The sequence below is a fragment of the Proteus sp. G2618 genome, assembly GCF_009915995.1.
GTDB lineage: Bacteria > Pseudomonadota > Gammaproteobacteria > Enterobacterales > Enterobacteriaceae > Proteus > Proteus terrae.
The window spans coordinates 1-115,343 of the sequence record NZ_JAABNI010000015.1 but is presented as its reverse complement, the minus strand read 5'-3'; the positions used below and the strand labels follow the sequence as shown (position 1 = coordinate 115,343).

Annotated in this window: 109 protein-coding genes, 1 tRNA gene, 1 other RNA gene, 1 pseudogene and 1 CRISPR repeat array (1 of these 113 running past the window's edge); of the genes and pseudogenes, 64 read left to right on the top strand and 48 right to left on the bottom strand. The window is 36.4% G+C overall.

Translation table 11 applies throughout. The annotated features are described in order from the left end of the window. From yacG to ppdD, 6 genes are all read right to left on the bottom strand, one after another. Positions 1-200 carry the 5' portion of a DNA gyrase inhibitor YacG gene (gene yacG / locus GWJ01_RS08030; RefSeq protein ID WP_088494938.1) on the bottom strand. Its footprint begins 13 nt before the window's first position, so 200 of the gene's 213 nt are visible here — the first part of the coding sequence; its start codon is at positions 198-200; its stop codon lies beyond the left edge, outside the window. 54 nt (positions 201-254) lie between these two features. Continuing rightward, positions 255-1,007, bottom strand: a complete 753-nt coding sequence (gene zapD / locus GWJ01_RS08025; protein WP_109392875.1) for a cell division protein ZapD — start codon at positions 1,005-1,007, stop codon at positions 255-257. Then, positions 1,000-1,623 (bottom strand): dephospho-CoA kinase, encoded by a 624-nt coding sequence (coaE, locus tag GWJ01_RS08020; protein WP_109392876.1) that lies wholly within the window; start codon positions 1,621-1,623, stop codon positions 1,000-1,002. The genes zapD and coaE overlap by 8 nt, the downstream gene beginning before the upstream one ends. Before the next feature lie 234 nt (positions 1,624-1,857). Beyond that, a complete protein-coding gene (locus tag GWJ01_RS08015) occupies positions 1,858-3,057 on the bottom strand; it encodes a type II secretion system F family protein (RefSeq protein ID WP_109401546.1) in 1,200 nt (399 codons plus the stop codon). Then, positions 3,054-4,154, bottom strand: a complete 1,101-nt coding sequence (locus GWJ01_RS08010; RefSeq protein WP_161710948.1) for an ATPase, T2SS/T4P/T4SS family — start codon at positions 4,152-4,154, stop codon at positions 3,054-3,056. The genes GWJ01_RS08015 and GWJ01_RS08010 overlap by 4 nt, the downstream gene beginning before the upstream one ends. Before the next feature lie 101 nt (positions 4,155-4,255). Next, positions 4,256-4,699 (bottom strand): prepilin peptidase-dependent pilin, encoded by a 444-nt coding sequence (ppdD, locus tag GWJ01_RS08005; RefSeq protein WP_109392879.1) that lies wholly within the window; start codon positions 4,697-4,699, stop codon positions 4,256-4,258. Positions 4,700-4,910: 211 nt separating this feature from the next. On the opposite strand from ppdD, the gene ampD reads away from it, so the two are divergent. From ampD to GWJ01_RS07940, 13 genes are all read left to right on the top strand, one after another. Then, a complete protein-coding gene (gene ampD / locus GWJ01_RS08000; RefSeq protein ID WP_109392880.1) occupies positions 4,911-5,453 on the top strand; it encodes a 1,6-anhydro-N-acetylmuramyl-L-alanine amidase AmpD in 543 nt (180 codons plus the stop codon). Positions 5,454-5,778: 325 nt separating this feature from the next. Next, on the top strand, positions 5,779-6,549 hold the full coding sequence (gene pdhR, locus GWJ01_RS07995) for a pyruvate dehydrogenase complex transcriptional repressor PdhR (RefSeq protein WP_075670940.1): 771 nt from the start codon (positions 5,779-5,781) through the stop codon (positions 6,547-6,549). A 163-nt stretch (positions 6,550-6,712) separates the two neighbouring features. Continuing rightward, positions 6,713-9,379, top strand: coding sequence for a pyruvate dehydrogenase (acetyl-transferring), homodimeric type (gene aceE / locus GWJ01_RS07990; protein WP_109392881.1), 2,667 nt, complete (start codon positions 6,713-6,715; stop codon positions 9,377-9,379). A 12-nt stretch (positions 9,380-9,391) separates the two neighbouring features. Further along, a complete protein-coding gene (gene aceF / locus GWJ01_RS07985) occupies positions 9,392-11,251 on the top strand; it encodes a pyruvate dehydrogenase complex dihydrolipoyllysine-residue acetyltransferase (RefSeq protein ID WP_109401548.1) in 1,860 nt (619 codons plus the stop codon). Positions 11,252-11,450: 199 nt separating this feature from the next. Further along, positions 11,451-12,878, top strand: coding sequence for a dihydrolipoyl dehydrogenase (gene lpdA, locus GWJ01_RS07980; protein ID WP_075670832.1), 1,428 nt, complete (start codon positions 11,451-11,453; stop codon positions 12,876-12,878). 267 nt (positions 12,879-13,145) lie between these two features. Next, positions 13,146-13,601 carry an IS200/IS605 family transposase gene (gene tnpA, locus GWJ01_RS07975; RefSeq protein WP_156733366.1) on the top strand — a complete coding sequence of 152 codons (456 nt, stop codon included), beginning with the start codon at positions 13,146-13,148 and terminating at the stop codon, positions 13,599-13,601. A 243-nt stretch (positions 13,602-13,844) separates the two neighbouring features. Then, positions 13,845-14,309, top strand: a complete 465-nt coding sequence (locus tag GWJ01_RS07970; protein WP_109402597.1) for an anti-virulence regulator CigR family protein — start codon at positions 13,845-13,847, stop codon at positions 14,307-14,309. Between the two features lie 475 nt (positions 14,310-14,784). Further along, the gene (gene acnB / locus GWJ01_RS07965; RefSeq protein WP_109402596.1) at positions 14,785-17,382 is read left to right on the top strand and encodes a bifunctional aconitate hydratase 2/2-methylisocitrate dehydratase; all 2,598 of its coding nucleotides are present in this window, start codon (positions 14,785-14,787) and stop codon (positions 17,380-17,382) included. A 137-nt stretch (positions 17,383-17,519) separates the two neighbouring features. Then, positions 17,520-17,891, top strand: coding sequence for a YacL family protein (locus GWJ01_RS07960; RefSeq protein ID WP_098942207.1), 372 nt, complete (start codon positions 17,520-17,522; stop codon positions 17,889-17,891). A gap of 92 nt (positions 17,892-17,983) precedes the next feature. Continuing rightward, a complete protein-coding gene (gene mscS, locus GWJ01_RS07955) occupies positions 17,984-18,844 on the top strand; it encodes a small-conductance mechanosensitive channel MscS (RefSeq protein ID WP_109392884.1) in 861 nt (286 codons plus the stop codon). A gap of 112 nt (positions 18,845-18,956) precedes the next feature. Beyond that, a complete protein-coding gene (locus GWJ01_RS07950) occupies positions 18,957-19,181 on the top strand; it encodes a hypothetical protein (RefSeq protein ID WP_109392885.1) in 225 nt (74 codons plus the stop codon). Between the two features lie 139 nt (positions 19,182-19,320). Next, positions 19,321-19,944 carry an arginine exporter ArgO gene (argO, locus tag GWJ01_RS07945; protein ID WP_109402595.1) on the top strand — a complete coding sequence of 208 codons (624 nt, stop codon included), beginning with the start codon at positions 19,321-19,323 and terminating at the stop codon, positions 19,942-19,944. 85 nt (positions 19,945-20,029) lie between these two features. After that, positions 20,030-20,764: an oxidative stress defense protein gene (locus GWJ01_RS07940; protein ID WP_109402594.1), complete on the top strand. Its 735-nt coding sequence runs from the start codon at positions 20,030-20,032 to the stop codon at positions 20,762-20,764. 74 nt (positions 20,765-20,838) lie between these two features. Here the strand turns inward: GWJ01_RS07940 and GWJ01_RS07935 are convergent, their stop codons facing one another. Next, positions 20,839-21,738 carry a LysR family transcriptional regulator ArgP gene (locus GWJ01_RS07935; protein ID WP_069367724.1) on the bottom strand — a complete coding sequence of 300 codons (900 nt, stop codon included), beginning with the start codon at positions 21,736-21,738 and terminating at the stop codon, positions 20,839-20,841. A 161-nt stretch (positions 21,739-21,899) separates the two neighbouring features. Here GWJ01_RS07935 and rpiA point away from each other — a divergent pair, with 161 nt between their 5' ends. Then, the gene (gene rpiA, locus GWJ01_RS07930) at positions 21,900-22,556 is read left to right on the top strand and encodes a ribose-5-phosphate isomerase RpiA (protein WP_072069239.1); all 657 of its coding nucleotides are present in this window, start codon (positions 21,900-21,902) and stop codon (positions 22,554-22,556) included. A 272-nt stretch (positions 22,557-22,828) separates the two neighbouring features. Next, complete coding sequence (gene serA / locus GWJ01_RS07925) at positions 22,829-24,079, top strand: phosphoglycerate dehydrogenase (RefSeq protein ID WP_109392889.1); 1,251 nt, start codon at positions 22,829-22,831, stop codon at positions 24,077-24,079. A gap of 72 nt (positions 24,080-24,151) precedes the next feature. Here the strand turns inward: serA and GWJ01_RS07920 are convergent, their stop codons facing one another. The 6 genes from GWJ01_RS07920 to zapA form a co-directional block, all read right to left on the bottom strand. Next, on the bottom strand, positions 24,152-26,251 hold the full coding sequence (locus GWJ01_RS07920) for a type I secretion system permease/ATPase (RefSeq protein WP_109402593.1): 2,100 nt from the start codon (positions 26,249-26,251) through the stop codon (positions 24,152-24,154). 31 nt (positions 26,252-26,282) lie between these two features. After that, positions 26,283-27,644 carry an HlyD family type I secretion periplasmic adaptor subunit gene (locus tag GWJ01_RS07915; protein WP_109402592.1) on the bottom strand — a complete coding sequence of 454 codons (1,362 nt, stop codon included), beginning with the start codon at positions 27,642-27,644 and terminating at the stop codon, positions 26,283-26,285. Positions 27,645-27,646: 2 nt separating this feature from the next. Next, entirely contained in the window at positions 27,647-29,698 is a 2,052-nt protein-coding gene (locus GWJ01_RS07910) for a peptidase domain-containing ABC transporter (RefSeq protein ID WP_161710947.1), read from the bottom strand. A gap of 110 nt (positions 29,699-29,808) precedes the next feature. Then, positions 29,809-30,402, bottom strand: a complete 594-nt coding sequence (locus GWJ01_RS07905; protein ID WP_109392893.1) for a 5-formyltetrahydrofolate cyclo-ligase — start codon at positions 30,400-30,402, stop codon at positions 29,809-29,811. 169 nt (positions 30,403-30,571) lie between these two features. After that, positions 30,572-30,755, bottom strand: a non-coding RNA gene (ssrS, locus tag GWJ01_RS07900) — 6S RNA. A 109-nt stretch (positions 30,756-30,864) separates the two neighbouring features. After that, a complete protein-coding gene (zapA, locus tag GWJ01_RS07895) occupies positions 30,865-31,194 on the bottom strand; it encodes a cell division protein ZapA (RefSeq protein ID WP_004244048.1) in 330 nt (109 codons plus the stop codon). A gap of 176 nt (positions 31,195-31,370) precedes the next feature. On the opposite strand from zapA, the gene GWJ01_RS07890 reads away from it, so the two are divergent. The 7 genes from GWJ01_RS07890 to gcvP all read left to right on the top strand — a co-directional run bounded on the left by GWJ01_RS07890 (position 31,371) and on the right by gcvP (position 40,733). Further along, positions 31,371-31,949, top strand: coding sequence for a YecA/YgfB family protein (locus GWJ01_RS07890; RefSeq protein WP_109402591.1), 579 nt, complete (start codon positions 31,371-31,373; stop codon positions 31,947-31,949). 51 nt (positions 31,950-32,000) lie between these two features. Then, positions 32,001-33,311 carry a Xaa-Pro aminopeptidase gene (gene pepP, locus GWJ01_RS07885; protein WP_109402590.1) on the top strand — a complete coding sequence of 437 codons (1,311 nt, stop codon included), beginning with the start codon at positions 32,001-32,003 and terminating at the stop codon, positions 33,309-33,311. 13 nt (positions 33,312-33,324) lie between these two features. After that, the gene (gene ubiH / locus GWJ01_RS07880; protein WP_109402589.1) at positions 33,325-34,497 is read left to right on the top strand and encodes a 2-octaprenyl-6-methoxyphenyl hydroxylase; all 1,173 of its coding nucleotides are present in this window, start codon (positions 33,325-33,327) and stop codon (positions 34,495-34,497) included. Between the two features lie 55 nt (positions 34,498-34,552). Next, on the top strand, positions 34,553-35,788 hold the full coding sequence (ubiI, locus tag GWJ01_RS07875) for an FAD-dependent 2-octaprenylphenol hydroxylase (RefSeq protein WP_109402588.1): 1,236 nt from the start codon (positions 34,553-34,555) through the stop codon (positions 35,786-35,788). 413 nt (positions 35,789-36,201) lie between these two features. Then, on the top strand, positions 36,202-37,296 hold the full coding sequence (gene gcvT, locus GWJ01_RS07870; RefSeq protein WP_161710946.1) for a glycine cleavage system aminomethyltransferase GcvT: 1,095 nt from the start codon (positions 36,202-36,204) through the stop codon (positions 37,294-37,296). A gap of 34 nt (positions 37,297-37,330) precedes the next feature. Next, entirely contained in the window at positions 37,331-37,723 is a 393-nt protein-coding gene (gene gcvH, locus GWJ01_RS07865) for a glycine cleavage system protein GcvH (RefSeq protein WP_109392900.1), read from the top strand. 133 nt (positions 37,724-37,856) lie between these two features. Continuing rightward, entirely contained in the window at positions 37,857-40,733 is a 2,877-nt protein-coding gene (gene gcvP, locus GWJ01_RS07860) for an aminomethyl-transferring glycine dehydrogenase (protein ID WP_161710945.1), read from the top strand. An 89-nt stretch (positions 40,734-40,822) separates the two neighbouring features. Here the strand turns inward: gcvP and GWJ01_RS07855 are convergent, their stop codons facing one another. Continuing rightward, the gene (locus tag GWJ01_RS07855) at positions 40,823-41,425 is read right to left on the bottom strand and encodes an HD domain-containing protein (protein ID WP_006533678.1); all 603 of its coding nucleotides are present in this window, start codon (positions 41,423-41,425) and stop codon (positions 40,823-40,825) included. Positions 41,426-41,455: 30 nt separating this feature from the next. Then, positions 41,456-42,442: a tRNA-modifying protein YgfZ gene (ygfZ, locus tag GWJ01_RS07850; RefSeq protein ID WP_109392902.1), complete on the bottom strand. Its 987-nt coding sequence runs from the start codon at positions 42,440-42,442 to the stop codon at positions 41,456-41,458. Positions 42,443-42,706: 264 nt separating this feature from the next. On the opposite strand from ygfZ, the gene sdhE reads away from it, so the two are divergent. After that, positions 42,707-42,982: an FAD assembly factor SdhE gene (gene sdhE / locus GWJ01_RS07845; RefSeq protein WP_075670946.1), complete on the top strand. Its 276-nt coding sequence runs from the start codon at positions 42,707-42,709 to the stop codon at positions 42,980-42,982. Between the two features lie 479 nt (positions 42,983-43,461). After that, complete coding sequence (locus GWJ01_RS07840; RefSeq protein WP_109392903.1) at positions 43,462-43,869, top strand: protein YgfX; 408 nt, start codon at positions 43,462-43,464, stop codon at positions 43,867-43,869. 16 nt (positions 43,870-43,885) lie between these two features. Here the strand turns inward: GWJ01_RS07840 and fldB are convergent, their stop codons facing one another. Further along, on the bottom strand, positions 43,886-44,404 hold the full coding sequence (fldB, locus tag GWJ01_RS07835; protein WP_109393078.1) for a flavodoxin FldB: 519 nt from the start codon (positions 44,402-44,404) through the stop codon (positions 43,886-43,888). Positions 44,405-44,512: 108 nt separating this feature from the next. On the opposite strand from fldB, the gene xerD reads away from it, so the two are divergent. From xerD to GWJ01_RS07805, 6 genes are all read left to right on the top strand, one after another. Further along, positions 44,513-45,451, top strand: coding sequence for a site-specific tyrosine recombinase XerD (gene xerD, locus GWJ01_RS07830; RefSeq protein WP_109402584.1), 939 nt, complete (start codon positions 44,513-44,515; stop codon positions 45,449-45,451). 33 nt (positions 45,452-45,484) lie between these two features. Next, positions 45,485-46,192 carry a bifunctional protein-disulfide isomerase/oxidoreductase DsbC gene (gene dsbC, locus GWJ01_RS07825; protein ID WP_098942227.1) on the top strand — a complete coding sequence of 236 codons (708 nt, stop codon included), beginning with the start codon at positions 45,485-45,487 and terminating at the stop codon, positions 46,190-46,192. 9 nt (positions 46,193-46,201) lie between these two features. Further along, a complete protein-coding gene (gene recJ, locus GWJ01_RS07820) occupies positions 46,202-47,935 on the top strand; it encodes a single-stranded-DNA-specific exonuclease RecJ (protein ID WP_109402583.1) in 1,734 nt (577 codons plus the stop codon). A 171-nt stretch (positions 47,936-48,106) separates the two neighbouring features. Then, positions 48,107-49,205 (top strand): peptide chain release factor 2 gene (gene prfB, locus GWJ01_RS07815; RefSeq protein WP_099659329.1). Its coding sequence is split into 2 segments (ribosomal slippage): positions 48,107-48,181 and positions 48,183-49,205, totalling 1,098 coding nucleotides; the frame shifts between segments, so codons are not numbered across the junction. A gap of 8 nt (positions 49,206-49,213) precedes the next feature. Beyond that, positions 49,214-50,728: a lysine--tRNA ligase gene (gene lysS, locus GWJ01_RS07810; protein ID WP_099659330.1), complete on the top strand. Its 1,515-nt coding sequence runs from the start codon at positions 49,214-49,216 to the stop codon at positions 50,726-50,728. Positions 50,729-50,919: 191 nt separating this feature from the next. Further along, positions 50,920-50,993, top strand: a tRNA-Gly gene (locus tag GWJ01_RS07805). A 491-nt stretch (positions 50,994-51,484) separates the two neighbouring features. Here GWJ01_RS07805 and GWJ01_RS07800 read toward each other — a convergent pair. Together GWJ01_RS07800 and GWJ01_RS07795 are read right to left on the bottom strand one after the other, a co-directional pair. Then, positions 51,485-52,231 (bottom strand): methyltransferase domain-containing protein, encoded by a 747-nt coding sequence (locus tag GWJ01_RS07800; protein WP_109402582.1) that lies wholly within the window; start codon positions 52,229-52,231, stop codon positions 51,485-51,487. Between the two features lie 10 nt (positions 52,232-52,241). Then, entirely contained in the window at positions 52,242-52,499 is a 258-nt protein-coding gene (locus tag GWJ01_RS07795) for a YjhX family toxin (RefSeq protein ID WP_099659332.1), read from the bottom strand. Positions 52,500-52,770: 271 nt separating this feature from the next. Between GWJ01_RS07795 and GWJ01_RS07790 the strand changes: the two are divergent. Beyond that, positions 52,771-52,893: pseudogene (locus GWJ01_RS07790) on the top strand (type IV toxin-antitoxin system YeeU family antitoxin); the annotation flags it as partial. A 717-nt stretch (positions 52,894-53,610) separates the two neighbouring features. After that, the gene (locus GWJ01_RS07785) at positions 53,611-55,161 is read left to right on the top strand and encodes a methyl-accepting chemotaxis protein (protein WP_109392908.1); all 1,551 of its coding nucleotides are present in this window, start codon (positions 53,611-53,613) and stop codon (positions 55,159-55,161) included. A 399-nt stretch (positions 55,162-55,560) separates the two neighbouring features. Here the strand turns inward: GWJ01_RS07785 and GWJ01_RS07780 are convergent, their stop codons facing one another. The 3 genes from GWJ01_RS07780 to GWJ01_RS07770 all read right to left on the bottom strand — a co-directional run bounded on the left by GWJ01_RS07780 (position 55,561) and on the right by GWJ01_RS07770 (position 57,362). After that, positions 55,561-55,764: a hypothetical protein gene (locus GWJ01_RS07780; protein ID WP_109402581.1), complete on the bottom strand. Its 204-nt coding sequence runs from the start codon at positions 55,762-55,764 to the stop codon at positions 55,561-55,563. A gap of 309 nt (positions 55,765-56,073) precedes the next feature. Beyond that, positions 56,074-56,283, bottom strand: coding sequence for a sigma-S stabilization anti-adapter protein IraP (locus GWJ01_RS07775; protein ID WP_098942235.1), 210 nt, complete (start codon positions 56,281-56,283; stop codon positions 56,074-56,076). A 530-nt stretch (positions 56,284-56,813) separates the two neighbouring features. Beyond that, positions 56,814-57,362: an NADPH-dependent FMN reductase gene (locus GWJ01_RS07770; RefSeq protein WP_109392910.1), complete on the bottom strand. Its 549-nt coding sequence runs from the start codon at positions 57,360-57,362 to the stop codon at positions 56,814-56,816. Between the two features lie 438 nt (positions 57,363-57,800). Here GWJ01_RS07770 and GWJ01_RS07765 point away from each other — a divergent pair, with 438 nt between their 5' ends. Both GWJ01_RS07765 and GWJ01_RS07760 read left to right on the top strand, forming a co-directional pair. Beyond that, complete coding sequence (locus GWJ01_RS07765) at positions 57,801-58,292, top strand: hypothetical protein (protein WP_227003182.1); 492 nt, start codon at positions 57,801-57,803, stop codon at positions 58,290-58,292. A gap of 5 nt (positions 58,293-58,297) precedes the next feature. Continuing rightward, positions 58,298-60,997, top strand: coding sequence for a sugar transporter (locus GWJ01_RS07760; RefSeq protein WP_161710944.1), 2,700 nt, complete (start codon positions 58,298-58,300; stop codon positions 60,995-60,997). Between the two features lie 65 nt (positions 60,998-61,062). On the opposite strand, the gene GWJ01_RS07755 is transcribed toward GWJ01_RS07760, so the two are convergent. Next, a complete protein-coding gene (locus tag GWJ01_RS07755; protein ID WP_227003181.1) occupies positions 61,063-61,938 on the bottom strand; it encodes a T3SS regulon anti-activator ExsD domain-containing protein in 876 nt (291 codons plus the stop codon). Positions 61,939-62,022: 84 nt separating this feature from the next. Beyond that, the gene (locus GWJ01_RS07750) at positions 62,023-62,859 is read right to left on the bottom strand and encodes a helix-turn-helix transcriptional regulator (protein WP_109392914.1); all 837 of its coding nucleotides are present in this window, start codon (positions 62,857-62,859) and stop codon (positions 62,023-62,025) included. Positions 62,860-64,045: 1,186 nt separating this feature from the next. On the opposite strand from GWJ01_RS07750, the gene GWJ01_RS07745 reads away from it, so the two are divergent. After that, on the top strand, positions 64,046-64,561 hold the full coding sequence (locus GWJ01_RS07745; protein ID WP_159363476.1) for a bactofilin family protein: 516 nt from the start codon (positions 64,046-64,048) through the stop codon (positions 64,559-64,561). Between the two features lie 81 nt (positions 64,562-64,642). After that, complete coding sequence (locus GWJ01_RS07740) at positions 64,643-65,200, top strand: GNAT family N-acetyltransferase (RefSeq protein WP_109392915.1); 558 nt, start codon at positions 64,643-64,645, stop codon at positions 65,198-65,200. On the opposite strand, the gene GWJ01_RS07735 is transcribed toward GWJ01_RS07740, so the two are convergent. After that, on the bottom strand, positions 65,178-65,528 hold the full coding sequence (locus GWJ01_RS07735) for a nitrous oxide-stimulated promoter family protein (RefSeq protein WP_109402577.1): 351 nt from the start codon (positions 65,526-65,528) through the stop codon (positions 65,178-65,180). The genes GWJ01_RS07740 and GWJ01_RS07735 overlap by 23 nt on opposite strands. 178 nt (positions 65,529-65,706) lie before the next feature. Here GWJ01_RS07735 and GWJ01_RS07730 point away from each other — a divergent pair, with 178 nt between their 5' ends. Beyond that, positions 65,707-65,952 (top strand): DinI-like family protein, encoded by a 246-nt coding sequence (locus tag GWJ01_RS07730; RefSeq protein WP_036934877.1) that lies wholly within the window; start codon positions 65,707-65,709, stop codon positions 65,950-65,952. 132 nt (positions 65,953-66,084) lie between these two features. Here the strand turns inward: GWJ01_RS07730 and GWJ01_RS07725 are convergent, their stop codons facing one another. Together GWJ01_RS07725 and GWJ01_RS07720 are read right to left on the bottom strand one after the other, a co-directional pair. Beyond that, on the bottom strand, positions 66,085-66,324 hold the full coding sequence (locus tag GWJ01_RS07725; protein ID WP_023581559.1) for a YecH family metal-binding protein: 240 nt from the start codon (positions 66,322-66,324) through the stop codon (positions 66,085-66,087). Between the two features lie 111 nt (positions 66,325-66,435). Then, positions 66,436-66,651, bottom strand: coding sequence for a DUF465 domain-containing protein (locus tag GWJ01_RS07720; protein WP_006533649.1), 216 nt, complete (start codon positions 66,649-66,651; stop codon positions 66,436-66,438). Positions 66,652-66,915: 264 nt separating this feature from the next. On the opposite strand from GWJ01_RS07720, the gene eco reads away from it, so the two are divergent. Further along, positions 66,916-67,395: a serine protease inhibitor ecotin gene (gene eco / locus GWJ01_RS07715; protein ID WP_036912483.1), complete on the top strand. Its 480-nt coding sequence runs from the start codon at positions 66,916-66,918 to the stop codon at positions 67,393-67,395. A gap of 88 nt (positions 67,396-67,483) precedes the next feature. On the opposite strand, the gene GWJ01_RS07710 is transcribed toward eco, so the two are convergent. Continuing rightward, complete coding sequence (locus GWJ01_RS07710) at positions 67,484-67,921, bottom strand: universal stress protein (RefSeq protein WP_036934874.1); 438 nt, start codon at positions 67,919-67,921, stop codon at positions 67,484-67,486. 536 nt (positions 67,922-68,457) lie between these two features. Here GWJ01_RS07710 and GWJ01_RS07705 point away from each other — a divergent pair. Then, a complete protein-coding gene (locus GWJ01_RS07705; RefSeq protein WP_109402601.1) occupies positions 68,458-69,372 on the top strand; it encodes a cation diffusion facilitator family transporter in 915 nt (304 codons plus the stop codon). An 82-nt stretch (positions 69,373-69,454) separates the two neighbouring features. Here GWJ01_RS07705 and ghrB read toward each other — a convergent pair whose 3' ends face one another. Then, positions 69,455-70,414 (bottom strand): glyoxylate/hydroxypyruvate reductase GhrB, encoded by a 960-nt coding sequence (gene ghrB, locus GWJ01_RS07700; RefSeq protein WP_109392918.1) that lies wholly within the window; start codon positions 70,412-70,414, stop codon positions 69,455-69,457. Between the two features lie 537 nt (positions 70,415-70,951). Between ghrB and galE the strand changes: the two genes are divergently transcribed. The 10 genes from galE (at position 70,952) to GWJ01_RS07650 (ending at position 84,212) form a co-directional block, all read left to right on the top strand. Next, complete coding sequence (gene galE, locus GWJ01_RS07695; RefSeq protein WP_161710943.1) at positions 70,952-71,968, top strand: UDP-glucose 4-epimerase GalE; 1,017 nt, start codon at positions 70,952-70,954, stop codon at positions 71,966-71,968. Between the two features lie 45 nt (positions 71,969-72,013). Next, positions 72,014-73,069 carry a UDP-glucose--hexose-1-phosphate uridylyltransferase gene (locus tag GWJ01_RS07690; protein ID WP_109392920.1) on the top strand — a complete coding sequence of 352 codons (1,056 nt, stop codon included), beginning with the start codon at positions 72,014-72,016 and terminating at the stop codon, positions 73,067-73,069. Positions 73,070-73,201: 132 nt separating this feature from the next. Beyond that, positions 73,202-74,362 (top strand): galactokinase, encoded by a 1,161-nt coding sequence (gene galK, locus GWJ01_RS07685; protein WP_161710942.1) that lies wholly within the window; start codon positions 73,202-73,204, stop codon positions 74,360-74,362. After that, complete coding sequence (gene galM, locus GWJ01_RS07680) at positions 74,362-75,432, top strand: galactose-1-epimerase (protein WP_109392922.1); 1,071 nt, start codon at positions 74,362-74,364, stop codon at positions 75,430-75,432. The genes galK and galM overlap by 1 nt, the downstream gene beginning before the upstream one ends. Positions 75,433-75,615: 183 nt before the next feature. Next, positions 75,616-76,626, top strand: coding sequence for a substrate-binding domain-containing protein (locus tag GWJ01_RS07675; RefSeq protein ID WP_109392923.1), 1,011 nt, complete (start codon positions 75,616-75,618; stop codon positions 76,624-76,626). A gap of 335 nt (positions 76,627-76,961) precedes the next feature. Continuing rightward, positions 76,962-78,596: a sodium/sugar symporter gene (locus GWJ01_RS07670; RefSeq protein ID WP_109392924.1), complete on the top strand. Its 1,635-nt coding sequence runs from the start codon at positions 76,962-76,964 to the stop codon at positions 78,594-78,596. Positions 78,597-78,853: 257 nt separating this feature from the next. Continuing rightward, on the top strand, positions 78,854-80,893 hold the full coding sequence (locus GWJ01_RS07665) for an IreA family TonB-dependent siderophore receptor (protein WP_161710941.1): 2,040 nt from the start codon (positions 78,854-78,856) through the stop codon (positions 80,891-80,893). A 115-nt stretch (positions 80,894-81,008) separates the two neighbouring features. After that, complete coding sequence (locus tag GWJ01_RS07660; protein ID WP_237585708.1) at positions 81,009-81,866, top strand: alpha/beta hydrolase; 858 nt, start codon at positions 81,009-81,011, stop codon at positions 81,864-81,866. Positions 81,867-82,264: 398 nt separating this feature from the next. Next, positions 82,265-83,431 (top strand): MFS transporter, encoded by a 1,167-nt coding sequence (locus GWJ01_RS07655; protein ID WP_109392927.1) that lies wholly within the window; start codon positions 82,265-82,267, stop codon positions 83,429-83,431. A 202-nt stretch (positions 83,432-83,633) separates the two neighbouring features. After that, the gene (locus GWJ01_RS07650) at positions 83,634-84,212 is read left to right on the top strand and encodes a DUF1287 domain-containing protein (RefSeq protein WP_227003179.1); all 579 of its coding nucleotides are present in this window, start codon (positions 83,634-83,636) and stop codon (positions 84,210-84,212) included. Between the two features lie 472 nt (positions 84,213-84,684). On the opposite strand, the gene GWJ01_RS07645 is transcribed toward GWJ01_RS07650, so the two are convergent. Further along, positions 84,685-85,068 carry a YkgJ family cysteine cluster protein gene (locus GWJ01_RS07645; protein WP_088496001.1) on the bottom strand — a complete coding sequence of 128 codons (384 nt, stop codon included), beginning with the start codon at positions 85,066-85,068 and terminating at the stop codon, positions 84,685-84,687. Between the two features lie 407 nt (positions 85,069-85,475). Beyond that, on the bottom strand, positions 85,476-85,820 hold the full coding sequence (locus tag GWJ01_RS07640; protein ID WP_006533623.1) for a DMT family protein: 345 nt from the start codon (positions 85,818-85,820) through the stop codon (positions 85,476-85,478). 455 nt (positions 85,821-86,275) lie between these two features. Between GWJ01_RS07640 and umoC the strand changes: the two genes are divergently transcribed. Then, a complete protein-coding gene (umoC, locus tag GWJ01_RS07635) occupies positions 86,276-86,680 on the top strand; it encodes a lysozyme inhibitor LprI family protein (protein ID WP_109392930.1) in 405 nt (134 codons plus the stop codon). A gap of 123 nt (positions 86,681-86,803) precedes the next feature. Here the strand turns inward: umoC and GWJ01_RS07630 are convergent, their stop codons facing one another. The 5 genes from GWJ01_RS07630 to GWJ01_RS07610 form a co-directional block, all read right to left on the bottom strand. Then, complete coding sequence (locus tag GWJ01_RS07630; protein ID WP_109402571.1) at positions 86,804-87,508, bottom strand: LutC/YkgG family protein; 705 nt, start codon at positions 87,506-87,508, stop codon at positions 86,804-86,806. A 1-nt stretch (position 87,509) separates the two neighbouring features. Further along, positions 87,510-88,931: a LutB/LldF family L-lactate oxidation iron-sulfur protein gene (locus GWJ01_RS07625; protein WP_075670932.1), complete on the bottom strand. Its 1,422-nt coding sequence runs from the start codon at positions 88,929-88,931 to the stop codon at positions 87,510-87,512. Between the two features lie 12 nt (positions 88,932-88,943). Beyond that, positions 88,944-89,663 carry a (Fe-S)-binding protein gene (locus GWJ01_RS07620; RefSeq protein WP_099659343.1) on the bottom strand — a complete coding sequence of 240 codons (720 nt, stop codon included), beginning with the start codon at positions 89,661-89,663 and terminating at the stop codon, positions 88,944-88,946. A 119-nt stretch (positions 89,664-89,782) separates the two neighbouring features. Further along, positions 89,783-91,309, bottom strand: a complete 1,527-nt coding sequence (locus GWJ01_RS07615) for an L-lactate permease (protein WP_109392932.1) — start codon at positions 91,307-91,309, stop codon at positions 89,783-89,785. A gap of 2,352 nt (positions 91,310-93,661) precedes the next feature. Beyond that, positions 93,662-95,212 carry a methyl-accepting chemotaxis protein gene (locus GWJ01_RS07610; RefSeq protein ID WP_109402570.1) on the bottom strand — a complete coding sequence of 517 codons (1,551 nt, stop codon included), beginning with the start codon at positions 95,210-95,212 and terminating at the stop codon, positions 93,662-93,664. Between the two features lie 508 nt (positions 95,213-95,720). On the opposite strand from GWJ01_RS07610, the gene GWJ01_RS07605 reads away from it, so the two are divergent. Both GWJ01_RS07605 and GWJ01_RS07600 read left to right on the top strand, forming a co-directional pair. Next, the gene (locus tag GWJ01_RS07605) at positions 95,721-96,302 is read left to right on the top strand and encodes a histidine phosphatase family protein (protein WP_109392934.1); all 582 of its coding nucleotides are present in this window, start codon (positions 95,721-95,723) and stop codon (positions 96,300-96,302) included. A gap of 115 nt (positions 96,303-96,417) precedes the next feature. After that, positions 96,418-97,305 carry a PhzF family phenazine biosynthesis protein gene (locus GWJ01_RS07600; protein ID WP_109392935.1) on the top strand — a complete coding sequence of 296 codons (888 nt, stop codon included), beginning with the start codon at positions 96,418-96,420 and terminating at the stop codon, positions 97,303-97,305. Between the two features lie 125 nt (positions 97,306-97,430). Here GWJ01_RS07600 and GWJ01_RS07595 read toward each other — a convergent pair whose 3' ends face one another. Next, positions 97,431-98,345, bottom strand: coding sequence for a LysR family transcriptional regulator (locus GWJ01_RS07595; protein ID WP_161710940.1), 915 nt, complete (start codon positions 98,343-98,345; stop codon positions 97,431-97,433). 112 nt (positions 98,346-98,457) lie between these two features. On the opposite strand from GWJ01_RS07595, the gene GWJ01_RS07590 reads away from it, so the two are divergent. Both GWJ01_RS07590 and GWJ01_RS07585 read left to right on the top strand, forming a co-directional pair. Continuing rightward, on the top strand, positions 98,458-99,303 hold the full coding sequence (locus GWJ01_RS07590; protein ID WP_227003185.1) for an HARLDQ motif MBL-fold protein: 846 nt from the start codon (positions 98,458-98,460) through the stop codon (positions 99,301-99,303). Between the two features lie 25 nt (positions 99,304-99,328). After that, entirely contained in the window at positions 99,329-100,117 is a 789-nt protein-coding gene (locus GWJ01_RS07585) for a MipA/OmpV family protein (protein ID WP_109402567.1), read from the top strand. Between the two features lie 416 nt (positions 100,118-100,533). On the opposite strand, the gene GWJ01_RS07580 is transcribed toward GWJ01_RS07585, so the two are convergent. Then, positions 100,534-100,908, bottom strand: coding sequence for an autotransporter outer membrane beta-barrel domain-containing protein (locus GWJ01_RS07580; RefSeq protein WP_337247767.1), 375 nt, complete (start codon positions 100,906-100,908; stop codon positions 100,534-100,536). Positions 100,909-101,224: 316 nt separating this feature from the next. Between GWJ01_RS07580 and GWJ01_RS07575 the strand changes: the two genes are divergently transcribed. The 3 genes from GWJ01_RS07575 (at position 101,225) to GWJ01_RS07565 (ending at position 104,465) form a co-directional block, all read left to right on the top strand. Next, on the top strand, positions 101,225-101,893 hold the full coding sequence (locus tag GWJ01_RS07575; protein WP_231135699.1) for a hypothetical protein: 669 nt from the start codon (positions 101,225-101,227) through the stop codon (positions 101,891-101,893). Between the two features lie 291 nt (positions 101,894-102,184). Next, positions 102,185-102,452: a CRISPR direct-repeat array (repeat unit 28 nt; unit sequence GTTCACTGCCGCATAGGCAGCTTAGAAA). Between the two features lie 332 nt (positions 102,453-102,784). After that, a complete protein-coding gene (locus tag GWJ01_RS07570) occupies positions 102,785-102,925 on the top strand; it encodes a hypothetical protein (protein ID WP_161710939.1) in 141 nt (46 codons plus the stop codon). Further along, on the top strand, positions 102,891-104,465 hold the full coding sequence (locus GWJ01_RS07565) for a colicin-like pore-forming protein (protein WP_161710938.1): 1,575 nt from the start codon (positions 102,891-102,893) through the stop codon (positions 104,463-104,465). Before GWJ01_RS07570 ends, GWJ01_RS07565 begins: the two co-directional genes overlap by 35 nt. Positions 104,466-104,491: 26 nt before the next feature. Here the strand turns inward: GWJ01_RS07565 and GWJ01_RS07560 are convergent, their stop codons facing one another. The 9 genes from GWJ01_RS07560 to GWJ01_RS07520 all read right to left on the bottom strand — a co-directional run bounded on the left by GWJ01_RS07560 (position 104,492) and on the right by GWJ01_RS07520 (position 110,080). Beyond that, positions 104,492-104,827, bottom strand: coding sequence for a colicin E1 family microcin immunity protein (locus GWJ01_RS07560; protein WP_161710937.1), 336 nt, complete (start codon positions 104,825-104,827; stop codon positions 104,492-104,494). 669 nt (positions 104,828-105,496) lie between these two features. After that, the gene (locus tag GWJ01_RS07555; protein WP_161710936.1) at positions 105,497-106,678 is read right to left on the bottom strand and encodes an Arm DNA-binding domain-containing protein; all 1,182 of its coding nucleotides are present in this window, start codon (positions 106,676-106,678) and stop codon (positions 105,497-105,499) included. Positions 106,679-106,895: 217 nt separating this feature from the next. Next, positions 106,896-107,351, bottom strand: coding sequence for an SAM-dependent methyltransferase (locus GWJ01_RS07550; protein WP_442956557.1), 456 nt, complete (start codon positions 107,349-107,351; stop codon positions 106,896-106,898). A gap of 1 nt (position 107,352) precedes the next feature. Beyond that, a complete protein-coding gene (locus GWJ01_RS07545) occupies positions 107,353-107,724 on the bottom strand; it encodes a phage protein NinX family protein (protein WP_161710935.1) in 372 nt (123 codons plus the stop codon). Beyond that, entirely contained in the window at positions 107,717-107,890 is a 174-nt protein-coding gene (locus tag GWJ01_RS07540; protein WP_161710934.1) for a hypothetical protein, read from the bottom strand. The genes GWJ01_RS07545 and GWJ01_RS07540 overlap by 8 nt, the downstream gene beginning before the upstream one ends. A gap of 68 nt (positions 107,891-107,958) precedes the next feature. Next, entirely contained in the window at positions 107,959-108,591 is a 633-nt protein-coding gene (locus GWJ01_RS07535; protein ID WP_161710933.1) for a hypothetical protein, read from the bottom strand. Position 108,592: 1 nt separating this feature from the next. After that, the gene (locus GWJ01_RS07530) at positions 108,593-109,048 is read right to left on the bottom strand and encodes a hypothetical protein (protein ID WP_161710932.1); all 456 of its coding nucleotides are present in this window, start codon (positions 109,046-109,048) and stop codon (positions 108,593-108,595) included. An 8-nt stretch (positions 109,049-109,056) separates the two neighbouring features. Further along, complete coding sequence (gene ssb, locus GWJ01_RS07525; RefSeq protein WP_161710931.1) at positions 109,057-109,554, bottom strand: single-stranded DNA-binding protein; 498 nt, start codon at positions 109,552-109,554, stop codon at positions 109,057-109,059. Continuing rightward, positions 109,547-110,080: an HD family hydrolase gene (locus tag GWJ01_RS07520; RefSeq protein WP_161710930.1), complete on the bottom strand. Its 534-nt coding sequence runs from the start codon at positions 110,078-110,080 to the stop codon at positions 109,547-109,549. Before GWJ01_RS07520 ends, ssb begins: the two co-directional genes overlap by 8 nt. A gap of 177 nt (positions 110,081-110,257) precedes the next feature. Here GWJ01_RS07520 and GWJ01_RS19035 point away from each other — a divergent pair, with 177 nt between their 5' ends. After that, positions 110,258-110,722 carry an ECs1072 family phage-associated protein gene (locus GWJ01_RS19035; protein WP_442956556.1) on the top strand — a complete coding sequence of 155 codons (465 nt, stop codon included), beginning with the start codon at positions 110,258-110,260 and terminating at the stop codon, positions 110,720-110,722. Between the two features lie 499 nt (positions 110,723-111,221). On the opposite strand, the gene GWJ01_RS07510 is transcribed toward GWJ01_RS19035, so the two are convergent. Then, positions 111,222-111,425, bottom strand: coding sequence for a hypothetical protein (locus GWJ01_RS07510; RefSeq protein WP_161710928.1), 204 nt, complete (start codon positions 111,423-111,425; stop codon positions 111,222-111,224). A gap of 109 nt (positions 111,426-111,534) precedes the next feature. Continuing rightward, positions 111,535-112,182, bottom strand: a complete 648-nt coding sequence (locus tag GWJ01_RS07505; protein WP_135022259.1) for a LexA family protein — start codon at positions 112,180-112,182, stop codon at positions 111,535-111,537. A gap of 105 nt (positions 112,183-112,287) precedes the next feature. Here GWJ01_RS07505 and GWJ01_RS07500 point away from each other — a divergent pair, with 105 nt between their 5' ends. The 6 genes from GWJ01_RS07500 to GWJ01_RS07475 all read left to right on the top strand — a co-directional run. Next, complete coding sequence (locus GWJ01_RS07500; RefSeq protein WP_135022261.1) at positions 112,288-112,482, top strand: Cro/CI family transcriptional regulator; 195 nt, start codon at positions 112,288-112,290, stop codon at positions 112,480-112,482. A gap of 38 nt (positions 112,483-112,520) precedes the next feature. Continuing rightward, on the top strand, positions 112,521-112,979 hold the full coding sequence (locus GWJ01_RS07495) for a YmfL family putative regulatory protein (RefSeq protein ID WP_161710927.1): 459 nt from the start codon (positions 112,521-112,523) through the stop codon (positions 112,977-112,979). Positions 112,980-113,067: 88 nt separating this feature from the next. Beyond that, positions 113,068-113,247 (top strand): hypothetical protein, encoded by a 180-nt coding sequence (locus GWJ01_RS07490; protein ID WP_109395845.1) that lies wholly within the window; start codon positions 113,068-113,070, stop codon positions 113,245-113,247. After that, positions 113,237-113,416, top strand: coding sequence for a DUF4222 domain-containing protein (locus GWJ01_RS07485; RefSeq protein WP_099660103.1), 180 nt, complete (start codon positions 113,237-113,239; stop codon positions 113,414-113,416). The genes GWJ01_RS07490 and GWJ01_RS07485 overlap by 11 nt, the downstream gene beginning before the upstream one ends. Positions 113,417-113,425: 9 nt before the next feature. Further along, a complete protein-coding gene (locus GWJ01_RS07480; RefSeq protein ID WP_036904900.1) occupies positions 113,426-114,544 on the top strand; it encodes a hypothetical protein in 1,119 nt (372 codons plus the stop codon). Beyond that, on the top strand, positions 114,544-115,343 hold an 800-nt coding region (locus GWJ01_RS07475), incomplete at its 3' end, for a phosphoadenosine phosphosulfate reductase domain-containing protein (protein WP_161710926.1). The genes GWJ01_RS07480 and GWJ01_RS07475, both read left to right, overlap by 1 nt.

Sequence of the window (115,343 nt, the reverse complement as noted above, 5' to 3'; positions counted from 1 at the left end):
GGCTCTTGTTGTGGCGCTTCACTCCAATCATCGCTGTCATTAATATCGCTTTGGCTTGGGATACGTTTTGATTCATCAGCCCATTCGCCTAAATCAATAAGTTGGCAACGCTTACTACAAAAAGGGCGATAAGGGCTACTTTCATTCCAAACAACTTCTGTTTGACAGGTTGGACATTTTACAATTAATTCTTCGCTCATTATCTCTCCTAGATCTCATTGGTGCTATTTATGCTCATATCAATAAACATAATGTTAGCAACAAGCGATCTCAAAAGGTAGCTCTAGAGGTACGGTTCCATTTTCACTATTAAGTGGTAAAAAGCGGATCGCATAGCGATTTTTATGCCCTGAAACTTGAGGATAGATTTGGTGGTCAATGGCTATCTTAATACGTAGCAATTCACCTTCTTCAGCGCTGTCTTGGTAAAAACCACGGTGACTAAGAGCAGGTTTAAATGTATCTGATTGGCGAATAAGCATGAGCAAACTATTTAATGCATTTTGTAATGGTAATAAACCTGCCAGCCAGCTTTGTAATCTTTCATCACGAGTTGCTTGAGGTAAATTTAACCATAAATGTAATGCTGGTACATCAAAGTTACAGCATCCACCAGGAATACTTAGACGTTGTTTGACTAAACTAATGACTTTATCTTGTTTTAAATGCTGACCTATGCGAGGGGCTTTACTTAATACGACTGCATTCTCAGCTAGTTCATCAATAATTTGAGTGACAATCGCTTTATCAACATTAGGAAATGAAAGCCATTGCTGTAATTTCTTTTGTCTTTTTTCTAATTCTTTAAGTAATTCAGCACGGATTTCTCCACGATCAAGGACTTCAATAAATTCTGATATCGCACGAAAAAACGAGAGTGCTGTGGGTAATGAATCAATTGCACGAAAACTGTTAATTTGAATCAATGAGTTTTCAATTCTAAGCCATGAACGCATTTTTTCATTGAGGGGATGTTCGAAGATGATTGTTGTGATGTCATCACTCATGACAATTGTCCTGTAACGCTTGTTGAGCTAATTCTAAGTAATGCTGATGGAGTTGCTTAACTTTTCCAATCATATTTTGGCTATTATCGTGATTTTCAATAATATCATCAGCGACGGCTAATCGTTCTTGTCTTTGAGCTTGAGCTTTTAAAATATTGAGAACTTGCTCTCGACTAACGCCATCTCGTTTTATTGTTCTTTCTATTTGCTCTTCTTGTGTAACATCGACAACAAGAACACGAGAGGCGAGATGCGTTAATTTATTTTCGACTAATAATGGAACAACCCAAATAAAGTAGGGCGCTTTAATCTGTTGTATTTGTCTTTGAGTCTCTTGCTGTATCAATGGGTGAAGAAGATTGTTAACCCAAGTTTTTTCTTCATTATTTTCAAAAATAATCTGGCGCAACTGTGCTCGGTTTAATGAACCATCGGGTAGCAAAATGCAGTCACCAAAATGCTGATGCAATGCATTTAATCCTAAAGATTGAGGCTCTACCACTAATCGAGCAATAACATCAGCATCGATGAGCGGTACACCTAATGAGGCAAAAGCATTAGCAACGGTAGTTTTACCACTACCTATTCCGCCTGTAAGAGCAACCGTATAAGCCATTTGTGTTTATCTGTCTTTAATGAATTAAAATTTACTATTAGTCTAGGTATTCTAAAGCCTAATTTTGTTTTTATCACAAGATAATAACCGCAATATTTGGGTTTTATTCGGTTATTATGATAGATGATTTTCTGCTACCCTGACATCCTACCTCATAATGCGCAACAGAATTACCATCAATCAATAAGTTAGTGCTACACATAATAACAGCATGTTACTCATAAAATTTGTGACTTACTGTATAGTATCACCTAACTGTAATATGGGAAGATACATAGCAATGATTAATGTGCCAATAATTAATGCAATGACCGTCATCAGTATTGGTTCTAACCAAACACTAATGGTATTTAATTGCTCATCAAGTTGATGATAAAACCAATCACTTAATTGCTGACAAAAATAGAGCAACTGCCCCGAGTTTTCTGCACAACTGATAAATTGATAACAAATAGGCGTAAAAAGAGGTTCATTTTTCATAAATAAGCTCAACGATTTACCTTGCATAATGTGGTCGCTCATTTGAGAAAGTACTTGCTTATAAATAGGGTGTGTAAGTTGTTCTATTCCTATCTTTAAACCTTGTAATAAAGACAATCCAGCTTGTTGTGTAATACTTATTATCTGAAAAATAAGGTGTAATTGCTGATACTTTAAAAGCTTACCTAAATAAGGAATATGAAGAAATAAAGTTTGCTCAACAAAATACAATAGTGAAAAAGAGTGTCGAATTAAGCGATAAGCAACTATTAATCCTATAAAGATAAACACTATTATACTGATATAATCAGTAAAGCATTGAGAAAAAGTAATTAAGGAGAGTGTTAATATAGGAAGTTCTGTATTAAATGAACTGTATAAAGACTGATATTCTGGTAAAACATAGAGCAACATAATACTGGTAATAAAAGCTAATACAGTGAGTAAAAAGGTTGGGTATTTAAAGGCTTTTTTGACTTTTTTAATAATCTCTCGGTGTTTCTTTAATTGTATTATTTGAAGCGTAATAACTTCATCTAACTTTCCACTTTCTTCACCAATAAAAATAAAGCGACTCAGTGCAATTGGGAAATAAAGTGGATAACGAGTTAATTGTTTAGAAAAAGAACCTCCTTGCATTAAGTTGAAAATGATATCTTCTAATACGCATTGCCAATGTGAGTAACGGCATTCGTCTTTTAATAGTGTTAATGCAGGAAGAAGTGCTAAACCTGAATGAAGTAATAGAGCTAATTGTTCGAATAATTGAATTCGATATTGCTTATCAGTATCTTGAAATAAAACAATTTTGAATAAACGTATTTTTATGGGGAGTTTTTGTTGTTGTGTTAGTTTAATAAATGCCTCGTTATTAGAGGATGCCAGTATTTTTCCAGTACACCATTCTCCTTGATAGGTTAATGCCTCATAGCGATAAATTAGCTGTAATCTCATTCAATATCCCCTAGTGTTTGATAAACCTCCTCAAGTGTCGTTATTCCTTGTTTAATTAATGAAAAGCCGGAATAGAGTAAGTGGTAAGGGGATGAGAGTGTTTGTTTTAAGGGCTCAAAGCAATCATAAATAGCCGTTCTTCCGTTATAGCCTGAACAGCATTGCTGGCAACCAACAGCTTGCCAGTTTGGTAGTTCGATCATTTCTTTGTTTATATTTATATGTTGTTTATTGGGTAGGCATATTTTGCAGTGTGGACATAAACAACGAACTAATCGTTGTGAAATAATTAAGCTAACACAGGAGTGAATAAGATCTTTTTCAATTCCTAAGTTATATAGACGCATTAATGTGGATGAAGCCGAATTAGTATGTAAGGTTGATAATACAAGATGTCCTGTTTGTGCTGCTTTTATTGCCATTTCAGCAGTCGATTGATCACGTATTTCACCTACCATAATAATGTCAGGATCTTGGCGTAGTAGTGCCCGTAATATTGTAGTGAATGAGATCCCTGATTTTTCGGAAATTTGGATCTGATTAATACCCTTTAGAGGTAATTCAACCGGATCTTCAACACTATTTATATTTAGGTTTTCTTTATTTAAATAACGTAAACAACTATATAGTGTGAGCGTTTTTCCGCTTCCCGTAGGCCCTGTAACTAAAATCATTCCTTGCGGTAAATTTAAATATTTCTTTAATAGTGTTAAATGTGAGGGTTGAAAGCCCAGGTGATTTAATTCCGGTTGTTGTAAATTATTGATAAGCCGTAAAACTACTTTTTCGCCATATAATGTGGGAAGTGTCGCAATTCGTATTGAATAGTTTTTTTCATGATAAGACCAATTAAACTGCCCATCTTGAGGTAACCGCTTTTCTGCAATATTTAAGTTTGCGAGTACCTTTAAGCGAGTCACTATTTCTTCAGAAAATTCATTTGGAGGTGGTGAAAATAGATATAAATGGTTATCTATTCTGGCTCGAATTCTTACATTGATTTGCTGTGGTTCTATATGTAAATCAGAGACACGCTTTAAAATACTTGTACGTAATAGATGCTCAATAAATTCTGTTGCAGAGTGTGTGATATCCATTCTTCACCTCTTTAATACTTTCTGACTTATCTGTGTTGTCTTCAATGTTTAAAATGCGCATCAGGAACACTCGATATGAGTGCTCCCTTTATATTAAAGCCCTAATATGATTTTAAAATCTCACTACACTGTTTTTGCAACGTAAGATTTGTTGTTGAACATTGTGTTTTCCATACCGGAACGAGGTCGTTAACTCCTTTCTCTGACGACATTGTGATTGTCAGACCATCAAGCTGAGTTTTCCCTGTTGCACTAATCACACCGTGTAACACATTTATATCGGATAAATATCGACTACGAAATTGTTGCGGCATAAAAGAGGAGTCAGAATTACAGTGTTGAGGTTCATTTTCATAACGGCATAATTCTACCGCAGAACGATAGGGAGACAGTGTTTGTAAGACATCGGTTAATGCGGCTTTTTGGATATAACCTTGATAGGCGGGAATAGCCACTGAGCTTAAAATTGAAATGATAGCAATCACAATCATAAGCTCCATAAGGGTAAAACCATTTTCATTAGAGTGATAATTAAGTACATTCATCTAGCGTCCTCCTTGAGTAATAGACACTAGAAGTATGAAAAAAAAAGACTTTATTAGCGAATAGATAAGATAAAGTTTGAGTAAAATATCGAAAAGAAAAAGGAGATATACATATTTAACCTTTATTATTGAGGGAAAGTTCGCATTTATTGATGAGTATGAGTTAAAAAAGTTATTGATAATGGCTAAAACAAAATAAAAGAGGGTTGATGTGGAAATTAAACAAGGTTGGCTAATCGATGCTAGACAGGTTCCTTCACCTAATCATGATAAGAGACCTGAAGGTGAGATCCCTTCTTTATTAATTGTTCATAATATCAGTTTACCTCCAGGTGAATTTGGTGGGCCTTATATTGACCAACTTTTTACTAATACATTATCAGAGCAAGATCATCCATTTTTTAGTGAGATTGTTAGCTTAAGAGTATCGGCTCATTGTCTGATTCGGCGTGATGGAGAAATTGTGCAATATGTGCCTTTTACTGAAAGAGCGTGGCATGCTGGCGTTTCTTTATATAAAGGCAGAGAAAAATGTAATGATTTTTCAATCGGTATTGAGCTTGAAGGCACTGATGAGTGCGATTTTACCCAGCAGCAATATCAACAATTAGTGAAGATTACTCAATCGCTTATTGCTCTTTATCCAGCCATTAAAGAGAACATTACTGGGCATAGTGATGTTGCACCAAATAGAAAGACCGATCCGGGGCCTCACTTTGATTGGGCCTATTACCGCAGTTTGTTAACAAAATAACCACCGAAATTGCATTTTAACTCACTTAATTAGAATTTAAATTCAAAATAATATTGCTGTCACGCTTCAGTTTGACTGTTTATGTGTTTAAAAAACGTTAAAAAATTTATTTTTAACGTTTCTAGATAATGCGATCTGGTTATCACTTTTGATGAATTTTTAAAATAATTTGTTAAAATTTGCAGGTTTTTATGATTTCGCTCAACAACTGTATGGACAGTTAGTGAATACTTTGTTACTTTATTATCCGTTATATTAAATTGGTATTACCAATTGACAACTCAATCACTAAGGTAATAGTTATCCAATAATGGCTTCCAGCAATATGGCTTATACAAAAATCCGCCAACCTAAGCTTTCTGATGTTATTGAGCAACAGCTTGAGCATCTGATTTTAGAAGGTACTCTGCGCCCAGGAGAAAAACTCTTACCTGAGCGTGAGCTGGCGAAGCAATTTGATGTATCTCGTCCTTCATTGCGTGAAGCTATCCAAAAATTAGAAGCTAAAGGTTTTTTACTCCGTCGCCAAGGCGGTGGTACTTTTGTTCAGCACAATCTCTGGCAAAGTTTTAGTGATCCTTTAGCTCAACTGCTTAGCGGACATCCCGAATCTCAATTTGATCTTTTAGAAACTCGTCATGCACTTGAAGGTATTGCTGCATATTACGCTGCATTACGTGGTACTGATGAAGATCTTGATCGTATCAAAGCTAGCCATGATTGTATTTTGAAAGCCCATGAAAAGGGTGATTTAGCCGCTGAGTCTGAAGCTGTATTGCAATATCAATTAATTGTCACGGAAGCTGCTCATAATGTCGTTTTATTGCATCTATTACGATGCATGGTGCCAATGCTTGAGCAAAATATCCGCCAGAATTTTGAGTTTCTTTACACTCGTAAAGAGATGTTAACTGCAGTAAGTGAGCATCGTAGTCAAATTTATCAGGCTATTATTAATAGAGAGCCAGAAGCTGCGCGTGAAGCATCACATCGCCATTTGGCCTTTATTGAAGATGTTTTGTTGGATATGAGTCGTGAACATACTCGCCGTGAGCGCTCTCTGCGCCGGCTACAACAACATCCTGATTTATTTTAGTAGCACAGATCCTGACCGCTGAGTCTGTACTACCTATCGCCCTGTGATTTTCAGGGGAAGCGGTAATAACAGCAGGGCCTATCTTCCCGTCATATCAGATGGGTATAACGGGAAGATAGGCTCCCATAACCATTAAAAACAGATAACAGATAAGGAATACACCATGTCAGATATGCTGAAAAATGACGTGGATCCGATCGAAACTCGCGACTGGTTACAAGCGATCGACTCGGTCATCCGTGAAGAAGGTGTTGAGCGTGCACAGTTCCTGATTGATCAGGTATTAAAACAAGCCCGTAATGGTGGTCTTAATATCGCTTTAGGCGGTTCTGTACACAGTGATTATATCAATACCATTCCTGCTGAAGATGAACCCGCTTACCCTGGCAATCTGGAATTAGAGCGTCGTATTCGTTCTGCTATTCGCTGGAACGCAGTAATGATGGTTCTGCGTGCATCCAAAAAAGATTTGGAACTCGGCGGACACATGGCGTCATTCCAATCTTCTGCAACTTTATATGAAGTGTGCTTTAACCACTTCTTCCGTGCGCAAAATGAAACTGATGGTGGTGACTTGGTTTACTTCCAAGGCCATATCTCCCCAGGTATCTACGCTCGTGCATTCTTAGAAGGACGTTTAACTGAAGAGCAATTAAACAACTTCCGTCAAGAGATTGGTGGTAAAGGTTTATCTTCTTATCCGCACCCTAAATTAATGCCTGAATTCTGGCAGTTCCCAACAGTTTCTATGGGTCTGGGACCACTATCTGCAATTTATCAAGCTAAATTCCTGAAATATTTGAATCACCGTGGCTTAAAAGATACGACTAAACAAACTGTTTATGCGTTCTTAGGCGATGGCGAGATGGACGAACCAGAATCTAAAGGTGCTATCACCATCGCAGTTCGCGAAAAATTAGACAACCTGTGCTTCGTGATTAACTGTAACTTACAGCGTCTTGATGGCCCAGTTACAGGTAACGGTAAAATTGTTAACGAATTAGAAGGTATCTTCGCGGGTGCTGGCTGGAACGTTATCAAAGTAATGTGGGGCGATCGTTGGGATGAGCTTCTGCGTAAAGACACTTCAGGTAAACTCATTCAATTAATGAATGAAACTCTGGATGGTGACTACCAGACATTTAAATCTCGTGACGGCGCTTATGTTCGTGAGCACTTCTTCAATCGTTATCCAGAAACAGCTGCATTAGTTAAAGATATGACTGATGATGAAATCTGGGCATTAAACCGTGGTGGTCACGATCCGAAGAAAGTCTTTGCTGCATTCCAAAAAGCAAAAGATACTCAAAATCAACCAACTGTTATTTTAGCTCAAACCATCAAAGGTTATGGTATGGGTGAAACGGCAGAAGGTAAAAACATTGCTCACCAAGTTAAGAAAATGAACATGGATGGCGTTCACCATTTCCGTGATCGTTTCAATATTCCTGTTGCTGATGAGCAAATCAAAGATCTGCCTTATATTACTTTTGATAAAGAATCAGAAGAGTACAAATATCTGCATGCACGTCGTCAGGATTTAGGTGGTTACCTGCCAGCTCGTCGTCCACGTTTTGAAGAAAAACTGGATATCCCAGCACTGGAAGATTTCAGCCAATTACTGGAAGAACAATCTAAAGAGATTTCAACAACTATCGCATTCGTTCGTGCTCTGAACGTAATGTTGAAAAATAAATCTATCAAAGATCGTTTAGTTCCAATTATTGCGGACGAAGCACGTACTTTCGGTATGGAAGGTCTGTTCCGTCAAATCGGTATTTATAGTCCGAATGGCCAACAATATACGCCTCAAGACCGTGAGCAAGTTGCTTACTATAAAGAAGACGTTAAAGGCCAAATTCTGCAAGAAGGTATCAACGAACTGGGTGCTGGCGCATCTTGGTTAGCGGCTGCAACATCTTACAGCACTAACAATCTGCCAATGATCCCATTCTATATCTACTACTCAATGTTTGGTTTCCAACGTATTGGCGACTTATGCTGGGCAGCAGGCGACCAACAAGCTCGTGGTTTCTTAGTAGGTGGTACTTCAGGTCGTACAACACTTAACGGTGAAGGTTTACAGCACGAAGATGGTCATAGTCATATTCAATCGCTGACTATTCCTAACTGTATCTCTTATGATCCAGCATTCGCTTATGAAGTGGCTGTTATCATGCAAGACGGTTTAGAACGTATGTATGGTGATAAACAAGAAAACGTTTATTACTACATCACTACACTGAACGAAAACTACCATATGCCAGCAATGCCAGCCGGTGTTGAAGAAGGTATTCGTAAAGGTATCTACAAACTGGAATCGTTGGAAGGTGCGAAAGGTAAAGTTCAGTTACTGGGATCAGGTTCTATTCTGCGTCACGTTCGTGAAGCAGCACAAATCCTGTCTGCTGAATACGGTATTGGTTCTGATGTTTATAGCGTAACTTCATTCACTGAATTGGCTCGTGATGGTCAAGATTGTGAACGTTGGAACATGTTACATCCATCTGAAGCACCGCGTGTACCATACATCGCTCAAATTATGAATGATGCGCCAGCAGTTGCATCTACTGACTACATGAAACTGTTCGCTGAACAAGTTCGTACTTATGTGCCAGCAGATGATTACCGCGTATTAGGTACAGATGGTTTCGGTCGTTCTGATAGCCGTGAAAACCTGCGTCACCACTTTGAAGTTGATACTTCTTATGTGATTGTTGCTGCATTAGGTGAATTAGCTAAACGTGGTGAGATTGATGTGAAGATTGTTGAAGAAGCAATCAAAAAATACAACATCAACCCTGAAAAAGTAAACCCACGTCTGGCGTAAGAGGTAAAGTGAATGTCTATTGAAATTAAAGTCCCAGATATCGGTGCTGATGAAGTTGAAGTCACCGAAGTGATGGTGAAAGTGGGCGACCGCATTGAGGAAGAACAATCCTTAATCACCGTAGAAGGTGACAAAGCTTCTATGGAAGTTCCATCACCACAAGCGGGTGTAGTTAAAGAGATTAAAATTGCCGTGGGCGACAAAGTCCAAACGGGTTCTCTTATCATGATTTTTGAAGCAGAAGATGTCGCACAAGCAGCACCAGCTCAAGCCACAGCTCCTGCACCAGTAGCAGCGCCTGCAACAGCTGCACTGAAAGAAGTTCATGTTCCAGATATCGGTGGTGACGAAGTTGAAGTTACTGAAGTAATGGTAAAAGTGGGCGATAGCGTTGCTGAAGAACAATCACTGATTACTGTTGAAGGTGACAAAGCTTCAATGGAAGTCCCAGCACCATTTGCTGGCGTAGTGAAAGAAATTAAAATTGCAACCGGTGATAAAGTGAGCACAGGCTCTCTGATCATGGTATTTGAAGTTGCAGGTAGCGCACCTGTTGCTCAAGCAGCACCAACTGCATCTGCACCAGTAGCATCTGCTGTGAAAGAAGTGAATGTTCCTGATATCGGTGATGACGAAGTTGAAGTTACTGAAGTGATGGTGAAAGTAGGTGATTCCATCTCTGAAGAACAATCACTGATCACTGTTGAAGGTGACAAAGCTTCAATGGAAGTTCCAGCTCCATTTGCTGGTGTGGTTAAAGAGATCAAAATTGCAGTGGGCGACAAAGTGAAAACTGGCTCACTGATCATGACTTTCGAAGTTACCGGTGCAGCACCTGTTGCTCAAGCTCCAGAGGCAGCTGCGCCAGCGCCAGCAAGTTCTGCTCCGGCAGCACCTGCTAAAGCACAAGCTACTGCGCCAGCAGCGAAAGAAGAGTTTGTTGAAAATGACGCTTACGTTCATGCAACACCTGTTATTCGTCGTTTGGCACGCGAATTCGGTGTGAATTTAGCGAAAGTGAAAGGTACTGGTCGTAAAGGTCGTATCTTACGTGAAGACGTTCAGTCTTACGTGAAAGAGTTAATTAAACGTGCTGAATCTGCACCAGCAAATGCAGGTGGTGGATTACCAGGCATGTTACCTTGGCCAAAAGTTGACTTCAGTAAGTTTGGTGAAATTGAAGAAGTTGAATTAAGCCGTATCCAGAAAATCTCTGGCGCTAACTTAAGCCGTAACTGGGTGATGATCCCTCACGTAAATCTGTTTGATGAAGCAGATATCACTGAGGTTGAAGAATTCCGTAAACAGCAAAATAAAGAAGCAGAGAAGAAAAAACTGGATGTTAAGATCACTCCGTTAGTCTTCGTAATGAAAGCAGCAGCGAAAGCACTGGCGGATATGCCACGCTTTAACAGCTCTATCTCTGAAGATGGACAGAAACTGATCCTGAAAAAATACATCAATATCGGTATTGCTGTAGATACACCGAACGGTCTTGTTGTTCCTGTTTTCAAAGATGTTAACAAAAAAGGCATTATCGAACTGTCTTATGAGTTAGCTGAAGTTTCTAAGAAAGCACGTGCAGGTAAACTGACAGCAGCAGATATGCAAGGCGGATGCTTCACTATTTCTAGCCTTGGTGGTATCGGTACTACCGGTTTTGCACCAATCGTTAACGCACCAGAAGTTGCGATTATGGGACTTTCCCGTTCTTCTATGAAACCAGTATGGAACGGCAAAGAATTCGTACCACGCTTGATTTTACCAATGTCATTATCTTTCGATCACCGTGTGATTGATGGTGCTGACGGTGCTCGATTCATCACTCTGATTAATCAGTACATGAGCGATTTACGTCGTTTGGTAATGTAATTTAAAACCGGTGCTTAGCGCCGGTTTCTCTGATTACAGTGATGGATTTTACAGTCATACATCTTAGGTTGTGAGATCCGTCATGTTAGAGCGCTTTTCAGTTTATTAACATTTCTGTAAACTGCATGCGGTATGTAAGTCTCGGTGTTAAATATGGATTATCGTCTGACTCGCCGGACAAATAAATAATGAGGTCACGATGAGTACTGAAATTAAAGCACAGGTAGTGGTTCTGGGTGCAGGCCCTGCGGGTTATTCCGCGGCGTTCCGTTGCGCTGACTTAGGTTTAGAAACAGTTTTAGTAGAACGTCACTCTACTTTAGGTGGTGTTTGTCTGAACGTGGGTTGTATCCCTTCTAAAGCGTTACTCCACGTTGCTAAAGTTATCGAAGAAGCGAAAGCATTATCTGAACACGGTGTTGTATTTGACGCGCCAAAAACAGATATCGACAAAATTCGCATCTGGAAAGATAAAGTTATTTCTCAGTTAACGGGTGGCTTAGCTGGCATGGCTAAAGGCCGTAAAGTTACTGTCGTTAATGGCGAAGCACGATTCACTGGTTCTCATACATTGTCTGTTGAAGGTGCTGAAGGTACAACTACCATCACTTTTGATAATGCAATCGTTGCTGCCGGCTCACGTCCAATCGAATTACCATTCATTCCACATGAAGACCCACGTGTATGGGACTCGACAGATGCACTGCAACTGAAAACTGTACCAGAGCGTTTACTGGTTATGGGTGGCGGTATCATCGGTCTGGAAATGGGTACGGTTTATCACTCTCTGGGTTCTCAGATTGACGTAGTTGAAATGTTTGATCAGGTTATTCCTGCTGCTGATAAAGACGTGGTTAAAGTATTTACCAAACGTATCAGCAAGAAATTTAACCTGATGCTAGAAACTAAAGTAACTGCGGTTGAAGCAAAAGAAGATGGCATCTACGTAACAATGGAAGGCAAAAAAGCCCCAGCAGAACCACAACGTTACGATGCAGTATTAGTTGCTATCGGTCGTGTACCTAACGGTAAACTATTAGACGCAGGTAAAGCAGGTATCGAAGTTGATGATCGTGGCTTTATCCATGTTGATAAACAAATGCGTACTAATGTACCTCACATCTTTGCTATCGGTGACATCGTTGGTCAACCAATGCTGGCTCACAAAGGTGTACACGAAGGTCACGTTGCAGCAGAAGTTATTTCTGGTAAGAAACACTACTTCGATCCTAAAGTTATTCCATCAATCGCTTATACTGAACCAGAAGTTGCATGGGTTGGTATGACTGAAAAAGAAGCGAAAGAGAAAGGCGTTAGCTATGAAGTGGCTTCTTTCCCTTGGGCAGCATCAGGCCGTGCAATCGCATCAGATTGTGCAGATGGTATGACTAAACTGATTTTCGACAAAGAAACTAACCGTGTTATTGGTGGTGCAATTGTTGGTTCTAACGGTGGTGAACTGTTAGGTGAAATCGGTCTGGCAATTGAAATGGGTTGTGATGCTGAAGATATCGCATTAACTATCCACGCTCATCCAACGTTATACGAATCAATCGGTATGGCTGCGGAAGTATTTGAAGGCAGTATCACTGACCTACCAAATCCAAAAGCGAAAAAGAAAAAATAAGCAACTTGTTTACTGAAAACAGCTTTACTGAAAATAGTTTTGCTGAAAACAGTTTACTAAAGTAGTTTAAATGATAAGGGCTAAGTTCTTTATAGAACTTGGCTCTTTTTTATTATGGCTTTAGCCAGTTTAAGTCGCGCTAGCGTCTTAAACATAAAACCACCTGCTTTGCAGGTGGCGTTCAAGGGTTATACCAAGAAAAACACCTTTCCGTTACGATATAGATGTTCAAGCTAATATTCGTAACTTAAATAAGGAAAGGTGTTTATGGGCATTAAAGCACAAAGCTCAGCGCATACAAAGTGGCTGTGTAAATACCATATCGTCTTTTCGCCGAAATATAGACGGAAAGTAATTTTTAATAATATTCGTTCAAGTATAGGTGAGATCCTGAGAGACCTTTGTAAGTATAAAGGTGTGGAAATAATCGAAGGTCACCTCATGCCAGATCATGTCCATATGTTAGTGAGTATTCCGCCGAAGATAAGTGTTTCAAGCTTTATGGGATATCTGAAGGGTAAAAGCTCGCTAATGATCTTTGATAGACATGCCAATCTAAAATATAAATTTGGCAACAGAAAGTTTTGGGCGGAAGGGTTCTATGTCACAACAGTGGGGCTAAACGAAGCCACAATTCAAAAGTATATCAGAGAACAAGAAAAGTCGGATTTAATCTCGGATAAATTGAGTAGTAAAGAATATGAGAACCCCTTCAAGGGGTAAGCCAAAGTAGCAAAGACACTTAGCTTGAACGAAGAGAAAGCAGCGTCATTTAGGCGCAGTCGGTAATAAGCCCTTATAGGGCAAGAGCAAACCACCCGTTTTACGGGTGGTTATGATTTTTATTCAAAAAAGGTGTTTTTTAGTTATATATGCTTAGTCGTAATATTATCAGAATATGAGAAATTGTACTTAAGCGTTTATTACTCTATTTTTTTATTATGATCTGATTTTTGGATGGTATATATGATGAGCAAACACACTTCTTTTCGTTTTTTTCTATTGTTGTTTATGGTGAGCTTTTCTTTAGGCTCTTTAGCTAATCCTCCCCATGGACATGGGAATGGGAATGCACGACATTATCAGAATAATAACCATATAAACTCCAATAAAAACGATGGGCTATCATCTGAAATAATGATTAATAGTAATGGGCTAGTGTCTGTTTCTTTAACTTATAAAGATGCAAGGATCTTAGCCATAAAAAATAATATTGTTGGTTATCAATCTCTGCCACCGGGTATAGCTAAAAATTTAGTCAGAGGGAAACCACTCCCTCCTGGGATCATGAAAAAAAACATCCCAAATAATATGTTAAATCAATTACCTTATTATCAAGGGTATGAATGGAAAATAGTAGGAAATGATTTGGTTTTAGTTGCGATTGGAACATCTATAATTGCAGCTGTGATCAATCATGTATTTGATTAATTAGATATTTTATCTTTCATTGTTTGAGCTAAATAGAGCTAATATATTATTTTAAATAAAATAACACTTTTTAAGTAGGTAGCTTCTGCCTGTAGAAAAGGTTCATTTTATAACAAATCAATATTATTCAAATTCTTATCAGCGCTTAGTAAGCTTTCTCTTAAATAGTATATTTCTATTCATATCTATAGATTCTTTATAGTATTTTATCTAAAAAACTGGGTAAAAATGTTTCTTATATATTTTGTTTAAGTGTTTTAATCTGAATAAGTAGATATTTGAATTTGATTAATGTTACTTTTATGTGAACGAATTAACATCGTGTTGAAGATTTGCTATGCTGATACCCTTAGCTGGGCATAATCTCACAACCACTTATGTTTTATGCGAGCAAAAGATCCTCTGACCTGGAACCCTATAGACAGGGTGCAGACAGCCGGGTTATACAAAATGACAAAGAAGCGAGGAGACAGTCGTGCTAGAAGATTACCGTAAGCACGTAGCAGAGCGTGCAGCTGAAGGTGTCGTTCCAAAACCTCTCGATGCCACACAAACAGCCGCACTTGTTGAGCTATTAAAAAATCCCCCTAAAGGTGAAGAAGAATTTCTTCTTGATTTAATTGTTAACCGCGTTCCACCTGGAGTTGATGAAGCTGCTTATGTTAAGGCGGGTTTTTTAACTGCCCTCGCGAAAGGCGAAACCACATCACCTCTTATCTCTTCAGAAAAAGCAGTTGAATTATTAGGCACCATGCAAGGTGGCTATAATATCCATGCGTTAATTGACGCTTTGGATAACGATAAATTAGCGCCAATAGCAGCTAAAGCACTTTCTCATACATTACTGATGTTTGATAACTTCTATGATGTTGAAGAAAAAGCGAAAGCAGGTAACGTCTATGCTAAGCAAATCATGCAATCTTGGGCTGAGGCACAGTGGTTTACTGAGCGCCCTGAATTAGCAGAAAAAATTACTGTTACCGTATTTAAAGTCACTGGTGAAACCAATACTGATGACTTATCTCCAGCACCTGATGCTTGGTCTCGTCCTGATATTCCATTACATGCTTTAGCAATGCTGAAAAATGCGCGTGAAGGCATTGAACCAGATCAACCAGGTAGTGTAGGCCCTATCAAACAAATCGAAGCGTTAAATAAAAAAGGCTTCCCTTTGGCTTATGTTGGCGACGTTGTAGGTACTGGCTCATCACGTAAATCAGCAACTAACTCTGTGCTTTGGTTTATGGGAGACGATATTCCTTTCGTTCCTAATAAACGCGGTGGTGGTGTTGTTCTTGGTGGCAAAATCGCGCCTATCTTCTTTAATACTATGGAAGATGCAGGTGCACTCCCTATCGAAGTTGATGTTTCTAAATTAAATATGGGTGATGTCATTGATATTTACCCATACAAAGGTGAAATTCGTAACCATGAAACGAATGAGTTACTGGAAACCTTTGAACTGAAAACCGAAGTATTAATTGATGAAGTTCGTGCTGGTGGTCGTATTCCATTGATTATTGGTCGTGGATTAACGTCTAAAGCGCGTGAATCATTAGGTTTACCTGTTAGCACTCTGTTCCGTCACGCTAAATCAGTTGCAGAAAGCAACCGTGGCTTCTCGCTAGCTCAGAAAATGGTAGGCCGTGCTTGTGGCCGTACAGGTATTCGCCCAGGCGAATATTGCGAGCCAAAAATGACCTCAGTAGGTTCACAAGATACAACAGGTCCAATGACTCGTGATGAGCTAAAAGACTTGGCTTGCCTTGGTTTCTCTGCTGATTTAGTAATGCAATCATTTTGTCATACCGCGGCTTATCCAAAACCGGTAGACGTTACAACGCACCACACTTTGCCAGACTTTATTATGAACCGTGGTGGTGTTTCACTGCGCCCGGGCGATGGCATTATCCACTCATGGTTAAACCGTATGTTACTACCTGATACTGTCGGTACAGGCGGTGACTCGCATACTCGCTTCCCTATTGGTATCTCCTTCCCAGCCGGTTCTGGCCTAGTAGCTTTCGCTGCGGCAACTGGGGTTATGCCATTAGATATGCCGGAATCTGTTCTGGTACGTTTTAAAGGCGAAATGCAACCGGGTGTGACACTGCGTGATTTAGTTCATGCTATTCCTTATTACGCAATTCAAGATGGTTTACTGACAGTTGAGAAAAAAGGTAAGAAGAATATTTTCTCTGGTCGTATTCTTGAAATTGAAGGCTTACCAGAACTGAAAGTAGAACAAGCATTTGAGCTTGCTGATGCATCAGCAGAACGCTCAGCGGCGGGTTGTACTATTAAACTGGATAAAGCGCCAATTATTGAGTACCTGCAATCTAATATCATCTTGCTGAAATGGATGATTGCTGAAGGTTATGGCGATCGTCGTACGATTGAACGTCGTATCACTTCAATGGAAAATTGGTTGAAAGATCCGCAATTACTTGAAGCTGATGCAGATGCAGAATATGCAGCAGTGATCGAAATTGATTTAAATGAGATCAAAGAGCCAATTCTATGTGCGCCTAACGATCCAGATGATGCTCGCTTATTATCCGAAGTGGCAAATAGCAAAATTGATGAAGTGTTCATTGGTTCTTGTATGACCAATATTGGTCACTTCCGTGCTGCAGGTAAACTGCTTGATCAACATAAAGGTCAATTACCAACACGCTTATGGGTTGCTCCACCAACAAAAATGGATGCAGCGCAATTAACGGAAGAGGGCTATTATAGCGTCTTTGGTAAGAGCGGAGCACGTATCGAAGTGCCGGGTTGTTCACTATGTATGGGTAACCAAGCACGTGTTGCTGATGGTGCAACTGTCGTTTCAACCTCGACACGTAACTTCCCTAACCGCTTAGGTACCGGTGCTAATGTGTATCTTGCTTCTGCGGAACTTGCGGCAGTCGCTTCATTACTAGGTCGTTTACCAGAGCCGCAAGAGTATTTGGATTTCATGAATAAAGTGGATGAAACTGCAGAAGATACGTATCGTTATTTAAACTTTGACCAACTAGAGCAATATACCGATAAAGCAGACCAAGTTATTTTTCAAACAACGGTATAATAGTTAATTTATTGCTTTAAAGTATTTAATATGAACAAGCGGGAGGCAAATGCCTCCCGTTTTTTGTTATTTTTGTCATAATAAGAATAAGATATTTTTTTATTAAAAAAGCAAGAGCTTTATAAGGGGCGTACACCATGGATTATGAATTTCAGCGAGATCTCACTGGCGGTATACTAGCCCGTTTTTCGATGGATCATGAAGCAATAGGCTATTGGTTGAATGATGAAATTCAGGGCGACATTAGTCTTATCGATCAAATTCTTGAAGAAATGGAAGGTATTAAAGGTAGTGAAAGACAGTGGGAACTTATCGGTAAAGAATACAGTCTTTCTATTGATGACGAAGAAGTGATGGTAAGAGCTAATACTTTGCATTTTGAAACAGATGAAATGGAAGAGGGGATGAGCTATTACGATAACGAAAGCATCTCTTTTTGTGGTTTAGATGATTTTGCTACCATGTTACAAAAATATCGGTTATTTATTCTGGAAAATAGAGGGAATTAACAATCCCTATGTATTTTTTGAATAAATCTGCCAGAATATACTATTGAATTACTATTCTTTTCATTACGTTTTTAAGTTTAAAAGGTGGTCTAATGAATGAATTACCCGCTAGTTTAGATGAAGCAACAGGCTGGTTTGTCGCAAATCAAGATCTCTTTATTCAATATGCTGTGAATATTGTAGCTGCATTTTTGATCCTGTTTATTGGTCTTTTTGTCGCAAAAATGATCAGTAAAGGTGTCGCAAGAGTTCTTACATTGCGCCATATTGATGCTACTGTTGTGACATTTTTATCTGTTTTAGTTCGTTACACTGTTGTTGCTTTTACCTTAATTGCGGTATTAGGGCGATTAGGGGTTCAAACAGCATCAGTTATTGCTGTATTAGGTGCTGCTGGTTTAGCTGTTGGTTTAGCATTACAAGGTTCGCTGTCTAACTTTGCAGCTGGTGTACTGATTGTTATTTTCCGTCCGATCCGTACTGATGAGTATGTGATGATCGGTTCTGTTGAAGGTACAGTGAAAGATGTGCAGATTTTTTCAACCACATTACGCTCAGCCGATGACAGAATTATTGTTATTCCAAATAGCAAAATTATCAGTAGTGAAGTTATCAACTTAAGTCGTGAGCCAAATCGTCGTACACAAATTATTGTTGGTGTGGCTTATGATGCTGATATTGATAAAGTGAAACAAGTGTTGGGTGACGTTGTTGCTAAAGACAAACGTATTCAACATGATCAAGGAGTGACTATCCGTTTACATGAAATGGCTCCATCTTCATTAAACTTTGTGGTACGTGTTTGGACAACCAATGGTGATGCATGGCCTGTTTATTGGGATCTAATGGAAGATTTTAAACGTGCATTAGACGCGAATAATATCGGTATTCCATTCCCACAAATGGATGTTTATATGCATCAAACACAAAGTGCGACAGCGAAAGCAGAATAGTCTCACAAGAATAAATGACATAGAGCCACGTTAATAACGTGGCTTTTTTTGTATGATAAGACAGGAGAAATAATAAGATAACACAGATGGTAAAAGGGATTGGATACTAAAGATGGAGATAATCTTAAAGAGCTTCTTTTTCATTTTTCATTACGTTGATAGTTATATTGTGTTTGCTTTGGCGCTCTTATTATTGCGGTATTCCAATAAAGCAGAGAAAAAACGAGTACGTATTATCTTATTTATTACTGCACTAATTGTGGTAACACCTCATGTCACAATTTGGTCTAATTTTATTTTTATGCTATTGGTGAGTATGGCTATTTCATCCTATTAATCCTACTAGCACTTTATTTTTTCCTATTTTATCGCCATTAGTTTTTCTTATTATCAATAAGAATGATTCATTTCCTCTAATATCAAAATCCCTCTATTATTCATCTAAGATTAAATGAATAATTATTAAGGTATTTTGCATGTTCTCAATTTTTTTTCAGGGTTTTTTATTAAGTGCAGCAATGATCCTACCGATTGGTGCTCAGAATGCGTTTGTTTTGCAGCAAGGAAGTAAAAAACAGTTTCACTTAATGAGTGCATTTTTATGCGCTTTAAGTGATGTTGTTTTAATTACGGCGGGTGTCTTTGGTGGAAGTGCTCTTCTCAGTCAATCAGAAATACTTTTATTATTGATCACTTGGGGAGGTGTGGCGTTCTTACTATGGTATGGCTGGAATGCATTTAAAACTGCGTTTTCAAAAGACATTGAATTATCACAAAGTGAAAATCAGGTAAAAAGCCGTTGGCGCGTGATCGTGACATTAGTTGCCGTGACTTGGCTTAATCCTCATGTTTATTTAGATACTTTTGTTGTGATAGGTAGCATTGGCGGGCAATTAACATCAGAGCTACGTCCTTGGTTTACATTTGGTGCGGTATTTGCCTCTATAAGCTGGTTTTTTGCGTTATCACTACTTGCGGCCTGGTTTTCTCCAATATTAAGCAAAGGGCACTCTCAACGTATTATTAATCTATTTGTAGGATGTGTAATGTGGTTTATTGCTGTTCAATTAGCAGCACAAGGATGGAAAACTCTCTTTTAATCTTAAAGAACTTTACATCAGATATGCTAAGGTTCTTCTTAGCCATAAAAAGATGGTCTTAAAATTTATTATGTCGGGGGTTTTTGTGAAATTAAAAGCAATTGTATTAGCATCCGTGTTTACGCTGGGATTACCTTCATTTGTATTAGCAGCTTCTGAGCCAGAAGGACCACATATCACAACATCGGGTAATGCGACAATTAAAGCCGCTCCTGATATGGCGACATTATATATTCAGGTTAGTGAAAGAGCGAAAGATGCCGCTCTTGCTAAGAAGCAAGCCGATGAACGAGTCGCAAAATATTTTGCTTTCTTAAAAGAAAATGGTGTTGTGAAAGAAGATATTGATGCTGCTAATATCCGTACCCAACCAAACTATGAGTATGATAAAAAAGCAGAGCGTTCAGTAATTAATGGTTATACTGCAACACGTACTGTGAATGTCAAAATTAAGAAACTAGAGCAGCTTAATACACTACTTGATGGTGCATTGGCGGCTGGTTTAAATGAAATTAATAACGTTGAGTTTGGCGTAAATAATCCTGAACAATACAAATCAAAAGCACGAGATGTTGCGATTAAAAATGCCATTGATCAAGCAACGTCAGTCGCAAAAGGTTTTGGTGCTGATTTAGGTGCTGTTTATAGTGTGAGCTATCGCGCTCCAGAAGCCACACCTTATACTATTGGGCAAGTTCGTATGGATTCAATGGCATTAAAAGCGCAAGCACCTGCTGCAGTGCAAGAAACCTATGAACAGCAAAGTATCGAGTTTAAAGATTATGTTGATGTGGTTTTTGAATTAAAACGCACTAAATAATCATGCTATGATGAAAATAAAATAGGCTTCAATATGAAGCCTATTTTTTTGAGTTAATAAGATGAAAGAGCATATTACTCTTCATCCTGCTTTAAAACTTTACGACCAAAATCAATGAGTGCGTCTGTCACTTTTCTCATGGTTCTACTTTCTGGCGCAAATCGGTGCCAATAAAGCATACGTCGTTGGCAAAGTCCCGGTGTCAAATCAACCAATTCTCCACTTTTTAGTTCATTAGCAATTTGCAGATGAGGGATCATACAACAGGTTGAACCTTGTTTAGCTAATTGCACAAAGGCTTCAGAGGAGTTCACGATATGGCACGGTACACTGCCCGGAGATAAACCGAAGTTTTGTTGTAAAAATGCCTGATGCATATCATCAAGATGGTCGAATGCCACTGCCGGCGCTTTTAATAATGAAGATTTTGTTACGCCGTTTGCAAAGTAGCGTTGAGCAAAATCAGGAGAAGCAACAAATAGATAATCGAGAGCACCTAATTGATCGACAAGGCAACTTGGTAGTGCTTGTGGTTGAATACTGATTGCACCAACGACTTCACCTCGTCTTAATCGTTCTTGAGTACGAGTTTCATCTTCAACTTGAATATTGAGACGAATAGGCAGTTGCGTTAATACAGGATGTAATGCGGGCAATAGCCATGTAGCTAAACTGTCCGCATTCACCGCCAAAGAGAGTAAAAGGGGGGTGGAACCACTGTTTTCATCACCCAACCATTGTTCTTCAAGTAATTCTACTTGATGCAATAGTGCTAATAATTTTTGCCCTTGCTCTGTAGGTTGAGGCGGAACAGTTCTGACTAATAGCGGTTGTCCAAATAAATTTTCTAACTGTTTGATACGCTGAGAAACGGCAGATTGTGTAATACATAACTTTTGCGCAGCTCGTTCAAAGCCACGTTCTCGAATGACGGCATCAAGGGCTTGTAATGCTCGATAATCAGGGCGTTTCATTAACAGACTCTCTTCGATTTTATATTCTATTACTTACTATGCCATATTTTTCGTTGTAATGAGTTAAAATGTTGCTTCTCAGTTTTTGATGTGTCTCGTGCTAGTTTTGAATGCAATATGCTATTCTTAGTCCATTAACGTGATAAATAAGGTTTTTTTAAATGACTCAGGATGAATTGAAAAAAGCAGTAGGTTGGGCAGCGCTTGAATATGTAAAACCAGGCACGATTGTTGGTGTCGGTACTGGCTCTACGGCTTCTCACTTTATTGATGCATTAGCAACAATGAAAGGTCAAATCGAAGGCACAGTTTCAAGTTCAGAAGCATCCACTGCAAAATTAAAGAGTTACGGTATTCCTGTTTTCGACTGTAACGAAGTTGATTCTTTAGATATCTACGTTGATGGTGCTGATGAAATTAACCATCAAATGCAAATGATCAAAGGTGGTGGTGCTGCGTTAACGCGTGAAAAAATTATTGCAGGTGTAGCGAAAACATTTATCTGTATCGTTGATGAATCTAAACAAGTCGATGTGTTAGGTAAATTCCCGCTACCAGTAGAAGTTATTCCAATGGCGCGTTCTTATGTTGCGCGTGAACTCGTTAAACTGGGGGGATTACCAGAATATCGTGAAAACGTGGTAACTGATAACGGTAACGTTATTTTAGACGTTCATAATTTAACAATTCTTAATCCAATTGAACTGGAAAACAAAATTAACAGTATTCCGGGTGTTGTAACTGTAGGATTATTTGCTAACCGTGGCGCGAATGTTGTTTTAATGGGCACCTCTGAAGGTGTGAAAACCATTAAATAATTCTTTTTAAGATAGGTAGCTATGGCTACCTATTTTTTAAATTATTTTAGAAACTGCAAATTCAGTGATATATATCACACGATAGTTATATCTCTCTTTAAAATCCTGCCATTTTCAAAGTCAAAATCATTTTACTCGGTAGAAAATCACTTTATTTACCGCTTATTCTGTCATCATTGCAATCGGTTGTATTGCGACAAAATCTATTTTTGTTATGTTGATGAGACAGGATTTTGTTTTTCATTAAATGTAATAACGATAGGGCAGGGTAAATGGTCAAAGTATCTTTGGAAAAAGAAAAGATAAAGTTTCTACTCCTTGAAGGTGTGCACCAAAGTGCAGTAGAAAATTTAAGAGCTGCGGGTTATACCAATATTGAATATCACAAAGGCGCATTATCGGACGAAGAATTAAAAGAAGCTATCCGTGATGCACGTTTTATTGGTCTACGTTCCCGCACTCACTTAACAGAAGAGATTTTTGCAGCCGCTGAAAAATTAGTTGCTGTGGGATGCTTCTGTATCGGCACTAATCAGGTTGATTTAGATGCCGCTGCTCGTCGCGGTATTCCTGTATTTAACGCTCCTTTCTCAAACACTCGTTCCGTGGCAGAGATGGTGCTTGGTGAATTACTATTATTACTGCGTCGTATTCCTGAAGCAAATGCGAAAGCGCATCGTGGGATTTGGGATAAACAAGCTAAAGGCTGTTTTGAAGCGCGTGGTAAAAAACTGGGTATTATTGGTTATGGTCACATTGGTACACAGTTAGGTATTTTGGCAGAAAGCGTGGGTTTAGATGTCTATTTTTACGATATTGAAAACAAACTGCCATTAGGTAATGCAACACAAATTCGTCATCTTTCTGAACTGTTGAATATGTGTGACATTGTCAGCTTACATGTGCCAGAAACACCATCAACCAAGAATATGATTGGGCATGAAGAAATTAAGCGCATGAAACCAGGCTCAATTCTTATCAATGCTTCTCGTGGTACTGTGGTTGATATTCCTGCGTTATCACAAGCACTAGAATCTAAGCATTTATCCGGTGCCGCTGTTGACGTATTCCCATCAGAGCCGGGTGCGAATAACGATCCTAACGATCCGTTTGTTTCTGAACTTATCAAGTTTGACAATGTGATATTAACACCACATATCGGTGGTTCAACCCAAGAAGCGCAAGAAAACATCGGTTATGAAGTTGCGGGCAAGTTAGCGAAATATTCAGATAACGGCTCTACATTATCTGCTGTTAACTTCCCTGAAGTATCACTGCCAAGCCACGGTGATGATGTAAACCGTTTACTGCATATTCATGAAAACCGTCCAGGTATGATGAACAGCATCAACAAAGTGTTTACTGAAGAAAACATCAACGTAGCCGCACAGTATTTACGTACATCAGGTAACGTAGGTTATGTTGTGATTGATATTACAACACAAACGAAAGCTCAAGCTGAATTAGTATTACAAAAAATCAAAGCATTACCGGGAACAATCCGTGCTCGTATGCTTTACTAATTATTGATACATTATCGGTAATATATTGAAGGCTCGAAATATCGAGCCTTTTTTGTATTTATCAATTTTTAATTATTGAATTTGTTGCTTCCATAATTGGTAATAAAGTGCTCGATTTTTTATTAAATGAGCATGTGTTCCTTCTTCTAATACCCTACCTTTATCTATTACATAGATATAATCTGAATGCACTAACGTATTTAGACGGTGTGCAATACTAATTACGGTTCTGTTTTTACAAATTTGAGGTAAGTTCGCTAAAATTTGTGCTTCTGATCTGTAATCTAATGCTGATGTTGCTTCATCTAAAATAAGAATACGCGGATCAGTTAATAAAGCTCTAGCAAGCGCAATACGTTGACGTTGCCCTCCAGATAAATTGCGGCCTCTTTCTCCAACTTGGGTGTTAAAACCTAAAGGAAGTTGCTCAATAAAATCTAAAGCTCCTGCAAGTTGGGAAGCTTCTATTATCTCTCTTTCACTCGCATTGGGTTTTGATAAACGAATATTTTCAAGGATCGAGCCACTAAATAAAAAACTCTCTTGTAAAACAAGACTAATACTTTGGCGTAAAGAGAGCGGATCGGCGATAGCGAGATCCATTCCATCAATATAAATTTGCCCTTGTTGAGGCATATAAAGACGCTGGATCAAACGTGTAAGAGTGCTTTTTCCTGAACCAGAACGCCCTGTAATACCGATAAACTTACCGGCAGGAATAGATAAAGAGAGTGCTTCAATGATATCAGGTGTGTTATTGGCGTAACGGAAATAGACATTTGAAAAAACAATGCTTCCTGTGATTTTAGGAACGGTTGCTGTTCCATGAGGATGATGTTCAGTTGGGGTGTTTAAAATATCGCCAACACGACGCAAAGAAATGGTTGCTTGCTGAAAATCTTGCCAGCATTGTGCTAAGCGTAAAATCGGTTGTGTAATATGCGCAGCAAAAAGATTAAAAGCAATAAGCTCACCCACACTCATTTGTGCATTGATAATTAAATTAACACCTTGCCATAAAATAATGGCTGTCGCGATTTTATGAATGATAGAGATAAGTTGTTGTGCAAATAACGCTTTTTTAGCACCAGAAAAGCGTTTGCTAATATGATCTGTAAGTTTGTATTGCCAGCTTTCTATAAATTTATTTTCTGTTGCTGTTATTTTTATGGTTTCGATACCGTTTATTGCTTCTGTTAGTAGACTGGTATTATCCGCATTGGCCTGATATTCCTGCTCAACCCAATAGCGAATAAAAGGACCACAAATAAGCCAAAGTAGAAAGTAGAGTGTTAATGCACCTAAGGTTATCCACGTTAAAAGTGACGAATACATGAACATGACAGAGATAAATACGATGATAAAAACTAGATCTAGTATTCGCATAAAAGCAGAGCTAGTAATAAATTGCCGAATATGTGAAAGCTCTTGAATACGGGTAATAATCTGCCCTGATTGGCGTTGATTAAAAAAATGGCTAGGTAAGCAGATAAGATGTTGGAATACCTTTCCTGAAAATTCAGCACCTAACTGACAAGAAATAAAAATATATAACTTATCGCGCAAATAAAGATAGAGTGGTTCTGTGACAGCAATCAGTATCAATAAATAACCAAAAAGATGTAGGTTAGATAAATTTCTTCCTGTTAATACTTTATCAATCATAATTTCGAAAATTAAAGGACTGACTAATGCAAACAGTTGACAGCAACAAGCCAAAATAAAGATAAAAAGTAATGCGTTTTTTTGTCTTAACAGGGAAGGAATAAACCAGCGAAAATCAAATTGAGCTGATAGTGGTGAAGGTTCTTTAGTAATAAGTAATAGTGTATTAAGTTTCTTTTTTTTATCAATAATAAACTCACTTTTAATATTATTTCTAGGTTCTAAGATAGTAAGCTTTTCCTTTTTTATATCTTTTAAAACATACCAATACTTATCTATTTCAATAAGGGTATTAATTATGTTTTTTTTCTCTTTATCATAATCAAAGGTATCAAATTGACATTTTAAATTTAGTAACTGAGCAGTTTCAAAAATATTCCATTTATTAAGATGATTATCACAACCAAGAAAATGAATGATCTGTTCTTTTTTTATATTTCCTCTAGCTTTTTTAGAAAAATAAAGTAATCCATCAATAATAGAGTGATGATATTGGTTTTCTTCCATGTTAGTTATATTTTCCATAATATGAAGGGGCTTATTTTTCAGTAAGTGCATTATGGCGATAAGCTTCTATTGGACTTAAAATATAATCAATGACACGACGTTGTTCAGTGATTATTTCGGCAGTTAAAGACATCCCAGGGATAAGACGATATTCTCTTTGGTTATTTTTAATTGTTTGCCTGTTTAATTTAAGAGTTATTGGATAAATTGAGCCTAATTGATCGTGCTGAACCGCATCTTTAGCAATATTAATAATTTCGCCTTCTATGGTGCCATAGAGTGTATAAGGAAAAGCATCTATTTTTATCATTGCTTTTTGCCCTAAATGAACAAAACCAATATCTTTATTGAGCAAATTAACTTCAGCAATGTTATCTTGATTATCAGGTACTATTACCATCACATTTTGTGATGGTTGTAATACACTGCCTAGTGTATGTGTTGAAATTTGTTGAACTATACCTGTTATTGGAGAACGTACTTTTTTTAGTTTCTGTTTTTTTTGAAGATGATTAAGGTTTTGATGGTAAATAATCAATTCGCTTTCATGCTGCTTATATTTATCATGCCATTCTAGATTTTTTTGTTTCTCTAAGTGATTTAGATTTTGCTTTTTCTGTTCTTCTTGGCTTTTTAGTAGATTATATTCTGAATCTTTCATTTCTATCAGTCTGTTTATTTCTAGTAACTCTTTTTTATTTTCTAGATACTCTATCTTACTAATAATTTTTTTCATATACAGTGTTTGTTTTAATGTGAATCGTTGTTCAATGTTTTCTTTTAATGTTTTTAATGATAATAAATCATTGTAAGTCATCAATTGATTTTTATTATTTACTTCAATTTCTGTCTCGATTAATTTTATATTACTATCAAATTCTTCCTTTTCTTTTTTATAGCTAGTTAAAATGTTTCTTTTTGCTTTTTTATCTAATGTATTAAAATGGTAAAGATTTTGAGGAGATATATCTTGGCTTAATGCTTGATAGCGTATTTTAAGCTGTAAGATATTGTCTATCTTCTTTTTTATTCCGATTATTTCTTCATCAATACCTAATATATCAAGTGTTAATAATATATCGCCTTGACTGACTTTTTGTCCTTCTTTTACATGAAGTGTTGCTAATCGACTATGTTCATATATTTGAACAAGTTGAGAATGCCCAATAGCAATAAGTTTACCTGTTGCAGGGGATTGTATATTTAATTTACCGAAATAAGCCCATAGAAGAAAGGCAATAACATTTAATGAAATAAGTATCGCAATATAACGACTATAAGGTGTAATGGGTTTTTCGATAAGAGCAATGTGGTTAGGGTGAAAATCATAATTATTTGCTTTATTTTTACGCTGAAAAAGAGTGAGTAAAATAGAGGGGATATTTAGTTTCATTCTCAACATCCTTGTTGAAGTTGCCAAAGTTTTTTGTAGTAGCCACTGTTTGCAATTAATTCTTCATGGTTTCCATCTTCAATAATTTGTCCTTTATTTAACACAATAATACGAGAACAATTTCGAATAGTTGAAAGGCGATGAGCAATGATAATAACGGTTTTATCTTTAGCAATAAGAGGGAGGTTGTTTTGAATTATGGCTTGGGAGTTATCATCTAAAGCACTGGTGGCTTCATCGAAAATTAAAATTTTGGGTGAGGGTAATAAGGCTCTGGCAATCGCAATACGTTGTCGTTGACCTCCTGATAATGATGTTCCTCCTTCTGTTATAAGTGTGTCATATCCTAAGGGAAGTTTTAAAATAAACTCATGAGCACCCGCCATTTTTGCAACGTGAATAACTTCCTCTAAAGAAGCATGTTGATGAGTTAATCGAATATTATCAAAGACACTTAAATGAAATAAAAAATTCTCTTGTAACACAAAACCGATTTGCTGGCGTAGGTTAGTTAAATGAAATTGTGTAAGTGGAATGTTGTCAATTTTTATACAGCCTGATTGTGGAATATAAAGGCCTGAAATCATTCTCACTAAGGTGCTTTTACCCGATCCTGTAGTACCAACAATACCAATAACTTCATGTTTTTTAATATGTAATGAAATATTATTTAAAATAGCAGGAGTATTGCTTTGATAATAAAAACTCACCTTATTAAAGGTAATTTCACCTTTGATATTGGACTGCCGTGTTGCAGTATTTTGCTCTTTAGGCAGATTAAGAATATCTTGTAAGTTATATATAGCCGTTTTTGTTCTGATATATTTACCCCAAACATCGATTGCCGTCGCAAAGGGTTGTAAACAGAATCTAAGGAGCATCATGAATGCAACAAGTTGACCTATTGTCATCGAGAGAGAAATGACTTCATAGGCACCTCGCCATAATAGTAATGCTATTGTTGTTTTATTAAGAAATAACACAATAAAGCGTGAGAAATTATCAATGTTTTGAAGTGCTAAGCTTTTAGATGTGACCTGATGAATTTGTGTATACCACTGTTGTGTGAATCGAGGTTCAAGAGAAAGGCTTTTAATTGTTTCAATCCCCCCTAAACTTTCGGTAAGGAATCCAGTATTAATTGCCGCTTTTTGATAAAGCTGTTGAACAGCAAGCTCTATTTTAGGTGCGAGAAATTTAGCTAAAATAAGATAAAAAGGGATTGTGGTAACAAAAAATAAAGTTAGCTTTAAAGAAAACATTGCCATTGCAAAGATAAATATAAAGATAAAAGAAAAATCGACAATTAACATCAATAACGTATTAGTAATAAATTCTCTAATAATATCTAATTCTTTTACTCGAGTGACAATGGCACCAGTTTGCCGAGATTTAAAATAACTAATTGGTAATCTAAATAAATGTTCAGTAAGTTTTAAGCTTAAGGTGATATCAATTTTATTTGCTGTGTGGTGATAGATATACTCTCTAATTCCTTTTAGTACCCCTTCATAAATAGCAATAAAAGCCAAAGTAATAACTAATACATCAAGTGTTAATTGTGCTTGATGAATAATAACTTTATCCATAATAATCTGTGTAACTAAAGGGGTTGCCAATAGTAATAATTGCAAAATTAATGAATAAAATAAGATGCTATAAAAAGTATTTTTATATTTTTTAAATGCAGGAAAAAACCAAGTAATACTGAAATTATTATTTGATTTAAAATCAAGATAATAGGCTGATTTTATTGTAAATAATTTATCTTTACTGGTAGTTTCTGTTTTATCTTTTTGAGTGTTGTAAATAAGAATGTTGTTGTTATTATTTTTTAGTAAAACAAATAAGTTGTCATTGTTATCTATAAGAATTAATTTATGATTAATTTGTTTGTTTAATAAAGTGTATGCTTTTATTTTCTTTAATTTAAAATTGTGCTCTTTTTCTAATGAATTTACTGTGTGATTGTATTCTGTTTTTATTTCTTTATTTTTAATTAGGCTGATAATAATGTTAATGCATTTAATTAAATGAATATCTTTGTCATTCATTAGGATAAATACCTTTTGAGTAGGGAAGTATAAAAGGTATTTAAGAATGTTTTTTTTATAAAAAATATAAAAAAACGCAGATAATTATTGATGCTAAAAAATAGAATAGTTTAAAAATGCCACTTTTTTTCAGGAGTAATAATTTCAGGTAATGGAACATCCCAATTAGCGGTAGGGAGATAATCAACTTGTTGGCAAGTATGAGCAAGACCCATTGGGTAAAATGATTTTTGTTGCCAGTTTTCTAACGTTCTATCGTAAAAACCGCCTCCCATACCTAATCGTTGGCCTTGTGCATCAAAGGCCACTAAGGGTGTAAAAATAATATCAATATCAGAGATGGGAATAACCATATTCACATTTAAAGGAGGTTCAGAAATATTAAAACGATTTTTTACTAACACTGTAGAAGATGTGTAACGTAAGAAAAGGAGGTGATGGCGATGAAATGGGTGTAATACAGGTAAACAAACTTGTTTATTTAATGTCCATAATTGGGAGATCAACGGTGATGTATCAATTTCACCGTCAAAAGAAAGAAATAGTGCAATAGTTTGTGCTTGTTTGATTTTAGGATGACTAAGAACTTGTTCACATAATTTATCAGCTGCTTGTTGTTGCTCTTCTAATGTGAGTAAACGACGTTTTTGGCGAATAGCTTTGCGGATCTCATCTCTTTGTTGAAAAAGTGAAGTGTGTGTCATTCATCAATCCATCAGTAAGCGGTTGGTATTAAGTAGAACCATCATTTTAATCAATTTATCACACTTTAGAGGTAAGAAAGTGAAGAAGTTGAAGATATGAGAATGAAGGCATAAAAAAAGTTCTAAACATTAAGTAGTTATAAATACTTAGTGTTTAGAACTTTAGTAGGAGGTCTCCAAGATGCCGCCGCAAGCTGTAACCCTTGAACCCATGGTCCAAGGTGAACATAGTGTTGCTACCATTAGGCTGCCTGAACGAATCGGGTATGCTCACAAGCAACAGATCACCACGTTCTATGTGTTTCGAATATCGGCTCAGGGGACTGGCCCGCTGGCAAACATCTCAGAGAAATTTGGTGGGTGCGCTAAGCACCTTATCTATGAACTATTGTATTATTTTAATTGTAGAAAGCAACCTATTATCTGTGAATTTCGTGGTGTACGCATGCTTTCTGAGCAAATCTACTTCGAAGTTGAAAAAGTGCGATCATGGTGCTTGCCTTGATCGTGTAAAGCTTGTTCAATGGATTGTTGTAGCATTTTTATTTTCTCTTCCATGTTGTAGGCATAGTCTCTGGTTTTTAACTTTTCTTCTGCCAACTCATGACTCATATTTAATGCCACGATAAAAATTAAGTGCTCTGTATTGGAAACACCACTGCGTTCTTTGAGATCTTGTAATCGTTGTTCCAGTTCAGCAGCAGAAGCCAGTAAAGCATCTTTTTGTTCTGGTGGGCAATTGACACGTAATGAGCGCCCAAAAATTTGAAGATCAACGGGTTGTGCGGACATGATTCCTTCCTGACATAAAATCTGTGCTACGTGTTTAGTAGTGTATACGGTTATAACGCTGTATTAAACGCTATTACTGCAAAAATTCCAATGATTAACATGGCTTAACTGGTACAGCGACTTCTATTGATGGTAGCATATCTTGAACTATTCCCCTAAATGCGACGTTTATTCTTATGTCAAAACAGAACACATTACCGAATTATCAAACTATTGATGCATTATTACAGCAACATACAGTACCTTTAACCGCGGCTGAAATGCATGGTTTGATCACGGGATTTATTTGCGGTGCCGTGTGTGATAGCAGTTGGAAAACCTTATTACACGATTTGACCAATGAAGGCTTAGCTTTTTCTAAAACGCTATCAGAGCCACTTGAAGAGCTTTATCACATTACCTTCGAACAACTCGATGACAGTGTGTTCAATTTCTCGATGTTATTACCTGACGAATCTGAATCTGTTTTTCCAAGAGCCGATGCCCTTGCAGGTTGGGTTAATCATTTTCTTTTAGGTCTGGGGGTTGCCCAACCTAAGTTGTCTGATCATAAAGAATTGACTGAAGTGATTACTGATTTACGTAATATTGGTGCGCTAGGTTACGAAGAAGACGAAAACCAAGAAGAACTTGAAGATGCGCTTGAAGAAGTCAGTGAATATGTAAAAGTATCCGTTCAACTTTGTTATATCACTTTTGTCGCACCAAAAGACAAAGGAAATGACGAACAAAATGAGCAACGTATACTACATTAATTGCATCATTAATTAGATAACCATAAAGATAAATGAAAGACAGGAGTGGGTATGAATAAGCAAGAATTTTTATCCCGTCGTCAGGCATTATTAGCACAAATGAAGCCTGCGAGTGCAGCTATCTTTTTTGCCGCACCACCAGCACAACGTAATGCCGATAGTGAGTATCCTTATCGCCAACATAGTGATTTCCTTTATCTAACTGGTTTCAGCGAGCCTGAATCTATTCTTGTGCTGATTAAAAGTGATGAAACACATAATCATAGTGTACTTTTTAATCGCGTTAGAGATTTAACCGCTGAAATTTGGTTTGGTCGTCGCCTTGGACAAGAAGCTGCACCTGAAAAACTGGGTGTTGATAAGGCCCTACCTTATGAAGATGTGGGCGAACAACTTTACCAATTATTAAACGGGTTAGATGTTGTTTATCATGCTCAAGGTGAATATGCGTTTGCTGATGAGATAGTCTTTAGTGCATTAGAAACTTTAAGAAAAGGATCTCGTCGTAACTTAAAAGCGCCACAAACTATTATTGATTGGCGTCCAATGGTTCATGAACAACGTCTGTTTAAATCTGATTTTGAACTTGAATTACTGCGTAAAGCCGGAAAAATTACTGCATTGGCACATACGCGTGCGATGCAAAAATGTCAGCCGGGTATGTACGAATATCAACTTCAAGGTGAGATTGAACATGAGTTTGTTTCTCATGGTGCGCGTTTCCCTTCTTATAACAGTATTGTCGGCAGTGGTGAAAATGGTTGTATTCTTCATTACACCGAAAATGAAACTAAAATGCGCGATGGAGATTTAGTTCTCATTGATGCAGGCTGTGAATATGAAGGCTATGCGGGCGATATCACCCGTACTTTTCCTGTTAATGGCAAATTTAGCCGTCAACAACGCGAAATTTATGACATCGTCTTAAAATCCATCAATGTTTCTTTGGAATTGTACAAACCTGGTACAAGTATCAAAGAAGTCACTGAGCATGTCGTGTATATCATGGTCGAAGGGCTGGTTAAACTGGGCATTATGCACGGTGAAATCGATCATCTTATTGAGACAAAAGCCTATCAGCGTTTCTTTATGCATAGCTTAAGCCACTGGTTAGGTCTTGATGTTCATGATGTTGGACATTATGGCACTGAGCGTGACCGTATTTTAGAACCAGGTATGGTACTGACCATTGAACCGGGACTTTACATTGCACCAGATGCAGATGTGCCACAAGAGTATCGTGGTATCGGTATTCGTATTGAGGATGACATTGTTATCACGGAAACAGGCAATGAGAATTTAACGGCATCTGTCGTTAAAGATCCTGATGAAATTGAAGCTCTGATGGCTGGAAAAATTTAAGGCTAAAATCAGCATGAATGTGATTATTGTGGGTGGTGGGATGGCTGGTGCGACATTAGCACTTGCACTTTCTGCATTAAATAAAGGTAAGATTTCAATTTCGCTAATTGAAGCAAGAGAGCCAGATAATGGACATCCAGGATTTGATGCAAGAGCGATTGCATTAGCACATGGAACAGCGAGACGGTTAGAGCAAATCGGGCTTTGGTCAACATTAAAACCTTTTGTTACTCCCATTAATCATGTTCATGTCTCTGATAGAGGGCATTGTGGTTTTGTTAATATTCATGCACAAGACTATGATATCTCAGCACTGGGTTATGTTATTGAATTGCATGATGCTGGACGCCAGCTTTTTGCCAAGTTGAAAAAACAATCTAATATCACGCTTCATTGCCCTGCTAAAGTTGAACAAGTTCAGCGTAATATCGATTCTGTTGAGGTAACACTTGATGATGGTACGCAATTATCGGGTAACTTACTGATTGCTGCTGATGGTACGAATTCACCTATCGGTCACCAGTGCAATATTCAATGGCAACGAGAGCCTTATAACCAAGTGGCTGTGATCGCTAATGTTAAAACGCAAATCGATCCTCAAGGTAAAGCTTTTGAGCGCTTTACAGAATTTGGTCCATTAGCAATGTTACCGATGAGTGAAGGGCGTAGCTCATTAGTGTGGTGTCATCCTATTGAAAAGCTGGATGAAGTTTCACAGTGGGATGATGAAACAACTATTGCACATTTACAACGTGATTTTGGCTGGCGTTTAGGAAAGATAGAGCATATTGGTAAGCGAAATTGTTACCCTTTAGCACTACAAAAAGCCAATCAAATTATTGGTCATCGTTTAGCGTTAGTTGGAAATGCCTCTCAAACACTTCATCCTATTGCAGGGCAAGGTTTTAACCTCGGTTTACGTGATGTTATGGCGCTCGCTAATACGATCACCCAAGCGATTAATGCCAATACCGATATAGGTAGTTATCGAGTACTCTCTCAATATCAACAACTTCGCCAACAAGATAGAGAAAAAACAATCTCTATTACTGATGGATTGGTGAAAGTGTTTGCAAATCGTTGTGTACCGCTGATTGTTTCTCGCAACTTAGGGTTAATGACGATGGAATTGCTCCCAATGATGAGAGATAAATTGGCGCATCAAACATTGGGCTGGACAGACTAGACAAGCAGAAAGAACAGTGCGCTCTAAAATAATCGCTTTTTAGGATACTTTTATTATGAAATCATTTGATGTTGTTATTGCTGGTGGTGGAATGGTTGGGCTTGCATTAGCCAGCGGATTACACGGGTGTGGATTACGTATAGCGATAATAGAAAATCACCCAGTAACGAAGCTTTTTCACCCACAGGATGATTTTTCATTACGGGTATCTGCTATTAATACAGCCAGTGAAATGTTGCTGAAAAAATTAGGTGTTTGGGAAAACTTACAGGCATTACGAACCGCGCCATATCAAGGTATGGACGTTTGGGATCAAGATAGTTTTGGTCGTATTGAGTTTTCAGCACAAAAAGAAGGGTTCAGCCACTTAGGCTCTATTATCGAAAATAACCTTATTCGTGAAGTTCTTTGGCAAAAATGTGAAAGCCACAGTGATATTACCTTCTATTCATCAACGCAGATTGAGCGTGTGGTGTGGGGGGAGAATGATGCATTTATAACTCTGAATGATGGTGAGATGTTAACGGCAAGATTAGTTGTCGGAGCTGATGGCGCTAATTCGTGGTTACGTAAACATGCAGATATTCCCCTGACTTTTTGGGATTATGAACATCATGCCTTAGTTGCTACTATTCGTACTGAACTGCCTCATGATAATGTTGCGCGTCAAGTATTTCATGGTGAAGGTATTTTGGCATTTCTACCTCTTTCTGATCCTCATACTTGTTCTATTGTTTGGTCTTTACCAAGTAACCTCGCTGAAAGTTATAAAAACGCAGAAAAAAACTTATTTGAGCGTACATTAGGTGTGACCTTTGATATGCGTTTAGGTCAATGTGAATTGATGAGCGATCGTATGACCATACCATTAACAGGTCGTTATGCTCGCCAATTTGCCGCTCCTCGTTTAGCACTATTAGGTGATGCAGCACATACAATCCATCCTTTAGCTGGACAAGGCGTTAACCTCGGTTTTATGGATGTTGCAGAGTTAATTGGTGAGATCCGTCGCTTAAAAGCAGAAGGTAAAGATTTTGGTGAATATCTCTATTTGAGACGATTCGAGCGTCGTCGCAAACATGCAGCAGCCGTAATGCTGGCAAGTATGCAAGGATTCCGTGAACTTTTTGCTGGCAACAACCCAGTTAAAAAACTGGTTCGGGATATCGGCCTTTCGTTAGCAGATAGTTTACCGGGGGTAAAACCTAAGTTACTTGAGCAAGCAATGGGGCTTTCTGATTTACCTGAATGGTTAAGTGATAAAAATTTCACTTCAGTTGAAAAAATCTAATTCCTCGCTTATTTCACATTACTTTTATTTATATCTGACTGAAGAAATAGAACTAAAAAAATCTATTTTTTCAGTCTATTCTTTGCACTAATTCCTTTTTTTCAGTAATTCCTCGCTAAAAATGAGCGCTGATACGCATAATTGCAATCATTAGTTCTGCATACCCATATGTCTACATTATGATTAAGAGACGCTATACCCTATTTTAACTTATGGTTTATTTTTTCTCACAATGCTAAGTTCAAGGGGATGGTATCGTTTGCGTTGTACATTAATTGCTCGTATTTGTTAAATCTATGTTTAAAAATAAACTTAAACTTGAGATTAACACTATGATTTTAAATCAAGTTTAATTTTATATTTAACAAATGCGTTCTCTGAATAATCTAAAGTAAAAGTAGAAAGAGGGAAGAATGGCAAAACAGACTCCGTTGTATGATGAGCATGTAGCCTGCGGTGCTCGTATGGTCGATTTTCATGGTTGGATGATGCCTTTGCACTATGGCTCCCAAATAGATGAACATCATATTGTACGTCGTGATGCTGGTATGTTTGATGTTTCTCATATGACCATTGTTGACTTACATGGCTCACAAGTTAAAGATTTTCTACGTTATTTATTAGCGAATGATATCGCTAAGCTCACCGAAAAAGGTAAGGCGCTTTATACCGGTATGCTAAACGCATCAGGTGGTGTAATTGATGATCTTATCGTCTATTACTTTGATGACTCTTTCTATCGCCTTGTTGTGAACTCCGCTACTCGTGAGAAAGATCTGGCATGGATTGAACAACATGCTTCAGATTATGTTGTGGATATCTCAGTTCGTGACGATTTGGCATTAATCGCTGTTCAAGGTCCTCATGCACAAGAGAAAGTACAAAGCTTATTAACTGAAGCGCAACGCCAAGTTGTTTGTGCTATGAAGCCTTTCTATGGTGTAGAACTTGGAGACTTATTTGTTGCAACAACAGGCTATACCGGTGAAGCAGGTTATGAAATTGCAATGCCAAAAGAGCAAGCAGTCGATTTTTGGAAAAAATTATTAACTGTGGGTGTTAAACCTGCAGGATTAGGTGCGAGAGATACATTACGTTTAGAAGCCGGAATGAACCTCTATAGCCAAGAGATGGATGAAACTGTTAATCCACTTGAAGCGAATATGGGATGGACGATTGCATGGACACCGGAAGATCGTCAATTTATTGGTCGAGAAGCATTAGAAAAATTACGCGCAACAGGCACAGATAAACTTGTTGGTCTTGTAATGCGAGAGAAAGGTGTGTTGCGTGCAGGTACTGCCGTACACTTTACTGATGATTTAGGTGAATTAAGAGAAGGTATTATCACAAGTGGTACTTTTTCGCCTACATTAGGCTTTAGTATTGCATTAGCAAGAGTTCCCGCAGGTATAAAAGATAGCGCAATTGTATTAATGCGTAATCGTGAGATGCCAGTAGAAGTGGTAAAACCTGGTTTTGTTCGTTCAGGTAAAGCATTGGTATAGCACGCACTATTATTTTAAATGGAGAGTAAGGTCAATGAGTCAAATACCTAGTGAATTAAAATACGCACAATCTCATGAGTGGATCCGTTCAGAAGGCAATGGTGAATACACTATCGGTATTACTGAACATGCACAGGAATTATTAGGTGATATGGTGTTTGTTGATCTACCAGAAGTAGGTAGAGAAGTCGCAATCGGTGATGATTGTGCCGTAGCGGAATCAGTAAAAGCCGCATCAGATATTTACGCACCATTGTCGGGTGAAATTATCGCAGTAAATGAAGAGTTAAATGACTCTCCAGAGCTTGTCAACAGTGCACCTTACGGAGAAGGTTGGTTATTTCGCATTAAAGCAAATAATGAAAGCGAATTAGATGACTTACTTGATGCTGCGGGTTATCAAGAACTGGTAGATAGCGAAGAGTAAAACGAAGCGCCCCGTCAAATCAATGCCGGGGCGTTTTTATTTGTTAGCTTGTTGTCGTAATGCTATTTCAACGCGCTTTAAGCCGTGTGCTATTTACCTATCCATTCATAGTGAATTCAGGAAATTACTTGCAATGACACAGACTTTAAATCAGTTAGAGTATCGCGATGAATTTATTCGTCGCCATATTGGTTCATCACCAGAACAGATTAAAGAGATGCTCAGTGCTGTTGGCGTCTCCTCATTAAATGAATTAACTCAAAAAATTGTTCCAGATAATATTCAATTAGAGACACCACCGAATGTGGGTGCAGGAGCAACAGAGCAAGAAGCCTTGGCTGAACTAAAAGCGATCGCTAGCCAAAATAAACGTTTTGCTTCTTACATTGGAATGGGTTACGCACCTTCTGTATTACCCCCTGTGATTTTGCGTAATTTATTAGAAAATCCGGGTTGGTATACCGCTTATACACCGTATCAGCCAGAAGTTTCTCAAGGTCGTCTAGAATCACTACTGAATTTCCAACAGGTTACAATTGATTACACAGGAATGGATCTCGCCTCTGCATCGTTGCTAGATGAAGCAACAGCAGCTGCAGAAGCAATGGCAATGGCAAAACGTGTAAGCAAATTAAAAAATGCGGATCGTTTCTTTGTTGCTGATGATGTTCACCCTCAAACTTTAGATGTTGTCAGAACTCGTGCTGATACCTTTGGTTTTGAAGTGATTGTTGATAAGGCTGAAAAAGTATTAGAGCTTGAAGGCGTCTTTGGCGTGCTATTACAACAAGTCGGCACAACGGGCGAAGTTCATGATCACAGTAAGTTATTAGCAGCACTAAAAGAACGCAAAATTATTACCAGTGTTGCCGCTGATTTAATGGCGCTGGTGGTACTCACTGCACCTGGTCATCAAGGTGCTGATATCGTATTAGGCTCAGCGCAACGTTTTGGTGTTCCAATGGGCTACGGTGGACCACATGCGGCATTCTTTGCTTGTCGTGATGAATATAAACGTGCGATGCCGGGACGTATTATTGGTGTTTCTCGTGATGCTGCGGGTAATCGTGCATTACGTATGGCGATGCAAACGCGTGAGCAACATATTCGCCGTGAAAAAGCGAACTCCAATATTTGTACATCCCAAGTCTTACTTGCCAATATTGCGGCGATGTATGCGGTTTATCATGGGCCAGAAGGATTAAAAACCATCGCTCAACGTATTCATCGTTTAACAGATATTTTAGCCGCGGGTTTACAACAAAACGGTATGGCATTACGCCATAAAACTTGGTTTGATACTTTAACGATTGATACCGTAGATAAAGCTGCTGTATTACAACGCGCTAAAGATGCTGAAATTAACTTACGTACTGATATTGTGGGTGCCGTGGGTGTAACACTAAGCGAAATTACAACACGTGAAGATGTATTAAAGCTTGTTGAAATTATCAGTGGTAAAGCATTTGCCGGTGATATTGATGTACTTGATAAACAAGTGGCATCTGCATCAGCATCAATCCCCGCTTCTATGCAACGTAAAGACACAGTGCTGACGCATGAAAACTTCCATCGTTATCACAGCGAAACAGAAATGATGCGCTATATGCATCGTTTAGAAAACAAAGACTTAGCATTGAATCAAGCGATGATCCCATTAGGCTCATGTACAATGAAACTTAATGCTGCCGCTGAAATGATCCCGATTACATGGCCTGAGTTTACAGAGTTACATCCATTCTGCCCAGCTTATCAAGCGAAAGGCTATCAAGTGATGATTGGACAACTCTCCAGTTGGCTTGCTGCATTAACGGGTTATGATGCGATGTGTATGCAACCAAACTCAGGTGCCCAAGGTGAATATGCCGGTTTATTAGCTATTCGTCGTTATCACCAAAGTCGTGGAGAAGGTGCGCGACATATCTGTTTGATCCCAAGTTCAGCACACGGTACTAACCCAGCGTCCGCCCATATGGCAGGAATGACAGTGGTTGTTGTCGGTTGTGATGATAACGGTAATATCGATATTGCGGACTTAAAAGCCAAAGCAGAAAAGCACCAAGCTGAACTTTCTTGTGTGATGGTGACATATCCATCAACACATGGTGTTTATGAAGAAGGTATTCGTGAAGTTTGTGAAATCATTCATCAATATGGCGGACAAGTTTATCTTGATGGTGCCAATATGAATGCGCAAGTGGGGATCACTACACCAGGCTTTATTGGCTCTGATGTTTCTCACTTAAACTTACATAAAACCTTCTGTATTCCTCATGGCGGTGGTGGCCCAGGCATGGGACCTATTGGTGTGAAATCACACTTAGCACCGTTTGTACCAGGGCATTCTGTTGTTGAAATGGAGAATGTTACTACACAAGGTGCGGTTTCTGCGGCTCAATTTGGTAGCGCTTCAATACTACCAATTAGCTGGATGTATATTCGTATGATGGGCGCACAAGGGCTTAAACAAGCCAGCCAAGTTGCGATCTTAAATGCGAACTATATCGCGCAACGCCTAAAAAATGACTATGACATTCTTTATGCTGGCGCTGATGGTTATGTCGCACATGAATGTATTATCGATATTCGTCCATTAAAAGCGAATTATGGTATCAGTGAAATGGATGTAGCTAAGCGTTTAATTGACTATGGATTCCACGCTCCAACCATGTCATTCCCTGTTGCGGGTACATTAATGATTGAGCCAACAGAATCCGAAAGTAAAGTTGAAATTGATCGCTTTATTGAGGCTCTGCTTTCTATTCGTGCTGAAATTGCACTGGTAGATAAAGGCGTATGGCCAATTGACGATAACCCATTAGTTAATGCGCCTCATACTCAATATGAATTAGTGCAAGAGTGGCCACATAGTTATAGCCGTGAATGTGCGGTGTTCCCAAGTGAAGCAACGAAACAAAACAAATATTGGCCAGCGGTTAAACGTCTTGATGATGTGTATGGCGACCGTCATTTACATTGTTCATGCGCACCAATTAGTGATTATGAGTAAGCTTTAATCTAGCAATATTCCTAAATAAAATACCGATGGTTAAGTTAGCCATCGGTATTTTTTATTTAATATATTCAGTATTGAATATATTACTTCAGCCAGCCTTTTTTCTGCGCCTCTAATAATTGAGGGTAGAGATATTGCCAAAATTCCGGCCACTGTTTTTCAATAAACAGATTACGCGCCAATACTTGCTCTAAGCGGATATTATTTTCAACCCAACTTTGGCCTTCATTATGCAAATTCATAAGCATTGGCATGGTACGATCAAGAATATTGGCAAACTGAGATTCTGGTGTTTCAGCTGCATCATATTCCAACCATAAATTGAGAAAATATTCACTTTGTGGAGAAGGTAATAAAGCGAAAATACGTTTTGCGGCTTTTTGCTCGTGCTCTTTAATCGCTTCACGAGCAGCAACATCATAAACCATCACATCGCCAGCATCTATTTCAACGATATCGTGAACAAGCGCTAACTGAATAGCACGCCCCATATCAATATCACCCGCATAGGGCTGAAAACTCATTGCCGCAACGGCAAAGTGCCAGCTATGTTCTGCAGTATTTTCAGAACGACTATTGTCTAATACATTATTTTTACGATAAACACGTTTTAGTTTATCTAACTCCATAATAAAGTTAATCGTATCAGAGAAGGGGCCAAATGCCCCTTTAGGTAATTGTGTCATAAAAACCCGTATTGGTATGATAAATAAAAATTACTCTTCTTCTAAAGAATAAGGCAATGGTTTGATGGATAGACGGCTGATGTTATCGCCTTGAACTCTAAATACACTATCGAGCTCCATATCGTTATTCATAACAACTTCAGCCAAAATAGTATTATCAGCCATACGTACAGCACTCAATACCGTTCCTGTTTTACGCCATTTATCTTCGCCTAATTGCCATTCAACGCTACCGCCAATTTCAGGTAATTCAGTACCACCACCTGATAATAGGTACATTGCACGTTTATTGGCACCTCTGAATTTTGCGCGAGATACCATTTCTTGTCCGGTATAACAGCCTTTTTTAAAGCAGATGCTCAGCGGTAATGCTTGCAGATTTGTTGCTTGAGGTAAGAATTGTTCAATATTTGGAGTATCAATAATAGGATATCCAGCCTCGATATCTAAGGCCAACCATTGCTCGCTATTACTGGTTTCTGCTTTTAATGTTATTGCAAGATTTTTTGCTGTTTCTTCATCTGTTACGATTAAAAAACGTTCAGTAGGTAAAGGTAGCTGAAGAATATAAGTATTATGGTGATTAACAACTTCATTTGCTTTACGAGGGATATTTGGAAAGTAATTGGCCAATGCAAGAGCAGCACCTTGTCCGGCTAATCCTAATAAAACGCTATCTGTATTCTCAGCTAAGGTTACTTTTGAAAATACGGCATATTTTTTTAATTCAGTAAGTTGTTTTTGCGCAACATTTTTACGCAGAATATAAGCAAAACCTTCTTGCTGGTGGAATAAGCGAAGCGTACTCCACATTTTACCTTTTGCTTCACAGTGTGCAGACAATGTATGTGTCGTTGTTGGAAGAGCTGCAATATCCGTAGTTAATTGACCTTGTAGATATTTTTCACTGTCAGCACCTGTTGCTGTTATCAGTGACCATTCATCTAAAGAAACCAGTGTTAATGGTAAATTGATTGCTGCATGAGGGCGTTTAGCCTGAGTAGAATTTTGAGTCATGATGTCACCAGCTATTAAATTAATCAGATACATCAGTTATGGTAAAAGAGTGACAAGACAATGCAAGTCATTATTATTTTTAACGCACAGAAAATGAACCTGATAAATAACAAATGAAAGCGTGTTCAATAGGTTGTCTATGAGACTAAACCTACAAACTGTGATCATTTTGATGTTAAAAATTTTACGATAAGACTATCATCAGGGCTAGGAAGAAATAGTGGTATTTCTTGATTTGAACAATGTAAAGAGCAGAGTATGACTATCGATATAGAGAATAAAGCACGAATTAATTGGGCATGTCGTCGCGGAATGCGTGAACTGGATATTTCTATCATGCCTTTTTTCGAGAATGAGTACGATACGCTATCTGATAACGATAAAGCGCTTTTTGTTCGTTTACTAGAGTGTGCAGATCCTGATTTATTTAACTGGTTAATGAATCATGGACGCCCTGATGATGATGCGCTCTATTATATGGTGAAATTAATCCAAGAGCGTAATAAAGCGAGAATGGCGGAGATCGTTGATAAATATTAATAAAATAGATTATCAAATCAGCGATAGATCAAATAGTAATTAAGATTGATTAAAAATGACGCTTTTATTTTCTCATCAAATAAAGGCGTTTTTATTTTTTATAAAAATTTAATAATATTAATAACACTCTAAAATTTACTGAAATAACAAATGTAGTTACGCTAAGTTTGCGCACCATCTCTAAAAATGATGGCTTAAATCGCCTTTTTTTCGATGTTTTTCGTTTTATACTGAATAAATCAGGTATGCTGAATTTATTAAAACAACGATTAAAAAAGAATATAAATTACGTATTTATTATTAAGTTATATTTTTTGAACACATATTAAATAGAAAGGATAGCCATAAATAATTGAGCTAACATGTAAGATAAATTATTTGCAAGGTTAAGAAAGAAGTTACATTATAAATAGGTTGGTCTTTATTATCTTTAACTTATTTATATCCGTATAGAATTACAGCAGGAGTTAATATAACTCGTGATTTTATGGAAATCGCACCTCACAGTATCATGGTTCACTCAACTTTTCTCAACGGTTGCTTATGTTGCCTTTGTGATAGGCTTACTGTTGTATCCGTGGCCTCCTGATTTTATTTATGTTTGGGTGCCATTGTTACTTTTCCTGATCGGCAGTTGGTATTTCACACAAAAGAATATTAGTCGTATCAAAGGGGATTTTGTTTTACTAAATGGTAATCGAATTCAATGGAAACTGCATGAATGGCAAATAACAAAAAGCCCTTGGATCAGCCGTTTTGGTACTCGAATAACGTTGACTTCTATTCTAAATAAAAAGCAAATCACGTTATGGGTCGCTTTTGATAGTATGACTGAAAATGAGTGGCGTAACTTCTCTCAGTTATTAATGCAATATCCAGATATTTAATACCTGGATATTAAATTTATAAATTTTCTTCTACTTCACGTAGAATTTGCATACACCATTGTGATAAACGTTCATCAGTTTCTTCAAACTGGTTAACGTCATCTAATGCAAGACCAACAAAATGCTTACCATCATCCGATAAAGGTTTTGGGCTGATAAATTCATACCCATCAACAGGCCAGAATCCAATAAACTTAACACCACTTGGTAATAAATGATGGTAGAGCATACCCAGCGCATCAAGAAACCATTCGCTGTAATCAACTTGATCGCCCATTCCATACATTGCAATAAGCTTATTTTTTAAATTTAATGTCGGCAATGTATCCCAAATATTGAGCCAATCTTCTTGGATCTCACCAAAATCCCAAGTTGGAATACCTAAAATAAGGATGTCATATTGTTCCATAAGCGTGAGATCACACTCTTGAACATTATGAAGATCAACAAACTCTTCACCGAGAATATCACGAATTTTTTCTGCTGCCATTTCGGTGTAACAGGTGCTAGAACCGTAAAATAGACCAATTTTCATAAAGGTTTTTAGGATATTTTTGCCAATAAAGGTCACTATTGTACCAGAAAATTTTTTTTATAAGGCATAATGTAAAGGCGATAAGCTAAAGAGAGGGAGCGCAAGACCGTGTCACAAACTAAATTATCGACAAAAAAGACAACTCATACCAATGAAGATACTGATATTATCATTGAACAATTTCTCGACAATATTTGGTTAGAGCAAGGCTTATCCGCTAATACACTCAGCTCTTATCGCTTAGATTTACAAGCACTAGGCCAATGGCTTGCACACCAGCAATTAGATTGGTTATCAGCCACTACTTTGGATTTACAATCTTTTCTCGCGACACGTTTAGATGAAGGCTATAAAGCCAGCAGCGCCGCTCGATTGCTTAGTACAATGCGTCGATTATTCCAATATTTATATCGTGAAAAATTACGTTTAGATGATCCTAGTGCATTACTTTCAACGCCTAAGCTCCCAAAACGTTTACCAAAAGATTTAAGTGAGCGACAAGTTGATGACCTACTCAATGCCCCCTGTATTGATGAGCCACTTGAATTGCGCGATAAAGCAATGCTTGAAGTCCTTTATGCGTGTGGACTTCGTGTTTCTGAATTAGTGGGATTATCCCTTTCTGATATCAGCTTACGACAAGGCGTGCTACGTGTTATTGGTAAAGGTGATAAAGAACGATTAGTTCCTTTAGGTGAAGAAGCTATTTACTGGCTAGAGCAATATCTGCAATATGGAAGACCCACTTTAATGCAAGGGAAAACGGACGATATTGTTTTTCCTAGCTTAAGAGGGCAAAAAATGACACGACAAACATTCTGGCATCGGATAAAACATTATGCCGTGATAGCAGGGATTGATACTGAAAAACTATCACCCCATGTGTTGCGTCATGCATTTGCGACACATCTCTTAAATCATGGAGCAGACTTGCGTGTTGTACAGATGTTATTGGGGCACAGTGACCTCTCTACAACACAGATTTATACCCATGTTGCAACAGAGCGCTTGAAGGCGCTTCATCAGCAACATCACCCAAGGGGATAGCCGCTAAATAGCTGGCGTTAAATAGGAATTCAAATGAAAAAGAAATTATTCTGGTTGCCAATCTTATTAAGTATGGTGTCAATGCCAGTGCTTGCTGACAATACTTCTATTGAAGCGCAATTGGCTAAAATGCAGATTAAAGCAGAGAGTATTCAACCAACGCCGATTGTTGGATTAAATGCAGTATTATCAGATAAAGGCATTTTTTATATTACAGATGATGGTAAATATCTGACTGCAGGGCCTATTTATAATATTAGTAGTGGTGAGCCAGTTAGTATTGCTAATCAAGTTATTATGAAAAAAATAGACTCACTTAAAAATGAAATGATTGTTTATAAAGCGCGTAATGAGCGCCATATGATCACCATTTTTACTGATATCAGTTGCCCTTATTGCCAAAAACTTCACCAAGAAGTGCCTGAACTGAATAAACAGGGTGTAACAGTGCGTTATTTGGCATTTCCTCGTAACGGTGTTGGCAATAATATCGTGAGTAAAGAAATGAATGCTGTGTGGTGTAGTGGTTTTCCTAATAAATCATTAGACAGTGCATTTAAAGGTGACAAAATTATCCCCATTGATGAATGTGCAAAAATCAATATCAATGAACATTTTAAATTAGGCACCATGATGGGTATTCAAGGCACTCCTGCTATTGTATTACCTAATGCCAGTATTTACGGTGGGTATATTTCTGCTCAAAACCTTGTTGAATTATTAGATAAAAAAGAGAAGTAATTACGTTTTATGGTCACTATTGAACCGACACTGCGTCGTCGAATTGCAAAGGCAACTCAATTACCGGATAACTTAGATCCCTTATTACGACAAATTTATGCTAATCGCGGAATAACATCTGAAGTTCAACTAGAACGATCGTTAAAAGGCTTACTTCATTATCAAGCATTAACAGGAATAGAAACGGCAATTTCATTACTGATTGAGGCGTTACAGCAACAATCTCGTATTGTAATTGTCGGCGATTTTGATGCTGATGGCGCAACAAGTACCGCACTTGCGATTAAAGCATTACGGCAAATGGGATTTAAGCAAGTTAGCTATCATATTCCTAATCGCTTTGATGATGGCTATGGTTTAAGCCCTCAAGTTGTTCATGACGTTGCTAAAAAGGGAGTTGATCTTATTATCACCGTTGATAATGGAATTTCCTCTTTTGAAGGTGTGGATACCGCTCATGAATATGGCATTCGTGTCCTCGTTACTGATCACCATTTACCCGGACAAACCTTACCCGCGGCTGATGCGATTATTAATCCTAACCTGACAGATTGTTCTTTTTTATCTAAATCATTAGCTGGTGTTGGCGTTACTTTTTATTTAATGACGGCATTAAGAGCTGAATTAGAAAAACAAGGTTGGTTTGAGCAACAAAACTTAGTTCGCCCCAATATGGCGGATTTTCTTGATTTAGTTGCATTAGGCACAGTGGCAGACGTTGTTCCTCTCGATGAAAATAATCGTATTTTTGTTTATGAAGGATTACGCCGAATTAGAGCTGGTCGTTGTTGTGTAGGAATAAAAGCGCTAACGGAAGTCTCTCGAAAAGAACTCGCTCAACTAGTCAGTAGCGATTTGGGTTTCTCTTTAGGGCCACGCTTAAACGCTGCTGGGCGTCTTGATGATATGTCTGTGGGTGTTGCTTTACTTTTAACCGACAATATTGGTTCTGCGCGTGAAATTGCTAATGAACTTGATGGATTAAATCAAACTCGGCGTGAAATTGAAGCGGGTATGCAAGAAGAAGCTTCAACCATTTTCCGTCAATTTATGGGAACACAACATGATTTACCAAATGGTTTAGCGATCTATCATCCTGAGTGGCATCAAGGTGTTGTAGGTATTTTAGCTTCTCGTATTAAAGAAAAATTGCATCGCCCTGTTATTGCTTTTGCACCTAGCGGTGATGGTTTGTTGAAAGGCTCTGGTCGTTCAATAAGTGGTGTACATCTTCGAGATGCATTAGAACGATTAAATACGTTAAATCCGGGGTTGATGGTGAAATTCGGTGGGCACGCAATGGCTGCTGGGCTTTCACTTGAAGAAGAGAAATTCCCACTGTTTCAGCGTCATTTTTCGTCTTTGATGGCAGAGTTGGTTTCCGATGAACAGTTACAAGGCGTAATTTTATCGGATGGTGAACTAACCGATAATCAACTTTCATTACCTATCGCCGAAATGCTAAGAGAAGCAGGGCCTTGGGGACAGGCTTTTCCTGAACCTCTATTTGACGGTAAATTTACGTTGTTACAACAACGTATTGTAGGTAGTAAGCATTTAAAAATGATGCTTCAGCCAGTGAATAGTCATTTAATGATTGATGCGATTGCATTCAATGTTGATATCAATATGTGGCCGGATAACAGCATTAAAACGGTAGAGTTAGCCTATCGACTAGATGTAAATGAGTTTAGAGGACAACGTAATGCACAACTGCTTGTTGAGCACATTTGGCCTTGTTAACACGAATAAGTAAGTAATTTATCGTGATATAAAGGGTAACGTTGTTATGGTAATAACTATCTGGTAGACAATTGTATATAAATGCTATAAACCCGCTGATATATCCGTTACAATATGCGGTTCAAAATTTATTCCAACTGTTTTTTGAAAACAACATAAAGACGAAAAAGTATGTTTGAAATCAACCCCGTAAAACACCAAATAGAAGAAGTCTCTGAAAGAACAAATGTTCTCAGGGGGTATCTTTGACTATGATGCCAAGAAAGAGCGTTTAGAAGAAGTTAACGCTGAATTAGAGCAACCTGATGTATGGAATGAGCCAGAAAGGGCACAAGCATTGGGCAAAGAGCGTTCATCTCTTGAGGCCATCGTAGAAACAATCGATCAGTTAGATCAAGGATTAGAAGATGTTTCTGGTTTACTTGATTTAGCGGTTGAAGCTGATGATGAAGAAACATTTAACGAAGCTATTGCTGAATTAGATGGTTTAAATAAAAAGCTTGAGCAATTAGAATTCCGTCGCATGTTCTCTGGTGAATATGATAGTGCGGATTGCTACCTTGATTTACAAGCAGGCTCTGGTGGTACAGAAGCGCAGGATTGGGCAAGTATGCTGATGCGTATGTACTTACGTTGGGCTGAATCAAGAGGCTTTAAAACAGAAATTATTGAAGAATCTGACGGTGATGTTGCAGGATTAAAATCAGCGACTATCAAAATTATTGGTGAGTACGCTTATGGTTGGTTACGTACAGAAACAGGTGTTCATCGCTTAGTTCGTAAAAGTCCATTTGACTCAGGTGGCCGTCGCCATACCTCATTTAGCTCTGCCTTTATTTACCCTGAAGTTGATGACAATATTGATATTGAAATCAACCCAGCTGATTTACGTATTGACGTTTATCGTGCTTCAGGTGCGGGTGGACAGCACGTTAACAAAACAGAATCTGCGGTGCGTATTACCCACGTTCCAACAGGTCTTGTCACTCAATGCCAAAACGATCGCTCTCAGCATAAGAACAAAGATCAGGCAATGAAGCAGATGAAAGCGAAATTATACGAGCTGGAAATGCAGAAGAAAAATGCAGACAAGCAAGTAATGGAAGATAACAAGTCCGATATTGGCTGGGGTAGTCAAATTCGTTCTTATGTTCTTGATGATTCACGCATTAAAGATTTACGTACTGGTGTGGAAACACGTAATACGCAAGCAGTATTAGACGGTGATCTTGATAAATTTATTGAAGCTAGCTTAAAAGCGGGCCTGTGAGGAAAAACATGTCGCAACAGCAACAAGGTGCGGAGCAGGCACCTGATTTAAATAACGAACTGCAAACACGCCGCGAAAAATTATCCGCTTTACGCGATAATGGTAACGCATTCCCAAATGATTTCCGCAGAGACGCTCTGTCTGACGAATTACATCAAAAGTATGATGCAATGAGTGCAGAAGAGTTAGAAGCAGCGAATGTGGAAGTTTCTATTGCAGGTCGTATGATGACTCGCCGTATTATGGGCAAGGCATCTTTCGCTACATTGCAAGACATGGGTGGCCGTATTCAGCTTTATGTTTCTCGTGATGATTTACCAGAAGGTATTTATAACGAGCAATTTAAAAAATGGGATCTGGGCGATATCTTAGGTGCTCGCGGTCGTGTTTTCAAAACGAAAACAGGTGAATTAAGTGTTCACTGTACAGAAGTGCGTTTATTAACTAAAGCACTGCGCCCGTTACCGGATAAATTCCACGGTTTAGCTGACCAAGAAATGCGTTATCGTCAGCGTTATCTAGATCTGATATCTAACGAAGAATCGCGCAAAACTTTCCAAATTCGTTCACAAGTTATGGCGGGTATCCGTCAATTTATGGTGAATAAAGGCTTTATGGAAGTTGAAACGCCGATGATGCAAACTATCCCTGGTGGAGCAAGTGCGCGTCCGTTTATTACTCACCATAATGCGTTAGATATCGATATGTATCTGCGTATTGCGCCTGAGTTATATTTAAAACGTTTAGTTGTCGGTGGTTTTGATCGCGTATTCGAAATCAACCGTAACTTCCGTAACGAAGGTGTATCACCACGTCATAACCCTGAGTTCACCATGATGGAACTCTATATGGCGTATGCAGATTATCGTGACCTGATTGAATTAACTGAGGAGTTATTCCGTACATTAACTGAAAATGTACTGGGTTCTTCGTTAGTGAAATATGGTGATCAAGAGTTTGATTTTGGTAAACCATTTGCCAAATTAACCATGAAAGAAGCTATCTGCAAATATCGTCCAGAAACTGCAATGGCTGATCTTGATGATATGGATAAAGCGGTTGCTATTGCTCAGTCTATCGGTATTAAGATTGAGAAAAGCTGGGGCTTAGGTCGTGTTCAATGTGAAATTTTTGAAGAAGTTGCTGAAAGCCACTTAATTCAACCAACGTTCATCATTGAATACCCAGCTGAAGTTTCTCCACTGGCTCGTCGTAACGATGATAATCCATTTATCACTGATCGCTTTGAATTCTTTATTGGTGGTCGTGAAATTGGTAATGGCTTCTCAGAACTTAATGATGCTCAAGACCAAGCAGAGCGTTTTGAAGATCAAGTTCGCCAAAAAGAAGCGGGTGATGCAGAAGCGATGTTCTTTGACCATGACTACATTACGGCATTAGAACACGGTTTACCTCCAACAGCTGGTTTAGGTATTGGTATTGACCGTATGGTGATGTTATTTACTGACAGCCATACCATTCGTGATGTTATTCTATTCCCGGCAATGCGCCCTAATAAATAATTGTTATTTTAAATAAATCCTTAATTTAACAATAGCATTAACGAAGAACAATATAGTTACAAGGCCACCGAAAGGTGGCTTTTTTGTTTTTAAAAACAGTGGGTTGTCTTTTTTGCGATGATTAAGTAATCATTTAAATAAGAAGGGGATTGTCGTTCAATTAGGGAAGCGTATAATCAAGAAAATCAATTGCGGGCGTAGTTCAATGGTAGAACGAGAGCTTCCCAAGCTCTATACGAGGGTTCGATTCCCTTCGCCCGCTCCAAACTCAAGTCTCTCCCGAAGTCTACCAAACTTAATTTTTCCTTGATAAATCAGCAGTTATAGCATTTTATTACTCTATTGAACTCGGGGGGATAATTGCCCCCTGCTATGCTTTTTTAACCCAAGATGAATTGCCAGAGTTTCTTTGTATTCTGAACACCTATGCCGGTAGGGTGCTTGCTAAAATAGCAATGCAATTGCTTATTTTGCTAGGAATCAAGGAAACCCGCCAGACCGGAAATGGTCTCTTCCTAGAATTTCAGATTGCCATCGCTGCAGTATGTACAATATTGATCACTGGCATAGTGTGCATCGGGTTCCGACATCGCATTCCTCAGGCCTAACAATACTTTTCGTGTTTTGACATATGATGTCCTTATGGTGATATCCTGATTAATAAACATATTAAATATGTTTTGTGCGGGTGATGCATCAGATCAAAGAAAAGGTGAAGCTCCCAGTATCTCCAGCCAGAAATACCGGGAACTTATTTTACCTGGCGATGAGCGCGAACACGCCCCAGCCAAAGTATTCTCTCGTGTACGTTACGTGACGTTTTGGCGAGATGTTTAGCTCGGCTCTGACTTCTGCTGCAAAGTCATCATCAGGATTGGCGTCCAGCCAGCGACGCATGGTCAGCCATTTCGCTGCCTCATACCGGTCCCAGCCTTCCTGATCTGCCAGTACCATTTCCACCACGTCATAGCCGAGGCCGTCGAACTCGCTGACAAGTCCTGACAGCGTCAGGAAATCGCTCGTCGAGCTGACGCCACAGGCTTGGGCTATTTCGTCTGATGCTGGGAACTGACGCCAGTAGGGTTCACCGATGAGCAGGATCCCACCTGGTTTAAGGCTCCGCGCCAGCAACTCAACCATTCCAACAAATCCACCGGCAATCCATGTCGCGCCGACGCAAGCGGCTACATCGCATTTTTCTTCTGCCACATACCCGGCGGCATCGTTATGAATGAAATGAACACGGTTGCTTACGCCGAGTTCTTCCGCACGCCGTCTGGCTTGCTCGCTGAACAACTGACTCATATCGATACCGACACCAGTAATGGCGTGATCACGGGCCCAGGTACAGAGCATTTCCCCCGAGCCACTGCCAAGATCAAGGATGCGAGTATTCGGCTTCATGCGTAATATTCGACCCAGTGTGTTGTACTTTTCGGGCGTAAAAGGGTTATGAATGCGGTGTTCGCTTTCGCTAATAGTAAAAATACGTGGGATATCCATGATCCTCTCCTTAACGGTTATCGAGCTGGGCGCGGACGTTATTCAGTCCGGTAGTGTTAATGCGATAAGGCTGACCGTTGACGGATTTGATCAGCTTTTTGGCTTTGAGTTTTTTGAAGACGGTGAGCGTGCAGTCGACAAGTAGCAGCCCTTCGCGACTGTAGCATTCAACGGCGGTGACGCGACCTGAAGCATCGCGGACGTGTGCAATACGTCCACCTTTGGCGAGAACGTGTAAGGTACGTTGTTCCTGACGGGATAAATTCATACTGGAAAACCTGTTTCATCATCATGTGTAAAACATGCAAACATACAGCGGTGTCCGCATTCGATTTTAGCGCATTGATAATCAGTCCGGCCTGTAAAGGTCGGGGAAACTGATTATCAGATGATGACATTCTCCAGCATCGAAGCCTCGGGTTGAGTTGAAAGGTATTTACGTGGTGAATGATATCACCTGTTTGTTATAAGTGAAAAGGGCGGAGTGATAAATGTGATCCCAAACAGGCAATAAAGAATCACCTTGTTTTGGCGCTTGTCTGGTACTGGAAGGAAACCGACTGCACTATCTGGCTGACCGAGCCAGCATTATCGGTGAATTCAGTAACGCAGAATTTTTGAAGTTGGATGAAGTATTCCCACGTTTTATCAGCCAGATGGAATAGATGTTGATGTTGACCATTGGTGACATCGATTCTCGTCATGCCAACGGCGTCGCCCTGAACCAAAGAAGCACAGCTTTGCTTCCTCACTCAAGGAAGGTAACAAAAACTCTCTTTCGTTATGGATTTAAACCTGATGGTGAAGTTTGTTTCGACGATATTTGTTTCCGCGCTTCAGATTATTTTTAGATAAAAATAGAATTATTTAATTTTATTTATATTAAATAGGTGAGTCAGGTTGTATCACCTCATGTAAACGCCTTCCTCCTAATATCTATAATCGCACCTACTTACTTAAAATAACTCGAGAGTAGCCACTGTGATAATCAAATAAATAGTATAAAGCTCAAATGCTAGTTAAGTGATAATAAGATTTATTATTGGAAGAATTTTTATTCTTTAAATAAATTATTAAAGAAAGTAACTATATAAACAATATAGTTATTATTTTATTTCTTTAACTATTATTATTCATTTTTATCACCACTTTATTTTAATGCTATGATTTTAAATGATTTTATATTTTCTTCATCAAGTTATAAAAAATGATATATAAGTAACACTTTTGCTTCTCCCCTCTAACTATTTTTATGTATAGAAAATTAAAAATAAATTTATAAAAAAAATTAGTAAAAAATTAAAATAAATTGAAAAAGTGTCGATAAGAGTACATTACGCCCAATTGGGATTACTTTATCTTGTTAGTTGAGAAATTCGATGCAGAAACTTCGTAATATTACTATTCGTCTGATGATGATAATCATTCTGGGGATATTATGTGTGTTATTTGGCAGTGTCAGTCTTTATAGCGCATGGTCACTATCACAAATATCTAAAGGCAATCAATCTGATAATCAAATAATAAAACAAATGGCTGCACTCAGTCAGGGAAATGATCAGTACTTTCGATTCACTTCTCGATTAAATCGTCTCGTTAAGGAGAAAGCAGAAGGCAAAAAAGTCGATTTTACACAAGCACAACTGGCGATGGAAAATATGGAAAAGCAGATTATATATATGAAGTCTGTTTCTCCAGGGCCGATGGATGCAAAAGTATCAAAAGAGCTAATGGATGTATGGCAAGCTCTTTTTGAGCAAGGAGTAAAAAAGCAGATGGAATTAGCGCTCAATGGCACCATTGAGCAATATGAATATCATGCAAAAAATGTAACACCTGCGTTGAGTCGCGAATTAGGTAATGTGAGTGAGAACTTTAATAATACTGCAAATATAAAAATTGATAGCACCATTGAAGAAGTGGATGAGCTTATTGAAGTGACACAAATTGTTATTATTATTAGCGCCATTTTAGGGGGAGTTATTCTGATCCTCACTGACCGTTATTTACTGGCAATGTTACAAAAACCACTTGAAAGCATTCGCCAACATTTTGTGAAAATTACAGAAGGCGATCTGAGTCAGTCCCTTGAGCCTTTTGGTAATAACTGTGCTGGGCGATTAATACCGTTATTAAATGATATGCAAAATAGTTTGCATGAAGCGGTAAGTACGATCCGAATGGGAAGTGAAAGCATCTATCGTGGTGCATCTGAAATTGCCAAAGGGAATAACGATTTGGCTTCTCGTACAGAAGAGCAAGCAACGGCATTAGAGCAAACAGCCGCGAGTATGGAAGAGATAACAGCTGCCGTTAACCAGAACATGGAACATGCTTACCAGGCGAGAGAATTGGCTGAAGTTGCATCAGTGACTGTTGAAAAAGGCAATGAATTAGCTGAATCTGTTGTAACAACAATGGATGGGATCTCTGATAGTTCAAGTAAAATTGCAGATATCATCGACGTTATTAATAATATTGCGTTTCAAACAAATATACTTGCTTTAAATGCGTCAGTAGAAGCGGCAAGGGCAGGAAATCATGGGCGAGGATTTATGGTTGTCGCCAATGAAGTGCGTAATTTAGCAGGAGATAGTGCCAAAGCCGCTAAAGAGATTGAAGTGCTTATTGCTGACTCCACTACGCGAGTAAGAAAAGGTGCAAGCTTAGTCAGTGATATGGAAAAAACGATGGAAGACATTTTGACGGGAGTTAAACAGGTAACGTCAATAATGAAAGAAATCACTAGTGCGTCTGAAGAGCAAAGTAAAGGTATTGGTCAAGTGAGTGTGGCTATTACTCAAATGGATAGCGTAACACAACAGAATGCCTCTTTAGTTGAACAAGTTTCAGCAGCAGCCATTTCATTAGAAAGACAAACCGAAGAATTACAGCTATCGGTACAAAAATTCAATCTAGCTAATCGTTGATATAGAAAAAATTGATAAAGTATGTGTCTAATGTGGTAAGTTTTTACTCGTTAGACACAAAAATATAATAAATCTAAAGGTTAAATTTTTATTATTCTTGTTTTTATTTAACAGTATAAATAAGCTTAACTTGCTCATTGATTGAGTGTTAAAGTGGTTATGTTTTATTATTTTCATCATGTGAAAAAGAAAATTATTATCCAAATTAAACGTTCTATAAATAGCAATGTTATTTTATTTATATTCAATAAATTAAAAAGTACTTTCCATTTTAATTTTCATAATCAATCAGTGATTATGTTAAAGCTTGAAGCGATTAATTTTTAAAGATGTAGATATAAATCCTCTCTAATATAAATAATAATAAAGAGAGGGTGATGAAGAATAGTGTCTCAATGCTTAGAGCATTTTTTTTATATATTGTTCTGTCTTACTTATAACATCTTGGTATTGAGGGTGATCGATATAAGCATCATTGATGGTCTTATGTACATCCTGGATCACTATTTCTTTTTGTTTATCTGTCAAAGTCAATAACAAGGCTTTCAAAATTACTTTTACTGCCGCAATTTCATACTCTATATTGACAACTTTTTTTTCCATAAGATCCTCAAAAGAACGACAATTTATTGCTGTGTGATAGATTATTTTTCATATTAATTAATTGTTTAATTAAATCCAAGAAAAAATTAAATTGATAAAAGAATATGCAATTTTATCAATTTTTTATTAAAACAGTAAATATGAGGATATTTTAGATGTGGAAAATAGACATTCAGTAAATTTAACTTAGTGTTGTATTAATGAAAGAAAAATCACAGTGTATCCTATATAAAATAATCAATAGGATGCTATTAGCACCCTATAAAATTAGGGTGTAAACTTAATAGCAATAGCAAATAATCGTTTTCATTAGGCTTGGGTAAGTTTCTTCACATATTGCTCAGTTAAGTTAATAACTTCATTGAGCTGAGGGTATTTGTTTGATGTGTCCTCAAGCACTATAGATATATTGCCCAACATATCCCTTCGTTGTTTATCACTTAGTGTGGAAAGTAAAGATTTGATAACAATTTTTAGAGCAGCAATTTCGCATTCAATTTCTTTTAAATTTTTATCCATGATTTACCTGCCAGTATTTAATGGATGAGTAATATAGGTAATTTTTTTGTTTATCACAATTGTAGATGCATATTATTTAGATGTGTATCGCACATATTTAGATATGTATCGCACATTATGATGGCTAATGTTCTAGCCTAATATAAATTATTAAAAATAATTATCAAATTGTAAATTTTATATGTGGTAGTAAGTTGAAGTCTTATTGATATTTTCTGGCTTTAGGGCTAATAAGATAAATGATTGAAATTGATCTCGGATCTAGTTCTATTTAAATTTATTTATTTTTGTTTATATAATAAACAATTCTTAATGGTTATAATAAAAAATATCTTTTAATGATAATCTATTTTTGTCTTGTGTTATTTAATAGTGAAGTAAACAAGGATATTGTTACTCTTTACCTATGAAATACTAAAATTTTTATTTACCAGTAGAGATATTATAACCAAATAAATTACATTAACTTTGATGATAAAAAAGAAAAAGAGCTTATGTTTTTTACATGAAGCTCTTTTTAGCTTGTTGGATTATTGATTATTTTGCTTCACAAAAGCAACGTAGGCATCAATCCAGTTTTGCATAAAAGTTGCTGTTTTCTCTGAAAACTGTCCATTTTCAACCATGCCATCATACCATTTTAGATAACATTCTGGTTGATTTAGAGTTGGCATATTCAAGAAGGCTAACGAATTACGTAAATGCTGTTGAGCTATTGCTGTACTAATATTACCAGTTGAAACCCCAATAATACCTGCTGGAATTTTATCCCAAGCATTTGTCCCATAAGGGCGAGAAGCTTGGTCAATAGCATTTTTAAGCACACCAGGTATTGAACGGTTATATTCAGGGGTGATAAAGATGATGCCTTGACATGCTTTTATTTGTTGTTTGAAATCGACAACAGAAGAAGGGGTATGACTGTCATCGTCTTGGTTATAGAGAGGGAGAGTACTAATATCGATAAACTGATAGGTAAATTCTTGAGGAAATAACTTAATTAAGGCATGTGCTGTTTGTTTATTAAACGAATCTTTTCTTAAACTACCGACAACGATACCAATTTTAAAATGACTCATCTTAGTTCTCCTATTTTTAAGGATAAAATGAATACCAAAGCTTATATTAGATATTCATTTTTTGATTTTATCTCGGTATTAAAAAACAGCAACAAAATATAAGAGTATTTTTCACACGTAAATTGCGTAAATAAATGATAAAATTAGTATTATTATTTATATTATTATCTGGTATTATTCCATCAATATAAAAAACGATCAGTTTATATGACAACATTTTTACTAAATAAATCCGATATTCAAGATTTGATGCATTTAGTGTGATGTAAGTAGTATTTTAAGAAAAAATAAATGAAATGATAGGCACACTCATTGCAACCAAGGGTGTTAGCTTATTTATTTAGTATGCAGTAGGTAATAGAAAATTATAATAAAATGGCTTAAAATGCGACAACTCATATGCTCTTATTTAAGACTGATCGGAATTAAGGAAAAATGATGTCCTTATTACAAAATAAAAAGAATGTCCTCGCTGTATTTATGGCAACCAGCGTCCTCGCCCTATCAGGGTGTGCGTGGACTGATCACTCTCGTCCAATTGAAACGCCAGCGCCAGCACAAACCACACAGCCTGTAGCAACTGCTCAACCAGCGGCTGTTGCACAACCGCTTTCTATGGCACCAGCTGCAGAGCCTGCTGATAGTGGCGTAGATGCAAGAAAATTGGGACTGGCACCGCAAAGTGCTTGTATCAAACAACTTGATTCTTTGAAAACTTTTTCTCCATCTGATTATCAATCGATGATGAGCTCATTTAAAGAAATTAGCGAAATCAATGCGATGTACCGTAGTGTTCAAGGTACAGCAAGTAAAGATAGTTTAGATTTATTAAAAATGAGTATTGAATCAAAAACAGAAGTTTTATGTGCAAAAGTTCGCTATTTGTCGATTATGTCAGTTAATTCGACATTAAAAAAATTAGGTGAATAATTACTATGAAATTAAAGCAGAGTGTTTGTCTCGCTTTTATGCTGTTTCCAACACTGTCGTTTGCCAATAATGAGTTTAATTCTGTTATTGAAGATTTTGACCGTTATTTTGAAACACAAAAGCCAATTAAAATTGAGCCTAAAACATCTGCTACAATTTCATCGTCAACGAGAACCGGTCAGGCTAATCGTGGAGTAAACCGCACCACAGCGACTCAACAAACAAAACCAGAGCAACGAGTTAAACCTTCTACGCCAGCTAAAACAGATAATCAGGCAGTCGAACTTGTTAAGACTCCTGATATCACGCTGGCAGAAAATTGCCCTGTGTTACCTGCTGATTATTCAAAATTAAAGAGTGACTATACTCGTTATTTAACTCCGTTGCTTTCATTTATTCCGATTAAACCGCAATTTACACCAGAGGATCTTAATCGTTATAGCTACAGAAATAATGCAACGGTTTATAACCCATTAGCTCTGTATTCGAAAGAGAGTTATGCAAGGCCTCAACGTAATGACAATTTCTTGTTAGATATTATTCCAGGAACATTTTATTCTGTTACGGCCATTCCTTTCCACTTTGCATATCATTTCAATCGCTCTGTACTCGATCATAAACAACCTCTTTTTAATAAAGAGCTATTAAATCGTTTAGCAGATACGAGAAATAAATACCAAACGCTATATCAAAAATACACTGAGCAGGTAGCTATAACAAAAGAGCATTTAGAAAAACTTCAAAATGCGAATAGCCAAATTAAACAACTTGAATTAACGCTGGCTGAAACAGAAGCAGAATTAGCGACGGCGAACAACTTGCTTACTGATGACACGTTAAAACAGGCTGTAGCCAAGCTACAGAGTGATTTAGATACAATAAAAAAAGAACGTGACTTATTAGTTAAGCAACTAGCCGAAAAAGAGAATGTATTACAGGCAACAACAGTAAAAAATACAGAGTTAGCAAAACAGCAACAAGATTTTGAGCAACAAGCGGGGATACTTAAAACCTTAGAGGCGAAATATACTCAGCTTGAACAAGAAAAAGAGCAATTACAATCTCAGTATCAACAGGCTCAAGCTCTGTTAAAAGATGATAGTGCCAAAAAAGAGATTGATAAATTACAGAATTCACTTGAAAGCATAAAAGTAGAGCAAGAAAAGCTAATAAGTCAGTTGAATGAAAAACAGATATTGCTTGCTAAAATTGAACAAGAAAAAGAAGCCATACAAGCTCAGTATGTCGAATCTCAGCAATTGCTAAATGATAATAATAAGCAAAAAGAACAAGAGTTAGATAAATTAGAAGCAGCAAAAAATCAAGAAATAACAGTGCTAGAAAAGTCGTTATTAATAATAACGGCCGAGCAAGAAAAATTAACCAAACAACTTTCAGATGTACAAAATCAATTAGCAACGATAAAGAAAGAGAAAGAAGATGTGCAGACTCAGTTTGCACAGGCTCAACTATTGTTAAAAGATGACTCTGCGAAAAAAGAGATAGATAAATTACAAAGTACATTATTGAAGATCACATCAGAACGTGAAGATTTATCTAAAGAGCTTGCATTAAAAGTCGCAGAAGCAGAAAAGCAACAAGATACAAATAGCAAACTTGTTGAAGAACAACGCAAAGAAATAGCACAACTAAAAACACAAGTTGAAAAAAGTAATCAGGAACAAACTCAACTTAATAAATCGCTTTTAGCTGTTCAACAGCAAAAAGAGCAAGTAGATGAAAAACTAAAAGAGATCCCAGAATTAAAAGCACAGTTAGATAACAAGGTTACGGAACTTGCTGACTTGAAGAAGAGTTTATCTGCTGGCGAAAAAGCCGTTGATAATTTAATTACTGATAAAAATAATCTGATAGCTAAATTAGAGAAAGCGCAAAGTGAGCTATCGAATAAATATCAAACATTAGATGCACAATTTAAAGAGAATAATATTGCACTAGCTCAAGTCACCACGAGCAAAACAGAGAGTGAGAAAACTTTAGCATTGTTAGAAAAACAACTCACTGAAAAGCAAAATACAACGGATAAATTGAGTGCTCAATTAGCTGAAGCAAAAGTACAATTAGAAAAACAAAATACAGAAAATGCACAGCAAGTTAGTATGTTAAAGCAACAACAAACAGAATCTATTGCTAAATTAAATGAGCAAATTAAAGCAAAAGATGCTGAATTAGCAAAAGTTAACACAGATACTAGTAAGATTTTAAAAGAGAATAAAACGCTAAAAGAGCAGCTTGAGAAAATGGCAGGTGAAGGGCAAATGATTGCCGGGCAACTTGCTTATGCTTATTCAATTATTGGAAAAGATAATGCCCAGCGTAATAAATCCATTTTATCTGAGATCCAAAAACAGAATTACGTACAATATGACGATAACACCTACTTTAAAATATTAAAACAGGGTAAGCCTGTGGTTTCAATAGCAGGTAAAACCGTTGTATTTACAATGCATGAAGAGTTAACTGATGGCACTGTAACTCTTAATTATGATAAAGCTAAGCCACTTATTTTACCTTACCGACAATTGCCGTTACCACTGAATACCTTTATTGCAAAAGCAGGTATCAATGGTAAAGCCAAAATTTATATAAAACCAGGTGGCGGTTATGGGAAGAATGGTGTGCCAGGACAAGTGCCACCAGAATCCATGTCCATAGTGACAATTGAGATCTTAGATATTAAATAGAATAATTAATAATTATTAGGTAACATCAGCTCTTCTCTTTTATTCAGAGAAGAGCTGATATTTTATTATCGCCATAAAAATTCATCGTTCTTTAGACAAAGTTCTCTTTCTAGTAGCCAATCTTTTAATTTCTGGCAGTTTTCAGGATATTCTGGAATCCTATTTAAAATCATCCATAATGGTTTTATTAATTCAGAATTTGGCATTATTTTTTGGATATAATCTAAAGTGTTATTAATTTCAACATTAAAGATAGGCTCATTTTTCCAATTATCGAGGAGTAATTGGATATCTTTTTGTAATAAGTCATTGATAACAATTAGTCTGACTGTATCCGCATTAAGCTTAATATTGATATCATCTAAAGATAAAAAAGGATCACTTTTATTTGATAGTTGTTTTTCTTCAAATGACTTAATATTTTCACACTGTTTAATTTGAAGTTCGAGCTCTCTTTTAGTTTCATAAAGTGTAAAAAGCTGGGGAGTAATGTGTTGAGCCCACCAAATAAAAAGCGGTTTTATTACGGCTTGAATTAAGCGCATATGTTCATTGATATTGACTGTTGCTCTTAATGATTTATCCCAATCTGCTGGTGTTATTGTTGAATGTGGCTGTTCTGCATGAAATGAATGTGCAAAATTAATAACATCACGTACTTCTTCTTTAGATATAACAACAAAACAATATTTTTTTCGTAAAAACCAAGTGGACTGTAATAAACTGTCTAAGCTTTCACGGCACAAAACACGGGATAGTATTTTTATTTGTTGCTCATTAACATCATATGCAGTAACGATATTTTCATTAGAATGAAAAGAAAACTGTAGATTAAACAAGTTATCTACAGTTTCTTCATTGTTGGGTGCCATTATTTTTTTCAGTAAGGCTAAATAGTCATAATAATGGGCTTTGGTGCTATATGTATTTTCTTTTATCACGATATACAACTCACTCATAAGAACAAATTTTAAGTATTCTAACTATGAATGACTTTTAGATATTATGATATTCAGTCGGATTTTTTATAATTTTGATCTGAGATTTCTCGCTTTACTAGGTGTCATATTAAAACGACGATGATAGCTTTGTGTAAAGTAAGACTGACTTGAAAAGCCAGATTCCATTGAAATATCAACAATACTCATTTCAGTGGTTAATAGTAGTTGGTGTGCATAAATAATTCGTCTTTCACAAATCCATGTTCTTGGCGAAGTACCATAAACATGATTAAAAAGCTCTTTAAACGTAGTTAATCCCATTCCAAATTCACGAGCAAATTGTTTAAGCTTCCAATTTTTTAAATGATTTTTTTCCATAAAAATCTTTAAGCGATCAACTTGACGATGGCTAAGTTGGCGCAATAACGCCATTAAGTCAGAACCTTGATCAGTTGAAAGTAATAGAATTAAAAGCTCTTCAATGCGCAATTGTATGAAGGCTTCAGGGCAAGATTGAATAGTAAGATATTCAAAGCCATTACTACAAAATTGAATAAGAGGTGAATTTTGAAAACAAATAAAGGCACTTGAAAATTCTTCGTCTCTTTCTATTTGGCACAAGATCTCATTGTACTTAGACATGAAATCTCTTAAAAAATCATCAGAGAGTGGGATACAAATAATATCGGTAGGCTCTGTACCTTGTGTTTTTATCGTATAGTTACCTTGTTGTAGAAAAAGAACTTGGTTATCACTCACCGTCACTGTATCAGTGCAATTTTGCAATATAAGTGCATTTTTTCTGATAAGAAAAAGCGCTTTTTGTTCATTTTCTAGTATTTGGTATTGTGGATAAAAATAAGATTTTTTCTGAATAGCACAATCATATTGATCGTTTTTTTCATATTGTATTGTATTCATGGTTCGCCCAAAATTATTATATAAGTATCACTGTATTTTTATAAAAATAAATAGAAGAATATTTATAAAAATACCTCTTTATTATTGAGTGCTATTAAAAATAAAAAAGAGACTATTTTCTTCAATTTGATGTGGTTTTTTTTTAGATATTAGGCATTACATTTTGTTTTACTAATTTAAGATAAGTTATTTTGTTAATTTAAAGACATTCCTTATAAATTGCAAAAAGAAATTAAATACGAATAAATTCTTTTTCAAGGTGATAGCTAATAGTACATGTTAGAATGTAATTAATAATTTACATTTTATATTTATTTGAATAAAGTTATTATATAACAAAGGGTTGTTATCGTTTCTTCACTTTACAGTGTAAAAAAATAATAAGTGCATTTTAAATGTTAATTTTATTGTAAAGTGTTTTGTGTAATTATTATGAAAAATAATTGTTATAAAGAAATTAAAAAATAGAGTGTAAAATATAAATAAAAAGAAGATTAAAATTGAATGATAAATTGATTTCTAATGTGATTTTAACGTGAGTTATCATAACGATGTTTTTTCTTTATATGGAGTAGGCAATAAATTATAAACAAAAAATAAAATACAAAAAAAATCACTATTTATTTGTTATTTTAAATTTTATTTTTATTGATATTGTGATGATGTTATCGTTTTTTTTATCAAAATTTAGATTGGATGATATTTTAAATGTTGAATTTTTTTGAATGATTTTTCATGAAAATACGGGATAGAATGTGAAATGTTAATTTTTAATAAAAAATATTTATCTAAATAGACTGGTAATCATCACTATTTATTCACATCAAACGTAAATTATTAAAATAGTGATTTTATCACTTAATTTAATTAAATCTTATTTCGGTCAAGGAACAAATCAAAAAACTAAAAGGTAATAATAGCCTTATTGCTGGCATTATGCTTGCCATCTATTTATTAGAATGGTGAATGCATAAGTGTATTTATTGTCAGGGAGGTAAGGATATAGCTAATTATGGAGAATAAGCGAACACTGCGAAATATTATATTCAGCGGGATATGGATCATTTGGACTCTTGCATTAATTGCCTTTTGGCGTTATCAGATGGCAGGAGAGTTTTTGATTATTCTAATCCTAATTTTTAGTATTATTATTTATTCTATGACGTTGAGGTTAAAAAAAGCCGCTATGTTTAGTCGTAAAACTGAAACACCAAAAGCAGCAGAGCCTGTTGCACCAGTAATAACAGAAGAGAAAAAACCGATGCCAGAGCAAAAACTATACACGATTATTGCAAAAGGAACGGTATTCCAAGGCGATATTAATGTTGAAGGCGATATCCAAATTTGGGGTAAAGTAGCCGGCAATATTAATGTCAAAGATGGCGTTATTCGTGTTATGCATGCGGGACAAGTTGAAGGTGAATTAACAGCACCTGATATTATTATTGATGGTTTTGTAAAAGGCATCTGTGCTGCAAATAATTTAGATATCTTAGAACACGGTGAATTACGTGGTACTAGTCGTTGTGGCAGTATGTCTATTAAGCGTGGTGGTATTTTTACTGGGCAATCAGAGCAAGTTGAACATCAAGCTAAATCAGTTGCTCAACAACGTGTTGTTTCAATAAAAGAAAGCTCTAATGCAAATAAAGATAAAGTTGCTACTCCAGTAGAAAACCAACTAAAAGAAAATAAAAAATAAAGTACCATTTTTCTTTTCATTGTTCGTTGCTTATCCTATTTTATCGCTATTGTCTTAATTTTATATAAATAGAGAATAACGATGAATTTAGATACTCCCAGACTACACCTAAGAGAATGGCGTGAGAGTGATAAAGCGCCATTTTTTTCTGAAATTAACTCTTCACCTGAAGTGATGCGCTATTTTCCTTGCACTTTATCTCAATTAGAAAGTGATAATATGGTTGAGACTATCCGCAAAAAATTTATTCAGCAAAATGGATGGGGAATGTGGGCTGTTGAATTAAAAGAAACTCAAGAATTTATTGGCTTTGTGGGGTTAAATATTCCAGCAGCGCCTTTGCCATTTAATCCCTGCGTAGAAATTGGTTGGCGGATTGCGCAAAAATTTTGGCGAAAAGGCTATACCTATGAAGCGGCTTTAGCTGTATTTAAATATGCGTTTGAAACGTTGGGATTAGAAGAGGTTGTTGCTTTTACCGCGGTTTCAAACCTTCCATCTCAAGGTGTAATGCAAAAACTAGGTATGCATCAATCTGATAATTTCTTTCATCCAGCATTAGATAAAGCACATCCTCTCGCTGAGCATGTTTTATATCGCTTGAAGAAGTCTGATTTTACTTTTCAGTCGAACGAATAGTCCGTTTTTTTTCAGGAAGAGGAGGAACGGGTTTTTTATCATCAATAAGATGGCGTATTGCTAAGATTGGATGATAAATCAACATTCTTGGACCAGCCCATCGCATGATCTGTTTCATCACTTCTCGTTTGGCTGGTTGATAGCAATGAATAGGGCATTGTTTACAGGCAGGTTTATCTTCACCATAGCGACATTTATCTAATCGGTTATAGGAATAATTGATTAATTGTTGATAATAATCTGAGTCAGCTTCAGGATGCGAATGAGCATAGAGGTGCACCATTTTTTGAATGGTTTTTTTCTCACGATTTATTCTTTTTCCTGACATATCTTCCTCTCTTAGTAATATGTTGCATTTATTATGCATCTTATCATTAAGCCGATAGAGACGCTAAAATATTATTTAATGCGTAATCATAAAAATTATGTCAAAAAGACTTTTCTTTTTTCTTAGAATATAATACTGTATTTATATACAGTTTATTTATCTTTAAATGGTGAAACCAATGCGTGTGGAAATTTTATTTAATAAACAATCTAAGATAACCGACTCATTATTTCCGCTCTTAGAACACGAACTGAGAAAAAAGATCATTCCAGAATATCCAGATATGCAGTTTCGTATTGCCTTTAGTAGCATGAACTCGATTCAAGTCACTGGCATAAAAGATGAAACTAAGCATGAACACATAATGGAACTTATTCAAAGCGTTTGGGAAGATGATGGTTGGTTGCAAACAGACGATGAATAAAGTGCAGTAAAAATTTAGTAAATAAAGTAATTACGATTGTCAGAATGAATTGGCTTTTTACTTGTTTATATAAAAAGCCAATGACATAGAAAAGGAAATCACTGGCAATCGGGCTTTAAAACTGTATATCTATCAATGATGACAAATCTTATTTTCACTCGTTGTAAATCCACCCTCTGCTGGAATAAATTTACCTTTCCTTTCTAAGAAATCAACTAATTCAGTCGCTGTCATATTTTCAGCTGAGCACGTATGAAAACGTGAGTCATTGCCGAATTGTTTATGGATAGCATCAATTAGCGATGTTTTAGTAAATGCAGTCTCTGAAGAAAGGATCATTTGTAAAACTTCATGACCATGTATTGATGACATATTGAGTACCCTAAAAAATAAAAGATATATTAATTATGCATCTTTATGAGAGGGTATCTTTGTTTTTAATCATAAAAAGCGATGACATTATATCATCGCTTAAAAAGAGCCTTATTTTTCACTTCGCTGAAGTATTTTTTGCATTTCATCTTTAAGGTGAAGCTTTTCTTTTTTTAGTTTGGCAACTTCGTCGTTATAGCCAGCTCCGTTTGGACCTTCTAGTTTAGCAATTTCTTGATCGAGTCGATGATGTTTATCGTAGAGAGCTTCAAAGCGGGGATCACTATTTCTTAATTGAGAAACAAGGGATTGTTGATCTGAGAACATATAACCTCCTATGAAAAGAAATTGGGTCTCTATTTCAGTATAATCATAGATTGGTTAGCTGCATGGTAGAGCATCACAAATTTACATTTCATGAAAAAACGTGATTTTTCTTTTTAAAACATTCAGAATTATCCACTCATAGTATTATTTACTAAGATGTTAGCATTCAAACACTAAAAATATTAGTATTCGGATAACGAGTAATAAAAACATCTGAATAATTTTGTTAACGGCGAAGTGTTCGCTGTAAATATGGAGAGAGTGATGAACAAAGTAATATTATCTTTAGTAGCAGCAATGTCTTTATCTGCGTGTGCACAAGCTACCGACAGTTTAGATAAAGTTGCACCTTATCCTAAGGCTCAAGAAAATCAAGTTCGTCATGTTATCGAGTTAGAGAAAAAAGATAATGAAAGCAATTACCAAGTTGAATTAATTATTGGTAAAGAACTGAAAGTAGATTGCAATCATCAGTGGTTTGGTGCGGATTTAGATGAAAAGAATTTAGAAGGTTGGGGTTATAGCTATTATGTTGTTGGCGATTTAAATGGCCCAATGTCAACAATGATGGGATGTGCTGACAATACGAAAAAAGATGCCTTTGTACAGGCAAATATGGGATCAGATGCCTTTATTCGTTATAACAGTAAATTACCTATTGTTGTTTATGCACCAAAAGATGTTGATGTGAAGTATCGTATTTGGTCAGCAGCTGAGACGACTCAAGATTCAGTTAAAAAATAACGACCAACTTTATTTAGAATAGATCACAGTTTATTAAAAAGCCCTTTGTTGTTGAGACAAAGGGCTTCGTTGTTATTTTAGCTAGATATTAGCGAATAACTAAAACTGACATTTTGGCATGGCGTACAATTGATGACGCTGTTGAGCCTAATAAATAAGAGGAAACATTAGGTCTATGTGATGCAATCGCAATTAAATCAGCATCAATGTGGCGGGCATATTCTAAAATTTCATCTTTTGCGTTACCAACGCCAACATTACATACAATTTGCTCATCAGGAATTTTTGCATCTTTAATCATTTCTTGTAGTGCAACAAAAGCAAGACGAGTACGTTCTGACGAATCTTTGAATTTTTCAGGAATTGCAGCAAACTCGATACCAAAGAAAAGTTCAGCATTAGGAATAACGGTGAGGAAGTGGATCTCAGGTTTACCCACCTTTGCTATTTGTTCAATGTGAGCGATCAGTTCCTGAGAAAGTTCATCTTCTAAAATATCAATGGGAACTAGGATTTTCTTATACATTACAAACCTCACTTAGCGTTAGTTTAAAATATTTACCATTATCGCTTAATAGTAAAAAATAGCTGTGATCTGTGTTTTAAATAAGAGTGAGAATGATTATTTACTGCTTTAGATTATTAAGCATTAAAAATTAAAAACAGACTGAAATAATATTAACAATATAATGAAAAATAAGTTATATACCTTAACTTGTTGACAGAAAAGCACATTAATAATGTCGCATTAAAAATAAACTTCTCTTTTTTTCATTAAAAATAGAAAATGCATAAAAGAATGATTATCAATTATATTATTGTTCTGTATCTATAAGATTTTATTGATAAAAATAAGAGACAGAAAGATTTAAATATGGCATATTAATAGGCAATGGCATCTCAATATGATGTCTGGACAGCAATCTTAGTCCCTAAACTGGATTGTTATTCAGAGTCGTCCTTTATCCTCACCAATGAGTTATGGAACCTGAAATAACCTATGGAACTCTATTTATCTATGGTAATAGAGTAGGCTATTTAAAACCAAATAAGATTATTATTATGACACATAATCACATTGATGATATTGAGTTAGATCGGGCTGATAATAAACAGTCTGAAAAATTTAAGGCAGCTAAAAAAAGCACGTTAGTGAGTGTTTTTGTCAATATCGTTTTATCCATTTGGCAAATTACAGTGGGCTTTTTCTCACACTCTCAAGGTTTAATTGCTGATGGTATTCACTCGCTTTCTGATCTTATTGCTGACTTTGTTGTTTTAATTGCCAATAAAGGTAGTCAGAAAAAACCAGATGCGGATCATCCTTATGGGCATTTTCGCTATGAAAATGTGGCATCACTTATTCTTGGGACTATTTTATTAATTGTTGGTTTAGGAATGGTATTTTCTGCTATTCATAAAATTTTAGATCCATCTACTATTCCTGAAGTTCATAGTGTTGCTTTATATGTGGCTTTACTTGCATTAGCGGCTAAAGAAGGATTATTCCGCTATATGCTTGTGGTTGCAAAAAAAGTGGACTCAAATATGTTAGTTGCAAATGCTTGGCATGCGCGTTCTGACGCAGCTTCTTCATTAGTTGTTGCAATTGGTATTATCGGAAGTTTGGCGGGATTTAAATTTTTTGACCCATTAGCAGCATTAATTGTCGGACTATTTGTCGGTCGTATGGGATGGCGTTTTACTTATCAAGCTCTGCAAGATTTAATGGACAGAGGGGCAGATGAAGAAACGCTAGAAGAGATTAAACAGATGCTGGTTTCAACACCGGGCGTGCAAGGCGTTCATGATTTAAAGACTCGTCGTTCAGGTGATTATTTACTTGTAGATGTTCATCTTGAAATCCAAGGTGACCTCACTGTCAGTGAAAGTCATGAGATTGTTGTAAATGCACGTAATAAGGTCTTGCAAAATAAAGAGATCCTGAGTGTGATGGCGCACGTTGATCCCGCTTAAACTTATTTGAGTACCTAATAAAAAAGGTAATGATAGATTTTCATTACCTTTTTTTGTATCTCAAAAAGCACTTATTACCACTTTAGAAATTGACGCAGTTTTCTTTTATATTATTACTCAGTGCCGCAATCAGATTATCTACTGCACATTCAGCCATCGCATAGCGAGTCTCTTTTGTTGCAGAGCCAATATGCGGAACAGCAACGACATTCTTCATCGTTAATAAAGGTGAAGATGAAGATAGAGGCTCTTTTTCAAAAACATCCAGCCCAGCACCAGCGATCTCTTTTTGTTCTAATGCACTGATGAGTGCCAATTCGTCCACCACAGCTCCGCGCCCTGCATTAATTAAATAAGCATCAGGTTTCATCATCGAAAATTGTTTTTCACCCATTAAATGATGCGTTTCTGGTGTTAATGGTAACGTGATACATACGAAATCAGATTGCTGTAATAAGTCTTCTAAAGAGCAATGCTTTGCAGAAAATTTATCGTTCACTTCTGTATATTCTGTACGTGAATGATAAAGAATATTCATATTAAAGCCAAAGTGTGCACGTTGTGCCAAAGCTTTTCCTATTCGACCCATACCAATAATGCCCATGGTTTTATGATGAACATCAGTACCGTACCAATCAGGAGTGATACCTTTAACCCATAAACCTTGTTTAACATTATTAGCAAGTTCAGGAACACGTCTTGCTACGGCAAGTACTAATGCCATCATGGTATCTGCAACGGTATCTGTTAACACGGTTGGAGTATGCATTAGTTTGATATTACGTTTGGTGAGTGCATTAACATCAACATTATCATAACCAACAGAAACCGTTGAAACGGCTTTTAAATGAGGTGCTAGGTTAATAAAGTTTTCATCAATATTGCCACCAGCACCTAGTAGTCCAGAAGCATTGGCAAGTGCGGAACGAAAATCATCAGATTCTAAAGAGAGAGTTTTAAATTGTTTGATATCAGCAAAATCAGATAGTTTTCTGTACAGTTTTTCAGGAAGATCTTGGTAGAGCAAGACAATCGGTTTCATTATGTTCTCCATTCGATACTCGTCATACTTCGATACTTGCCATATTTCAAGCTACAGCGTTGTTGGCGCACTAGTCTATGCTCCTAGCGACTCATTCACTTGTTGCTGCCTAGCTGTGACTTGAATTATTTAGAGTATCTATGCAATAAAACACTTATTAAACTGCAAGTATTTATTGAGAGTGTTCTTACTCCGCTTAAACATATTAGCGGGGAAGTTAATAAGGTATGATAAAACGTATTGAATGTCAGTTTTATCATGTAATTAAGTAATTGATTGGAATGTAATCGTTTACTTTTAATGGGTGTTATTTTGAGTGATGAAGAGGCGGGGGGTATTACGTATTTTATTAACTTACTGTAATACAGTTCTAAACTAAGATTTTTATAAAATTTAAGTGTATGCGAAAAGCGTGTAAACGTTTACATTAAATGTCGGTTTGATCACGAAATGATTCGATTGATCTTGCTAAACTCTGTGTCAGTGAACAGAAACCGTCTTGCGCTTTTCCTTTGAATTGAATCAAAAGAGGTGAATGTGGAAATATTAGTGACAGGTGGTATGGGATATATCGGTAGTCATACTTGCGTACAAATGATTGAAGCAGGCATGACACCAATTATTTTAGATAACCTTAGCAATGCGAATGAAGAAGTACTTAATCGTATTGAAGCCCTAACAGGTAAACGCCCTCTGTTTTATAACGGTGATATTCGTGATGATCAGTTATTAGCATCAATCTTTGCTAAGCATTCTATTCAGTCTGTTATTCATTTTGCGGGATTGAAAGCGGTTGGTGAATCTGTTCAGAAGCCAATTGAATATTATGACAACAATGTTAATGGCACATTGGTACTAGTGCGTTGTATGCGTGATGCGGGCGTAAAAAGCATTATTTTTAGCTCATCTGCAACAGTTTATGGTGATCCTCAAGTTGTTCCTATTACTGAAGATTCGCCAGTAGGGGGCACAACTAACCCTTATGGTACCAGTAAATATATGGTTGAGCGCATTTTATCTGACTTATTTGTTGCGGATGAAAGTTGGTCTATTAGTTTGCTACGTTACTTTAACCCTGTAGGGGCGCATCCATCAGGTACGATGGGGGAAGATCCTAAAGGTATTCCAAATAATTTAACCCCTTATATTTCTCAAGTGGCAATTGGTCGTCGTGAACAAGTGGCTGTTTTTGGAGATGATTACCCAACAAAAGACGGTACAGGTGTTCGTGATTATATCCACGTTATGGATCTGGCTGATGGTCATATAGCAGCATTAAATGCGTTAGGTAAAAAAGCGGGCTTACATATTTATAATCTGGGAACAGGTAACGGTACTAGTGTGATTGAAATGATTGAAGCATTTCGTAAAGCTAGTGGTAAACCTATCCCCTATCAATTACAAGCTCATCGTCCTGGTGATATTGCAGAATGTTGGTCAAGCCCTGCAAAAGCAGAGAAAGATTTACATTGGAAAGCTATTCGTTCAATTGATGATATGGCCACAGATGCGTGGCGTTGGCAGTTACAAAATCCAAATGGTTATCTGAAATAAGATTTTAAGTATTCAGATAATCTTGAATAAATAAGAGAGAAGGTTATGTCGAAACTGATTTTTGATCCTGTTGAACATCCTCATCGTCGTTATAATCCGCTAACTGGCCAGTGGATTTTAGTTTCGCCACATAGAGCGAAACGACCTTGGAATGGTAAAGATGAAAAGCCTCAGATTGCGACACTTCCCTCTTATGATCCTCACTGCTATTTGTGTCCGAATAACACCCGGGTCTCTGGTGATAAAAATCCAGATTACACCGGAACGTATGTCTTTAATAATGACCACTCTGCGTTGTTACAAGACGAATATTATGTTGAGCCTTCATCAAATCCTTTATTTCAAACTCAAGCAGTAAGAGGAATTAGTCGAGTCGTCTGTTTCTCTCCTGATCATGGAAAAACTATTCCTGAATTACCCGTTAGTAGCTTACGTAAAATCGTTGATACTTGGGATAATCAAATAGAAGAGCTCAGCAAAGAATATCTTTGGGTTCAAGTATTTGAGAATAAAGGTGAAACGATGGGGTGCTCTCAACCTCATCCTCATGGACAAATTTGGGCGAGTGATTTCTTACCTAATGAATTAGCGCGAAAAGATACGCAATTAAAAGCTTATTTTGAAAAATACGGGCGCAATCTATTAATCGATTATGTTGATGCTGAATGTAAAGATACAAGTCGCACTGTAGTTGAAACAGAGCATTGGCTGGCGGTAGTACCTTATTGGGCTTCTTGGCCTTATGAAACGATGTTATTACCTAAAGTACATATTCGCAGAATGAGTGAATTAAATAGTGCTCAGCGAGATGATCTTGCTATTGCAATGAAAAAATTAACTAGTCGTTATGATAATTTATTCCATTGTTCTTTCCCTTATTCTATGGGATGGCATTTTGCGCCTTCTTTTAAAGACAATAGAAATATCGATCACTGGCAATTGCATGCACTTTATTACCCGCCATTATTACGCTCAGCCACTGTACGCAAATTTATGGTGGGATATGAAATGTTGGCGGAATCGCAAAGAGATCTAACACCAGAACAAGCTGCGAATAATTTACGTCAATTAAGTGACATTCATTATAAAGAGCAACGTTAATGACCTGCAATATGGCAAGGTATTTTAATTAATCTGCTTTTTGCGCACGAAATAAATTAAATCAAACATATCATTATTTACATAATGTTGTGGTGGGATTTTTATTACTTAATTTTAAGCTAAGGATTTATTATGCAGGCACTTATTAATAATGTGACTCGTTCATTTTCATCTATTTTTGGTTACGTACCTACACATTTTATTCAAGCGCCTGGTAGGGTAAATCTTATTGGTGAACACACTGATTATAATGATGGGTTTGTTTTACCTTGTGCCATTAATTATCAAATGGTCGTTGCCGCAGCAAAACGAGAAGATAACATTATTCGTGTCATTGCGGTTGATTACCAAAATGAAGTTGATGAATTTAACCTCGATAATAGTATTGAGTTTTTACCTAATAAAATGTGGGCTAACTATGTTCGTGGTGTTATTCATTTTCTACAAAAAGATAACTACTCTTTTCATGGTATGGATATCGCGATATCTGGAAATGTTCCTCAGGGGGCAGGGTTAAGTTCTTCTGCTGCGTTAGAAGTTGCTATTGGTCAAACGCTTAAAACACTTTATCAATTACCTATTAGCCAAAAAGAGATCGCATTAAATGGTCAAAAAGCAGAAAACCAATTTGTTGGTTGTAACTGTGGCATTATGGATCAGCTTATTTCGGCTTGTGGTGAAGAAAATCATGCATTATTAATCGATTGTCGCTCATTAGAAACTTCAGCCGTAACGATGCCTGAAAATATGGTTGTGATGATTATCAATACCAATAAAAAGCGTGGCTTAGTTGATAGTGAGTACAATACCCGTCGCCAACAGTGTGAAGAGGCCGCTCATATTTTAAATGTGACTGCATTAAGAGATGCCTCATTAGAGGATCTAGTCGCTAAAAAAGCATTAATGAGTGATGTGGTTTATCGTCGGGCACGCCATGTTATTACTGAAAACAGCCGTACATTAGACGCTGCAGAAGCCTTACGCCGTGGTGATTTAACCACATTGAGTCAGCTAATGATGCAATCACATCACTCAATGCGTGATGATTTTGAAATCACAGTCAAAGAGGTTGATTCATTGGTTGAAATCGTGAAATCGGTGATTGGTGATCGTGGTGGAGTAAGAATGACTGGTGGTGGATTTGGTGGTTGTGTCGTAGCATTAGTGACACCAGATTTAGTTGATAAAGTCGTTGACTCTGTTAAGGCGCAATACGAAGCTAAAACAGGATTAAAAGAAACTATTTATGTCTGCTCTGCAAGCCAAGGAGCGGGCTATTCGGAGGCAAAATAATGGCGACTAATGAGCTTCGTTTTCTTGAACCTGAACAAATGACAGCACAACCTGCATTAGATGGAAAGCCTGCACAAGTAGTGGTACTTAAAAATCGTTTTGGTATGTCTATCTCTTTAATGGATATTGGTGCAACGTGGTTAACTTGTATTGTACCAGTTAATGGATACCGTCGAGATGTGTTGTTAGGCTCTGCGGATATGAATGCACATAAACAACAAACCGCGTACTTAGGTGCAACGGTTGGGCGTTTTGCTAATCGCATTGCAGGGGCTAAGTTTGTAGTAGAAGGTCAAGAATATAAAATTAGTGCGAATGAAGGCAAAAATACCTTACATGGTGGTAAGCAAAACTTTAGCCATCTACGCTGGGGGATCACTGCGCAATCTTCTCAATCTGTTACTTTCTCACTGATTTCTAATGATGGTGATCAAGGTTTTCCCGGTACTGTGAAAGTAAGTGTGACCTATACACTGACAAATAATAATGAAGTATGCATTGATTATCAGGCGATGAGTGATAAAACTACACCATTAAGCTTAACTAACCATGCTTATTTCAATCTTGCGGGTGAACATACTGAGCGCACAGCACTTGAACATGATTTAAGAATTTGTGCGACTCATTATTTGAAAAATAGTGAAGGCAATATTCCTACGGGTGAGTTTGCAAGCGTAATAGGAACAGGGTTTGATTTTCGAAAATTAAAACGTATTGGCCTTGATTTTATGGTAGATGAGTGCCAAAAAGCCGCAAATGGCTATGATCATGCGTTTATTTTAGATAAAAAAGTGATTGAAGATAAAACCCCTGTTGCAACCGTTATTGCACCTGAGGGTGAGCTCAAAATGGATGTCTTTACAACCATGCCTTCTGTCCAATTCTATACGGGCAACTTTTTGGTAGGAACAAGAGGAAAGAGTCGTGATTACGGCAATTACTCAGGATTGGCATTAGAAACACAATATTTTCCAGATGGCCCTAATCATCCAGAATGGAATGAAAACCAAGGTATTTTACCTGCAAATACATCGTGGAATAGCCAAACAATCTATAAGTTTTACTCGTAACAATAAAAGGAAAGTGTAAACGCTTTCCTTTTCACTATTTATTTGATCTTTTTGCTTTTTAAATTTTACTTCTTCGCTGATAATCATGCCACTTAAATTCTATAACTCCCTTTTTTCTTTGTTTGTAGATTAACGGCTCGTTATTTCTTAACCATGAATAAAGGTGATCCATAAGGGGTGGATATGGCGACTATCAAAGATGTAGCAAAAGAAGCGGGTGTTTCTGTTGCTACTGTGTCTAGGGTCATTAATAACTCGCCGAAAGCAAGTCAAACATCTATCGAAACCGTTAATGCAGCGATGCAAAAATTAGGTTATCGACCTAATGCGGCAGCAAGGGCTTTGGTTAGCCAAAGTACGCAAACCCTGGGTGTTTTAGTACACGATGTTTCTGATCCCTTTTTTGGCACACTAGTGAAAGCTGTTGATAATGTTGCAAGACAATCAGGAAAACACATCTTGGTTTGTAATGGTTATCATGATGCTCAAGATGAACGCCAATCTATCGAGCTATTGATTAATAGTCGTTGTGATGGCCTGGTGATCCACTCAAAAGCACTCTCTGATGAAGAATTGCTAGCTTATGCTCATGAAGTTAAAAGCATGGTGTTGATTAACCGCTTTATTCCTGAAATTGCTGAACGTTGTGTCGCTTTAGATAATTATAAAGGGGCATGGATGGCAACAGAGCATCTGATCCGTCAAGGTCATACCAAAATTGCTTATATTTCATCTACTCATCATATTGAAGATACAACTCAGCGTCTTGCAGGTTATAAAGCTGCATTAGAAGCCAATAACATCAAGTTACCTGAAAGCTACATTGAGTATGGTGAGCCGGAAGGTGAAGGGGGCGAAAAGGCAATGATGCATCTGCTAACTAAATCAATCGATTTTACGGCTGTAGTGACTTACAACGATTTTATGGCTGCGGGGGCTTTATCTGTTCTTGATGAAAATGAAATCCCTGTTCCCGAAAAAATTTCCGTTATTGGCTTTGATGACGTATTAATTGCACGTTATATTCACCCTCGTTTAACCACAGTGCGTTATCCGGTACAAATGATGGCAGAACAAGCCGCAACACTTGCTATCAGGCTTTCTAAGGGTGAAATGCTCGAACAAAAACAACGTATTTTTTCACCAACATTAGTTCAACGTAATTCTGTTTTTAATCTTAGCCACCTTTCTTAATCTTAATGACCCCATGTATTTTTTAGTCTAGTTAACCCTCTTAATGGCTTTATCAGATTAAGAGGTTATTTATTTTTGCCTAATTTGTGTAATCGTTATCATTTGTTCGTGCTTTTTCGACAGTTTTTAAAATGGTGGATATTAGCTGTTTAGGACTACTGCCATGTTTTAAGCTTAAATCCTGCATTACTCGTCATAGTAATCGTTTGTTTTTCTATTTTATGATCTATTCACGTAATATAAGCGATAAAATTGTGAACAGAGTAACGGAAAAAGACTGTGAAAACGTTTACATTAAAATCCTATTCTCTCTATGGGTCTGAAAGGAAAATATTATGCATACAGAAGGTGTTGGGTTAAGCACAATAGACTATGCAATTTTTGCCCTCTATGTCGTGATCATTATTAGTCTAGGATTATGGGTTTCTCGTTCTAAGGATGGTGAGAAAAAAGGAACAAAGGATTATTTTCTTGCAGGTAAAACCCTTCCTTGGTGGGCAATTGGTTCTTCGCTTATTGCAGCTAATATTTCAGCAGAACAATTCATTGGTATGTCTGGTTCTGGTTTCTCCATTGGTCTTGCTATCGCATCTTATGAATGGATGGCAGCACTGACATTAATTATTGTTGCAAAATACTTTTTACCTGTCTTTATCGAAAAAGGTATTTATACCATTCCTGAATTTGTTGAGAATCGTTTTAAAAGTCGTAACTTAAAAACCATTCTTGCGGTGTTCTGGTTAGCGTTGTTTATCTTTGTTAACTTAACATCGGTACTTTATTTAGGTTCATTGGCATTAGAAACCATCCTTGGTGTACCAATGATGTATGCCATTATAGGTTTAGCATTATTTGCGGTTATCTATTCACTTTATGGCGGACTCTCTGCTGTTGCGTGGACAGACGTGGTGCAAGTATTCTTCCTTATCCTTGGTGGCCTATTTACCACGGTATTAGCCGTCAGCTATATCGGCGGAGATGGTGGGATCATGGAAGGTTTGAGCAAAATGACACAAGCTGCGCCAGATCACTTTAAAATGATTTTAGAGAAAGATAACCCGCAATTTATGAACTTACCGGGTATCGCAGTGCTGATTGGGGGTTTATGGGTTGCTAACCTCTATTATTGGGGCTTTAACCAATATATCATTCAACGTGCTTTAGCGGCGAAATCTATCAATGAAGCTCAAAAAGGGCTAGTGTTTGCTGCATTCTTAAAACTGATTGTTCCTGTCCTTGTGGTTGTGCCTGGTATTGCTGCATTTGTTATTACCACTAACCCTGAATTAATGGCCGGTTTAGGGACAATGGCACAAGAACATATTCCAACGTTATCACAAGCAGATAAAGCCTATCCTTGGTTAACTCAGTTCTTGCCAGTAGGTGCAAAAGGTGTTGTTTTTGCTGCACTTGCCGCTGCAATTGTTTCATCTTTGGCATCTATGCTTAACTCTATCGCGACGATTTTCACGATGGATATCTATAAAGAATATATTGGACCAAAAGCTTCTGAAACACGGTTAGTGAATGTGGGTCGTATTAGTGCAGTAGTTGCTTTAATTATTGCTTGCTTTATTGCACCATTATTGGGTGGTATCGATCAGGCATTCCAATATATTCAGGAATATACAGGTTTAGTGAGCCCTGGTATTTTAGCGGTATTCCTATTAGGTTTGTTCTGGAAAAAAACAAACGCAAAAGGTGCAATTATTGGTGTGGTCTTATCTATACCGTTCGCATTGTTCCTAAAATTAATGCCATTAGGTATGCCATTCCTTGATCAAATGATGTACACCTTTATGTTTACAACAGTCGTAATTGCGTTAGTTAGTTTAACTTCAACGAAAACAGATGATAGTGAAGGCGCGATTACATTAACAGATAAAACCTTTAAAACACAAAGCGGATTCAATATTGCTTCCTACGCCATTATGGTCATCTTATGTGTGCTTTATGCAGTATTCTGGTAATAACAAGATTGTGATTGGTTAATTTTCTAAATCTAAAAATACTCTACAAAACGATATAAAGCAGATGGTTATGCCATCTGCTTTTTTTGTGTTCGAGATCCACTATTTCAATGCTTAATAGGAATGACGTCAATTTTCTTTGATGCAGATTAAAAAAAAACATCAAATACGAAAAGAAAATCATTCTCATGATTATTTGATTAAGATAATATTAATCATTCTCATTATTATAAACGTTATAAATTCAGGGGATCTTTATGAACTTTAAAATGGGCGTATTAACAGCCTGTATTTTATCTGCCTCTTACCCGATGTATGCACAAGAAAACAAAGAAGAAAAACTTGTTGTGTCAGCATCAGGGTTTGCTCAACAAATTACAGATGCACCAGCAAGTATCACCGTGATCAGTAAAGAACAACTGGCGAAGAAACCGATTCATGATTTAGCGGATGCTGTAAAAGGTGTTGAAGGCGTTAGCATTAATGGTAATGCCAATAAACAAGAAATCACGATGCGTGGTTTACCAGGCGAATACACTCTTATTCTTGTTGATGGGCGTCGCCAAAATAGCCGTGAGTCACGTCCGAACGGGAGTGGAGGTTATGAAGGTGGTTTTATTCCACCAGCAGATGCGATTGAACGTATAGAAGTTATTCGTGGACCAATGTCATCTCTGTATGGTTCAGACGCTATGGGTGGTGTTATCAATATCATCACAAAACCAGTAACAAAAGAGTGGCATGGTTCTGTTGCACTTGGCGGTACACTGCAACACAACCGTGATGCAGGTGACTCTATTAATGGTGATTTTTATCTTTCAGGACCTTTAATTGAAGATAAATTAGGCTTACAGCTTTACGGTAGTAGTTACTTACGTGCGGAAGATAAAATCACTTATGGTCAAGGTCGTAATGACAATAAAAACATTACGGCGAAATTGGCATTCACACCAACTGATAATCAAACCATTTTATTAGAAGCGGGTCGCAATACGTTACAGCGTACAACGACTCCGGGTAAATCCATGAGTGAATTTACCAATCGTGGGGGGCGCCTTGATAAAAATAAAATGCTAGAAACTAATAATGACCGTAATCATTGGGCATTAACTTATAAAAATCAATTTGATATTCTGCATTCTGAATTAAGTGTTTACCAAGAACAGACTAAGCGTATTCAAAAAACAGAAGCGGTTGATAAGGCAACTGGGAATAGCTATAAATATTACGAAGCACGTCGCCCTGAAATTACCAATACTGTTTTTGATGCAAAATTTACCGCTTTTTTACCTTCAAATGTGATGACTTTTGGGGGGCAATATCAATATTCACGTTTAAAAGATGAATCGTCTCTTGGTGGAAAAGAAATAAAACAATCAACAATTACGGCTGATCAAAAAGCTTTATTTATTGAAGATGAATATAGCGTAACAGACAACCTCGCGTTAACTGGCGGTGTGCGTCTTGATGATCACGAATATTACGGTAATCACTGGAGCCCAAGAGCCTATGCCGTTTATCATTTAACGGATGAATTCACTTTAAAAGGGGGCGTGGCGAAAGCCTTTAAAGCACCAAGTTTACGTGAAATTAGTCCTGAATACGGCACTTCAACTGAAAAAGGCCGTGCAATTATGTACGGTAATCGTGATTTAAAACCTGAAACATCAGTTAGCCAAGAAATTGGTATTGGTTATGATAATGGAGATGGCATTACTGCGAGTGTGACTTTCTTTCATACTGATTTTAAAGATAAATTAACGAACTATGACACTGGCGAAATAGATCCAATTACAGGTTTAAAACTGTATCAATTCGATAATGTGGGTAAAGCAAATATTAAAGGGATTGAAACGGCGGTTGGTTTTCCAATTACGGAAAGCTGGCATGTCAATGCTAACTACACTTATATTGATTCAGAACGTAAAAGTGATGATGAAAAGTTAGCTTCTGGTGAGTCATTAAAAGGCTACCCGCTTGATATGACACCAAAGCACAGCGCGAATGCGCGTGTGGATTGGCAGTTTGATGAAGCGACCAGTTTTTATGCCAATACCGCTTATACCGGAAAACAAATTTGGGCAGCACAACGAAATAGTCATTCAGGGGCGCGTTATCGTAGTGGCTACACAACTTTTGATTTAGGAATGACCTACAACTTTAATAAAAATACCATGTTTAACTTTGCGGTATTAAATATTACAGATGAAACAGGCCCTGCTGTAAACGATAAAGGCGGTAACTGGGTTGTCGATGAAGGCCGTCGTTATTGGGCGAATATTAAATATAGCTTCTAATTGAGCCTAAATTAACATAAACCCCGTATTAAATATGGGGTTTATTTTTTTATGTCTCTCTATTATTTTCACCTTAATGGTTCATTTTTAAAATTACCGACAGAGTATCTGATTTATGCGAATACTAATGTTATGTGGAATGATTATGTTATCTGCGGTTGCTCAAGCTAGGCCTAACCAAGAAGTTCCTGAAATTGAGTCTCTGGCTCACTCTTATTATCAAATTACAAATAAAGAAGTGGAATATGAAGGAAAACAATATCGCCTTTTTCTTGCTATTCCTAAAAACACGACTAAGACAGCGTTAATTTATAGTGTTGATGGTAATGCCCAGTTTCCGTTGATGATAAACGAAGCCATAAAGCAGAAAAATAAACCATTGCCTGCCATTATCAGTGTGGGATATGTGGGTGATAAAGCTTACTTTATTACAGAGAGAACGCATGACTATACACCAAGTGTAAAAGGTGAAGCATTTAGCCGAGGCGGAAACGCAGAGAATTTTTATCAATTTTTCTTAACGCAAGTAAGGCCTTATGCGTTAGAGGAACTCGCCAAAGAACAAGTCTCTATTACTCAGCAATCTCTGTTTGGTCACTCTTTTGGTGGTGTATTTACCCTCTATGTTTTATTCAATCATCCTGAAACATTTCAACGTTATATCGCAGCAAGTCCGTCATTATGGTGGGGGAAAGGCGAATGGGTGAAAAAAGAGCAATGGCAGGCTATTTCTAATGATATTTCTATTACAATAGCCTTGGGTGAAAAAGAAGAAAGTCCTGATTTAAGTCGATTAAGTGAAGAACAACAAAAAAATTATCAAGAGCGTAGTAGTTGGTTAACACAACGTCAGTTATGCCAATATCTATCAGAAGCGGGAAAACAGTGTGAGTTTTATCTGTTTGAGGGGAAAGGCCATGGGGGTTCAATTCCGGATGCGATTAATATTGCTTTAGAAAAAAGCATAGAATAAACAAAAGCATTTCTTTATTTTTAGCTATCCTATCGAGTAATGATAGGATAGTAATGAATATTTATTATTGTGGTTTTATTTGATACGTATTTATTCGTAATTTTCTTAATAAAAAATACTTATCTTTTAATAAAAATAAATATCAGATTAGAGCTATTTCTTTTTGGTGGAAAAAGGCGATAATCATGATTGATATAAATAAAATTGTTTTCTGGCATTAGATTTTATAATTTTATTTATCGTCATTTAAACGCTATATTCGCGTCTCCTGAATTTAGGGACGCCATCCACTGTTTTCACCTTTGTTTCTTTTATCTTTCCTAGATAAAAGAACAGCCTCTATCAGGCATCGAGAAAACAGCGCATTATCAACCGTTTTGATTGTGGAGACGAGGGTAGTGAAACAGAACACTACTTTGGTACGCCAAGGCGACAGTACATTAGTACCTGTGGCTGGGTTAACGGTATTTGCTATCGCGTCAGGCTATTTAATGAGTTTAATTCCACTGTCTATGAGCAGTTTTGGAATGGACACACTCTATGCTAGCTGGTTAGCAAGTATTTATTTTATTGGATTATTAATAGGTTCAGTCATGATAGAACCTATTATTGCAAGAATAGGGCATCGTCTTTCTTTCGTTGTATTTTTATTATTACTGGCAGTGACTGTCGGTGTGTTGCCTTTAATGCCTTATTTATCTGCGTGGATGGTATTGCGTTTTATTGGTGGCATGGCAGTTGCAGGTATATTTGTTGTTGTCGAATCATGGCTATTAATTGGCGATAACCCTAAAGAGCGAGCTAAACGTCTAGGTTTTTATATGACCTCGCTTTATGGGGGAACAACATTAGGGCAATTGGCGATTGGTGCAATTGGTGCACAAGGTGCTATCCCATTTATGGCGGTATTAGGTTTATTATTAATCGCCGTATTACCACCTCTGTTTTTTAAACAAGGGCAACCACAAGGGCACGATCATAAAAGTTTGTCACTTAAGCAGATGAGCCGATTAAATAAAGCGGCTTTAGTAGGCTGTATGGTGTCTGGCGTTGTGATGGGCAGTATTTATGGCATGATGCCATTGGCTTTAAATCAAGGGCAATTTACAACAGACCAAATAGGTGTGTTGATGGCAGCGATTATTTTAGGCGGCATGGTGGTTCAGCCTATTATTAGCAAATTGTCTGTGATGATAAGCAAAACACTGTTATTAGCGATGATGTGTTTAGTGGGTGTGTTTGCTATGGGACTGACATATCTTTCTAGCGATTATATAGTGCTTATTATTGCACTGGCGCTATTGGGAATGTCTTCTTTTGCTCTTTATCCTATCGCTATTACATTAGCGTGTGATCATGTGAATGCGAGCTATATTGTCGCTATTACACAAGTAATGCTATTAAGTTATAGCATTGGTTCTGCAATTGGACCTTTAGGGGCGGGTATGTTTATGGCACAAGCCAATAACGGCATTATGAACTTCTTCTTTGTGGTGTTATTAGTGACGGCAATTTACATGCTCTTTGCAAGTTTACGTCGTAAAAGCCATATTGTGTTGAATTAAACCATTTTTTCTTACTTGTTCTCTTTCTCTTATTTATCAGCCGAGCTTACCGTAAAGGTGGCTCGGTTTTTTATATCTACTCTAAAAACGAATTAAGACTTCCCTTATATTTTTATGCTGTGCTTTATCAGTATAAACAGATAATGTCATTCTTTTCGTAAATAATGGATTTAACTTTTTCATGGAGAACACGGTGAATATAATGAAAATTAGCGTTTTACTCTTACTCACTATGTCTTTTTCAAGTGCCCAAGCGATAAACTCAGAACAAAATAAAAAGCTGGTGGAGTACGCCGCTGATTTACCAAGAGCCGTATTTTACGACGCGGATTATCGTAAAATAGATTACCCAATGGGAGATGTACCAGCCTATAAAGGGGTATGTAGTGATGTGATCATTCGTAGCTATCGTGGCATTGATATCGATTTACAAAAATTATTGCATGAAGATATTAAAGCAAATTTTTCAGCTTACCCAAGTAAACGGATGTGGGGATTAAATAAACCTGATACGAATATAGATCACCGTAGAGTTCCTAATTTAGAAGTTTTTTTTACACGAAAAGGAAAAGTAAAACCGATTACAAAAAATGCAGAAGATTATGTACCAGGCGATATTGTTAGCTGGCGTTTAGATAATGGACGGCCTCATATTGGGATTGTCGTAGATAAGAAAAGCGGGGATAACCAACGCTACCTAGTTATGCATAATATCGGGTTTGGTCAAGTTGCTGAAGACGTTTTATTTTCATGGAAAATAACTGGTCATTTTACCTACTAAATAGGTGAATGAGGAAAAATTGAAGCGTTTAGTCTTTTGTGGAAAATAGAAGTAACAGCAGTAAAATAAATCTGAAATTTAAACAATAAGTAAAATAATGCCCATACCGATTTTGTCTAAAGTATGGGCATTATCTCTGGGGGAGAATATTTTCATTAGAAATATTCATAATTATTCCTCTAAGCCACCGAGTAACATACTAACGACAGCAGTAGAACAGATAAAAGAAAGGAAAAGGATAAAAAAAGAGCTACTGATCATAATGCCCTCCAAATTTATAGCTATTTTTAAATAAAAACCTCACTAAATACACGTTATTAATTCATTACCTTATATACTAGGTTATTTAAAAATAAAGTCAAACTAACGTATTATTTAATAATGGTTTTTTGTTTTTTAATTTTATTTTTTATAAAAATAAATATATTGGATGGTATTAAATGATCAGGAGGGGCTTAACCCCTCTGATGTCTTACGCGGTGTGAGGCAAGATGGTATGAGTTAATGGAGGTAAACCATAAGCTGCTCTTGCACGATCACAAGCTTCATTAGGAATGCCATTTACCCAAGATTGTTGAAACTCACGACAAGGAGAAGGGCGTTGTTCGTAGATAGAACAGCTTACACACTCTCCAACTTCACCAATCAGTTTGTCACAACGTGGTTTTTTAGAGTTGGTTCCTTTCATGCAAGAGAGAAAAGGCGTTAACGGTTCTGTTAATTCATCAGGAACCACACCTCCACCACTTACCATTTCTGCCCAATAGAATGAAACTCTAAAATAGGCGCAACAAGCACCACAATGCATACAGGGATTATCCTGCATATAAATAAAATCGTTAGAATGTTTGCTCATACCAGATACCATTTTATCTGACGTTAAAGGGATAAAACGCACGTTTTAAGAGTGCTGTAGCTTAAGAGAAGCAAAAAAAGACAGAGAAACGATGCTTCTCTTAGAGTAATCATTATGCGCCGAATGAAAAAAATTTTTCAAGAGAAATATTTCTGCATATAGAATATATTTATTACAAAACAGACTATTATTTTGAAAAATATATATAGATAGACTATGTGACTTAATGGTAAGCAGTAATGCTATTTAATCCTCTGTAAAAACCACAGTATATATAGTATTAAAAATAATCAAAATATCAGGTTTTAGATAAAGAAAAGCCTTATCAATTTTGATAAGGCGATAATAAAAGAAGCGTAGATGAGACGCTGAAAAAACGAGTTAACGATATCTACTAATAGGCTTTTCTAAAAGGGACCTTTAAAAATAAATAAGGCACCAGCACCAATTAAAAGAAAACCAATAAAATGATTTAAGGTGAAGTTTTCTCCCAAGTAAGTGACCGAAAAAATAGCGAAAATAGTTAATGTGATCACTTCTTGTATGGTTTTTAATTCTGCTGCACTGTAGTAATTATGACCAATACGATTTGCGGGTACAGCAAAACAATATTCAACAAACGCAATCAACCAGCTTAAAATAATGACAACAATAAGAGGTTTATTGCCATATTTTAGATGACCATACCAAGCGAACGTCATAAAAACGTTGGAAATAATTAGAAGAATAATAGGCGTAAATTTGTAGAGCATATTGGTGATACCACGGGTCGTTTTTAGGCAAAATTATTGCCAATAAGAAAGGTATGAGATTACTGCAAAAAAAGTGGATTTTCTATTGTGATGATAAGAAAAAAACAGCCAAAAATTAAAAGGTTGGTCTTTCTTTCCCTATAAGAAAGTTTGTGATTTTATCAAGAAAAAACAAAGTTGAAGTAATAAATATCTATTTTTAAACTATTGGCTGAGTTTTAATCTATTGATATTGTGTTAAATAACATTTTTTCAATAAAAAATAAGCAAAATAGGTTCAAACCCAAAAGGCATTAATAATGTTTTCTTATTATTACTTGATTGAAATTTAAATTTATCGAGTAAGATACGATATATCCTAAAATGATGCTGTTCGCACTAATAGATGTGATATTAGTTATTTAATACATTATGTTGAATATAAATTTTATTATAAATTCCTATAAGGAGTTCGCGTGAAGATAAGTTTATTTCTGATCTCTTGTAGCTTACTTACAGTTAGTTTTTTCTCTTCGGCACAAGGCAAATACGATCCTTTAGCAAAATGTTATGAAGTGACAGCAAACGAGCCGAGAACAGCGGTGCAGGCTTGTTTACTGGATGAATTAAAACTGACAGAGCAGCAAATGAGTGTCATTTATGACAAAAGTAAGAGTGATCTTGAAGATACTGACTCTGTTGCTGCAAAAAGTGCCATTGATGCATTAGCCAGTTCTCAGCAGCATTTTATTCAATTTCGAAGTGCTGAATGTCAACGACAATCCGCATTATTAATGGGGGGATCAGGGGCTGGAGATGTTTTGTTAGCATGCGAAATAAAATTAAATCAATGGAGAGCAAAAGTTTTATTGAATAATTAATTGGCGAATAATAGAGAAAAACCCAAAAGCGATTAACTTATCTTTTGGGTTTGATTTAGGAGTCAATGATTGACTCTAACTGTTAGTTATTTTGTTATCGTTTTAATGTTATTTTATTTTGAATTAGCAATCTTCAATAATAAGATAAGCCGCATGAACAGGGCCATGAACCCCCCATACTTTAATCAATTCAATGTCTGCCGTAGAACTTGCACCACCAATTAAATTGATACAAGACGGCATTCTCACGCCTTCTTGCGCCATCTTATGTAGACGTTCAGCAATTTGTGCCACGCGGGGCAAAATATCGCTTTTACGTAGGATAACAATTGAGGTTTCAGGTAATAAACTAACGGCACGCCCTTTTTCTGGAGATGAAAATAAAACAATCCCACCAGACTCCGTTAAGCCCGCTTCAGCATAAACAATCCCGATTTGCGATCGTTCAGCATAAACAATGTTTTCGCGCCCAAGGGCTGGATCCCAAATATAGGTTTCGTACTTTTCGCTAACCGCTTTTGTGACTCCTAGTGCATCTAAACGCTCATCACCACTTATTACCACCGAGCCTTTACAATCATAACTTTCACAGAGTTCAATTAGGCTATTAATGACTTCATCAGGTTTGCTAACAACACATTTCACCATTTGAGTCTGTGCAAAGTCAGTAAATTCTTTGCATAGTTCATCTTGAGTTAAATTAGTTAAGCGAGTTTTCGCTAAATCATTAATCGGCGTAGGCTGTGGCTGTGGCTTATGCGCAATAGGACGCCCTAATTTTTCAGCAATAGTTTGCAGAAATTCATTACGGTTTTGTTCGTTTAACATATTATTTTTTTCCTTCTGCTTTATGGCGTTTAAACCAACTACGGAAGCTATAACCATCTGGTTTAGGAAGATCACGCGATTCCATCCAATCATTCAAAACACTGATTTTGATTGGTGTAGAACCATTTTTGATCATTAATCCCGCCATTTTCGCACCAACATTCATACCCACTTTCCAAAGAGCTGGGTGTGAGTTGAGGTAGTTAAACATACCAGTGACTCGACGCTCTGCTTTCGGTGTTAAACCTGTTTCAGCCATTACTCGACGATGTTTTAAAATCAACTGAGCTAAAGGAATTTTGACTGGGCAAACCACATTACAAGCATTACATAATGAGCATGCATAAGGGAGATCGTGGAAATCTTTATAACCTCCTAATAGTGGTGAAATTACAGCACCAATTGGGCCCGGATAAATTGAGCCATAAGCATGACCACCAATATTACGATATGCAGGACACGTATTAAGGCAAGCACCACAACGAATACAACGTAAAATATCTTTAAATTGTGAGCCTAAAATTTCAGAACGACCATTATCCACAATCACTAAATGGAACTCTTCAGGACCATCAACATTGCCTGCTTCACGAGGACCTGTCACCCAAGTGTTATAACTGGTTAAACGTGAGCCAACAGCGCTACGACATAACATGGTTATCAGTGGATCGACTTCTTCAAAAGTGGGGGCTACACGTTCCATACCCATAACTGCTATATGGGTTTTAGGCAATGTTGTGGTCATCCTTGCATTACCTTCATTGGTGACTAAACAGACAGTACCTGTTTCCGCCACAGCAAAGTTACAGCCTGTGACACCAATATCAGCAGAAAGGAAATCTTGTCTAATACGTTGTCTAATGAAAAGCGTCATATCTTCCGGTGTTTCACTACCTTCGTAATTGAGTTTTTCATTTAATACTTTACGAATTTGATAACGGTCTTTGTGGATCGCAGGAACCACGATATGCGACGGTGGATCGTTATCCAATTGAAGAATATATTCACCTAGGTCAGTTTCGATGATCTCAATGCCTTCATTTTGTAAGGCTTTATTCATCCCAATTTCTTCGGTGACCATGGATTTAGATTTTACAATCTTCTTCGCGTTTTTCTTCTTGGCAACTTCACAAATATAACGAGAGGCATCTTCTGCTGTTTTTGCAAAATAAACATGACCTCCATTTTCAGTCACTTTTTCAGACAATTGATAGAGATAAGCATCTAAGTTTTCAAGAACATGGTTACGGATTTGTTCAGCGCGATCACGCCATTCTTCCCAATTACCTAGCTCCTTCACCATGATTTGACGGTTAGCCCCAATACGTTCTTGCGCCATAACAACCGCATTACGCATGATTGTGTCTTTCATTTCATGTTCTAGACGAGGTCTGAAATCTATATCACTGGTTTTGATAGACATAAGCAGGCTCCCTTATTGGCTCATTAAAACTTGTGCAATATGCAACACTTTTACAGGGCGCTTTTCACGACTTAAACGACCTTGAATGTTGATTAAGCAGCTTGTGTCAGCACCAATGACATAATCAGGGCTCACATCCATAATATGTTTTACTTTTTCAGTCACCATTTCACCCGAAATTTCAGACATCTTCACGGAGAAGGTACCCCCAAAGCCACAGCAGGTTTCTGAATTTGCAAAAGGCAACATTTCAAGACCTTCAACATGTTTTAATAGCGTTAAAGGCTCACTTACAACACCTAACTTTCTGGTTAAACTGCATGATGGGTGATAAACAGCTTTACCCGGAAGGCGAGCACCTACATCGACAACACCAAGTGTGTTAACAATAAAGCTGGTTAAATCAATAAGGCGATCGGCGACACCTTGTGCCCGTAATGCCCATTGAGGTTCATCAGCAAGATAAGTTGGATAACCTTTAATGGCATAAGTACAAGAGCCAGCGGGTGAAATAATGGGATAGTCGTTCACTTCCAATGTTTCAATTAACGATTTCATGGCAGGTTTCGCGTTATTTACATAACCGCTATTAAGCGCTGGCTGACCACAGCAACCTTGGCGTTCTTGAAATAAGACTTCACAGCCTAATTTTTCAAGTAACAAGACCGTGTCTCGGGCTGAATCTGCTTTCAGAACATCACCAAGACAGGTCGCATAAAAATTAACTTTCATTAATCGAACTCCAAAACATCGCTCAGATGTTGTCATTTTTACTAAAGATAAAATTCTTTTATTGCTTCGTTATAAGAGGAGAAGGGAGTGGAGTAAACACGCTCCCTTTTCCTTATTAATTAGTTCATTAGGTGATAAATAATGCCAATTTTTGCGCCAAGAATAATTATATAAGCAATACAATATTTTAAGGTTTCACGCATAATGGCACTGCTTTGACCATCCATTTTTGTCGCTGAAACAGCAATGGCGATACTTTGCGGTGAAATCATTTTACCGCCCGTTGCACCAGAGGTATTGGCTGCGGCCAGAATGAATGGATCAATATTAAGTTTAGCTGCTGCGCTGGTTTGTAACTTACCGAACAGCACGTTAGAGTTGGTGTCACTACCTGTTACAAAGGTTCCTAATGCACCGATCACTGGAGCAATAAAGATAAAGCCTGCACCTGTGAAATCGACTAAGGTTTCAGCAATACTGCCAATCATGCCACTGAAATCCATAACAGTTGCCATCGCTACGATTGCCGTGATAGCAATAATGGAATTTTTCAGTTGGATAGTGGTTTTAACCAGAACAGAGATAAGTGTTGAAATACTTGCACCTTGAATGGTGCCACCCACAAAGCTTGCAAGAATAATCAATACACCCGGAGTACTTAACCAAGCAATAGTTTGATATTCCGTTTGTGTTTCACTTAATACAAATGGGATCTTTGTGGAAATTGCGCCCGCCATGCTTTGGAGCGCAGGAAATAAAGGTGAGCACGCTAAGATAAAGATAAAGGTAAACAGATAAATAGAACTTGCTACTAACAACTCTTTCCCAGTGTGCTTTTTGACATTTTTTTGTTTGTCACCACTGTTTTTCATGCGTTTAGCAAGGAAAATAACCACAATTAAGCTGACTAAGCTGCCTGCAAACGCCGGTAATTCAGCACCTAAATTAGCAGCAACGATATATTGAGGGATTAGTGTACTAATACCACACATTAAGGTAATAAATCCGACACCTTTAATCGCTTTAATTCCGCCACCCGCAATGGCAACAATAACGAAAGGTAACAAGATATTGAATAATCCCAACTGAATAATAATGGTTTTACTCAGTACTAATACATCAAGCCCTGTATTTTGCGCCAAAATAGAGACTGGAATACCGACTGCACCAAACGCAGTAGGAACAGTATTAGCAACTAAAGAGGCAACGGCGGCTTTAAAAGGATCAAATCCGAGTGCAATTAAAATACCGATAGGGATGGCAACAGCAGTACCGTAACCCGCAACTGCTTCAAGAAAGCCACCAAAACACCATGAGATAAGCAGAACTTGTACTCGCTTATCATCACTTATTCCAGCGAGTACATCTTTAAGTACATCCATGCCGCCTGTTTTTAGCATTAAGTTATAACTATAAATAGCAGCAAGAATCACAATGATTATCGGCCACAATCCTTTAACTGCACCATAAAGGACAGAGACTGAAGCAAATTGAATGGTGTTGTTCCAATGGAAAATAGCAAGTGCAACAGTTATCACTAAAGACACAAGCACAGCATGGTGAACGGCTGATTTCATTTTTAAGATCATAAAAATCAAAACCGCTAAAGGTACAATGCCTAATAAGAATGATAAGTAGTCTGACATGATTATTTTTATCCTTAAGTTTGCAATTTTTATCGTTTATAACTGCGTTAGCAAACCTATAAGTTGCTCATTATATAATTGTGTAGGGTACTAGGTTTTATTAAAGCTCTACTTTGCTGAAACGATAAATCATAAATAAAAAAAGATAGTTACTAACCTAAACAATGAAAGATATCATTACTTAGGAAATTGTCAGGTTAGATTAGTTGGCTATTGTAGGGAATATTTATTGATATGTAATAGAATAAAATCAATTGTGTGACAAATATAAAAAAATTCCTTTTTTCTCATTATTTGCTTGTTAATTGTCGTGTTTTTTGATGTTTGTCAATGTAATTAGATTGCTAATGTTGTTATCAAATTGGTTTTAGATGAAAAAAAGAGCGATATTGGTAGTTTTAGCTATGTAATAAAAAGATGAACTTAAGTCTAAAACGCCATTTTTGATGATGAAAATGGCTATCAACACCCAGAATATACATAAATTAAATTAATGAGTTATTTGGGCGGCTATTTAATTAACAAATAAACTAAAAGTTTTTTATTTTAATATTTAATTATTCTAAAGTTAATCTTTTAAATTATTTTAATTTTTTATTATTTTACTTTTATAATATTTGTTCCCTTTTTTTATGTTTTATTTTGTTTTATCTTTAATATACTGTTATTTGATTTTATTTTTCGTTTTTATATTGAAAGTTAACTTATTTTTTCTTGTTTTTTTTTCTTGTTTTTTTCTTGTTTTTTATCGATAAAATATAATTTTATTTTTCGTTCTAATGTGTAAATATTTTTACCTATTATATAAATTATAATTAATTATTATTGGTTTCTTTTTTTATTCCTTAATTTGGTAATTTTAATTATACAAAATTAATATTTTTATATTAAATGTTTAAATAAATAACAATATAAATTTATCATCAATGATTGACTTCTTTTGAGCTCTAGAGTCGTGAAATTGCTAGGTTTGTCGCTAATATTAATTGTAATACAAATCAGGTAGATAATGAAAATATAATGAGTGAGATAAATAGTAAATGAGAATGCTTCTTTCTAATTTTATGCGACTAAAGGTATAGGTAAAGTGATCTTGATCGTATCGATAAAAATGAAAAGTTTATTTTTGTTCTTTTTTATACTTCAGAAAGTGTGAAATAAATTATTTCTAATGATAGAAAAATATTTATTTAATGATATTTGTTACCTTTTTTAAAGTGTTTAAGTTGATTGTTATAGAACAAAGATAGGTTGTGAAATATTTTTGAAGTTACAGCCTCATTTTTCGATGAGATATTAATTTCACTTTAAAAATTGTCATACAAATATAGGAGAAAAAAAGTGATTAAAAAGTGAATTGGTAGATAATTATTTTTGTTTTAACTACGTAATAATCTCTAGCGAAATGTTTTCTTTAGTGTGTGGATGTATTGCTGTCTCTTTTTAACTCTATAATCTTGCCTCACAATAAGTGGCATTATCCCCAGATTATTATGGGAACATTAATAGTGAAAAGATTATTTTCATCATTAAATAGCCCTGTTTTGATAACGGAAATCAGCGATTATGTTAGCGATGTTTTAGGATTTAACATTTGACGCTTGCCATTACCTCTGAAATAAGTTGGCAAATACAAACAGTTTGTCTGATATTGGTAAAATTGTTTACATTTTATTACCGAGGTTGTTACAGATAAAAAAAAGAACCAAAGTGTGAGCTAGGTTCCTTTTTTTAGTGTGTACGAATAGGGGGGTAAAGAGTAAGCCAAGCTTTTTTGTGACTCTCTTTTGACTTTAAATTGAGAAAAAACCAGTAATAAACCAATAATTCCAACTAAGGTCGCGCTTAAATTGACAATGTTATAACTGTACTTTAAAGCAATTCAGCAATAACGGCCCCAATAGCATTACCTAAATTAAATGCACCAATATTCACTGATGAGATTAAACCTGGAGCATTGTTTGATATTCCTGAAGGGGTATCATCAAATAGTGGTGAGACACTAAGACGCTTATGTATTAATGGTGAAGGTATTGCTTGTTTATCCGATTTTATACTGACAGAGGATCTTCAATAGGGATGGGGGGGCGAATTATTCCGCGAGAAATTACACCCAGTATCTTTGGCATTTAGTGCAGTTTATTATAATGATAGAGTGGTAAGTCAACGCATTCGAGTATTTATTGATAGTTTTGCGGATTATCTATCTGGTACTTTAAAATTGTAGCTAGGATAATACTTGCAATTTGTCTGACTGTATTATAGTCACATCGTTAACCAGCGGCCTTATTTTTAAGGCCACTCTTTTATCTTATTGAGTGGCCTTGATATATAAATGAATTAAAGAGTGCACTAGGCGCGACGGATCTGGAAATAATTCACTAATTTATTCAGATTAAGTGCTTGTTCATTAAGTGAACTTGCAGCAGCCACGGATTCTTCTACTAATCCTGCATTTTGTTGCGTTGTTGAATCAAGCTGACTGATAGCATTATTGATTTGTGATATACCATCGCTTTGCTCATTACTTGCTTGCCCAATTTCTCGTAATAATGCGCTGATCTCTTCAACATCGGTGATCATTTTTTGGATTTGTGAGCCAGCTTGCTCAACTAATTCCATGCCTTCTTGTGTTTGAGTTGATGAATTATCGATAAGAGTGCGTATATCATTAGCGGAGTCTGCACTTTTTTGTGCCAGCAATCTGACTTCACCAGCAACAACGGCAAAACCTTTACCGTGTTCACCTGCTCTAGCGGCTTCAACAGCAGCATTTAGTGCAAGAATATTCGTTTGGAATGCAATGGCATCAATTAAGTTAATAATATCTGTCATTTGAGATGATGAGCTATTAATTGCTCTCATTTTTTCTGTCAGCTGGAGCATCATTTCGCCATTATGGTGCACAGCGATTTCAGTTTTTTCAGCGACATTAATTGCATCAAGAGTATGCTCTGCAGTATTTTTAACCGTTGATGTCATTTGCTCCATTGAGCTTGCGGTTTCTTCTACGGAGGTTGCTTGTTCTTCTGTTCTTGCCGCTAAGTTTTGGCTACCAGCAGTAATTTGCTCTGCTGCTGACGAAATATTTTCAGCGCCGTTTTGTACATTTTGCACAACATCTAATAGGTGCATTTTCATTTCTGCAAGGGCTCGTAATAATATCCCTGCTTCATCATGATAATCAGTCTTCACTTCTTGTGTTAAATCGCCATTTGCAATGGCTTTTGCAAAGTTGATTGCCTTCTCTAATGGGAGAGTAATACCTTTAGTAATAAACCAGCCTAAAATACTGCCCACAACAATACTGACAAGAGTTAATAATACTAAAAATATTCTTTTTTCAATAAAGTCACTTTCAACTGCGTTGCCTGCTTCTTCCATCTTTTTATTTTGTAATTCGATAAACTCTAATATTTTATCGCGATACCTTAACTGAATAGCGGAAGTTTTCGTGATCAGTTCATTGACTGCGGCGTGTCTGTTATTTTCATTAAATGCCTTCACAACAAAGTTTTGAGAGGTTATATATTGCTGACGAATATCATAAACCTCAGCTAAGATTTTTTTTGACTCAGCATCGTGTGTGGTTTCATCTAATTCTTTCAGCAATTGTGCAACTTTAGCGGTGATCTCTGCTTTTTTGCTCTCTTGCTCAGCCGCTAAACTTCCTTGCTCATCAAGCATAGTGAGTTGCTGGAATATAATAAATTCATTGAAATTATTAATCAGTAAATTGGCTTTGACTGTGGCTGGATAGATATCATCAACGACATTATGAATATCTTGATTCGCACTGTTTAAACCCATTAATGCGAAACCGGAACCCAACATAATTAACATCACAAAAGTTGTAAATGCGATAGTTAACTTTGTACGAATTTTAAAGTTTTTAAAGAACATGCTTAACCCTGGATAAATAATAATTAATAAGTATTGGTAACTTATTGAAGAACAAACAGTATCGGTAAGCAGTGACAGAACTTTAGTCATTAAACCAAATAAAGGGAGATAAAAAGGCTTGCATTGATTTTTAACACACTATTTTTATTGTGAAAAAGAGATCTCCTCCCTTTTTTTATCTAAATGTGCTTAGTACTTAAGTTTCATTCAACTTTATAAAACTAAACAAAAAGTAATTAAAAATTAAAGAGATCCTTTATTTTCCGTTAACAATTGTTTGATCGATTTTAATATTTGTTAATTAATCTTGAGGGGTTTAGAAGGTAGAATAAAGGTAAAAGAGATTATAATAGTGGCTAAATGTACGCTATCTAAGACTCGCTCACCTCTGAAATGCTTTTGGTTATGATAGACTGGATGACTTAAAACAGGTGAGTTTATGGTTACTGTTAGATGTGTTTTAACACTCCATATTTCTTATACTCAATCGACTTAAAGGTAACGCTGTATGCGCAGTGTATTTATATTTTTGAGCATATTTATTTTAGGATTTAGTCATATGGCGTATTCCGATCAAACACTTGTCTTTATAAGACATGGTGAAAAACCTGATAATGATAGTGGGCAACTGACCTGTAAAGGATTAAATAGAGCATTGGCGCTACCTGATGTGCTTATAAATCAATTTGGCAAACCTGATGCATTATTCGCTGCTGCGCCTAAACAAAGTAAATTAGGTAATTCATTACGTTCACTTCAAACAATTACTCCTCTCGCCATTAAAACCTCATTGCCTATCCATCTTCAATATCATGCTAAAGAGATAAAAGAATTACGCGAAGATCTGCTTAGTCAGCAATATGAAAATTCAGTTATTTTTATTGCATGGGAGCACGATAATTTAGTTAAAGTTGCACGAGATATCATGAAACAAGAGGGTGGAGATCCTAAATTAATCCCTAAATGGAAAAATAGTGATTTTGATAGTATCTATATCTTAAAGATTATCCGAGAGGATGGTAAGAAAAGCGTCATATTTGAACAAAGACCGCAAGGGTTAGATAGTGTATCGGAAGTTTACCCTAATTAGTGAGCATCTTATCTAATACTAAAAAACAAGATATTTAAATAGAGTTAGACCAGATAGAGTTAGAACACTTTTTTACACACAGACTTAATGCTATTTGAAGCAATGCGAGAAATATATGCAAAATGAAGTTATACGCTCAGTAGAGCACGAGATCAAAGTACACCTTGTAAACTCATTTACTAAAAATAATAAAGGTGGCAATCCTGCTGGCGTAGTACTTAATCCCCCTCAATTAAGCAATGAACAGAAAATGGCTATTGCTAAAGAAGTCGGCTTTTCTGAAACGGCCTTTGTTTATCAAGGCGAAGAGACTGATTTTAAGGTTGATTTTTTCACTCCAGAAGGAGAAGTTGATTTCTGTGGTCATGCTACATTAGCCGTCTTTTTCACTTTATCTTCACTCAACTTATTGGCTTCTGGTCATTACACACAAAAAACGAAAGCAGGTATTTTAAGCGTAGCGATTGATACTGAAAATGTCGTTATGGAGCAAACACTACCCATTTCACGACAAGCTCCAAGTGTTGACGCTGTGGCTGCTGCGTTGGGAATAAATCGCGAAGTTATCTTAGAAACCGGTTTGCCCATTGAAATATTTTCAACGGGATTATCCGATATTTTGATCCCCGTGCAATTTGGGCAATTAGATATGCTAAAGCCTAATTTTGATACAATAGCAAATCTAAGTCGTGAATTTAATACTATCGGTTTTCATGTTTTCGAGCTTAGCCAAGATAAAGAAACTGCTGCACATTGTCGCAACTTTGCACCTTTATATGGTATCAATGAAGAGTCTGCAACAGGGAGTTCTAGTGGCGCTTTAGGCTGTTATCTTGTTAAGTATGTTTTCCCTCATAAAACCCATTTTCTATTAGAGCAAGGGCGTGCAATGCAATGTTCCTCTCTTATTCAGGTTATTATTGATTCAACGGAAAATACGATCAGTCGAGTGAGAGTGGGCGGAAAAGCGACAATGATAGGTTCGAAAATTATTACTCTTTAAATTACTTGCGGTATTTTATATCAAGTTATTCCTAATAGGCTCTAGTATCAAAGCTAGGGCCCTTACCTAATAAATTTTATCCACTCGTATATAGATATTTCTTTTGTAAAAATGTCTACACGCCGTTATTGGTTAGTAGGTTTATAGTACATAGCAATTTTTGATTTAATTGATGATATAATTTTTTTCTTCCACGGTAGCATTGATTTTCTATTCATCATAAATAAATTGCCTATAGCAAGACTATCAACAAGTTTAATTTTATAAACAGTATGTTTGAACGGTTGATTTTCTAGCCACGGTTCAGGCACAACAGCTATATATGGGCAACTATTAATAGCGGGTATAACTTGTGCGTATTCAGGACATTTAAATCCGATTGTTCTAAATAATCCTCTTCTACGCAATTGCCTATCAAGTTCATTATCATCTTGAGACCAAGGTAAACAATAGACATGTTTATAAGAAACCAATTGTTCAAGACTAAAATCGTCAATATCTTTTAAAGAGGATCTTAATGGTTCTCCATAAATAATTATGAGCCTACTTGTTCCTATAGTTTCAAATTTTAAAGACGATACTGGGTTTTGATCTCCGCCAACAGCAAAGACTAAATCTACAGTACCATCAAGCACTTCTTCTCGCCAAGAGCGGCGTTGATATGGAATACACTCAGCATAAAAGTCCAACTCAAAAGAGAGTTTAGATAGTGTTGGGGTAATAATATCCATTAAAGCTGGGGGGCAAACCACCTTAAAATTTCTTGAGCCATCAAATGTATCGGTAAATAGATCATCATTTAGAGAAATAAAAAGAGGAACCAATTTTGCTTTTAGCGTTAAAGCAAATGGTGTGGGGACTTGAATATTATTTTCTCGTTTAAATAAAGGATCACCCAGTGTTAAGCGTAGTCTACTTAATGCATGACTTACCGCTGATGGTGAAACTCCTAGTTTATGAGCCGCTTCTTTCGTACTTCCTGTCAAAAGCAATGCATAGAGCACTTTGAGGAGATTAAAATCAAATTGAGCTAGATTCATTTTGTCTCTTTATAAATGAGCAGGATTCAATTTATTTATACTATTATCTCGGCTTAATGACAAACAAATGATGGTATATATGAAAAAGCTAACATTAATTGCATTGCTTTATATGCAAGGATTGGTTACGCCAATCGCAGTCCATGCATCGCTGCATCCTGAACAACCTTTATCAACAGCACCACCCAAAAGTATATTTAAACAATGGGCTAAACCTATAGCACCTTTTAAAATAGCGCCTCAAGTTTGGTATGTGGGAACAAAAAACTTAACTTCGATATTGATCACCACAGAGGAAGGTCATGTTCTTATTGATGCTGGTTTAAGTGAAAGCGCAGAATTAATCCAAAGTAATATTGAAAAATTAGGTTTTAATATTAAGGATGTTAAATATATTCTTAATAGCCATGCAAGATTAGATCAGGCTGGTGGTATAAGAAAGCTAAAGGAAATAAGTGGTGCCAGTGTTATTTCGAATACAATAAATGCAGAACAATTAGCGTTAGGTGGTGCTAATGACTTTGCTTTAGGTAATGCATTATTATTTCCTCCAGTGAAGGTGGATCTAATATTAAATGATAATGAATCTTTTGAGCTTTCTGGGGTTGTTTTTACTGCTTTACTAACGCCTGGGCATTTGCCAGGAAGTACTTCCTGGAAAGTTAAATTAAATAATAATGACATACTTATTTATGCGGATAGTTTAGCAACACCGGGATATTACTTGGTTAATAACCTTAATTATCCAGATATTGTTAGTGATCTTCATTACAGCTACCAAATATTAAATAATCAAGAAGTGGATATATTTATTGCTAGTAAAGGAGACCGATTTAATTTATTGGATAAAATAAAAAATTTAAATAATGGGGACGAAAAAGCGTTTTATGACGCTAACGGTCTTAAGTTATATGTCGAAAAATCAAGAGTGTCCTTAATAAGTCAATTAAATAAATAATTTTTTAATAAAGAATGGAATATATATGTCATTTAAATATTTAATCCCCATTTTTGGTGTTTTTCTGTGCTCGAATTCTTATGCTGGTGAGTTAAAAATAGGTGCAGGTATTGGCATGTCTTCGCCATACGAAGGATCGGATAAGTATATTTTAATTCCAGATGCTATGTTGCAATATACAACAGAAACAAATAGTTTTGGTCTATTCAGTATAGGTACTAGTGGCGCGAGGTGGCAATTTAATCTTTTTGATAATATTCATATTGCACTACTTGGAACGTATATGCAGGGGCGTAAGGAAGAAATCGGCTTCTCTAGTGATAAAAACGAAGACTTAAAAGGAATGGGAGATCTTAAAGGAGCCGCAGGTGCAGGTGTTGAACTGAGTTATAGTATTGTAGGGCATTCTTTTTATATAAATTCACTGACCGCACTTGGCCATCGAGATTATGGTGGAAAAAATATTGATAATGCTACTCGGTTTGAACTTGGAATTAATTCACATTTTGAGATAAATAAAAATTGGTCTATTGACTCTAATATATCTACAAGATATATAAACAAAAATTACAGTCAGGCTTATTTTGGTGTCACGGAAAAGCAGTCACTTAATTCTGATTACTCTATTTATACACCAAACTCTGGAATTAAAGATGCCGGTGTTTTAATTGGAGTGAATTATAAAATAAGCGAAAGACTCTTTGTTAATCTAAAATCAGGTGGTTATTATTTGTTTGGTGATATGGCAGATAGTCCAATTACAAAACAAAAATATGGATTAGTAAATATAATCGGCCTATCATATGTTTTTTAAAAATTATGAAAATAAACACTAAATACTTTTTATTTATATCTATGTTTATATTAAATGGGTGTGTTGTTGGCCCTGGTTGGTATAAGGAAGGCATAAGTTATGAAAATTCTCAAAATATATTAGCAAAATGTAAGTATGATATTGGTATTGCCAAAGTAAGTTCAAATGAAAAGCCAGAGCTAATAGCTGAGTGTATGAAATCTCAAGGATACAGATACAAAAATTATTCACATAGTTATTAGTTAAATGTTTTTTGTTAATAAAAATAGGTGTTGGTTTATAGTATCTTTTCCATGTTTATATTAATGATTACCTATTTTCTATAAATTGAATAAAAATCAGTCCATATAAATTAAAGCGGTTTGTATCGATACGGATACAAACCGCTTAATTATAGATAAGGATACGATAAAAAATTAATACATATATTTAATACCAAATACTTCCTGTGCATCGCTATAACCAGGATCCCCGATCTGTTGAGAGACGTTTCCCCATAAATTTAGATTTTTATTGATCTGACCTTCAATACCAATTTTCACTTCCCCGACATTGCGGTTTCCGGTGACATTAAACTGTTTACCATCCATTTTCACGCCATATTGTTTACTGTTATAAATCCAGTTTGTTTCCACAAAAGGTTCGAAATTACGATCTTTATCTTCATTGATAGCATTATGATCATATAGGTACGCCCTTAATTCCAAGCGTGTGCGGATATTATTTTCTCCACTGCTACTTATCTGGGTTCTGTTGGCTTCGGTATGATCATTGGTGGTGTATTTCCCTATCTTAAAGTATTTATGTGCAGTGATTGGTTAGTTGATTTTTTATTATTACGTTGTCATTTTAAAGAAAGGTGGCAATAGAATGAAGGTTAATAAATTATAAATGATGACTAAATTTTTAACTTATCTCTTCGTTAAAATATTTTCGATAATGTAGATGGCAGAAATTAAAATTACGTAGTTTATAGTATTTACTAAGCGTTGTTTATTTTTAGGATTTAGTTATATGGCGTACTCAGATTAAATGGCTAGTATGTTATAGATGGGTATTCACTTATAAGATTAATAATTTTTTGCTTTGAATAAAAGGATTTTCTCTATGTTTAAAAGATATAATATCAAATTAACTATGATTAGATTAATAAGTATTTCACTTGTTTGTTCTATGCTATCTGGTTGTTTATCATTTGGTTTATTATATACTACTGGCCGTGATCCTGATTATCATAAATCTAATTGGGGTTCAGATACTATTATCGCTCTTTCGTTAGCGAATGATATTAATGGAAATACTGGGTGGGTATTTGTTGGGGAAAATTTTGACTACTTACTGAGTAGTGGCGGTGATAATATCGTAAGTATGTTGAAAGATCCGGTTATATTCCGAGACAAAATTATCGTTGAACAACAAGCTCAATTTGTTATTGATCCAAAAAGAAAAGAGTTTTCAGGAAGAATGGAACTTAATTATCGTTGGACTGAAGAAAAGGATAAAATGGCAATCATAAAATACGGCTTTTCATGTAATGATAATACAAAGATGTGTTCAGCATTGATACAAAATTTAGTCGGTACTATACATAAAAAAAATAAAGAGCAAGATATAACCTATTTAATGCAATTCTATCATCCATTCAAAGTTGAGTTTTACCAATATAAGCAGGAGTTTTTTGGTCCAAGATCTGCTCGAGTCTTACTGCCAGTAACATTAGCGTTAGATATCGTGACATTACCTTTGCAGTTTCTTTTTGTAGGGCATAGAAGGTAGTTGATTAACCATTGTTGTAGCTGGAGCTTGTATCGACCTATAACAAATTGAATTTGCAATTGAGTAATATCAGCATATTTTCTTGCTATAGGTCGAGTCAGAAAGAAAAAAGAAAGCAGATTGTTGTACTTTAGTTTTAATATAAATATTCAATGCTTAACCCTTTTATTTTTTATTCTTTAAAAATTGCAATAAAAACAATATTCTATACATTGACATTTTTAATAAGGTAAAAATAGTTAAACGTTGCTAACACCTTGCTTTAGCTTGTTTTTTCACGATAATGCTATTGTTCACTGCCGCATAGGCAGCTTAGAAATGTCTGCGAAATCTCGAACAAGTTTACTCCTCGTTCACTGCCGCATAGGCAGCTTAGAAAGTAATAAAAATAAGCGTTCAAAAATTGGCTTAGTTCACTGCCGCATAGGCAGCTTAGAAATTTTCGCCCTTATATAATAACCGCGTGTTAATGTTCACTGCCGCATAGGCAGCTTAGAAAAGACGGAACATTAACGCCAAGCGTTAGAAAAAGTTCACTGCCGCATAGGCAGCTTAGAAACAACCAAAAAAAAACTGAATCATTTTCAATTGTTCACTGCCTCATGGACGTTTTATTTCCGTTCGTGTACAGATGCCAGAGCAATCAATCTATAATGTGCGAATGCGTGATATGGAAGAAGCGCAGAAAGTGGAAGAGAAAGAAAATCAGGACACCAATAGCGCACCAGAAATCAGTAAATAATCAAATATATTTAATTCAAGGAAGAATTAAATACTAATGATAACCATTCCGAACGTGGCCGAAATAAGACAATTGTATTACGATTATTACTGATTGCACTGTATTTGCATACAGTGATTGTGTGCTATTAAATATAAAAAGGAATTTAAATGATTGTAACAAGAGCTAATGTTGATCAGTACCCTGATCTTCCTGAATACATTATTCGAGACATAAAGCAAAATGGTACTGTTTATGACACTACAGGAGGTGCTGATGAAAATGGGAGCTGGGGGTTGGGTTGTAAATAATGGAGTAGATAAGTTAATTGTGGCGCCGGCTAAATCAGATTATTTTCCATGGTCAAAAATACCTACTAACAATGACAGTAATAAAGATAAACACCCGTTTCCTAATATGGGTAATGATGGGTCATCACCTTTTAATCCAAATACTAAATTTAAAGTAAACAAACCACAAAAGCCTGTTATTATTTCTAGTAATAATAAGAAACTAACTAATAGCTCAAATAATAGAGAATTAGCTACCAATAAAGGTGTAATGCATTTTAATGGTGTTGTTATTGAGCAACTCGAAACATTTAAAAAGAAATATTTTCTTACAAAAGAAGCTGTTAATTTAGTTCAAGATAAATTGGTAGAGTCTGTTATTAGTTTATACAGTAAAGAAAATAGTATTGATGATAATAGTGTAAACTCTGTAAAATTTATGGAATTTAGTGAATTTGATAATAATTCATTCAATGAGTTTGATCTTATGTCTACTATTCTTGCAGAAAACTTAATTAATAATCCTGACTTAATGTCTAGCAAACTTAATGAAATTGCAAAAAACAACGGTACAGTTAATGTTAATGTAAGAATGGCTGTAATTAAAGAAAATAATAAAGCGAGTGTAGCGTTAGTTAGAACCGATGGTGTATTGGTAACGAAAGAAGTACCTGTGTATCCAGCCAATTATATTGGCAATGGCTATCTTATGGATATTAAAAATTTGGGAGTAGAATATGCGCTTTTACCAGTAGATTCTTATAGTGGACTTGGTTTACAAGGGAATATTATTCAAAAATATTCAAATGAAAATAAAAAGTTCTCATATCCAGAAAAAGTAGAATTACCTAATAAAGTAGAAAGTAAAAGGATAGAAGCATCATATCCACATCAATTTAATGATGCAATTATTGTGTTTCCTAGAAATTCAAATTTACCACCTTTATATGCTTATTCGGGTTTTCCTGCAATTAAACTTAAGGATAAAGATCCGCGCCCTCAGCAAGAGCAAGAATTTAATGAAATCAAAGATAGCGTGAAATTCACAATTTCATTTTACGAAAAAGCAACACAGGAATTTGGTAAAAAGGCAGCGCAATTATCTAGAGAGTTAGCCGAACAATCTAAAGGGAAAATAATCAGAAATGTAGAAGATGCTTTACGTACATATGAGAAATATGGGCAGAATATTAATAATAAAATTAATGCTAAAGATCGAGCCGCAATTATAAAAGCATTAGAATCTATTGATGCAAAACAATTAGCTTCAAACCTAGGTAAATTTAGTAAAGGGCTTGGATATACCAACCACGCTATTAATGCAGTGGAATTACTTGTTGAATTTAAAAATGCAGTTAAAACGGGAAATTGGCGTCCATTTTTTGTTAAAGCAACTTCAATTACTGTTGGCCTAACTGCGGTGGCATTGACGGCCTTTGCCTTTAGTTTAATTATAGGCGGACCTGTTGGAATTTTAGGGTATGCCCTAATCATCTCAACAATAGGTGCCTTGATTGATGATGCATTGGTTGAAAAAGTTAGTGGTGCGATCTGTATTTAATATGTAGGAAAATAGGATAATCGGTTTTAATTGGTTATCCTATTTTTTGTGAAATATATAGCTAGATATATCATGCTAAATGGAATTGAAAATATAAAACAAAATAAGTGGTATAGAGCTACTCCACCATGCTTAGCCGGAGTATTAATAAATAACCCAGTATTCCAGAATTTTTTTGTTGTATATTTTAATGCGAAATTTTCGATAAGAATTTTGGAGAAAGGAAAAAGAATAGCACTAGGTATACTTAAAGTTAGCATTAATACACCTTCAACAGTGTGATCGTTATAATTAAGATAAACCATCACCAACATCATAAAATAACCCCAAAACATGTTATTTATATAGTATTTTTTAGTCATATCTAGACCCTAATATGTAACGAGCACTAACATATAAATCATTATTTTAATGGTAATAATTCTTATTTTCAATATTTTTTATTGTTTCTATTTTAGCCAATTTCACCGGTTACCCATTCAAGATTGTCGGGTTTAAATAATTCTATTATCTCTTTTTTGCGTGAGGTCATTTTCATTTTTAATATTCCTTATTGTGGGTTACATCTATCCGACAATAAGGAGCTAGAGGGAGATATAAATAAAAGAGGCTGTCTTCTAGTATGTTGAGTAAGGGAATTAGATGATATGCATATTATTTCAAAATTAATGAATTAATATTGTTCTAGAGTTCTTCTTAATGTAGAGATTGAAAGAAATAATTTATTACACTTTGTTACAAATAGAAAACCCTAAGGAGTTACCCTTAGGGTTCTTTATTCAAATGCACGTGCATTTCGCGTGCACTTTCAAGTCCTTTTGTTGTCAGTGTGTAGTCTTGGTGATTTCGCTAACTTCTTGTTTTTGAAATCGTTGTCCTATCACTGACCCACCAAATTTGGTGGAGCTGGCGGGAGTTGAACCCGCATCTGTAATTCTATAAACATCTGTTTTATATGTTTAATATTTTATTTTATTTTCTTGCGTGTCAAATACGGCTCTTTTGTAGTCATATTGCTGTCATTACGCTGTTCACTTATTGCTTACTTTTGATTTTATATTTGTATTGCCGTCATACTCAGATAAGTATGATCCATAGTGTCTAAATAACATTTCAGGCCCTTTATGACCCATTTGATTTGCTAACCAAAATAGGTTTGCCCCTTGACTGATATGCATTGTCGCAAATGTATGTCGGGTTTGATAAGGGTTACGATATCTAACACCAGCCTTTCTTAATGTCGGTACCCACGCTTTTTTCCTAATTGCATCAGCACCAGCCCATGCTTTGTTGTTCTTAGGATCTTCAAAAATCACATCACCTTTCATAAAGGTCAGCGCTTTTTGCTCTTGCAGTGCAAACATAGCCTGGTCATTTAATTCAATTTTTCTATTCCCTGATCTTGTTTTTGTTCCTTTAATAACTCCAACAACACTTGCTGAATTTACATGAGCAATTTTATTTAGGAAATCTATATCACTCCATTTTATCGCACATAATTCAGAACTTCTCATTCCTGTATTAAATGCAAATCTAAATAAATTCTTCCACTGAGGCTCTTTTGATGATTCAAGTAGTGCATTAATCTCCTTAGGAGAAAAGGGATCTACAATATACTCATTATCGTTACTTTCATTTTTATCAGATTGGTATCTTGAAGCTGTAACTAAGTTAACTGGGTTCATTGTAATTAAACCATCAGTAACCGCTTCATCTATCGAACTTCTTAAAAAAGACAGTTGGTTTCTAATTGTTTTTAACGATGTAGATTGAGACTGTATCCAATTTTTAAGCATTGCTGGTGTTAATTCAGAGACGGAAACACTATGCAATTTTTTTAAAGCTGTCTTGCATTTTTTGTAGCCATTAATTGTTGAAGGGGATAAGCCTCTAGTTTCACATATTGATAAGTATTCCGTGAGATAATCCTCTATATTACGCCCAGCTTTTCTACTACCAAATAATTTTATTTTTGATGAGTTAGGGAAGTATTCAACATAAGAAAATGTGCCTTTTTCTATTTTGTTATATATTTCACCTATTAGTCTTTCTGCGTATTTAATATTCTTCGCTGAAATTTCTAAGTTTGAAAGGGGTTCTCTGCATCTCACCCCTTTATATGTAAAAGCTATATTGATTGTTTCTCCTACACTATGTTTTCTAATTACAACTCCCCTAGGGAGGCATGTTGCATCTTGTTTTTTCGTGCCCATTTGTTCACCTCGGTTACATCAATCCAGCGCTCCTTGGAGCCTTCCACTTTTAAAACCTGAACTCCCTCATGCCAGAATTGTCTTTGTAACCGTTTATTTATTGCGTCAGGTGATTCACCAAATAGCTTGCAATACATAGAAATCGGTATGCATTCAAAGTACATAATTTCTCTCCACACTGTCCGTACACAGTTTAGTTAATGCTGGTGGTAATTATTTACTGATTTCCTTTATAGAACGCCATCCAATGTGTTTTATCGTTTTTCCCTACACGCTGAACGGCAGTTGGTTTTTCATTGGTTAAAGCTAATATTTGTTTAACTGGTATTTGAGTTTCATTCCACTTAAACAATAAGGTTCCATTTGGCTTTAACACACGAAATGCTTCAGTAAATCCTTTTTTTAAATCTTCTTTCCATGAGTCTTTATTTAACGAACCATATTTTTTAAACATCCAGCTATTTTTACCAACTCTAATTAAATGAGGAGGATCAAATAGCACCTGATAAAATGCATTATTAGGAAATGGAAGATTTTTAAAATCAGAGATAACATCCGGTGTTATATTTAAAATTCTTCCGTCACATAAAATATGTTCTTCGGCTCTAATATCATTAAATAAAACACGGTCATCTTGTTTATCAAAATAAAACATACGAGAGCCACAACACATATCAAGTATTGGCTTCACGTTCAGCATCCTTAATCATTAAGTAAACTTCCATAGCAAGACGATAAATAGTCTTGCTATTCTTCAATGAGTCAGAGGCTATTGGTTTTTTAAAATCATATAGCGTGTATGCACTATGGTGTTCACATAATTCTAGATTTTCATTAACGCCATTCAATAAATCAATATTATTTTTAATAATAATTGGCATTGCATCGACTGGATAATTACACGGATTAAATTTCTGAGTCTGCCCATTATTAAACTTTCTAAAAATAGTTTGCTCTTTTTCAAAGTAAACATATCTATTTTCAGTATTCATTTCTGCTATACGTTTATTAATCTCGAAATCAGATAGCTTGGTGTATTTATTCATCATACAATCCTGTTTGTTTGGCTGATAATTCAACATCATTGTGGAATGCAGTTAATCGATTAATTAAATCATCGGTTGGTTTGACGGTATTTAATAATTCTTTCCATAATTCAGTGCATCGAACTTGAAGTTTATTTCCAATATCTTCATTTCTAAGTCTTATCATCCCAACATCCTGAGCATCCCAATTAATACGATTAAGTAATTGATTAATTAGTTTTTGTTTACCCACATTTAAATCCTTTTAAACTCAATAACCCATACCCACGGATTATCTTCATATTTAAAGTTAGTAGGTGACACAGAATCCCAAAGATTACGAAACCAGCAAAACGGGTCCATACTACCGCCAATTAATTCACGTTCTAAAGGGTAGCCTTCAGCTTTAAACTCAGTATCTCCAGCATCTTTTAAACGCTCTACGCGAACATCAATAATTTCTAGTGTGATGCGTGAAGCCCAGCGAGGCATATGTAGAGATGGAGTCCAGCCAATCATTTCAGCACCATCCCAAGATGCACAATAAATACAATGCTCTGGAGTGCGATAGCATTCAGGTATCATGCTTAATTGTGAGTCTTTACATCCGTAAAACTCAACATCACCCCAAGTTCCATCGCGAGGAGCATCAGGCATCCATGTTTCACGAACCCAAAGGTGATCACCAGCTTTACCAAGGGGACATAAATTATATTTTGGAGCATCCAATACATGTGTAGTTGTGCCGCTTCTTGTTTTGGTCGGTTTCTTTAGCCATATTCCATTATCAGGCATTACATTTTTAACGATGCGACGAGTTTGAGTTTTACGCCCATCTAAAATGGCGCGCACCATTTCTGCATTAAAAATAATTCCGCGTTCTTTCATATCATCCACCTATACGCGTAGCTGTTCTAATACGCTGGTAGATTTCGTGTGCTTGAATTCTCTCTTCGCCGATATCGCAAGCGCAGAAATATTTATAAGCTGTTTTTTCAGCTTCTCGATGGGCTTTTGAAAACTGTTCTTTTAATTGATATTTTGAAGAGCGTAACCAACGGCAGACGGGGCCATCTTCACTTTCGTATATAGCTCCAATAAACCAGCCTTCACCAGGAGGTTCCGTTGGCATCCAAGCTGATACATTAGGGTTACCGTGAGTGAAATAGTTTTGGAAAACAGGTGTATTCTCTCCGACATCTTCACTCATATAAATACAGCGTTGCTCTAATTGGTTATCCGCTACCCACTGCATAATTTCATTACTATTTTCGGAATATGGCAGTTTTGAATGAGCCCAATAACCATTTTCATCATATTCTACAAATTCTGGAGTAATTGACATAAAGCCTCCTAAATCACATTAATTAAATGGCGTGGATACATCAGCCCAATCGGTGCGAATGGAATATCATCGTCAAAATCCATTGGTGGTTGACTACTCTGTGCTTGAGATTGAGCTGGTGGCTGATTTTGCTGTGCCGACTGTGACCCTGCTGATTTACTAGCACCACCTAGCATCTGCATCGAACCGCCAACTTTTACAACAATTTCTGTTGTATAGCGTTTAACACCGTTATCATCCCATTCGCGCGTTTGTAGTTGGCCCTCAATATAAATTTGAGAGCCTTTGCACAAATAGCCACTGGCGATATCTGCGAGTTTTCCAAACAGAACGACACGGTGCCATTCTGTCTTTTCTCGGTTGTCACCCGTTTGTTTATCTCGCCATTTTTCACTTGTGGCCACAGCTAAATTGGCAACAGCACCACCAGAAGGCAGGTAGCGAATTTCAGGATCGCGCCCTAAATTGCCAATAAGAATTACTTTGTTTACTGATCCGTTAGCCATTTTCAGTTCCCTTATAAAGTTCATTAAAACGGCGGAGGAATAAGGCTTTTGCTTGTGGCGGTGTTAGTGGGTTAACAACAAAATCACTTGCTGGAATACCTTCAAGCATTAACCAGTTACTGTCTACATCAATTTCTAAATCACGCTTTTCTGTGGCTAGCATCATTAAGTCAGCAAAATGAACTGCATCAGATATAGATTCAGGTAGTCCAAACTTTTTGCGGATCATCTTTTCTACACGTAATTCAATTAATTTATATTCAGGCAATAGCTTTTTAAGTGGTGATGACAGGTCTTTGACATAAGCTTCGCTGGCATCATGAAGTAGGGCTTCTAAAGCATATTTAGGTGCAACTAAATAACTTGCATATACCGAGTGCTGAGCAACAGAATAGAAATTATCAATCTGTCCATTAAAGCGACATTCATTAGCAAGGCCATTGGCAATATCTTGAATATCTATATCTTCGAGCCGTACATCTAGATAATAGAAATGTTTATTTGTTGCTGTTGCAATATAAGACATTATTCTCTCCACACAACTTTTAGGTAATAAGAATTCCTCTCGAATTAATCGAGATTAAATTTCCCTGGTGTTGCTAATAAAAATGGATTCACACTTCAAATATTGTGCCTGATTATTTTGCCACCTCAGGCGGTGGTGGTATTCTTGGAAGTTCCTACACAACCAAGAGAATTTATTATGCGTATATCAAGAATTGCTAGACTATTTGAAAAAATACAAATGAAAACATTTCCTGCTTATAAAGCAATATATGGAAACGATAATTCTAAAGCTGGCGATAAAGATAGTGCTAAAATACATGCCTACATGTTGTTAGTTCTTGAAATTTATATTGCAACATATAAAGAAAAAATAGATTTAACCAAATTGCCATTCGTTAAGTTTGTTGGTGACTCTGCTTTAAGGCACTCGATTCTAACTGAATATAAGTATTCAATGGATCAAATTAACTCTCTTTCACTTCCACAAATGGTTTTTCTTCTTTTGAAATATTTATCCCCTGATAATTTTTGTGAAACAGTTCGTGATTATTTAAATGAGATAAAATTGAACCCAAATCATTCGAATATTGATTGGAGTCTAAAAATAAACTGGAATTTGGGTGATGGTGCAGATTATTTATTAGGCTTTGATGCTGAATAACTGCACCAGCTTCTTCTAGTATGCGATTTAAAATATTCTTTGAATTTGTTATTACATGTCTGATTGCGATCAGCTTATCATGCTCATGGCTCAACCAATCAATTAATGATAACAAATCGAGATTGCCTGTATATATAAAAGGTTCATTGCTATAGGGTGACTTTTGTTGCCCTCCATTTTCACAATCAGATGATAAGCCAAGTTCTTCATTGCTAAATTGGCGAGCGTCTAGATTATCTGAATCTTTTTTATCGATTATGATTTGAGAAGTAAAGCCAGAACTAAGAAGCTTTGCATTATCACCAGCTAACGTTTCAATTACTGAATGCAAAAATGACAGTGCACTAATTACATTTCCATTATTTGCATCATAAAAAGAAACTGGAGTGCCGTTTATAACAAGCTCAATTACTTTTTTTTGTTTATCAGTTTTCTCACTCATAACTAATTTCCCTCCACACAATTGTTTCTCTTCACACGTTCTCTTCACACATAAAAATCATTTTCTTTGGGTCTGAATAGCACTTTTATTTGCGTACTCTGCTATTTCAGTATCCAGTTTTGCTAGTTTATCCACCAGCTCTTCACGTTCTGCATTTAACTCACTGAGGGTTCTGATAGACGATAGTTTCTCTTCCATCCAATCAACAATATCTGCCTCAGTGAAATTAGCTGGCGGTATGATTACTGGTTCAGTTGTCATAAGTATTCTCAATAACTATTTAGTATAGATATTAGTAAACTTACATTTTAAGTCAAGAAAAAAATATAAGTAATCTTACATTTCTTTCTTTTTTGTGAGGAGATTGGGATCAGTCTAGATTTATAATGACTTGTTTAACTTTACCAGCTATAACGCAGTCACCGTTTATTTGAATAGGGTTAAATTGTGGATTTAAAGGAGCTAAGTATTTGTTTGGTCCATCAATAATAAGTTTTTTAATAGTAGCTTCATCACTACCTTTTTGTTGTGCTATAACTATTTTTCCATTTATATCATCTAGATAACCATAATCAGGTTCAACTATAACCACTGCTCCTTCAGGAATACTCAACTCCCCGTTGTATGTAGTCATTGATTGACCTTTAACGATTAGTGCAAATGCTTTATCTGATAATTTTAAATTGGTATCAACATATTTGTAATCACTAGGATCTGATTCACAGTATGTTTCAGTCCATACTCCAGCCTGGACCCAACTAATGATAGGTATAGACTTATAAATAGCAGCTTGTAATTTAACATCATCCTCAGGAAGTCCTGTTCCGAACATTAACCATGTTGGATTACAATTCAAAACGGATGATAGTTTTAATAAACTTTCTGCAGATAAACCAGTGTTGTCACTTTCCCATTGAGTAACCGCTGACGCTGATATACCAACACGTTCAGCTATATCTTTTTGAGTCATTTTTAACTGTCGTCTACGCTGCTTTATTCTCTCTCCTACTGTTTCCATAGTTGGCCTCAAATTCACACTCGTCATGTAAGTAATCTTACATTTTATTGACATTAGTATCCTGCTACATTAAATTGTAAGTATGCTTACTTTATGGAGAGTGTAATGCTTAAAAGTTTAGTTTTAGAACATTTTGGGGGAACGGTAAAAACAGCTTCGGCACTTGGAGTTTCTCATAGCGCTGTTTGTCAATGGTCGCTTATTGTTCCTGAAAAACAAGCCTTGAAAATAGATAGATTAACTAAAGGAGCTCTTAAATACAGTCCCGAATTTTATACAAACAATAACAAAACCGTTTAAAGCAGTTAACTACAAGAATTTATCTATGGTGGTAGGAAATGAGTAACCAATCAATAAAACAGGTAGTGAAAGAAATGTGTGAGGCGACAGCTGGTGGGCGTGAGGCAATGGCTGGAGCACTTGGTCTGTCTTTAACATCATTCAACAACAAGCTTTATGAGAAAAACGGTTGTCGCTCATTTGATTTAAATGAGTTGTTAGCGATGCAAGATATTTCTAAGACCGTTTTATTTGCTGAATTTGTCGCTCGTGAATCAAATCGTTTACTCGTTGACAGAATTAGTCCTGCGGAACTGGATGAAACGGAATTGTTTGCACTGCGTAGTGGTGTTGACGAAATGCAGGGGCGTTTAGCGTTATTGATGAAAGATAGCTTGGCTGATGGCGTTATTGATAACGAAGAAGAGCAAAAGATAAAAATGATGTTGGATGGATTAATTTCACAGATCCGCACATTTATGAATGCGTTTGTTTCGTTACATCAAAAGAGAAATTAAAGATGGCTATATCCAGAAAGGGTGAAGCCAACGATGTACGGTCGCTGGCTTCGGTTTGCAAATTTCAATTGTGTGAAGAGAAATTAGCATGAGTAGATTATCAAACTTAGCATGCCGTACGCAAGTACGGGCTTCAATGCGTGATGGTCGTTTTGTCTATGAAATTAAAGTACCAGAAGGCTATGAAGAAACAAACTACCAATTTATGCGTTGGCTTGTAGATGATTTCAATTCAAAACATGGTTTAAGGGCGGGCAATGAACAATGAGAACCCAAACCAACTTGATCGCTACTACAAAAATCACAGGGGTATCGTTGTTCATGTTGTTCGTTATGACAGAGAAAAACAGCGCGTCATTTTTATGCTTGATGGTTGTGACGATCCACAATGTGAACCCTTGCAACGATTTAAAGAAAAATACACAAGAGTTAAGTGAGGCGTTGCTATGACGACTATTTTTGATGTTGTGCAAGCCATGTCAGGGCAGAAAAACGTCATTGTTATACCTGTTCCCTATTTAGATTTTTTCAAAGGTGATCAGCAAGCTCATGCCTTGTCTGCAATTTTAAATCAACTTGTCTTCTGGTCTGGTGTTTCATCAAGTGCTGATGATGGCTGGTTCTATAAAAGCCATGAAGAGCTGGCAGAAGAAATTCACGGACTTTCTGGTGAAGAGCAAGCTCGACGCCTCGTTGATAAATTACGTAAAAAATATTTCCCTGGTGTGATTGAAACCAAAACAAAAAAGGTCAATGGCACGCCAGTTACTCACTACAAGATAGATGGAAATAAACTTATCTCTATGATTTTCCCGTCTATTTCTGAAACGTCGAAAGTGAGGAATGGAAACGTCGAAAGTGAGGAATCGGAACGTCGAAACTGCGGAATGGAAACCGCAGAAATGCAGAATCATGGAAACGTCGAAAGTGAGGAATCCTATCTTTATACAGATCTTAACTCAGATAGAAACTTACAGATCACTAAAGACCCTTCGTCGCAGAATTCTAACGAATCCAGCGACCAGCCGAAAAATGATTTTTTAACTCGTTATCCAGAAGCAGTGATTTACAGCACTAATTTCCAGAAATGGGGTGATGAAGGTGATTTGAAAACGGCAAAATGGATGTTTGGTCGTGTTAAAAAACTGAATCCATCTGCGCTAGAGCCTACTTGGTATGACTGGGCGAACGATATTCGTTTGATGCGTCAAATCGATGGGCGGACTCATGAGCAAATTTGTGCGTTGTTCGACTGGGCCAACAAAGATTCATTCTGGCACCAAAACATTTTAAGTCCTCGTAAGTTACGTAAACACTTTGATGAGCTGATCGTTCGTAGTCAAAAACCAAAGGATGAGCCAAAGGTTCAAGTTGATACCGTTGAACGTGACAGTGCATTCTCACGCTTAATTGGTTCTCGTTCTAAACCTCAAAACCGTATTGAAGAAATTGCGCTTGAACTAGCAGGTAAGACAGGTATTCGCCGTATGAGTGAGTTTTCTGGTCGCCAAGCATGGAACAGTATTTGGAAGCAAGCGACTGAAATGTCACAGGAGGCTCAGTAATGATCCACGTATCTAGCTTTTCTGGTGGTCGTTCTTCTGCATTCATGGTTCATTTGCTTGAACAAAAAGCGGCTAAAGAAAACTTCACGATTAAACATGTGTTTATGGATACAGGTGCTGAACACCCTAAAACTTATGAGTTTATTCGTAATGTTGCTAAACACTGGAATATTGACCTCGTTTGCTTGCGTTTGGTTATTGATCCAGAGCTTGGAAAAGCTAATACCTACAAAGTTATTTCAGTAGATGAAATCGGGCATGACCTACAACCGTGGATAGATGCTTGTAGTAAATACGGTACTCCTTATGTTCATGGTGCTTTTTGTACTCGAACGATGAAAACAGAGGTATTTACTCGCTATTGCAAAGAAACTTTTGGTGAATATCACACATGGATAGGAATTAGGGCTGATGAGCCAAAACGTTTAAAAATTAGAGATGATGTTTCCTATTTAGCGGATATTAGTGACTTTGAAAAACAAGATATTCTGGGTTGGTGGAGTGAGCAACCTTTCGATCTAGATTTACCTGAACATTTAGGAAACTGCGTTTTTTGCATCAAAAAGAGTATTAATAAAATCGCTCTTGCAACGCGTGATGAGCCAGAGCTTGCAGAGCAATTTCTCAAAGTTATTACTGATAAATCTATTCATATTGTCGAACGCAGACAGCAAGAAAAGAAGATTATGTATCGTGGTAATAATTCACTTGAAAGCATCATTGCTATGTTTTCAGATCACTCCCGTGATGATATTGCAAAAACAATTCGGGGTAATGGCGGTTATGACTCCGGTTCATG

Excerpts from the sequence above, each read along its gene's own strand:
- zapD (WP_109392875.1), bottom strand. The coding sequence starts at position 1,007 with ATGAGTGATGACATCACAACAATCATCTTCGAACATCCCCTCAATGAA.
- coaE (WP_109392876.1), bottom strand. The coding sequence starts at position 1,623 with ATGGCTTATACGGTTGCTCTTACAGGCGGAATAGGTAGTGGTAAAACT.
- GWJ01_RS08015 (WP_109401546.1), bottom strand. The coding sequence starts at position 3,057 with ATGAGATTACAGCTAATTTATCGCTATGAGGCATTAACCTATCAAGGA.
- GWJ01_RS08010 (WP_161710948.1), bottom strand. The coding sequence starts at position 4,154 with ATGGATATCACACACTCTGCAACAGAATTTATTGAGCATCTATTACGT.
- ppdD (WP_109392879.1), bottom strand. The coding sequence starts at position 4,699 with ATGAATGTACTTAATTATCACTCTAATGAAAATGGTTTTACCCTTATG.
- pdhR (WP_075670940.1), top strand. The coding sequence starts at position 5,779 with ATGGCTTATACAAAAATCCGCCAACCTAAGCTTTCTGATGTTATTGAG.
- aceE (WP_109392881.1), top strand. The coding sequence starts at position 6,713 with ATGTCAGATATGCTGAAAAATGACGTGGATCCGATCGAAACTCGCGAC.
- aceF (WP_109401548.1), top strand. The coding sequence starts at position 9,392 with ATGTCTATTGAAATTAAAGTCCCAGATATCGGTGCTGATGAAGTTGAA.
- lpdA (WP_075670832.1), top strand. The coding sequence starts at position 11,451 with ATGAGTACTGAAATTAAAGCACAGGTAGTGGTTCTGGGTGCAGGCCCT.
- tnpA (WP_156733366.1), top strand. The coding sequence starts at position 13,146 with ATGGGCATTAAAGCACAAAGCTCAGCGCATACAAAGTGGCTGTGTAAA.
- GWJ01_RS07970 (WP_109402597.1), top strand. The coding sequence starts at position 13,845 with ATGATGAGCAAACACACTTCTTTTCGTTTTTTTCTATTGTTGTTTATG.
- GWJ01_RS07960 (WP_098942207.1), top strand. The coding sequence starts at position 17,520 with ATGGATTATGAATTTCAGCGAGATCTCACTGGCGGTATACTAGCCCGT.
- mscS (WP_109392884.1), top strand. The coding sequence starts at position 17,984 with ATGAATGAATTACCCGCTAGTTTAGATGAAGCAACAGGCTGGTTTGTC.
- GWJ01_RS07950 (WP_109392885.1), top strand. The coding sequence starts at position 18,957 with ATGGAGATAATCTTAAAGAGCTTCTTTTTCATTTTTCATTACGTTGAT.
- argO (WP_109402595.1), top strand. The coding sequence starts at position 19,321 with ATGTTCTCAATTTTTTTTCAGGGTTTTTTATTAAGTGCAGCAATGATC.
- GWJ01_RS07935 (WP_069367724.1), bottom strand. The coding sequence starts at position 21,738 with ATGAAACGCCCTGATTATCGAGCATTACAAGCCCTTGATGCCGTCATT.
- rpiA (WP_072069239.1), top strand. The coding sequence starts at position 21,900 with ATGACTCAGGATGAATTGAAAAAAGCAGTAGGTTGGGCAGCGCTTGAA.
- serA (WP_109392889.1), top strand. The coding sequence starts at position 22,829 with ATGGTCAAAGTATCTTTGGAAAAAGAAAAGATAAAGTTTCTACTCCTT.
- GWJ01_RS07920 (WP_109402593.1), bottom strand. The coding sequence starts at position 26,251 with ATGGAAGAAAACCAATATCATCACTCTATTATTGATGGATTACTTTAT.
- GWJ01_RS07915 (WP_109402592.1), bottom strand. The coding sequence starts at position 27,644 with ATGAAACTAAATATCCCCTCTATTTTACTCACTCTTTTTCAGCGTAAA.
- GWJ01_RS07910 (WP_161710947.1), bottom strand. The coding sequence starts at position 29,698 with ATGAATGACAAAGATATTCATTTAATTAAATGCATTAACATTATTATC.
- GWJ01_RS07905 (WP_109392893.1), bottom strand. The coding sequence starts at position 30,402 with ATGACACACACTTCACTTTTTCAACAAAGAGATGAGATCCGCAAAGCT.
- zapA (WP_004244048.1), bottom strand. The coding sequence starts at position 31,194 with ATGTCCGCACAACCCGTTGATCTTCAAATTTTTGGGCGCTCATTACGT.
- GWJ01_RS07890 (WP_109402591.1), top strand. The coding sequence starts at position 31,371 with ATGTCAAAACAGAACACATTACCGAATTATCAAACTATTGATGCATTA.
- pepP (WP_109402590.1), top strand. The coding sequence starts at position 32,001 with ATGAATAAGCAAGAATTTTTATCCCGTCGTCAGGCATTATTAGCACAA.
- ubiH (WP_109402589.1), top strand. The coding sequence starts at position 33,325 with ATGAATGTGATTATTGTGGGTGGTGGGATGGCTGGTGCGACATTAGCA.
- ubiI (WP_109402588.1), top strand. The coding sequence starts at position 34,553 with ATGAAATCATTTGATGTTGTTATTGCTGGTGGTGGAATGGTTGGGCTT.
- gcvT (WP_161710946.1), top strand. The coding sequence starts at position 36,202 with ATGGCAAAACAGACTCCGTTGTATGATGAGCATGTAGCCTGCGGTGCT.
- gcvH (WP_109392900.1), top strand. The coding sequence starts at position 37,331 with ATGAGTCAAATACCTAGTGAATTAAAATACGCACAATCTCATGAGTGG.
- gcvP (WP_161710945.1), top strand. The coding sequence starts at position 37,857 with ATGACACAGACTTTAAATCAGTTAGAGTATCGCGATGAATTTATTCGT.
- GWJ01_RS07855 (WP_006533678.1), bottom strand. The coding sequence starts at position 41,425 with ATGACACAATTACCTAAAGGGGCATTTGGCCCCTTCTCTGATACGATT.
- ygfZ (WP_109392902.1), bottom strand. The coding sequence starts at position 42,442 with ATGACTCAAAATTCTACTCAGGCTAAACGCCCTCATGCAGCAATCAAT.
- fldB (WP_109393078.1), bottom strand. The coding sequence starts at position 44,404 with ATGAAAATTGGTCTATTTTACGGTTCTAGCACCTGTTACACCGAAATG.
- dsbC (WP_098942227.1), top strand. The coding sequence starts at position 45,485 with ATGAAAAAGAAATTATTCTGGTTGCCAATCTTATTAAGTATGGTGTCA.
- recJ (WP_109402583.1), top strand. The coding sequence starts at position 46,202 with ATGGTCACTATTGAACCGACACTGCGTCGTCGAATTGCAAAGGCAACT.
- lysS (WP_099659330.1), top strand. The coding sequence starts at position 49,214 with ATGTCGCAACAGCAACAAGGTGCGGAGCAGGCACCTGATTTAAATAAC.
- GWJ01_RS07800 (WP_109402582.1), bottom strand. The coding sequence starts at position 52,231 with ATGGATATCCCACGTATTTTTACTATTAGCGAAAGCGAACACCGCATT.
- GWJ01_RS07795 (WP_099659332.1), bottom strand. The coding sequence starts at position 52,499 with ATGAATTTATCCCGTCAGGAACAACGTACCTTACACGTTCTCGCCAAA.
- GWJ01_RS07785 (WP_109392908.1), top strand. The coding sequence starts at position 53,611 with ATGCAGAAACTTCGTAATATTACTATTCGTCTGATGATGATAATCATT.
- GWJ01_RS07780 (WP_109402581.1), bottom strand. The coding sequence starts at position 55,764 with ATGGAAAAAAAAGTTGTCAATATAGAGTATGAAATTGCGGCAGTAAAA.
- GWJ01_RS07775 (WP_098942235.1), bottom strand. The coding sequence starts at position 56,283 with ATGGATAAAAATTTAAAAGAAATTGAATGCGAAATTGCTGCTCTAAAA.
- GWJ01_RS07770 (WP_109392910.1), bottom strand. The coding sequence starts at position 57,362 with ATGAGTCATTTTAAAATTGGTATCGTTGTCGGTAGTTTAAGAAAAGAT.
- GWJ01_RS07765 (WP_227003182.1), top strand. The coding sequence starts at position 57,801 with ATGTCCTTATTACAAAATAAAAAGAATGTCCTCGCTGTATTTATGGCA.
- GWJ01_RS07760 (WP_161710944.1), top strand. The coding sequence starts at position 58,298 with ATGAAATTAAAGCAGAGTGTTTGTCTCGCTTTTATGCTGTTTCCAACA.
- GWJ01_RS07750 (WP_109392914.1), bottom strand. The coding sequence starts at position 62,859 with ATGAATACAATACAATATGAAAAAAACGATCAATATGATTGTGCTATT.
- GWJ01_RS07745 (WP_159363476.1), top strand. The coding sequence starts at position 64,046 with ATGTTTAGTCGTAAAACTGAAACACCAAAAGCAGCAGAGCCTGTTGCA.
- GWJ01_RS07740 (WP_109392915.1), top strand. The coding sequence starts at position 64,643 with ATGAATTTAGATACTCCCAGACTACACCTAAGAGAATGGCGTGAGAGT.
- GWJ01_RS07735 (WP_109402577.1), bottom strand. The coding sequence starts at position 65,528 with ATGTCAGGAAAAAGAATAAATCGTGAGAAAAAAACCATTCAAAAAATG.
- GWJ01_RS07730 (WP_036934877.1), top strand. The coding sequence starts at position 65,707 with ATGCGTGTGGAAATTTTATTTAATAAACAATCTAAGATAACCGACTCA.
- GWJ01_RS07725 (WP_023581559.1), bottom strand. The coding sequence starts at position 66,324 with ATGTCATCAATACATGGTCATGAAGTTTTACAAATGATCCTTTCTTCA.
- GWJ01_RS07720 (WP_006533649.1), bottom strand. The coding sequence starts at position 66,651 with ATGTTCTCAGATCAACAATCCCTTGTTTCTCAATTAAGAAATAGTGAT.
- eco (WP_036912483.1), top strand. The coding sequence starts at position 66,916 with ATGAACAAAGTAATATTATCTTTAGTAGCAGCAATGTCTTTATCTGCG.
- GWJ01_RS07710 (WP_036934874.1), bottom strand. The coding sequence starts at position 67,921 with ATGTATAAGAAAATCCTAGTTCCCATTGATATTTTAGAAGATGAACTT.
- GWJ01_RS07705 (WP_109402601.1), top strand. The coding sequence starts at position 68,458 with ATGACACATAATCACATTGATGATATTGAGTTAGATCGGGCTGATAAT.
- ghrB (WP_109392918.1), bottom strand. The coding sequence starts at position 70,414 with ATGAAACCGATTGTCTTGCTCTACCAAGATCTTCCTGAAAAACTGTAC.
- GWJ01_RS07690 (WP_109392920.1), top strand. The coding sequence starts at position 72,014 with ATGTCGAAACTGATTTTTGATCCTGTTGAACATCCTCATCGTCGTTAT.
- galK (WP_161710942.1), top strand. The coding sequence starts at position 73,202 with ATGCAGGCACTTATTAATAATGTGACTCGTTCATTTTCATCTATTTTT.
- galM (WP_109392922.1), top strand. The coding sequence starts at position 74,362 with ATGGCGACTAATGAGCTTCGTTTTCTTGAACCTGAACAAATGACAGCA.
- GWJ01_RS07675 (WP_109392923.1), top strand. The coding sequence starts at position 75,616 with ATGGCGACTATCAAAGATGTAGCAAAAGAAGCGGGTGTTTCTGTTGCT.
- GWJ01_RS07670 (WP_109392924.1), top strand. The coding sequence starts at position 76,962 with ATGCATACAGAAGGTGTTGGGTTAAGCACAATAGACTATGCAATTTTT.
- GWJ01_RS07665 (WP_161710941.1), top strand. The coding sequence starts at position 78,854 with ATGAACTTTAAAATGGGCGTATTAACAGCCTGTATTTTATCTGCCTCT.
- GWJ01_RS07660 (WP_237585708.1), top strand. The coding sequence starts at position 81,009 with ATGCGAATACTAATGTTATGTGGAATGATTATGTTATCTGCGGTTGCT.
- GWJ01_RS07650 (WP_227003179.1), top strand. The coding sequence starts at position 83,634 with ATGAAAATTAGCGTTTTACTCTTACTCACTATGTCTTTTTCAAGTGCC.
- GWJ01_RS07645 (WP_088496001.1), bottom strand. The coding sequence starts at position 85,068 with ATGAGCAAACATTCTAACGATTTTATTTATATGCAGGATAATCCCTGT.
- GWJ01_RS07640 (WP_006533623.1), bottom strand. The coding sequence starts at position 85,820 with ATGCTCTACAAATTTACGCCTATTATTCTTCTAATTATTTCCAACGTT.
- GWJ01_RS07630 (WP_109402571.1), bottom strand. The coding sequence starts at position 87,508 with ATGTTAAACGAACAAAACCGTAATGAATTTCTGCAAACTATTGCTGAA.
- GWJ01_RS07625 (WP_075670932.1), bottom strand. The coding sequence starts at position 88,931 with ATGTCTATCAAAACCAGTGATATAGATTTCAGACCTCGTCTAGAACAT.
- GWJ01_RS07620 (WP_099659343.1), bottom strand. The coding sequence starts at position 89,663 with ATGAAAGTTAATTTTTATGCGACCTGTCTTGGTGATGTTCTGAAAGCA.
- GWJ01_RS07615 (WP_109392932.1), bottom strand. The coding sequence starts at position 91,309 with ATGTCAGACTACTTATCATTCTTATTAGGCATTGTACCTTTAGCGGTT.
- GWJ01_RS07610 (WP_109402570.1), bottom strand. The coding sequence starts at position 95,212 with ATGTTCTTTAAAAACTTTAAAATTCGTACAAAGTTAACTATCGCATTT.
- GWJ01_RS07605 (WP_109392934.1), top strand. The coding sequence starts at position 95,721 with ATGCGCAGTGTATTTATATTTTTGAGCATATTTATTTTAGGATTTAGT.
- GWJ01_RS07600 (WP_109392935.1), top strand. The coding sequence starts at position 96,418 with ATGCAAAATGAAGTTATACGCTCAGTAGAGCACGAGATCAAAGTACAC.
- GWJ01_RS07595 (WP_161710940.1), bottom strand. The coding sequence starts at position 98,345 with ATGAATCTAGCTCAATTTGATTTTAATCTCCTCAAAGTGCTCTATGCA.
- GWJ01_RS07590 (WP_227003185.1), top strand. The coding sequence starts at position 98,458 with ATGCAAGGATTGGTTACGCCAATCGCAGTCCATGCATCGCTGCATCCT.
- GWJ01_RS07585 (WP_109402567.1), top strand. The coding sequence starts at position 99,329 with ATGTCATTTAAATATTTAATCCCCATTTTTGGTGTTTTTCTGTGCTCG.
- GWJ01_RS07575 (WP_231135699.1), top strand. The coding sequence starts at position 101,225 with ATGTTTAAAAGATATAATATCAAATTAACTATGATTAGATTAATAAGT.
- GWJ01_RS07570 (WP_161710939.1), top strand. The coding sequence starts at position 102,785 with ATGATTGTAACAAGAGCTAATGTTGATCAGTACCCTGATCTTCCTGAA.
- GWJ01_RS07565 (WP_161710938.1), top strand. The coding sequence starts at position 102,891 with ATGAAAATGGGAGCTGGGGGTTGGGTTGTAAATAATGGAGTAGATAAG.
- GWJ01_RS07560 (WP_161710937.1), bottom strand. The coding sequence starts at position 104,827 with ATGACTAAAAAATACTATATAAATAACATGTTTTGGGGTTATTTTATG.
- GWJ01_RS07555 (WP_161710936.1), bottom strand. The coding sequence starts at position 106,678 with ATGGGCACGAAAAAACAAGATGCAACATGCCTCCCTAGGGGAGTTGTA.
- GWJ01_RS07550 (WP_442956557.1), bottom strand. The coding sequence starts at position 107,351 with ATGTGTTGTGGCTCTCGTATGTTTTATTTTGATAAACAAGATGACCGT.
- GWJ01_RS07545 (WP_161710935.1), bottom strand. The coding sequence starts at position 107,724 with ATGAATAAATACACCAAGCTATCTGATTTCGAGATTAATAAACGTATA.
- GWJ01_RS07540 (WP_161710934.1), bottom strand. The coding sequence starts at position 107,890 with ATGATAAGACTTAGAAATGAAGATATTGGAAATAAACTTCAAGTTCGA.
- GWJ01_RS07535 (WP_161710933.1), bottom strand. The coding sequence starts at position 108,591 with ATGAAAGAACGCGGAATTATTTTTAATGCAGAAATGGTGCGCGCCATT.
- GWJ01_RS07530 (WP_161710932.1), bottom strand. The coding sequence starts at position 109,048 with ATGTCAATTACTCCAGAATTTGTAGAATATGATGAAAATGGTTATTGG.
- ssb (WP_161710931.1), bottom strand. The coding sequence starts at position 109,554 with ATGGCTAACGGATCAGTAAACAAAGTAATTCTTATTGGCAATTTAGGG.
- GWJ01_RS07520 (WP_161710930.1), bottom strand. The coding sequence starts at position 110,080 with ATGTCTTATATTGCAACAGCAACAAATAAACATTTCTATTATCTAGAT.
- GWJ01_RS19035 (WP_442956556.1), top strand. The coding sequence starts at position 110,258 with ATGCGTATATCAAGAATTGCTAGACTATTTGAAAAAATACAAATGAAA.
- GWJ01_RS07510 (WP_161710928.1), bottom strand. The coding sequence starts at position 111,425 with ATGACAACTGAACCAGTAATCATACCGCCAGCTAATTTCACTGAGGCA.
- GWJ01_RS07505 (WP_135022259.1), bottom strand. The coding sequence starts at position 112,182 with ATGGAAACAGTAGGAGAGAGAATAAAGCAGCGTAGACGACAGTTAAAA.
- GWJ01_RS07500 (WP_135022261.1), top strand. The coding sequence starts at position 112,288 with ATGCTTAAAAGTTTAGTTTTAGAACATTTTGGGGGAACGGTAAAAACA.
- GWJ01_RS07495 (WP_161710927.1), top strand. The coding sequence starts at position 112,521 with ATGAGTAACCAATCAATAAAACAGGTAGTGAAAGAAATGTGTGAGGCG.
- GWJ01_RS07490 (WP_109395845.1), top strand. The coding sequence starts at position 113,068 with ATGAGTAGATTATCAAACTTAGCATGCCGTACGCAAGTACGGGCTTCA.
- GWJ01_RS07485 (WP_099660103.1), top strand. The coding sequence starts at position 113,237 with ATGAACAATGAGAACCCAAACCAACTTGATCGCTACTACAAAAATCAC.
- GWJ01_RS07480 (WP_036904900.1), top strand. The coding sequence starts at position 113,426 with ATGACGACTATTTTTGATGTTGTGCAAGCCATGTCAGGGCAGAAAAAC.